Raw genomic sequence first — 115,343 nt, 5'->3', positions numbered from 1 at the left:
AGAAATTATCCTGCAATTTTTAAAGGCAAATAGCAAGACTTCAATCTCATCAAATCCAGTGCACTCAATGTATAGGCCAAGTTCTGAATAATATTTAAAAAAATATTTTGTGACCAATTCTGGATGTTCTAAAAATCTACAGCTTTTTTTGTTAAATCATGGTATCAGCCGAACGAGCTTCCCTATATAGTGGCGCCGCCTAGATTTGATTAAAAATAGGTTAGTTGTCATTGTTTTTTGAGATGTGGGAGAGACACCAAAGTGATTAAGAAAATTATTTCGAAAAGAGATCTCAAGCTTCCAATCATTGGCGGCTTGATAGCGGCAGCAAGCTTGCTATCAACAACTGTATCGGCAACGGCCGAAGTTGATATAAATCAATTACGTCAACAATCCAAAATTATGTTCGGCACTCTCTCAGAAACTATGCCAGGCAGTGAGAGTGACACCCCAGCGATGGTTGAGCTTGGAAGAACACTGTTCATGGACAAACGGCTTTCAGTCAATGATAGCCAGTCCTGTAACAGCTGCCATCAAGTAGGGAACTACAACGGCTCGGGCGTTGACAATGAAGCGACATCACCGGGAGCCTTACCTGGCACCAAGGGTGACCGAAACTCTCCAACGGTCTGGAATTCCGGATTCCAGGTGGCTCAATTTTGGGATGGTCGCGCAGAGGACCTGAAGGAACAGGCCAAAGGTCCAATTCTAAACCCTGTAGAAATGGGAATGCCTTCAGAAGAGGCTGTTGAGGCAAGGATTTCAAAAATTGCCGAATATCAAGAAAGTTTCAAACACGCCTTTGGTAAAGAGAATGCTATCTCTTACGACAATATTGCTGGGGCTATAGCTGCGTTTGAGCGCACACTGATTACAAATGATCGTTTTGATGATTTTATAAATGGTGATGATCAGGCTATGACAAAAAGTGAGTTAAAGGGCCTGCAAACCTTTATCAACACTGGTTGTTCAGCATGCCACAATGGCGCAACCTTGGGTGGAAACATGTACCAGAAGATGGGGCTGGTCAACCAATATCCACACCAAGAAGATTTAGGTCGATATAAAGTTACAGGCCTTGAGAATGATAAAATGATGTTTAAAGTTCCAATGTTACGCGACGTAAGCAGAAGCGCTCCTTACTTCCACGACGGACGTGTAGAAACCATTGAGCAGGCAATTTACGATATGGCTTGGTATCAATTGGGACAGAAATTGAGCACACAACAGATAAATGATATTGCAACTTTCCTAAACGCTTTAGAACATCAAGCTCATTAAAATATTTCCCACCCTTCGGGGTGGGCATCTTTTGCGCTAATCAATTTTGGCTGAGCTCACGGGTTCCCAGTCACAAGCCCATTGATAACTTGTAACCATTCAACCCTGCGGTTACTTTGTGCATTAGACACAGCAGTCAGTAGACTAAACGGTTTCCTGGTTACCGACTAACTTATAATGTCTAACGCTCCACCAATACTTATATCAAGCCGGTAAAATGAAATACGAAGGGAAATTTACAGCCTTCAGCCGCCGACTTGAGAGAGTTCCATTAAATTACTGTTCAATACCTGGGCATTCAGTCATCAGATTATTTTATGTGCTTTTCGCTTTATAGATAGTGAAATTTTCCATAAGGGACTAAGAGAATAGAAATTACAATTTTTTTCTCATTCGAATAAGAACCGCCAATAGTGCTTAATTTCTTATCACAATCCCAAAGCAAGATAAGAAAACAGCCTTAAGTAACTTTTAAATAACCCAAAGAAATAAAACTAATCTGATTTGTCACACTCACTGTATTAAGAGTTTAGCGTTCAGGAAGATCAATGAGATTTCGGCTAGCGTCAGCCCTCATCGTACTAGTTATCGTAGCCTTTTTAGGCTTGGTGTACGTCTACAATTATCGACTGACCCAAAGTATTCAGTATGACGCCCACCCTGTCACTAAAGGGTTCATTAAGAGTAATGCTTCCCTTAAAGACAAAGATACTATTAACATCCTTATCATAGATGGCGGTGGAATACGTGGTTTAATACCACTCTATGTTATTCAACATATTGAAGAGCAGACTGGCAAACCTATTGATGAATTGTTTGATGTTTTTAGTGGAGTATCAACTGGGGCTATTATTGCCACAGGCCTTAATGTGAACCACAAGTCAACTGAAAGTAATCTGTCTCAAAGTGGGAAAATAATCGATCTATATATCAATGAAAGCAAGTTTGTATTTTCAGTTCCCTGGTATCACACATTACTGACCGCTAATGGTTTTATCTCTCCCCGATTTAGCGGAGAGCGCCTCAGTAACACTATGGAAAAACTCTACACTGACAAGCAAAATTTCACTGACCTCAAGAACTACGTCATAATGCCCTCTCTGAATATTCACTCCGGCCAACTCAACTTATTCAAAAATCGTGGCGAGGCAATTACTAACCTACCCACCAATACACTCTACCAATTAGTTACAGCCGCAGCTAGCGCGGAAACAGTATTCCCCCCCGTCGATTTTATGACTACCGGACAAGACATACATCATCAGTATTATGCCGATGCTGGCGTAGACGCTAACAATCCCACCAGTATTGTATTACGTGATATTATCAGGGAGTTCCCCGGAAAAAACTATTATGTACTAGTCCTTGGGGCTGGCACGCAACCACTAGCTACCACGGAAACTGACTATAGAAGCCTAAAAAACTGGGGGCAAATTAACTGGATCCAAGACCTAATTTCGAACGTACAAAGGTCTATGGATAATCAACAGTTATATACGCTGGAGATTGCGAAATCTCTCACCCCTGAGGGACGGATTAATTATAACTATTTCAATGTTGAACTTGTAAATCCCTATGTTGACCCGTTTGACTACAAGGCAAGTAATAAGCTAAAAGTTTTATCAGACAGACTTATCAGGGATAATAAAGCCGAGATTGATCAAGTCGTCGAGAGGCTCAAAAAAAATGGATAGCGCTACTGTTAATCAATCATCACTAAGATACTTGGGTCTAGCCTAGTACACAGCAAATACAGACAACTATTACCTTTCTTCTTGACAATTCTCAGCTCTCAGGCTTTTGCAAGAGGCATAGTTATCATATTCTGGGCGGAATGAAAGTACACTGACCAAGGGTATGGTCCATCGGTAATGAACACACGCCTTCTTAATCTCGATGTACTACGGGGGCTGGCTGCAACTTTGGTTGTCTGGCAACACAGTAGTGAAGTATTTATCCGCACCCCATCCATCGCTCAGCACGGCTCGGCACTGGCTGAATTTATCAGTCAACTGGATTTTGGCAGGATAGGTGTACTTTGCTTTTTCCTAATATCCGGCTTTGTCATTCCCCACAGTCTTCTTGCATCTAATCATACTCTTAAGAGCTTTGCTATCCGCCGCTTCTTCCGCTTGTATCCTGCTTACTGGTTGTCTCTGACTGCAATTATCGGACTTACATGGTTGCTCGCTGACCGAACATTCTCTGCATCTACCATTCTTGCCAATACCACAATGCTGCAAGGTCTTATGGGGTTTGAAAGTGTTCAGATTCTATATTGGACTCTCACTGCAGAGCTGCTTTTTTACTGTCTCTGCGCACTGATGTTCACCCTTCAACTACTAGGGAATCCCAGATATCTACTCTTAGGGTGCTGGGGGGCACTATCGGTATTTGTCAGCATGCAACTTTTAGGGCAATCATCCACTCCAATTTCCCAGCTTCCCGCCACCACTACTTACCTCCCCTTTGCTATCGCAGTTATGTTCTGCGGAACCCTACTCAGGTATTGCTACGAAACAAGGCGCGGTTATCGTTATATGCTTTGGGGCCTGGTTTCGACTTTCTCGATACCACTACTCGTTATGGCCATGCACCTACTAGGTAGGTCGATCAGCGAAACTCCCCTCCGCTTTGTATCATCTCATTTCATCGCTTTAGCTATCTTCCTCGTTTTTGTATTACTTCCACCAAAGCCAATACGACATTTAGCCACTCTGGGGACTATCAGTTATTCCATTTACCTGTTTCATTTAATCGTTGTCTTTCTCGTCAGCTGGGCCATAAGCCAACCTTGGGGACAAGGGCTTACAAGTATTTCTCTATCCACGTTGCTTGTGGCAGTAACACTACTTAGCTTCGCTTTGGCGGCAGCCATTTATTGGTTGGTGGAGAGGCCCTGCATGCAATTTGGGCGTTTATTGAGCGATCGAAACGGCGGGTTAAACAGGTCAGGGGAAATGTTAAAGGGGAGTTAGTGTGGAAAACTATCGGAATAAGTTAGGGGCCTGGAAGCAAAAAAATAGCCGTAGACTTATTAGTCTACAGCTATTTTTAGCAGCCATTATTGAGTGTCTACTGCGCCCACAACAAGCTGATAGCAATAGTCCACATCATAATGCCCACCAGTACATCGAGTACCTGCCAGGTTCTGGGGTTCTTAAATAGCGGCTGCATCATGCTGCCACCCACTGAAAGAAGAGTGAACCATAACAGGGATGCACTACATGCCCCCAGCACAAAAAACCAGGTTCCATTGCCAGCATACTGCGCCCCTACTGAGCCAATCAGTACAACCGTGTCCACATACGCGTGTGGATTAAGCAGGGTTAAGGCTACTGCGGTAATCAAGGCAGAGCGGCGGGATTTCATCCACTCTTTTTGCTCTCCAAGACCTTTGTTAGTGAAAGCCGAACGGAAAGCCATGGCACCGTAGGAGAACAGGAAAGCAGCACCGAGCCAGGTCAGCCAGATCATCCAGTCGCCACCCGCTTGTGCGAGATTTGCAACCAGGAACACACCAGCTGTGATCAAGGCAATATCCATCAGTACGCATAAAGCCGCGATACTAAAGTGATATTGTCGACGGATACTCTGCGTCAGCAGAAACGCATTCTGCGCTCCGATCGCCATAATCAAACTGATGGTAGTCAAAAAACCTTTTGCGAGCGGCGCCAGCAACAACCCTGAAAACACGATGCCTCCTGTGCTTCATTCTCTAATTTGGAAGTGCCCGCAGGGCTGCGGGCCTGAATAGTGGCGCGAGATTAAGAGTCAAACTAGAATAAGTAAACTTAATTATACTGATCCATCATAAGAAATTCTTATGCTAGACCTAAAGCAACTCCAAGCCTTTGCCTTTGTCGTAGAGGAGCGCAGTTTTGACAAGGCTGCCGCCCTACTCCATGTCAGCCAGTCTGCGATTTCCCAACGAATCAAAGCCTTAGAAAGCCAGGTTGGCCAAGCCCTATTGATACGCTCCAACCCTTTGCGGCCCACTGAAGCCGGCCTCAAAGTGCTGGGGTACTACCAGCAAATGCACTTGTTACAGCAAGAGCTTCTCACTGATATCGATCCAGAGGGGGGCAAGACTCGCTATAGCAACCAGAATAAGGTTCGGATCGCACTGAATGCAGATAGCTTGGATACCTGGTTTCTGGCTGCCATCACACCATTGATTCGATCCCAGCAGTTGCTCGTGGATCTAAAGGTCGACGATCAGGACGCTACCCATGAACTGCTGAAGAATGGTGAAGTCATTGGCTGTATCAGTTCAACAACCAGTAACCTCCAGGGCTGCCAATCGGTACTGCTCGGTCACATGGCCTATTACCCGGTATGCACTAAGGCTTTTAAGAAGAAGTTTTTTTCAGACCCGATTAAAGTTGAAGAGCTCCACTACGCTCCCACAGTGGAGTTCAACTATAAGGATCAATTGCAGAGTCGTTACCTTAAACAGTTTTGGGGAGTGGAGACTGGTCAGTACCCATCTCATGAAATCCCCTCTTCAAAGAGCTTCCTCAGTTTCTTAACTCTGGGGCTAGGTTGGGGAATGGCGCCAGATATTCAGATCGCCAGCCTGCTAAAAAGTGGAAAGTTGGTGAAACTCGCTGAAGACCAGTATTTGAAGATTCCTCTTTACTGGCATGTTTGGAACTTAAAATCGAAATTGATTAAAGAGATCACTATCAACCTCACAGAACATGCTCGAAAAGCTCTGAGTCAGTAGTTCTCAAATACTCAGTGATGGTGCAACTGCCAGTATGGACAGTAGTCCAGCTGCAGTTCACCATTTTCCAGCTGTTCTAGGGTTGAGAGTGCTTGATGATATATTGGTTGATTTTCCTTATGTCGAACATTTAGATTTTTGAAGTCCCGATAGGATTCCTGATAAATTTCTTTCGCATCCTCTCCCAATAAAAAGCTAACTATTTGGTCTCCATGCTTTAACTCATAAGCGAAGTAGGCTCCATCTAGCTTTTCTTTCTGTACTAATTTAGACGGTTCAGACGTTATACGGCGAGTGTAATAATTTCCAGGCTTATCCACGATACACTGGGAATTTTCCTTGCCACAGTTTCCATTATAACTTTGCTTTAATCGCTCTATACTTTTACCGTAGTCGGGATCGGTCTGCCCGTATACAACACGTGAAACGCCTAAGAAAATCATCATTCCACTACACATCATGCAGGGTTCAAGAGTTGTATAAATACTGACATTGGAATTAGTTAAGTATTTTGTCTGAGGCCCTAAGCATTTTGTCTCAAGACATCTTTGCATTACACGCACTTCAGCGTGCTGGGTTTTATCCTCACAGACTGAAACCGAATTAAGCTGAACTCCCCCAATGCGTTTGGAAATATTATCAAATAAAACCGCACCAATATTATGGCCTCTTTTATTTTTATCAGTAGGCCTGACCCAGTCCTGGAATACAATAGAATAAGCCAACAACATCAGTATCTTATCCTGCTCATCCTTAACACTCTCAGCTTTAGCTATTCCCACAAGAGAAAGTTGTGATAGAGCAAAAAATAACAGGGAGCGAAACAACCCAGTATTTTTACTAAAAATATTCAGCTTTTTGATACTTAGGAGCCCGATTAAAGCCATTTCTCTATTTCACCAATAATAAACCTGACTCTGGCGGGTACAAGTTGGGTGCGCCTAAGCGCCAAATACAGCGTCTCACTAACGGGATTTTCAAGGCTATGTGCCTTAATCAATTTCGGCTTTCGAAATGCACTTACCGCATAGGCGGGTAAAACTGTGAAACCCAATCCCATACTAACGGGCTCCAGTATTAAGCTGATCTGGTTGGAAAACCCTTTTTGTTGAAAAGCTTCAAGACTTCTAAATTGTGGGAAGTTCGCTCCCAATAATAGACTCGCATGGTGTATACCGTCTGGATGGCCTATGTACCCCAGCGCTAAAAGCGACTCCCAGTCAGGGGTTTTCACTTCAGCCGGCGTCACTAGCAATAACCTTTCACTGGCGATCGGCCGACTGTCAATCTCCTCTGCTTGTGGCGGGCTGGTCATTAATCCAATATCAGCACCGTTTTCCGCAATGGCCTTCTCTACATCCAGGTTGGGTGCGAAACGGCAGCTAATCGATAAACCCTGGTGGATTTTCTGCAGGGACAACAACTTGGGGTAGAGCTTCAGCCCCACGCTCCCAGGGCACATTACTCGCACATCCCCATGATGGGGAGGATCTTCACCAACAATTTGCCCCAGGCTGGAAAGCTTCTGAATAATCCCCTGCCCTTCCCGATAGAGCCGATCACCAGCATCCGTGAGCGTGAAGTGCTTACCCTGCCTGACTAACAGAGCGACACCTAAGTGCTCCTCTAACTTGCGTATATGCTGACTGACCCCAGACTGAGTCATATGCAAGCGATCCGCCGTACGAGTGAAGTGCCCCTCTTCAGCTAAAGTACAGAAGCTTCTTAACCACACTGGATTTATCATTACGAATACTACTTAAAAATATTACAAATGATAATTATACGTAATGAATCAGAGGCTGTAACTTAACCGCATTCAACAAAGGAGACAGCTATGAGTAACGCATACCCGAGAACCTTTTCTCATATCGGTATTTCAGTGCCAAACCTTGAAGAAGCTGTGAAGTTTTACACCGAGGTACTTGGTTGGTATCTGATTATGAAGCCCACAGATATCACAGAGGACAAAAGTGCTATCGGTGAAATGTGCACCGACGTATTTGGCCCAAACTGGGGTAGTTTCCGCATTGCTCACTTATCGACAGGGGACCGGATTGGCGTAGAACTATTCCAGTTTAGCAATCAGGAAAACCCAGAAGATAACTTTGAATACTGGAAAACCGGGATCTTTCACTTCTGTGTGCAAGACCCCAACCTGGAAGAACTGGCGGATAAGATTGTAGCGGCCGGTGGTAAAAAACGTATGCCGGAACCCCGTTATTACTACCCCGGTGAAAAGCCTTATCGCATGATTTATATGGAAGATCCTTTTGGCAACATTCTGGAAATTTACAGCCACAGCTATGAGCTGATCTACAGTGCTGGTGCCTACTGATCTTAAGCACTCCAGAATTCACTCAGCATCACTCGAACGATGCTGAGTGAAATACCGGCACGAAGTTATTCAGAGGCTTCCTAATTTATTTTGACATTACTCAATCGCTCTGATCTGCTGTGATACTGACTACATTGCGCAAAACCAACCAAGAAACCACAAAGGCCAAAATTCCACACACCGCAATTACCCCAGCAAGCGATTCTGGTGTTCCATTAAAAACCAAACTGGTTATCAGGATAGCTACAGCCCCGATTGACAACTGCATAGTACCAGCCAGGGCAGAAGCCGTTCCCGCTATAGGGCCATGTCTTTCCATGGAGAGAATAAATGCCGTCGGAAGAACTAAACCGAGAAACATATTACATACGATAAGCATGCATATCAGTAGTACGAGATGATCAAAACCGGCCTCTATCACTAAATACATAGTCACCGAGCTTATTACAAATCCAGTCACACCCCACTTCACAAGCTTCACCATCCCTAAACGGGCACCGAAATTTGCCGAAAATTGACTCGACAGGAAGAAACTAAGCGCATTTAGAGCAAAGGCGAGACTAAATTCGGTTGGGGTCAATCCGTAGTAATTCGTATATAAGAATGAAGCTGCCGCAAAAAAAGCAAGTACACTGGCGAAACCAAACCCTCCTATACAAGTAAGCCCTATATAGATGGGATCACGCAGCAATATCGAATAAGACTCAAGCAGCGCACCTATTTTAAATGGTATGCGCTTATTCATTGGTAAGGTTTCGCGAAGGCTCGTAATAGCAAGTATCAGACTTAAAAAAGTAGCAATGGATATCCCCCAAAATATGCTGCGCCAACCAAACGAAATTAATAGCAGACTACCAATTAATGGCGCCAACATAGGAGAAATTGAAAGGACAAGAATTGCTGTCGTAAGAAGGCGAGTTGCTTGAGTACCCGTATAAGAATCTCGAATTATTGCTCGGGGAATCGACATTACCGAAGCGGCACCCACCCCTTGAAGGAAACGAAAGGCAATCAACCACTCGATAGTGGTTGCCAGGGCACAACAAATAGATGCGAAAGTAAAAACCAGCAAACCAAAATAGAGCGGCGGTTTGCGGCCAAACATATCGGAAGCGGGGCCATAAAAAATCTGACACACCCCGAACGCAATAAAATAAGCCATCAGCGTATAGGACGCGACCTGGGTTGAGGTATCGAGGGCCTTTGTCATCGCAGGTAATGCAGGCAGATACATATCAATGGCCATAGGACCAACAGAGCTCAAAAGCCCCAGGATCAACGCCATTTTTATAAAGCCTGAGTTCATCCACAGTACCTATTGAGCCAACTCCACCTTGGCACCTCTTCAAGACACCTTTCACAATTGCTAAAAAGGGAGAAGGAAAGAATACACCGCGCTTGGGACCCTATGAGGCATGGATGCCGATTAGGAGCTTACAGGGATGTATTCACAGCGTGTCTCGAGTGCGGTGTATTCTTTCCTTCCACCTCAGCAGTAAGTTCCCTCATCCTTTTCGGACTGGCAGGTCAAACCTTAACCTTCAATCGTAGCAACTTAATTTAGGACCATAAGATCAGGGGAGTTAATGGCCCATGACGCTTCTATACCGCCTGCAGACGGTATAACTAAAGGTGTTTCAGCCCTGACCTCCAAGCGTCCAGGAGGCTCCTGTGGTGCCCGGCTCTTCTTCAACACCTCTTGGTGGAAAAGCCCTGTCATTCTAGCAACTGTGATAGCTCAGGAATTTTTGCCTGGCCTGCTGGCTGCTACCAGCCACAAGCCCAAGCGACACCCGCTTTCCCCACCAACAAGACCACGTCGCCGCCTCCCTTTAAGCTCCAGACGCCCAATTACCTCGCGTGGCCGCCGTCAGCGACCCTATATCGCCAATACCCCCTGTTGGATTATCACTCTGCAACCAAACAGTGATGACGTTGACCTATTACTCAGCGTCGGGAAAATGCAGCGACTGCATATCAACACAATTGAAGGGATTGATGGGCGCTCAGGCACCCCAGAACTGGAAGAAGGTGAGCATATCGCGAGTAACGTCACCCGGTGGCGCCACTTGTGCGAACTCAAGAACTCCGAAATTGGGTGCTATCTCGCCCATTTGAGAGCAATTCGCCGGGCATACCGCTCCGGCTTGGACCGGGTCTGTATTCTGGAAGATGATGTACAGCTAGAACCCTCATTTGGCCGCGTCTTAGCGGAGTTAGAGCAACTCCCTGAAAATATCGAGATGATTCGACTGATGGGACTTAAAGTCCGCAAGCGAAAAGTCGTGCAAACCTTGAATGACGGTGTTCATCAGTTAGTGCGGCCAGAGCGGGGGTGGTGTGGAGCACAGGGATATTTGATTAACCGGCGCGGTATGGAGAAAGTCTTAAAATATGCCAGCCGTATTTTCGAACCCATCGACAAGGTATTCGATCACTTCTGGCAATTTGACCTAAAACTATATGGCGTTGAGCCCCACCTTTTGTGGGAAAACGAACACATCTCCAACATTGTTAAATCCAATATCCACCGCACGAAAGTCGCCCGGTGGCTCTATTGGCTGCACCCTTTCGGAAAACTTTGGCGCAGTGTGGGCAGGCACTTTTATTTAAGGCTCCACTCAAAAGAGTTCTATCCAGCAGAAAAACCCACACAGCGCACAGGGCGTACGGCGCGAATTAAATCTTAAGAACCCTGCGATCAATTCTCCCAATAACGCTGCATTTTTAAAAACATAAAAGAAGCGGTCCAAGTAATCATTACCAGTCCCGTAAGGGCTTCAAGGCCAGCGGTAAAACGCAGATGCCCCAGGGGCTCAATATCACCGAAACCCAGAGAGGTATAAGTGGTGAATGAGAAATAGGCGCAGTCCAGCAGGCTGCCATTAAAGTTGCCCACCAAAGTACCAAAATAAGGCGAATTCACCATAAAGTAGTAGCAGTAGGCAAACAGCCATATTTCAGCCACGTGGGCGATCAGAGCGCCAAACACCCCCAAGACAATCGCCAGGTTATGCTTGATCGGAATCCAGCGGCCAATCCGGGCAAGGGCACTCAATACTTCGTGGTGAATCAGGACGACGGTGGCGACAACTATTGAGTTCACCACAAAAGCAAATGCCAGATCAGCGTCGATCATGAAAGAACTCGCGCACTAAATTGCTTGCCTCTTCCGCCATGACTCCCGACTCCACCGTAATCTTGTGATTGAAAAAGTTGGCTTGTGCCAATTCCAGCTGGCTCTCAACAACACCGGCCCGGGGTTCGGTAGCGCCGTATACCAGCCGCCCTACCCGCGCATGTACCATTGCGCCAAAGCACATAGTACAGGGCTCAATCGTCACATATAAAGTGGTGTTTGGCAGGCGGTAGTTCTGTTGTTTATCTGCCGCTTCCCGCAGGGCTACGATTTCCGCATGGGCACTGGGGTCACAATTCCCAATCGGACGATTACTGCCCTCCCCTATGATTTTTCCATCCTGGACCAAAACCGCACCCACCGGTACTTCACCGCGCTCAGCAGCGAGTTGTGCAAGCTCCAGGGCTCGCCGCATAAATCCAAAGTCTCTGGGAGTCGCCATAAAGCTGCTCTATTACCTCTACCTTCTATCAAATGCCTGTTATTTATGTTTAATAAAACGACGAATAACAAAGTCCGCCTCCAGCTCCAGGCTGTCGCGCTCTTCGAGTTTCTGTCGTTCTTCACGGTTGCCCTTCCAGGCAAAAGGCGTCATAGCGAGAAAATCTGCAATGGCCTGCTTGCCCTTCAATGCGAAAGGGAAACAGCAACGCATATCGACTTCCGGGGTCAACTTCTCAATCACTTTTGGTGCGGGATGTTTACGCGGCTCTTTATAGAGGTACTTCTTCAGTGACCACAAGTGATCGGGGCCAGGGGATACGTCTACCAAATGGCCACCGGTTTTGATTACCCGCTCCATTTCATGATCGGGGGCTGGGGCAAAGATCTTCAGCAGGTTATCCACCGACTCCGAGACCACCGGCAAATTCACATTGCTGGCAACCACAAACTGAGCGCCACTGTCGCGCTTGGCCGCCATACGCACGCCGGATTTTGAAATGTCGATACCGGAAAGGCCGTGGCCATGCCAGCCAGCGGACTCAAGCTCTCGCAGGTAATACCCCTCACCGCAACCGATATCCAGTAAACGGCGGCCGGGCTTGTAGGGCAAGAGCGCCGAGATACTATCAACCAGAGGCCGATAGTAGCCGGCGTGAAGAAAGCGCCGCCGCGCGTGAAGCATCTCCGAAGAGTCACCGGGATCTTTGCGGCGCTTGCGATAAACGGGCAACAAATTGACGTAGCCCTCACGCGCGCGATCAAAACTATGTCGATTGGTACAGTGCCAAGTATCTTTTCCTAAAGTTAAGGGGGCAGCACAAAGCGGGCATTGCCAAATCATTCAACTTCCTGAGTGTGTCTATTCTCTTTTACAAACGAGCGCGAAGACCGCTGCATAATCAAATCTGCCGCCTTCTCCGCAATAGCGATCACAGGCGCATTGGTATTGCCACTGATCAGGGTGGGCATTATGGAGGCGTCCACAACCCTCAGTCCATCCACACCGTGTACTTTTAGCTCGCTGTCCACTACAGCCAATTCATCACTCCCCATTCGACAGGTACCTATCGGATGGTAGATGGATTCTGCATGCTGGCGAATATAGTGGATGATTGACTCTCTATCACTCAACTTCTGCTCTGGACGCAAGGACTTTTTCTTGTAGCGACTCAGTTCCTCCTGGGCGAGGATATCCTGTGCCATTTCAAATGCCTCCACCATTACCTGTAGATCCTCGGGCTCACTCAGGTAGTTGGGTTCAATTCTGGGCAGTTTGCGTGGATCGGTGGAGTCCAGAGTGATCTCACCGCGACTCTTAGGCCTCAGGGCACAGGCGTGAAGAGAGTAACCGTAGCAGGTGCGCTTATTAAACCCGTGTTGGAAAGTCGGGACTGCCGTCATGTGGAACTGAATATCCGGGTTACCCCCCGCCAGACTGGAACTGGCAAAGCCCCCCGCCTCGGCCACATTGCTGGTTAAGGGCCCTTTATTTAAAAAGATCAGTTCTGGCAGGCGCATTGCGGTGAGGAGCTTCGGCCATAGCGCCTCAGAAAAGCTAACCGCTTCAGAGGCTTCCACTACTTGTATGATATCCAGGTGGTCCTGTAGGTTTTTTCCAACACCGGGAAGGTGCGCTTGCGAAGTCACTCCAGATTTACGCAATTGGTCCTGATCCCCAATACCGGATAGCAACAATAGCTGTGGCGACTGGATAGCACCCGCACTTAAAATCACTTCCTTGTTCGCCAGGATTTTAGTGCCATCAAGCAATTCGACGCCGGTCGCTTTCTCTCCCCTGAGAATAATCCTCGCCACCTGGCTGTTGGTACGAACATGTAGGTTAGAGCGGCTGGAAACTGGGTGCAGATAAGCTGTAGCCGCAGAGCAGCGGCGTCCGCGCCGTTGGGTTACTTGGTAAAAACCCACTCCATTTTGCTGGCTGCCATTAAAATCATTATTCGGCCGGTGTCCCAGGGACTCAGCTGCGCGTAAAAAAGCATGCCCCGATCGGGTTTTCCACTTTAAATCCGAGACCGACAGAGGGCCGTAGCCACTGTGGTGCGCATCAGTACCCCGTTCATTGCCTTCCGACATTAAGAAGTAAGGCAACAGGCCCTTCCAACCCCAACCGGGATTACCCTCTGCTTCCCAGGCATCGTAGTCATCGCTGTTTCCACGGATATAAACCATGGCATTGATAGAGCTACTACCCCCGAGGGTCCTGCCCCTCGGCCAAAACAGTTTCCTGTCATTCAGGTGCTTTTGTGGCGTGGTATGGTGGTGTAGGTTATAGCGAGTACCCGGTAGCAACTCGCCAATACCGACAGGGATGGAGATCAAGGGGCTCCGGTCTTTAGGACCCGCCTCCAGAAGACAAACTCGATTCTGCTCTTCGGCACTGAGCCGATTTGCTAAAACACAACCGGCGGAGCCGGCACCTACGATCACATAATCAAAAATCATTTGAGTGGACATGGGACCTCAGCACCTTTGTAGCTGGATGGTCCACTGACGGTACACTCAAGCTGTGAATAATGACAGGCTGGAGGTCACCCAAGCATGCCCAATTCCGAATTCAGTGATGATCAGGTACTCACCTGCTGGCATAAGAATGCTCATGAGTGGACTAAAGTAGTAGACAATGCCGCCATTCCCAGCCGCCGACTGGTCACTGATGCCGCCATTGTCAACACAATCATGGCGTACCGGCCTGCGAGTATTTTAGATATCGGTTGCGGTGAAGGCTGGCTCAGCAGAAAGCTGGCGGAGCAAGGTATTCGAGTCTGTGGTGTCGATGGCGTTAAAGATTTAGTGGATATTGCCAGCGCTCGAGCAGGCGCCAATGAGTCCTACCGGCGATTGCAATACGAAGAAATTTGCGCCGAAAAACTGGAACAGCAGTTTGAACTTATCGTGTGTAACTTCTCCCTCATCGGAAAGGAATCTGTCGAGCAACTATTCGGCAATGCACGCGAGTTAATGCTGCCCGGTGGGTATTTTGTCATCCAAACTCTTCACCCCCATCAGGCCTGCGGTAATGAGACCTATCGAGATGGATGGCGCCCGGGATCTTGGGAAGGTATTGAGGGAGATTTTGAAGAGGCCGCTCCCTGGTATTTCCGCACCCTGGAAAGTTGGGTCCAGCTATTTCGTGACAACAGCTTTGCCATAGAAGCGATTCACGAACCCAGAGCCGATAGCCAACCAACCCCATCCTCACTGATTATTTGTGGGAGAATTTTGCGGTAGCGCATTTTGGAACTCTTTCCTGGCACCTAAGCCCCGATCCGGTGGAAAGAGGAGCTATTCAAGACAATTTTTTCATCAGCATTGGCACAGAAATACCAAAACAATAATAAAAAAACATTGGCGGGCTCCTGCTCACGCTCGCGACCACTTAGACAAAAATGAAAAAGTATCCATTTCATGCGGCCTCCAAGGAAAGAGATGACTTTTTCGGACTGTCCAGTAAGTGGAGTTGCATCAGCCGCCTAATTAATTCGAAAAAATGCTTTGTTAAGGGTGACCCATAATAAATTCAACGACCGCTTGCGGCCATCGAAATGAGAAGTTGACACCCAGGGGTAAACAGAATGCTACTCTGCAGTTTCCGATTCAGCGCCAATCAACTAGTGCCAAAAACCGTTGGCCTATTTCTTCTGCCCGCGTGCTGCGTCTGTTCTGCCGATGAGTTATTTATCCCGGATTCCCATGAAACCCTGAATATGGAATCCGGCAGTCTGTTTTTCTCCGACAGTGCATTTGCAATGGATAACGAAGCCCTGGTCCAGGCCGCCGAATACTTGCGCACCAATAGTATGAGCAACGTACAGCGACGTCTGAATTACCAGTGGCTGCAGATGCACACCAATCCAGATAAGTTTAAGCCCCTGAAAGGTGGCAAGGCATTATCCAAAATCCTGCGAATGGGTCTAGAAACCTACAAGACACAGAACTCCCGCGCCGCACGTACAGGCTTGCTCAGGTACACCAACAACGAGGGCAAGATTGGCAGCTCGGTGGACTACGGCATCTCTCTGTCCGACGACAAATTCAAGTTCTCTTTTGAGCTGGAGTTTTAGGGAGCCCCTGAACTCAGGCGCGCTACCTCTCCTTCCCCGTTTACAGGTTTGTTAGAATCTCCGCCACTTAAAACCGGCGGAGATAACCGTGAGTAGCTCGAACACCCCCAAATCCTTTCCTGAACTCCCTGTTGCCGGGGTGGGTCCACGCCTGGCCGCACTGCTCTACGACCTGCTGATACTGATGGGCCTACTGGTGGTTTACGGCTTTATCGCGCTGATGGTTGCCTCTACCGTGGTGGGCCTCAACTGCCAGCCCGCGGCAAATGACTACAACCCCTGTGTCAGCGGGCCATTCTTCCAGCTGGGCGCTCTAGCGGTTATCGTAGGGTATTACTTCTGGTCCTGGAGGGCTGCGGGTCAAACTGTGGGGATGCGCGCCTGGCGTCTGCTGCTGGCGAGCCCAAACGGAGCCCAGCTCACTTGGCGCCAGTGCATCCTCCGCGCCATCGTAGCGCCGCTGTCTATTGCTTGTTTGGGACTCGGTTACTTCTCTGCCTGGGCCAGATCCGACAAGGCCACATGGCATGACCTTATCTCCGAATCCGAGGTGCGCGTACTTCCCAAGAAGTCGAAAAAGTAGAAGGCCAGGGGCCCTAACGGGCCCGCTGCAGTAAATACCATCCCGCGCCAAAGCACAGCAATATCGGTAGTAGCACCGCGAGGAAAGGCGGGAAACCAAATACCAGGGAAGATGGCCCCAGCATATCCTGGACAAACTGGAACACCAGGCCAACCACCAACCCGGTAAACACACGCAGCCCGGTGGTTACTTCCCGCAGAGGGCCAAAAATAAAGGAAATCGCCACCATCACCAGACTCGCGATAGTGAGAGGCTGCAATACTTTTTTCCAGAACTGCAACCAGTAGCGACTGGAGTCTTCACCCTTGCGATCGAGGAATTTGCCGTAAGCCCACAGATTGCGCGGTGACAGATCCGCTGGCAAAGGCACCACCAGGGCGAATAACTCTGGCGAAATCTCCGCCTTCCATTCGGTCGTAGGTAACGCCTCACTCTCGGTATGCTCACCGGTGAAGATGGTCGTGCGGCTATTCTCCAGTTCCCAGCGCTTGCCGTCAAAATGGCCGCGCTCAGCAAACTCCACCTGCTCCAGCTCTCGATCAGCACCGAAGTGGTAGCGGGTAACACCGTAAAGCTCACCATCCGGCAGCGCCGCGTTGAAGTGCACAAACTCGCCGCTGTCTTTCAGCCACAGGCCACTTTCCAGACCGCTCGCCTCCAGCTCACCCAATGCCCGGGCTTTGTCACTCTCGGCAATTACATTGGTCTTGGGAATAACAAATTCCGCCAGGCCCAAACCCAGTAAAATCAGCAGCATAATGGGCTTCATCACCGCCCAGGTAATCCGACCGATTGAGACTCCGGCAGACCGCATAACGGTCAGCTCACTGGTACCTGCCAATGAACCCAGTCCCACCAGACACCCGACCAGGGCGGAAAAGCCCAGCTGTTCATAGATACGCGCCGGCAATGTCCAGGCAACGTACTTGATTGCGTCAATAAACCCGTAATCCTTCTTCAGGTCTCCCAGCTGATCCACTAGGGCAAAGACGACTGTGAGGCCAAGGATAATCAACAAAGCCGCACCGACTGAAACTAAGACTGTGCGAGCGATATACAGATCAAGCTTATTCATTTGGCAGCTCCTCCACCCCGGGCAACCGCTTGGGTGGCGCCTTGCGCCAACTTCTTCCCGCCAACAATAACAAACCTATTAGAACGAAAGGTGGGTGCACCAACCAGATCATTGCTGGATTAGCAATCTTGCCATCCTCAACTGCCCCCCTTAACCCCTGTAGGATCACCAAATAGGTGATATACAGTAAAATGGCAGGGATCATCTTCGCAAAGCGCCCCTGGCGAGGATTTGTACGAGACAGAGGCACAGCCAAAATAGCTACAACTAACACCAGGACCGGAAGGCTCAGTCGCCAATAAAGATAAGCTTTCTCCTGGGGGGTATCGCCCTCAAGTAGGTCCAAGGTCGATGCCGATTCCATCTGGTCCTGCTGGCGACTGCGCTCTCGGGGCACCTCAAGAATCACAGAATAACTAGTAAATTTCATCTGGCGATACTCCCGCTCTCCGGGAACACCTTCATAGCGAAAGCCGTCGCGTAATACTAAGTAGCGCAGCCCCGTCTTGGGATCGATTTCCTGCACGCCTTCACGGGCACGGATTACAACTTGCTGATCCGCCTCAGTTTCCTCCTCCGCGCCCCCCAACTCCGCCAGGAACACCCCCAGCATGGTGGACTTGTCCTCGCTCAGCGCATCGGCGTAGTAAACCGCACGGCCGCCCTGAGAGGACACAAACTTCTTTGGTACCAGATGATCAAATTCGTTGCGCGCCTTTTCTGCATTCAACAGACTGGTGGAACGCTCCATACCCGCCGGAGAGAAATACAAACTCATTGAGGCTACCACCAATGCCAGCATCAGAGCTGGAATCATGGTGTAACCCAGCAAGCGCCAATCACTGAAACCACAGGCGTGCAGAACCGTCATTTCACTTTCTATATAAAGGCGCCCATAAACCCATAGAATCCCTACGAACAGGCCCATTGGCAGAACCAGTTCCAGGAACCCCGGCAAGCGGAAACCCATCAAAGAAAGTAGGACATTCGCTGAAATATCACCTGTCGCAGCCTCGGCTAGATATTTCACGAACCGGAGACTCATCACAATTAACAACAAAACTGCGCTGACCGCCAGCGTGACAAGCATCAGCTCGCGGCAGAGATAGCGAAAAATAATCACAGGGCGAACAAATTCCTTGGTGACAGCGGTGTGATGGTGTCTGAATCAAAAACGAGCAAGTTTCCCTCTAGGTACAGCAATCCATAGGCAGGCGGGTTAAACTTGTGCGACGCATTATCACTAAAAATTCTTGCTATGTCTCGGCCTAGAGACATGCAATCTATTGTCAGATTTTAAGGAAAGCGAAAAATGCAGTTCTCCGCCAAGGTTGCAGATATCAGTAAACAACGCAGTGCCTGCTCTATTATTTCAGCAGATGCCAAAAATAACCTCAGCGAAAGTGGAAAAAGCCTGGATAAATTGACCGGGGGAATGATTGCAAAAATCCTCAAGCGCGGGGACTTGGGGGCCAAATCCGGCAGCACCCAGCTGATCAATCTTATCGACGTTCCCAGCGAGCGCGTTCTGGTCGTACGCACCGGTAAAGGCACCATCAGCCAGGCGGAATTCCGCAAGCTGGCAGCCAGCAGTGCCAATGGGGTAAAGAACTTTAAAGAGGCCGCGAGCTACCTGTGCGAAGTAGAGGTTGAAGGTGCCGATAATCGCTGGAAAGCACAGCAAATCGCCATGGCCGCCGGTCTGGCAAGCTATCGCTACACCCTGTCCCGCACCGATGCAAAGCCCCTGCCCCTGGCGAAATTCACCATCCACGCCCCAGAGAAAAAGCAGCTGAAAGCTATTCAAGGCGGCATGGAAGTGGGTGCCGCTCAAGCACTGGGCAGCAATGTCGCCCGTGATTTGGGGGATCTCCCAGGCAATATCTGTACCCCCAACTACCTGGTTGCCCAGGCGAAGGCGCTGGCCAAAAAACATGCAAAGCTCACCACCAGCGTGCTGGACGAAAAGAAAATGAAAGCCCTGGGCATGGGTGCTTTCCTCAGCGTATCCAAGGGCAGCGACGAGCCCCCCGCCCTGATTGCCATGAATTACAAAGGTGGCAAGGCCAGCGAAAAACCTGTGGTATTGGTTGGTAAAGGCATCACCTTCGATAGCGGCGGCATCAGCATCAAGCCGGGCCAGGCTATGGACGAAATGAAATACGACATGGGCGGTGCCGCCAGTGTCTTCGGCGTAATGAACGCCCTGGTTGAACTGCAGCCTTCTATCAACGTAGTAGGCCTGGTTGCCGCTGCTGAAAATATGCCCAGCGGCCGCGCCAGCAAGCCCGGTGATGTTGTGACTTCCATGTCCGGCAAAACCATCGAAATTCTCAACACCGATGCCGAAGGGCGCCTGGTTCTGTGCGATACGATCACCTACGCAGCCAAGTTCAAGCCCAGCGCAGTGATTGATATCGCCACCCTCACCGGTGCCTGTGTTATTGCCCTGGGCCATCACGCCACCGGTCTCTACGCCAATAACGAAGAACTGGCCAAGAGCCTCCTCCAGGCCGGCGAAACTACTGGCGACCGCGCATGGCAAATGCCACTGTGGGACGAGTACCAGTCCTCCCTGGATTCCAATTTTGCCGATATCCAAAATATCGGTGGACGCGAAGCCGGTTCAGTAACCGCTGCCTGCTTCCTGGCGCGTTTTGCCAAAGACTACAAATGGGCACATATGGATATTGCCGGTAGCGCCTGGAAGTCCGGCGCACAGAAAGGCGCAACCGGCCGTCCGGTTCCCCTACTGGTTGAATATCTACTGGGCAAATAAGTAGCCAAAGCGCACAATAGCCGCCGGCACCATCGGTGCCCGGCCGCCGGGCGGTCCATTGATTAATGGGCCGCTTTTGTTTTTGGCGGCATATCAATATGGCCGGGATTATTTGACCAGTATCTGTAATGACTCGCATTGATTTCTATATTCTCTCTTCCGACCAACCGGAACACGCCGATGTTTTTGCCTGCCGCCTGGCTGAGAAAGCCTTCCGCGCGGGTATGCGGGTATTAATCGCGGTAGACGACCCGCAACGGGCGGAGCAGATGGATCAACTGCTGTGGACATTTCGCGAGGACAGTTTTCTGCCCCACGCCCCGCAAACTGAAAACCAACAGGCGCAAATAGAAATTAACAGCGGCGAAGACCCCGCTGATCACCACGGCTTACTGATCAATCTCTGCTCCAAAGTACCCAAGTGGTTTAGCCGCTTTGAACGCTTGGCAGAAGTTGTGATCCAACAACCGGAACCATTAAAACGGTCCCGATTGCGATTTGGTCACTTCCGCGATCGCGGATATCCGTTACAATCCCATAAGATCAATTAGAGCCTCTAACTACGTCCGAGAGTCATGTCCGGCAAAAAAAACAAACACAAGCACCGCGGACAGCAGCGCAAGCAGCCCAGTGAATTCCTGGATGAACTTAATTCATTGCACAACCTGCTTGTCACCGACGAAAACAATGAAGAAATCCCCGTGCTCAGCCAGGTGGCCAAGCAGGGTAATCCTGTAACCCCAGAGCCCCCCACACTTCCCACTATTGCCGACATACCGAAACCCAGTGGGACACCGGCTACCAGTGAGTTCGAAGATATCGACACCTCACTGGAAGATATCGACTTGCCTATTTTATTTTCACCGGTTGAAGAAGAGATGCTGGCCCAGCAATCCCTGTCGCTGGCAGAGTCTGACCTGGCTCTTTTGCGCCCGCTTCAAGAGCTGGCTGTAGAGGATGAGGAACCACAGGCTTCCGCAGAAACCGGGCAAATCGAAGAAGAGCCCTTTGAAGATAAACCGGTTGAAACACCGTTAGAGCAGAATTCCCGGGAAACCAAAGCTGAAGATTTCCCAGAGGCCCAACCGGAGAGGCAGCCCGAACCGCAGCCGGAGCCCCGGGCGGAAAACCCGTTCCTGCCAAATCATATTCGCTCCCGCCTCACCGGTGGACGGCCCCTGCCAGTTGAAGAAAATACCCAAGTAACCGAAGCACCAGTGCCCCCGGAAACAGAAGCCCCAGCAACAGTGGCCCCGGCCCCTAAAGTAAAGGAAGAACCTGAGCTTCCAAGCACTGAGGCCCAAGCCGCCGAAGAAGATCCGGCCGCAGACCCTGAGCCCTCCGCCAAAGAGCGCCAGCGCCAGGAATTGATCGAACAACTCGTCGCCCAGCAGCTGCCCAAACTGGAGCGCCGCCTGCGCGCCCAAATAGAACACGTGGTCGACGAGCTGGGCGTCTGGGACTGATTACCAATACAGGCAAAACCTGCCTTTTGCCCATCAAACCCCGGCGGTATAATTGCCGCCTTTTCCGCGCAGCCCGAGCAAGCACCAGACTATCCTGAGCCAAAACGCTGTGCACGCAGTCAGTTAAACACAAGGTTTCCCGCCCGCATGGACAAAACATACCAGCCCAACGCCATCGAACAGCAGTGGTACAAAACCTGGGAGGAGAACGGCTACTTCAAGCCTTCCGGGGATACAGAAGCCAAGCCCTACAGCATTATGATCCCGCCGCCGAACGTCACCGGCAGCCTGCATATGGGCCACGGTTTCCAGGAGTCCATCATGGACGCCCTGATTCGCTACCACCGCATGCAGGGAGACAACACCCTGTGGCAAGTGGGCACCGACCATGCCGGTATCGCCACCCAGATGGTGGTAGAGCGCCTGCTGGGCGCCGAAGGCGTATCCCGCCACGACCTGGGCCGCGACAAGTTTATTGAGAAGGTCTGGGAGTGGAAGGAAGAGTCCGGCGGCACCATTACCCGCCAGCTGCGCCGCCTGGGCGCCAGCCCCGACTGGTCCCGCGAACGCTTCACCATGGACGACGGCTTCTACAAAGCGGTGCAGGAAGTCTTTATCAAACTGTATGAAGACGGCCTAATTTACCGCGGCAAGCGCCTGGTGAACTGGGACCCGAAATTCCACACTGCGATCTCAGACCTGGAAGTATTAAACGAAGAAAAGCAGGGTCACCTGTGGCACTTCCGCTACCCGCTCTCCGACGGCTCCGGCCACTTGGTAGTTGCCACTACCCGCCCGGAAACCATGCTCGGCGATACCGCCGTAGCCGTACACCCGGAAGACGAGCGCTACCAGCACCTGATTGGCAAGACCATCAAGTTGCCCCTGGCGGATCGCGAAATCCCGATTATTGCCGACGAATACGTCGATCGTGAATTCGGCACCGGCTGTGTGAAAATCACCCCGGCCCACGACTTCAACGACTACGAAATGGGCCAGCGCCACAACCTCGAGATGATTAACATCCTCGATGCCGACGCCCACTTGAACGACGCAGTGCCGGAAAAATACCGGGGCATGGAGCGCTTTGCCGCGCGCACCCAAATTGTCGATGACCTGGACGCCCTCGGCCTGCTGGAAAAAGTAGAGCCCCACACCCTCAAGGTACCTCACGGAGACCGCTCCGGTGCCGTCATCGAGCCCTGGCTCACCGATCAATGGTACGTAAAAACCCAGCCCCTGGCCGATGAAGCTATCGCCGCCGTTGAAGATGGCCGCGTTGAGTTCGTACCGAAAAACTACGAAAACATGTATTTCTCCTGGATGCGCGATATCCAGGACTGGTGTATCTCCCGCCAGCTGTGGTGGGGCCACCGCATCCCCGCCTGGTACGACAACGAAGGCAAAGTCTACGTTGGCCGCAGCGAAGAGGAAGTCCGCGAGAAGCACAACCTGGGCGCCGATATCAGCCTGCGCCAGGACGACGACGTACTCGACACCTGGTTCTCCTCCGGCCTGTGGACCTTCGGCACCCTGGGCTGGCCAGAAGATACCGAAGAACTGAAAGCCTTCCACCCCAGCTCCGTACTGGTCACCGGCTTCGATATTATTTTCTTCTGGGTCGCGCGCATGATGATGCTGACCCTCTACTTCAAGAAGGAAGTACCGTTTAACACCGTGTACGTGCACGGCCTGGTGCGCGACAACCACGGCCAGAAGATGTCCAAATCCAAGGGCAACGTGATCGATCCTATCGACCTGATCGACGGTATCGACCTGGAGCCCCTGGTAGAGAAGCGTACCTCTGGTCTGATGCAACCTCACCTGCGCGAGAAGATCGAAAAGCAAACCCGCAAGGACTTCCCCGAAGGTTTCTCTGCTTTTGGTACCGATGCCCTGCGCTACACCTACTACTCACTGGCATCCACCGGCCGCGACATCAAGTTTGATGTGGGCCGTATCGAAGGCTTCCGCAATTTCTGTAACAAGATCTGGAACGCCTCCCGCTACGTTCTGCAAAACTGCGAAGAGCACGATTGTGGGCAGGATGGCAGCACGGATTTCGAACTGACTATCGCCGACCGCTGGATTATTTCCCAGCTGCAGCGCACCGAAATCACCGTACGCGAAGCCATGGATACCTACCGCTTCGACCTCGCCTCCCAGGCCCTGTACGACTTTATCTGGAGCGAGTACTGCAGCTGGTACCTGGAGCTGTCCAAGCCGGTACTGTGGGACGACAACGCCTCCGACGCAGTGAAGAAAGGCACCCGCCGCACCCTGATCCGCGTACTGGAAACCATTTTGCGTCTGGCCCACCCGCTGATGCCGTTTATCACCGAAGAAATCTGGCAGCGTGTAAAAACCCTCGCCGGTTCCAACGGTGACACCATTATGCTGCAGCAGTACCCAGAGGCCGACAGCACCAAGATCGACGAGGAAGCGGAAGCGGCTGTTGCCTGGTTGAAGCAGGTTATTGAAGGCGTGCGTAATATTCGCGGTGAAATGAATATTTCCCCAGCGAAGAAAATCCCACTGATCCTGCGCGGCGGTTCCAGCCGTGACCAAGAACTGCTGGAGCAAGCCCGCAGCCTGCTGATCAAACTGGCCAGCCTCGAAGAAATCACCTGGCTGGAAAGTGGAGAAGCTGCACCCGCCTCCGCCACCGCCCTGGTAGGCGATATGGAATTGCTGGTACCCATGGCTGGCCTGATCGACGTTAAAGCCGAGAGCGCCCGTCTACAAAAAGAGATTGATAAACTTTCCAAAGAACTCGCACGAGTTGAAGGCAAACTCAACAATCCTAAGTTTGTAGATAAAGCCCCCGAAGCCGTTGTTGCCAAGGAGAAGGACAAACTCGCGGAAATGAAAGGGGCCCAAGAGCGCCTGCAACAGCAGCTTGAGGAAATCAGTAACCTTTAATAGTTCTGATAATCCGCTCCATTAAAGAGCGGATCTGATTTAAAAAAGGGGGCTCTGCCCCCTTTTCTTTTTTTGATATAAATCAGCCAACCCCTTCTTGAGCTAGTGCCTTTCGATTTTCTATCAACTTCAGAACCCGAGTATGTGCGCAATATACCTGCATCACTTATGGGTTTATCAGCTCCAAAATCAGCTTTACCGAAGTGATATGCGACCTAAAGCACGTTAAAACGCTTTAAGCACCGCTCAATCTTGCAACCCTCCTAAGTAACTAATAAGAAATCAACATGATTTCCGATTGGTTTGGCTGTTATTTTTTATAAAGATCCTGATTGATTGAAGCTCTAGGCATAACCGTGAGTTGGAGAAAGTCTATTCATTGGAGGTAGTGGCCGAAGTGATTATTTTTGCATTTGGAACAAGAATTCAGGATTGTAGGTAATTTATTGGTTTCTCAAGGTTTCTACGTATTTCTTCGTTAGATTGATTCCAGGATGACAATCATGATAATAGTGGTCAGAATGATTACTATATAAATGTTAAATGGTAAGGAGAGTTCACATTAATAAGAAGTATCTTAAACTATTCGCGGTACTACTCTCTGTATTGTTAGCAACCCCCATTTTTGCTTATGTGATTGAAATTTTGATTCGAGGAGACTATGTCTACACTGCGTCTCCAAAGGCATGGGAGAGCTTTGCTGTCTACTTCAACAACATTTCGGGACCATTCCTAGCAACTATTGCTGCGATAGTTGCCTATCTATCTTTGCAGTTTCAACTGAATGAAACCCGCAAGTTGCAAAGCATTAATCAACAGGCAGAGAATTATTTGAAGTACATTTCTCTATTGGGAGGAATGATAGACAAAAGATGGCAAGTGATTTATACATACTGCGATATAAATTTCGAACATATCGGCGAAAGTGTTATTGATCTGAACAAGCTAAATGAACTTCCCAATAAGCAGTATATGATTTCGGATGTCGTAAAACTGATGAAACTGTTTCATGATCTAAGCTTTGCGGTCCAGTGGTATACATCCATACATAAAAAGCAAATCGAGAACAATGAAGATCAATTCCCTATGAATGAATGGAGTCACTTGTCTAACGCATTTATTAGGGAACGCAGCAAACAGATGAAGTTTTGCTACTATTTTGGGTTTTCAATAAAGGGTTCACTGAAGAAAAACTCAAATGAGTTCAAGGAAGTTATCATGTATGAAAACTTTTATGAGAATCTTGAGAGTCAGGGTCTCGTATAATCACTTAACAAGTACATGCATAGGACCATATTTGCGATACGGGCATTAAGTATATGAGAGATATTGAAACAATACTCAGGGAAATAGAAAATGTCCCAGATTTTATGGGCCACAATATAACCGATGTCACATATAGAAATGGATACGGAGATACCCCATTGCATATTGCCTCCAATTGGGGAGACTGCGAAGCAATAGAACTACTGGTTTCGGCGGGCGCCGATATAAATGCTATTGGAGAAACAGGCTATACACCTTTACATTGTGCGGCGGAACAAAATTGGCCGCGAGCAGTAGCTAAGTTACTAGAGCTTGGGGCAAAGATACTAGAAGACAAAGACGGTCTCACGCCGTTAGAGTTAGCTGTATTAGCAAGAAGCAAGGACGCTGAAGATGCTCTATCTAAAACCACTTAACAAAGGCAGCCAAAGTGGGCCGCAAAAAACGCAGCCCGGACTCACATTGCTCGCCTTTAGTGACAGCGTTATAAATCCATATGAGCAAAGAAAAATTAAAGCATAGTTGTTGGCAAAATCAGTACGAAGATGCTGAAATTTTCTATCAAAAAATTAATCAGGTGGAGTGGGGTTGGGTTCTTTCGCAGTGGCAATCTGCAACTGAATTTGATATTGAGGATGGTTATGAAGGGGAAGTTGGCTCACAGATGTGCTCTCATCACCTCCTTATAAGATACTGCCCATTTTGTGGTGAAGATCTTGAAAATAGAAGAGAGGTACATGGTAGTTGATAACAAGCTAATGGACTTCGCGCGTGAAAGACACGCGCCGGTCAGCTTACGATACGCTCCAGAGCTGCCAGTTATTAGAACATTAACCCTACCGCCCAGCGGGCTGGACACGCCAACGCGCGCCCTTGCTTAGGGCGCTCCGTAATCTCAACCAACTCCATCCCCCAGCACCCCCTCCTTTTGAATACGTCTGTAGATTTCCTCACGGTGAACGGGTAGAGATTTGGGGGCACGTATGCCTATCTTTACCTGATTACCTTTAACTTCCAACACCGTAATTGAGACGTTCGCTCCAATCCGTAAGTTTTCACCCGTTCGGCGCTTTAAGATCAACATATTTGCTTCCTATTAATACTCAAATCATACGTAGACCTCCCTTAATGGAAGGATTTAAAAGTAACTGTTAAGGAAGTGTCAGGTGGGGCGCGAGAACGGTAGGCATAGAAGTAGAAAAGGCAGACGCAACGCTTCCAGAACCAAGGGACACGCCCCAAACTACTGAATGGACTCCACTTTATTGAAGACGAGCGGGTTTCTAGCGTATGATCCATATAGCCATTTTGATACTGTGCTTATCAATTTGGTTAGCTGGCCCCAGGTGTTAGCGCACCTTGGGTCAGCGCCTTTTACTTACTCTTACGTCACGCTACCGTTCTCCTTTGAGGGAATGCGTTTTAGAAAATTCTTGATTCTCCCGAATCTCTTTGGTCATTAGAAGGCTGCTCAATGACGACCCAAATACCGATAAATATCCACCGATTTTACGCAGCTTTGACACTAAAACAAACTGAATAAAATCCAATAAGATTATTTTTGTGCCTATATTTTTGGTTGCTCACGCTTTGAAAATTTCGGTTGCGTATAAAAATAGTTGTTAAGGTTGGTACTCCTCACTGCCTTTTACTTTGGAACCCAAAAACAATAGATCATCCCTAGCGGCTTCATTTTGCTGCTTTTATACACACCTTGTTGTTTTCTTCCCCAGTCAATCTTGAAGATCAAGAGCAGTCCGCATATCCACAGCAAAAAGAACGTTAACTAATTGATTTTGAATGGTTTACGTCTGTGATTAAAAGCAGAAAAATATCAGCATGTAATGCAGCCTCAATATATCCACTAGAGCAAACTTCCATCAATGTTAGTTAGCATACTTTTTTATTTGTTTTTTTCCTCTTGGGATATATTGACTGGTGGTATAATGCGGCTGCTTTTGAATACACTGTTATAACTCCTGGGAATAGAAGTGAATTTATCTGACTTGGTTGAAGGTGCTGGAAAGCTTGAGTCCGTAGAGTCCTTCAGCTACCCAGAAATTATTGAAGATATTCAAGTCATTCGGTTAAATTTTCATTCCATGAACTGTGATATATACGCAATTCAGGAAACTGATGAAATTCGTTTACAAGAATCAATGGCTGTAGAAGGAGTGGTGGTAAATAAGCGAAGTACCGTTTTTCAAGCCTGTGTAGGTAGTGAACTATTGTGGGCTTGGGATATGACGAATAATCAAGGTTTTTCTGATGCTTTGAAATTTGAATTCAAGAATGGAGTGTCGGTGGAACTTGTGGTTGTGGCTTCTTCAATAAAACAGTTCCATGTAAAAGAGTTATAACAAGTGACTATGGTTACTCGTCAAGTTTTTAAACCATACTTTCATCCCAGTAGGTGTTGTTTTTCACCATTGTATTCAGGATCGTAATCTGCTTTCTCATGCAGGCAACCAGAGCAACCTTTTTAGGTTTGCCAGCGTCGACTAATCGCTTATACATGGGCTTTAGTTTGGGATGATGTTGTATGGCCGACATGATGGAAACAAAAAGAACCGTGCGTACGCGATGCCTTCCACCTCGAATATATCGTTTGCCCTGGAAGTTGCCGCTATCACGGTTCATCGGGGCGATACCGACAAGTGCAGCGATTTCTTTACGGTTCAATTGTCCTAGCTCAGGAAGTTCACTCATTAACGTATAGGCCAATACATTTCCGACCCCTTTGGCACTCAACAATAGGTCACGCCTTTGCCGCCACTCAGACACACTGTTAACCAGTTTATCCAGTTGCTTGTCGATACCTTGTAGCTCTTTCTTGATGGTGTTTAGAATGGTCTGTATAGGTTTGTGTACTGATTTCGGCATTCTCTGAAGCCGATTCTTTTGCATTGTACTCATCTCTAAACACTGACTTCTTACCGCCAGTAAGTCACTGACCTCCCTAAGCTTTTCTGGTTTTAGCACCGACAGCCCTGGCTTCATGGCCTCACCAAAATGTGCAATATCCATTGCATCTAGCTTGTCAGTTTTGGCGAGGCGCCCTGCGGATTTAGCGAAGCTCCTTATCTGCGAAGGATTGCAAACAACAATAGGTAATCCGGCTTTGTCGGCGGCGCAAACAAACTCTAACTCGAGCCTTCCCGTAGACTCTATTAATACTCTTTGAGGTTTAAGAGGTTGTAGTTGTTTAATGGCATCTTTAATGCCATTTTTATCATTGGCAACACTAAAGAACTGGCCAGTAGGTCTCACATAAATATCGAGTTGTTTACTGCTGGTATCGATACCGACATTGATCTCTTGAGGTTCCATAAGATAAGCTATCTCCGCCTTGCTATTCGGGCTCGAGGCCCACATGACTATCCGAGTTATGCCTAGTGAGTGCTTATCACGTTCATACTTGTTATCGGTCTTTTACGAACCAGCCAATCAGCGAACTGTGATAAACAAGGCCTTCGGTGGCCGCCGAAGGTGGGTCTCAATTTACCCGTTAACGAAAAGGATTTTCAACATCAGAATCGGGCAAGAACAACCATACAAGGCCTTACACGAGACAAACTGGTGAACGCGGCGTTAAACGTAAGAATGAATATGAAAAAATATATAATTTTATTCGCTACTCTGATTGTTGGTTGCTCAGATAAAGCGCCTCCACCTGAATTTGAGTCATTTAGGTTGGTTGAAGAAGGAAGATTTGAAATTTGCTTTCGGCAACCATTTTCAAATCACCAGGTAATGCTTGCATTAGAAATATTGAATAATGACGGCACTGTTATAGATCGAAAGTGGCATGATGAATATCAGATTCTCTACGATGGCCGAATTCAAGGTGGGAGCAAGTGCTATGACTCGGCTTTTATTAACTTCATGTCTGCTGCTAATTCAACACCAAAAGAAATCAGAGATACGCTACATAGCCATAAAGATACAATGATCAAAGAAATAAGATTCCATGTTGCAACTTCAAAAGATGGAAACTATCGTAGTAAAAAACCAGATACTGTATATATCTCTGGCGTATACAATCCAACAACTAGCAACTCACGTTTAACAAATAAAGACACCGGACGCCATAAAGTCACGTCCGTGCTTTAGGCGTTATTATTCAAGATAGTGTTTATGGATAGATATAGAGAACACCTAAGAAAGCAAGGATTTAATCTTCAAGATGAAATAGGAAGAGGGTTATCAGGTACTACCAGAAGCGCTCTTCAACCTTCCTTGTCGAGAAAGGTAGCTGTAAAATTCTTTGATACGCGACTTAACAGAGATAATGAAGAGCTAAAGAAGAGATTTAAACGTGAAGCTTTCATATTAGCCGAAGTTCAGCACCCTTCGATTCCGTATGTAATCACACATGGGAGTATTTCTGTAGAAAACGGAAGTATCCCATATATCGTCATGCAATATATTGAGGGCGATACACTCGATAAGTATTTCGATAGCCATCGACCACTGTCATATCAATATGCTATTTCCGTGGTAACGCAATTGCTCGAAGCCCTTGTGTTTATCCATTCAAAGGGTGTTATTCATCGCGATATTAAACCCGCTAACATTATGGTATCTGAACTTGGACACTGCTATTTGATCGATTTCTCAATAGGCTTTTGTGATTCTGATATGAAGAATTTTACAAGAGCTACTTCAACAGGAGATCATTTGGGATCAATTGATTATATGTCGCCTGAGCAGAAGCTTGACATGAAGTCGGTAGACGCTAGAGGGGATATTTATTCGCTTGGATTGGTACTCTGTTACATGTTATCAGGTCACCCTACGCCTAGCGTACTGGATAAACTAAGTGGTGGAACTCCTGTAAAACTTAAACAGATTATAAAGAAAGCATGTTCCTTAGAAATTAAGGATAGATTTCAAAGTGCAGACGAGTTTCTACGCGAACTAAAAAATATTTCCAATTTATCTGTGTCTCAAATGAGATCGCCGAAAAAAGCGCTTTGTAATAATCAAAAATGCCCAGGGGCAGTTTGGTCTCCAAATGGATACTACAAAGGAGCAAACTACATTGACCACAGCAGTAATATCCATTGTACGGACTGTGGAAACAAATTGATCTATGAATGCGAATGCGGCTATCCAATTGCAGACACCCCATTTTGTGGGGGTTGCGGCGTCCAATTAGCGACAGTTCCTGAATGTGAAAAGTGTGGATCTCATCTTCAGCGAGAAGATATTGGAAGTGACACGGCTAAAGATGGATGTAGCAAATGTAGATCAAGGGAAAGTACTAGTAATCCAGCTATACCGATTTACCAACCTCCACAAGCATTTCGATCAACTGTCCCCAGCGAATTTGATGACGATATTCCTTTTTGACGGTAGCTGCGTATTGAATACTAACAAGTTGATGTATTTCGTTCCGCCCCTTCTGGGCCACACCGGATTATCGATGTTTCGAAGCGAAAGCCGATGATCGCGGCGTTAACTTTAAGACTTACCCACGTTTAGTAGACACCCTGTATAGTTAGGTTTAGGCCTAACACGGAGGTGTATCATGGGTAAGAAAAGAACTCAGGCGTATACGGAGGAGTTCCGCAGAGAAGCAGTTAAGAGAGCGGAAAAGCCTGGAGCAACAACGGCTTCTGTGGCGCGAGAACTAGGCGTCAGCGCACGGCAGATCTATAACTGGCGTCGTCTATTTAATCGACTGTCTGATAAGCAGTTCAATAGTTTAGACAGTGTCGACTATTCCAAACAGGAAAGCGCTGAAGTTCGCAAGCTCAAGAAGGAGCTCCATGAAGCTCGTCAGGAGGTTGAGTTTCTAAAAAAGGCAGCTGCGTACTTTGCGAACCACCAAGAGTAAAGTACACATTGATACAAGAGCATGTAGGGTCATTCCCGGTTAGCTTGATGTGTCGGTGTTTAGATGTCTCAAGATCGGACTATTATCGATGGCGGGGACGATTGCCATCTGCTCGCACGATTAGAAAGATACGAACAATCGAGAAAATCCGAGAGACGTTTTCTAAGTTTAAAGGTCGGCACAAATAGGACACCCATGAATCATGCCCAGCTGTATCATTGACTCTACCTTTTAGACCACCCCGTTTCGGTGCTCTTGGCCACCTCACCTCCAGGCTAAGCCTTATAGGATGTTTCTGTTCGCCAGCTCGCTGTCTTGCTAGCGGCTTCCTCCCCAAAAAATCTCACAGTGTTGCAGTTGCCATTCGCTAATAGTTAGCATTTAATGGCGCCCATTATATGGTGATCTTCCTACACGGGACTTTCACCCCATTAGTCCACGCCCATACCGAGCGTACTAAGTGGCAACAATGCATAGCCTTTGGCTGCCGGACTCAGCACCCTGTGCTCCTCCGTTGCACCAGACGATAGGTGAATATGAGTCGGAAAATTCAGATAATCAAATTTCCTAAGATTTCGCTTTCATGGTCAAAGTGGGAAAGATGGGACCGCTTGGCTGAAGACGGATCGGAAAACCTAAAGAATGAACCTGGGGTTTATGAAGTAACAAGAAAGCCAGGGTCTAAAAAAAGGTTAACCATAGGTAAAGCGGTCAATCTTCATCAAAGAGTTCTTCGTGGTCTGGTGCTAGGTAAATTGTCACACTCTACTGGTGAAAGAATACGCATAAATGAAAAAAACATAGACAAACTATACGTTCGTTGGGCTGCAACTGAATATCCAGCAGCATGTGAAGAATATCTACATAAAGAATACGTGGCGCATTATGGTAAATTGCCAGAACAAACTAAAATCACCTAAATCGGGTAGTTGGTAGTTTATAGCAACCGACCCACATGGCCTATTGTGAGGGTCCGCAACGGGCAACTCCCTAACCATGATTAATCTCATCTCAACGATACTTTTATGACAGAGGCCTGTGGTTATTTATCTGCCCTGGTTTGGGCCTTAGAAATCGGCAAAGATAATAAGGATAAATTAAATGAACTATAGAGAAAGTAAGGTGGTGGATCTTCTGTACAGAGCCTTGCTTTGGGCCAGTCTTGCTTACTTGATGTGTTACCTTTCTGAGGAAATAGGGTCTAGCACTGGTAAATTTTTAGAGAACGCACTGAAGATAAAACCTGATATAAATTGGGGCAACTTTGTTGCATTGGTAGGGCTGTTGGTGGCCCCTTTTGCTATGGTGCTAAGGGAAGCTGAATACGCTTTTCAGAAGCGTAATATGCGTATTGCAGTAGTCAGTTTTATAGTGTTTTTGTTGGGCAAGATATCATCTGATTTGATACTTATTTGTTACGGAATGATGTCTTTTGTTTTAGGTTGGAGTATATATTTATTTGCGAACAATAATCCCACTTCTCACGAATATTTGATTTTTGGTGTTTCACTGCCAATCTACTTATCTATTATGTTTTTTCTTTCCTTTATGTCGCTTATAGTTCGATCCGAGTTAAATGGTAGGCTATTTGGGTGGTGGCGTAGTCAGTTTCCTGCATTTGGTCGTATGGCAATATATAGTTTAGTTTTTGCTGTATTTGGTGTTGTGAGCTGGGTACACCACTAGTTTCTAAATTGGGTAGCCGGTAGCTTATAGCTACCAGCCCCTTCTATCCCCGCGATAGTGGTTGGCGGGCAGGGCCTATTTATGAGTCATCAGCCACGCTAACAGCTTCACAGCAGCAAGCTAAACAGATCTCCTCAGATAAGAACATCAACTTTCACTACACAACTGCATCATTTACTCTACCCGTTAAACCACATGGCTTCGCTGTTCCTGGCCACCTCGCCTCCAGGCTAAGCTTCATAGGATGATTCTGTTCCTCAGCTCGTAGTTTTGCTAGCAGCTTCCTCCCCATAAGACCTCACAGTATTGCAGTTGCCATTCGCTAGTAGTTAGCATTTAATGGAACCCATTAAATGGTGATCCTCCTACATGGGAATGGGACTCTCACCCCATTAGTTTACAACCATGCTGGGCGTACCAAGTCAATCAATGCCACCGACATCTTACTTTATGTACTTTTGTATGGCTGCTACGCTCCCATTTACGCGCAAAAGTATATAAAATAAGCCGCGACTGATTGCGGCACTAGCATTCACATCCACATAATCCGTCAAACCTAAAGAAATAAGAGAATGTCAGAATTTTACATAACAATTAATTTCAATGTTCCTCAAGATAAAAGGTCTAAAATCGAGAGCTTTCTCGAGGAGGGAACTATGAGCATGGATACTGAGGGTGCTATCAATGCGATCTCGTCGTTGGGAGAAGGTATCCGTGAGCTGCTTGAGATAACGGATGATGAAGGTGAGAGAGAGTGGTTAGATGAGCAGTTAACTTTGGAAGAACAGTTGGAGCCTCAGGAATGGAATATTGATGGAAATTCCGTGGAAATCGAATACATGTGCGACTCTTGGGTTGCAAAGGGTTTCGTGAACTTGCTAATTAATATCTATCGCCTAGCTGGAATGGAAGGTGTTTCTGCAGCTGAACTCAATGAAGACGAATTTTGCGAGTAATCAAAGCTAAATTGGGTAGCCAGTAGTTCTAGCTACCGCCCCCCACACCACCCATCATGCGGGTCCGCAATGGGTGGTTCCCTATCCGTAATAAACCCCTACCCAACACTAGAGTCAAGCATCTCTTCATTTAAGTTGATTGTCATGGCAGTACTCTCCCTCAACGTTATATCCAGCTGAAAACATATCGGTAGGCTACCCCTGCCTTTTAACTCATGGATTTAGGTCCAGGCTTTCACCGTGTCTAAGCTTTTCATCTAGGCATTGGCGCTACTCTGCAGTCTGCCGGCTTTAGATTAATAAGCTCATCAGCCATTACTGACCGAGGCGCGGCTATGTCCCACCATTTTTGTCTATCCCCACGGTGGTGGCTAGCGGGTTGGACCTAATTATGGGTCAGCGGCCGCGCTGCCAGATTCACAACAGCAAATTAAACAGATCTTCCTAGATAAAAACGTTAACTTTCACTACGAGGAAGATCTAGGACAGCCAAAGACTGGGGGGCGGTGCCGGCAATAGAGCAGCTCCCTCCCTTGCGGCTCTTTCTCTTTGGTTTACAGGTAAAGGAGATTAAATACTTGGAATTGGTCTTCAGGCTATTGGGATCGCTGTTTTTCGATAAAAGGGCGGTAATCGTGCTGTTGAGTACTTGAGGCCGGGGTAGATTAGCAGGGCGTAGCTGAGAGGAGGCGCCGACAGTCGCTTATACCGTGTACCCAGTGTTTATCGAGTTGAGCACAAACTTTTTGTACAACCTCTACCGATCCCACCAAGCCTTTAAAGCGACTTTCAAAGTTCCGGCTGAGATAGAGCCAGTGCTTGGGTGAAATACCGAGCCGCTCCAGAATAGGCGGAGTGTTTTCGGCAATACAACCTCGTTTTCTTGGGTCTAAATGCCGGCCGCTCCAGTCCACTAACTCCATATAGTGATCCAGCTGGAAAGGAAGCCCTTTCGGCATATTCAAACGCTCACCGCCGACAAACGGAAGTAGATTTTTGGGCTGCTTACCTGAGACTGCCGCACGAATACGCTGTTGAATCGAAGTGTAATCAGACTCTTCAGGTGTCTTGGCAATATTGGCACGGATGGGGTTAAGGTCTACGTAGGCCATACAGGCGGCGAGTGCTCTTTCATCCAATAAAGCCTGAGACTTGAACCGGCCCTCCCAAAAGCGGCCGGTACAGTTGTCTTCAGCATTGGCCTGGCGGGCGATGGATTCATTTAAACAGCGCATAAACCAGCTGATATCCATTAGACGCTCCCGCCATAGGGAAACGACCTCCTTTAGCCTGTCTTCCTCAGCGTGATCGAGAGTGTCGCCCTGAAGATAGCGCTGGGCCAAGCTAGAGGCTTTGAAGAGCTGTTGCCAGCGAGTAATTACCTCTGTAAGAGACCACTTGTTAGCCGATTTTGTGTCGATATAGAGCACTATATGGTAGTGATTACTCATTACTGCATAGGCGGCAATATCTAGCGCAAACACCTCGGCTAACTTATGCATACGGCTTTCAATCCATTCGCGCCGATACTCGTAATCTTTTCCGGATTCAGTATCTCTGCCACAGAGAAATGCACGCCGTACACAGCGGGAGACACAGTGATAGTACGGTGTTGCATCAAGAGATATATGGGTGCTTCGCGGTAGAGTCATCGGCTGCACGCGCACTTAGCTGTATAAACATACAGCATTTTGTGGGATTTCAATCTTTTGTCAATAGGGATGGCGGTTTATACTTTCTATTTGGTGGGTGTCCAGGATTAACACCGTCCCACAAACCTCACGATGTTGCAGTTGCCATTCTCTGGTAGTTGGCATTTAATGCAGTCATTAAGTGGTGATCTTCCTACAGGGGATTTTACCCCATTAGCTCACGCCCATGCTGGGCGCACCATGCGCAGGCTGGCGGACCAGTTATCCGATCGTTCCTCACTACAAACTGCTCATAGCTATGGGCGTTATGCTAGGTAGGGTCTTGAAGAAATCTTACAGTTACAGCCCTGCAAATGGGAAAGAACAACCCGATGGAGAATACTCTATTGTGGTTTCCGATGGTACACGTAAATTAGTGTTGCCGGGAGATGAGCTGCGCCATGAATATTCATATGGTGATCTTACTCTGCTGATTTCTAATTATGATTATTACGATGGTGTAAGTTATTGGTATAGCCTGCTTGGTAAAAATGGCAGCATCATAGATCGCGTTTCAACACCAGATAGATTCGGATTTATTGAAGAACTCACAGTCGAAGGTGAAGACCTCTTGGAGTTCGGCATCTTTGATAGTAATGAGCGCTGGCGGCTACGTATTTGCGAACTTGGCTTCAGGTCTTTCTCTTGGGAGGCCATTTTTCAGGGGGAGCCTAAATATTGGTTTCGTCGGCATTACCTAAAACTAGAAAAGGTATAACAAGGCATTTCACACGTTCCGGCAGTCAAAGCTGTGCTTTGCCTACCGGGTAAAAATGGCACTCGGCGTTCAAGGAAGAGCAATGAAGGTAGCTATTATATTAGTACTAGCAATAATTGGTAATCCTGCTTGGGGTAATAGCCTCAATACAGTCGAAAAAATACAGAAGAGTATTTCTGCAAATCTTTCGCAAGGCGACAGTCAGCAAGTAATTGAAGAATACTTAGCTTCAACCAACATTGCGCACTCTTATGACAAGCATTATTTTAGGTATCAAGCCATCGTACGAGAAAATGAGGCTGACTGTAAATTTGAATCTATATTTCTTTGGCTACTCTATGACTGCACCATTCAAATATATATCAACTTAAACGAGCAAGGAGGCTACAAAGATCATGAGGTTTACCAAAGTTATTCTGGCTTGTAGTGCCACAAATAGGACACCCATGAATCATGCCCATCTGTATGATTGACTCTAGCCGCTAGATCACTCGGCTTAGGTGCCCTTAGCCACCTCGCCACCAAGCTAAGCCTTGTAGGATGTTTCTTTTCGTCAGTTCGTAGTTTGCTAGCGACTTCTGATCCTCCCCACAAGATCTCACGGTGTTGCAGTTGCCATTCGCTAGTAGTTAGCATTTAATGGAACCCATTAAATGGTGATCCTCCTACATGGGACTTTCACCCCATTAGTTCACGCCCATGCTGGGCGTACCACAATGTTGGGATCGGACACGATACTGCACGCTTTGAATTATGCTTTCATTACATTGCAACGTCATTCAAGTCACTCACCATCGTGTCGCTGAACATAGCGTTAATAAGCATATGAAGATCAGAATTATCACTTCGATACTTATCTTATTTTTTACAGGATGCACCACTATCGAAGTGCTACCTGTGAAAAATCTCCCTTCATTCAAAAATGAAGTGACATTAGGAAGCCCAGTTAATGCCCCCCCGAGAAAATATCCCAAAAGTATGCTTGAAGCAGGTCAAGAAGGATGGGTTATTCTTAAAGTGGATATAGATGAAACTGGTGCACCCAATAACATCAGGGTTGTTGATTACAGTCCCAACAAAGATTTCATTAAAGCGGCAAAATATAATGTAAGTGGGAGTATTTTCGCCCCACACATAGTAAATGGGCAGGCAGTCTACCTAAAAGACTATATTCTGGTTACTAGCTTTAAATTGTCAGAGAAATATCTTAAACCGGATAGCCGGTAGCTTCTAGCTACCGGCCCCCACCACCATCGTACGGGTCCGCAATGGACGATTCCCTATCGATAATGAATCTCTCACCAACGATAGTGTCGAGCAGATCTTCATTAGACTACTATGCCGTCGGCTGACTTCTGCTTAATCACCTCGGCCATTACTGACCGAGGCTCTGCTATGTCCCACCACTTTTGTCTATCCCCGCGATGGTGCCTAGCGGATTGAGCCTGCTTATGAGTTAGCGGCCACGCTGGCAGCTTAACAGCAGCAAGCTAAACAGATCTCCCCAGGTAAGAACGTGAACTTTCACTGCATAGCTGCATCATTGACTCTGCCCGTTAGATCACATGGCTTCGGAATCCTTGGACACCTAGTCTCAAGTCTAAGCCTTATAGGATGTTTCTGTTCGTCAGCTCGTTTGCTAGCGGCTTCCTCCCCAAAAGACCTCGCGGTGTTGTAGTTGCCATTCGCTAATAGTTAGCATTTAATGGAACCCATTAAACGATGATCTTCCTACAGGGGACTTTCACCTCATTAGTTCACGCCCACGCTGGGCGTACTAAACCGCAGCAATCGCTCCCTTTGGTCGCTAGGACAGCCAAAACGCTGCGCTTATTTGTTTACTCTTGTGCGGGGCGTTATGCGTTAAAAAAAGGATCCCCAATATGAATAATTTTATTGGTAAATGGGCGATTATTGAAATGGAACAATGGGATCAAGAATATATTGATCTTGTTGAACCTGATTATTTCAATTTCGAGAAAGGTGGTCAAGGACAGTTTGTGTTTGGCACAGTAAATGGTTTTATTGACTGCCGTTATGACAACGAAAAACACCCAACTAAAGTGGACTTTTCATGGGAGGGATCATCTGAGCATGACCCGGTTAGCGGAAGGGGATGGTTCAAAATCAAATCAGAAAATTCAATTTATGGTATGCTATTTATTTATAATAGTGACGAATCGTGGGTAAAGGCTACCAAGAAATAACTTGGCATAAATTGAGTAGCCGGTAGTTTCTAGCTACCGGCCCCATACCACCCATCCTGCTGGCCCACCTATTCGCAATAAATTTCTACCCGAGAACGCTGCTGGATTCCACCATTTTTTGATCTATCCCTAAGCTGGTGACTAGCAGGTTAGGCCTACTTATGAGTCAGCGGCCACGCTGACAGCTTCACAGTAGTAATCTAAACAGATCTCCCCTATAAGATCATGAACTTTCACTACACAGCTACCTCATTGACTCTACTCGTTAGATCACCTGGCTCGGTGTCCTTGGCCACCTCGCTTCCAGGCTAAGCCTTATAGGATGTTCCCGTTCGTCAGCTCGTAGCTTTGCTAGCGTCTTCCTCCCCACAAGACTTTGCGGTATTGCAGTTGCCATTCGCTAGTAGTTAGCATTTAATAGAACCCATTAAACAGTGATCTTCCTACAGCGGACTTTCACCCCATTAATTCATGCCCATGCTGGGCGTACCAAAGCCAAGCGCGAACGCCAGCAAAGCTAGCTGGACCTACATCCCGCAGCATCGCTGCTTCATTTTGGCCCGTGTTGGTGACGTTAGGCATTTTGAGTATTAAGAGATGTTTGTAGAAAAGCATATAGCTGAAGATTTCTTAGAAAAATATAAATCCATAATGGCGTTTTTGAATAATGGAGAAAATGCGAACGGAGCAAGTGAGTATGCTGAGCTCAGAGAGAAAATATACTCTGATTTCCGCCTTAACAAGAATTCATTTTCTAAACTAGTTGGGAATGAATTTATAGCCTCTATAGAGAAGGCCGTATTTGATAAGTTTGTATATTTGAAAAGGTATCAAAAGGGGTACGTAATGCTAAGTACCTCAAACAATATGTATTACCAAGTCCATGCGCTTACTTCACCATTGGAAGAAATTGCTGAAGACTATATTTTAATTGAAACTGCATTAATACCATATGCCGGAGTATGGGTTTGTGATGGCTTAATTCTCAGGTATGCATCACTTGGGAAGGATATACAGAAATCGGTAAGAGATGGCTATTGGGAAGCTAAACGCGCTGGTAAATTACAAATACATGTCTGAATCGGGCAGCCGATAGTTTCTAGCAACCGGCCCCCACACCACCCATCGTGCGAGTCCGCAATGGGCAGCTCCCTATCCGTAATGAACCTCTACCCAACGATAGTGTCGAGCAGGTCTTGAGTTGAGTGTCATCGCAGTGCGCTATCTCAACTTTATTCGCCTGGAAACATACCGATAGACTAGCCCTGTCTTTTAACTCGTGGAGTTTAGGTTCAGGCCTTCATCATGTCCAAGGTATTAATCGCGGCATTAGGCTACTGTGCCACCGACTAAATTCTCTTGCATCACCTTAATCATCACTGACCGAGGCGCTGCTGTGTTCCAGCACTTTTGTTTATCCTTGCTATAGTGGCTAGCGGGTTGAAACTACCTATGAGTCAGCGGCCACGCTGACAGCTTCACAGCGGTAAGCTAAACAGATCTCCCCAGATAAGAACGTGAACTTTCACTACATAATTGCATCATTGACTCTACCCCTTAGACCACCCGTTTCGGTGTCCTTGGTCACCTCGCATCTAGGCCAAGCCATATAAGATGCCTCTGTTCGCCAGCTCGTAGTGTTGCTAGCGACTTCCTCCCCACAAGACATCACGGTATTGCAGTTGCCATTCGCTAGTAGTTAGCATTTAATAGAATCCATTAAATAGTGGTCTTCCAACAAGGGCCCATTAGTCCATGCTCATGCCGGATCTACCAAAGGTAAACACCGGAAAATTTAAAGCTTCAGCTGCGCCTACACTTCAACTTTCTAGTGTTAGGAGCATTATATCTTGGGAGTGTAAAGTGCCATATCAAGAAAAAGAACCAATTAAGGGAGTTGTTTCGGCTATATATGACGAACTAAAAGACACCGAAACTTATCATCGTGGGAAAAATGAAAGATCTCTGAAGTCTCATGTCCGTAATATCAGCATGAATATTAGTGAGCATCTAGCTGAGCAAAAGCAGGAGTCATTTAACAAAAATCACAGCACAAACTGGGCCCTAGGAATATTATCATTTATAGCCATCTGCTTGCTGGCGAATAGTGCGCAGGAAAATCCAGACTATGATTGGATAGAAAACAATAAGTTAGCTTTAAAGATTTGGGGTGTATCACTGGCGGCTATTTATATTGGTGCATCACTGGATGCGCTCATCATTTTTCAAATCATTGTGGGGGTTTTCTGCTACAAAAATTGTAGTGTCAGTTTCATTCTCTGGACTTGTTGTTTATTCAACAGGCAAAGCTGCCGGTGTAATTAACAGTGTTTTTGGTGTAGACGCAACAGCCTTCCCAATAACCTATACGTTCACAACAGCCATAATCGTTTTCAATCTTATTGCTCCATTCTTATTCTTTATTTCACTTGGTGCCATCGCACATCTATTTAATGTGTACGCATGGATTCAGGAAAAATTGAAAGGAAAAACCTATGATCTTCCTCCATATCATTCCTTTGTATTCCCTATACTTGCCTGCACTATAATGTTCATCGGCTGGAGATGGTCAAATAATGAGTTTAGTGAAAGTCGACTGCCTCAAAAGGCATACATGATGGCACATGCGCTTGACTTCAATTCAAACCATGAGTGTGGAAATTTAGAAGGTGGTGTTCCGGTTGTATTCTTGGGAGCATCTCAAAATAGCGTATTAGCTGACGCATTTATGATACATGAACTAGATTTTTCATCGTTTTTTAATTATGAAGTGGATATACCCGACCAATTTTATCGAATAAAGTGCGAGCACCCAGCCTACAAAGAAAGCAGATATAAATTGAGTAGCCGATAGTTTCTAGCTACCGGCTCCCACATCACGTACCGTACAGGTCCGCAATGGGCGGTTACTTATCCGTAATTAATCTCTACCCAACGATACTGTCGAGCAGCTCTTCACTTGAGCTGAGTGTCATGACAGTGCACTACCACAACTTTATACGACTGGTATCATATCCGTAGGCTAGCCCTGTCTTTTAACTCATAGAGTTTGGATTCAGGCCTTCACCGTACCCTAGGTATTAATATTGGCATTGGGTTACTATGCCGTCGGCTGAGTTCTGCTTAATCACCTTGATCATTACTGACCGAAACGCTGCTGTGTTCAACCACTTGTTTTTCTATCCCCGCGATAGCGGCAGCGGGTTGGGTCTACTTATGAGTCAGCGGCCACACTGACAGCTTCACAGCAGCAAGCTAAACAGATCTCCCCAGATAAGAACGTGAACTTTCACTACACAACTGCATCATTGACTTTACTCTTTAGGCCACCCGGTTTCGATGCCCTTGGCCACCTCACCTCCAGGCTGAGCCTTATAGGATGCTCTGTTCGTCAGCTCGTAGTTTTATTAGCGACCTCCTCCCCACAAGACATCACGGTATTGCAGTTGCCATTCGCTAGTAGTTAGCATTTAATGGAACCCATTAAATGGTGATCTTTCTACAAAGGACTTTCACCCCATTAGCCCACGCCCATGCTGGACGTACCAAGGCGAAGCACGATAGCTAGCAAAGCTGGCTGGACCTACATTCCATAGCTTCGCTGCTTCATTTCGGTCCATGCTGGCAGCGTTATAACTCATGAGGGCTCTGTGACCTACATAAAGTACTTATTTGTAATCTTGTTTCCTTGGTTAGCTTTTTTCGTAGGAGACATGATTTATGGTTCTTCGCACGTGATGTTTCATCATCCCTGCGAACAATCAGAATATGGATGTTGGCCTATGGATTCTACAAGTTTTGCTATAAAAGGGGCGTTGTTTGGTATCTTTATAGGCTTGGCAGATTTGTCGTCCTCTCAGCTTAAAATATCATTGGTGTCGGCATTAGTGTTGTTGGCTTTGATTACCGTCAGGCTGGGTGCTGTTCAAATGGAGGGTATTCTATCTGTAGTGTTGGGCGGGTATTATTGGTTAAGTTTATTTGTCCCATTATTATTTAGTGCAGTGTTTTTTTACCTAGGTTCAAAGTATGTGTCAGGTAAGTTATAACCATACCAAGTACGATCGCCGGGAAAGCTCGCTGGACCTACATTCCGCAGCTTCGCTGCTCCATTTCGGCTCGTGTTGGCGACGTTAGTACTATAGAGATATGAGCAATGGGAAGACCTTGGAGTAAACTGCAAAAGGAATTTTATTTGCTGCGAGCAGATGGACTTGATCTGCAATTGCATTGCCGAGCCTATAGAATGGATTCGCAAATGGGATCTACCGATATTCCTAGATATTGGATTACATTAGGCAAGGAGATTATCTGGGACTACCCAAGAGATTTTATTGGTAAGAATCATCCTAAACGAGTAGATACTAAATGGTATCCTTATGGCAATGATGTTCCAGATATTTCCAATCTGATACGAGAGTATATTGACACTCCAAAAGATGAGCTGATATCAAAGAATTTTCAAAATGACCATTGGGGGTTGATTAACATATTTCGAGCTTCAGATAAGCGTATAGGTTTAAGACGCCTACCCGAGCTAAAGAGGAAAACAAAAAATAGGGCCGCATTGAAAGTAATTGAGGTGCGGCTAGAAAGCACTAAATCGGGTAGCCGGTAGCTTCTAACTACCGGACCCCAAACCACCCATCATGCGGGTCCTCAATAAGCAGCTCCCTATCCGTAATGAATCTCTACCCAACGATAGTGTCGAAAAGCTCTTCATTTGAGTAGAGTGTCATGGCAGTGCACTACCTCAAATTTAACCGACTGGAAACATATCGGTAGGCTAACCCTGCCTTCTAACTCGTGAAATTTGGGTTCAGACCTTCACCGTACCCAAGGTATTAATCTTGACATTAGGCTACTATATCGTCGGCTGACTTCTGTTGAATCATCCTGATCATTAATGACCTAGGCACTGCTATGTCCCACCACTTTTGTCTATCCCCGCGATGGTCGCCAGCGGCTGGGCCTTATGGGTCATCGGCCACGCTGACAGCTTCACAGCAGCAAGCTAAACAGATCTCCCCAGATAAGAGCGTGAACTTTCACTATACAACTGCATCATTGACTCTACCCATTAGAGCACCCGGCTTCGGTGCCCCTGGCCACCTCACCTCCAGGCTAAGCCTTATAAGGAGTTTCTGTTCGTCAGCTCGTAGATTTGATAACGGCTTCCTCCCCACAAGACCTCACGGTATTGCAGTTGCCATTCGCTAGTAGTTAGCATTTAATGGAACCCATTAAACGGTGATCCTTCCACAGTGGACTTTCACCTCATGAGTCCGCGTCCATGCTGGGCGTACCAAGCACATGTTGTCGGACTGGTTATCCGTTGCGTTCCAAACCAGCCGCAACTGCGAGCGTTAGGCATCTATATAGAGTATGCAAATAAAACTTAATGATTCAGAGGAAATCCAAATTCAACTGCTCAGTAGGGGAGCTTCAAATTACATTTATGACTGTAATTTGTTAGTTTCATTTAGAACTGGCGAAAAGACATATTCACAGGAAGTTTGGGTGGATGGTACTGAATTTAAGTGTTTTTTAAATGAGCTTGAAGTACTCAACCATAAGTTAAGTGGAAAGGCCGAATTAGCTTCAGAAACGCCAGGAGAATTACTAATAAAATTTACACCTGTCGACTCCCTGGGTCATATGGCTCTCCACTTTGAGTTAGGTAAGCAAATTTGGATTGGTCCTGAGGTTTTTTGGTCCAAAATTATTCAAGCCTTTCCTATAGACGCCGAGAGCTTGGGACGTATTTGTAAAGAAATATTTAAAAGTTTTTCAGAAGTTAAAAATGCCTAACGAGCACCTACAGTTGACCCTAGATGCTCTGCGCCTTTTGGGCTTACTGCGTAAACTAACCCAAATTCGCTCCGTACCAAGGCCAACTGATGTGGGCGTTAGTACTTTAAAAGCAGTCTCGATATAACAAAAGTAAGAAACAAGCTCACAACAGTACAGAAGAGAGAAGGGGACTTTCACCCCATTAGTCCACGCCCATGCTGGGCGTACCAAATCAAAGGCGTTACAAGGCAACCAAGATTTAGCTATGGGATTAATAGAAGCAATACTTTTAGGTATCCAGTTTAAGAGACCACAAAACCTTTGGTGTTCTTTTCTATGCTAATTGATCTCATTGCATTCAGTATTTTCGGTGCGCTAGTTACTGAACTTGTATCTACGGATAAAGAGTTTACCTTTGAGCTAGTCGGTGCCAGTTTTGGCCTACTTGCCATAATAGGTATCTTTATTGGTTTGACCTGGGTATGTGGTTATTCATTAAAGAGGTGCTTCGAGTAATGCCGTATAACAAGTTGCACAAGTACACTCTGGCCGCAAAAAGCGTAGCCTCCGCGGGACAGCCTACACTATGTTTCGGCTGCCCTTTAGCAAACCTTATGAGTACTGAGATTTAAAGCATGGAAACTGTTACTTGCTATAGGCCCACCGGCGAAAAAGAGTTAGAACTGGTTAAGGAATCGGGCTATAAAAAATGGCCCCCTCGTTTGCCAGAACAACCAATTTTTTATCCGGTTACAAACGAAGAGTATGCCATTGCCTTAACACAGTGGAACATCACCGATTTCGGTGCAGGCTACGTAACCAAATTTGAAGTGGTTAAGTCTTTCATGGAAAAATACCCCATAAAATGCGTTGGTGCTAAGTCACATACTGAATGGTGGGTGCCCGCTGAAGATCTGGAAGATCTTAATAAAAATATTGTTGGGAAAATCGAGGTAATAGGTGAGTACCGAAACTCATAAATCTGGTAGCCGGTAGTTTCTAGCTACCGGCACCCACACTACCCATCGTGCGAGTCCACAATGGGCGGTTCCCGATCCGCAATGAATTTTTATCCAGCGATAGTGTCGAATAGCTCTTCATTTGAGTTGAGTATCACTGCGGTGCGCTACTTCCGAGTCAGCGGCCACGCCGACAACTTCACAGAAACAAGCTAAACTGATCTCCGCAGATAAGAGCGTGAACTTTCACTACACAACTACATCATTGACTCTGCCCGTTAGATCATCTGGTTTCGGTAATCTTCCCCACCTCACCTACGAGCTCAGCCTTATAAGGTGTTTCTGTTTAAGTTCGTGGTCTTACAAGCGGTTTCCTCTCCACAAAACCTCACAACATTACAGTTGCCATTCGCTGGTAGTTAGCATTAAATGGTGATCCTCCTACAAGGGACTTTCATTCCATTAGTTCACGCCGATGCTAGGAATACCAAGTTTAGGCAGCATCGCCCCTTTGGGGCTGGACAATCACGCTACGCTCCAGCAACCACTGATAAAATCGTTATGTGGAAGTATATATGTTGAAGAAATTATCGGTACTATTGAGTTCTATTCTTTATATATCTTGTACGAATAACATCCCATATACCCCGATCGCGAAGGATAACTACGGGGATGATACTCCGGGCTACAAAGAGGTAAACTTAGGGAGTGGTCGCTACGATATTGAAGTATGGGGATACGAAAATACTAAAGAAGAATTGTATGTATATTATCTGCATAGGCGATCCCAAGAGCTCTGTAAATCTGGATATACATATATACCTAATGAAGTTGTAGAGATGGTTATGGTTTCTAGTGGCAGGCAACCCAAAGTGAATTCAGGTAGATTGTGGAGTATACAGTGTGTAAATCCATAGCTGCCACATGAACCGGGTAGCCGGTAGTTTCTAACTACTGGCTACCCACACCACCCATCATGCAAGTCTACAATGGGCAGCTCCCAATCCGTAATGAATATCTACCCAGCGATCACAGAACGATATCAACTAAGTACACTGATGGTTAACTACAGTAGGTTAAACAGATTTCCCCAGATAGGAGCGTGAACTTTCTTTACACAACTGCATCATTGACTCTACCCGTTAAATCACCCGACGTCGGCGCCTTTGGCCACCTCGCCTCCAGGCTAAGCCTTATAAGATGTTTCAGTTCTTCAGCTCGTAGTTTTGCCAGCGGCTTCCTCCCCACAAGACATCCCTGTGTTGCAGTTGCCATTCGATAGCAGTTAGCATTTAATAGAACCCATTAAATGGTGATCTTCCTACAGGGGGCTTTCACCCCATTAGGCCACGCCAATGCTGGGCGTACAACGTAGCAGCAATACGTAGCCTTTAGCTGCTGGGCTCAGCACTATGAGCTTCACCGTTGACCCAGACACAATAACTCGGTAAGGAGGACAAAATGAAAAAAGTGATTGGACTCGCCTTTGCTTTAATGTCTGTAAATACTTATTCTTCATGTGCAGGCGATGAGTATTCTAAATACCTAAAAGCTCAAAATAAGGCTTTCATGTACGCAGCATCAGAGATGTCCAAGGTAGATTCAGAAAACTACAATAAAGTAAAGGAATTCGTGTCACTGCACATTAAAAGTAATAACTTACAAGTTTACATAGCAAAGAAATTTGAACAAATAGCGCCTGATCAGTTGAATACAGACAGTATTATCGGGAAGTACGTAATAAACAACAGTATAGTTCTTGCCGATGGCACCACAGCACCAGCTTGGGATGAAATTCTTAAGGACGACTATCACTACACCAGTGAAAGAAAAGCGCTTGAACATTTTAATGATTTTTATATGATGGGCGGCTTTTCCTCTGACGTTGAGGAAAAGGCAAAGTTTGAAACCTTTTATAAGGCTAGAAATATATTTAACAATTACTTAATGCAGGCGCCAACAATGAAGATTGTAACCGCTGCTTTTAGCACAAAAATAAAAGATGTCTGCTCATTATAAATAGGGTAGCCGGTAGTTTCTAGCTACCGGCCCACCCATCATGTGGGTCCACAATGGGCGGTTCCCTATCCGTAACGAATCCCTACCCAACGATAGTGCTGAGCAGATCTTCATTTGAGTTGAGTGTCATGGCAGTGCGCACCTCAACCTTATCTCCAACTGGAAATATATCGATAGGCTAACCCTGTCTTTTAACTTATGGATTTAGGTTGACGCTTTCACCCTACACAAGGTATTAATCTTGGCATTAGGCTACTATGCCGTCGACTAACTTCTGTTTAATCGCCTTGAACATTACTGACCGAAGCGCTGCTGTGTTTCACCACTTTCTCCCACCCCCGCAATGGTGGCTAGCGGATTGAGCCTACTAATGAGTCTGCAGTCACGCTGACAGCTTCACAGCAGCAAGCTAAACAGATCTCCCCAGATAAGAACGTGAACCTTCACTACATAACTGCATCGTTGACTCTACCCGATAGATCACCCGGCTTCAGTGTCCTTGGCCAACTCGCCTCCAAGCTAAGCTTTCTAGGATATTTCGGTCCGTCAGCTCGTAGTCTTACCAGCGGTTTCCTTCCCACAATACCTTACGACGTTGCAGTTGCCATTCGCTAGTAGTTAGCATTTAATGGCGCCCATTAAACTGTGATCTTCCTGCACGGGACTTTCACCCCATTAGTCCACGCCCACGCTGGGCGTGCCTAATTTAGGCAAGCGGACAAATTACTACGCCTTCGACTCCGTAATTTGCCGTTGCTAAAGGCGTTATGTGAGGCTAAGTCCAGGCCTTATTGAGAAATGTGGCGTATTTGACATTAGCTTAAAGGATCATCCTGACACTCACTGTAGTGCCACGACAAATTTACCAGACACAATAGGTTGTTTTTATGAAGCCTTTTAGTACTCAATTTACCTTATCCAGAGATTACCTTGCCGAATGCTATGATCAATCTCTACCCTATGGAAAAAATGTCAAGCCCAATTATCTTCTTCCTACATTATTATTATCTTCTGGTGCGGGATTACTGTTATTTACTGAGCAGTCTAAGATTGCAAGTTGCACGTTAATTGCATTAGGTGTGCTGGAACTGATTCACATTCGATATCGACGAGCTTGGTGGTTAGCACGGCAGATGCTTGGGAAAAGTGCCGGTAGTGAAGTGAAATTAACCATAGATAATGACGGAATCCAGACACAGAATCCTTATACGATAACAGTTCTGTTGTGGGCAGATATCGAGCGTATTATTGAAACCGATTTAGGTCTTATTTTGGTGGCTAAATCTGGGGGGCAGCAGTACTTGTCTAAATCGTTATTACCAGCTGAGTTAATTAATGAGATAGTTACCAAGATTAAGGGTAAACATTGATTTCAATAAAAATTGAAGTCGCCTCTACAATACTGCTAATACAATACATAAATCCGGTAGCTGGTAGTTTCTAACTACCGGCCCCCACTCCACCTATCGTGCGGGTCCACAATGGGTGGTTCCGTATCCATAGTGAATACCTATCCAGCGATCACGTAACGATATCAACCAAGCACACTGAGGGTTAACTACAGTAGGTTAAACAGATCTCCCCTGATAGGAGCGTGAACTTTCACTACACAACTACATCATTGACTCTATCAATAGATCACTCGGCTAGGTGTCCTTGGCCACCTCAATCCCAAGCTGAGCCTAATAGGATGTTTCTATTCGTCTGGTCGATGTTTTGCTATCGGCCTCCTCCCCACAAAACCTTGTAGTGTTACAGTTGCCAATTCCTAGTAGTTAGCATTTAATGGAACCCACTAAATGGTGATCTTCCTACAAGGGACTTTCACCCCACTAATCCACACCCATGCTGGGCATGGCTAAGAAAAGGCAGAACGCTAAAGAGCCTGTGCGTCTGCTTTGGGCGTTAAGCACAAGACTTACCCACGTTTAGTAGACACCCTGTATAGTTAGGTTTAGGCCTAACACGGAGGTGTATCATGGGTAAGAAAAGAACTCAGGCGTATACGGAGGAGTTCCGCAGAGAAGCAGTTAAGAGAGCGGAAAAGCCTGGAGCAACAACGGCTTCTGTGGCGCGAGAGCTAGGCGTCAGCGCACAGCAGATCTACAACTGGCGTCGTCAATTTAATCGACTGTCTGATAAGCAGTTCAATAGTTTAGACGGTGTCGACTATTCCAAACAGGAAAGCGCTGAAGTTCGCAAACTCAAGAAGGAGCTGCATGAAGCTCGTCAGGAGGTTGAGTTTCTAAAAAAGGCAGCTGCGTACTTTGCGAACCACCAAGAGTAAAGTACGCATTGATACAAGAGCATGTAGGGTCATTCCCGGTTAGCTTGATGTGTCGGTGTTTAGAAGTCTCAAGATCGGGTTATTATCGATGGCGGGGGCGATTGCCATCTGCTCGCACGATTAGAGAGATACGAACAATCGAGAAAATCCGAGAGACGTTTGCTGAGTTTAAAGGTCGTTATGGCGCGCCTAGAATTGCTTGCGAGCTTCAAGAGTTAGGTGAGCCATGCTCGCGGAACTACGTCGCTAAGCTTATGCAACAGGAACATATTAAAGCGAGAAACGGCAAAGGCTTTCGATATAGTCAGCCCGTGGAGGGGAGCATTAACGTCTCCGCCAACTTACTTAAGCGTTGCTTTGATGTGGATCGACCAAATTGCCGCTGGACCAGTGACATTACGTATATCTGGGTTCTGGATAGGTGGCTATACCTCGCGGTAGTTATGGATCTGTACTCTCGACGTATTGTAGGTTGGGCATTCGACTCGCAGATGACCGATGAATTGACACGTCGAGCATTGAAAATGGCCCTAGAGCGACGACCAATAAAGCCTGGACTGCTAGTTCACTCTGACAGGGGTGTGCAATATCGATCGCAGAAATACCAGGATCTCTTGTCCGAAAGCAAGTGCAAGCCGAGCATGAGTCGCCAGGCTAACTGTTGGGATAATGCGGCAATGGAATCATTCTTTAGCAGGCTAAAAGTCGAGCTGGTCTATGCCAGAACATTCGAAAGCGAAGAGCAAGCAAAATCTGAGGTGTTTGAATACATTGAGATTTTCTACAATAGGGTTCGTAGGCACTCTGCATTGGGCTATGTAAGTCCAGCAGAGTATGAGCGAAAATACGTATAGTTAGAGTGTCTACTTTTTGTGGGCAAGACCAGCACCAGATCAAGTTATGAGTATCGAAAAGGAAGCTAAAGATTTCAAAGTAAAAACAGGGATAGAACTCCCTGTATCTTTAATTGAACTCTACAAAAAAAGGGAATGGAGGTTTTGGCCCAGAATATGGCATGCTCGGAATTATTACTGGCCACAAAAACGACTTAGATGATTCGATTTTGAGCTTATATCAGAGTTTTTGTTCTGGAGACCCTGATCACCCCAACTGGATTTGGCCAACAGAACTAGTTCCATTTGTTCATGTCGGGTGTGCAATCCACTACTGTATGGATTCTACTTGCCAAAATAATAAAGTCATTGAATTCGATCCGACAGGCTATGATCCAGAGGTGGGCCCTAAAGGCCATTTCAAAGAGATTTGTCCGTCTTTTAAGGAATGGATAGCAAGCAATGTGTAAATACTTAACAAACCGATCAACTTCGCGCCTACGTGGCCAGACAGCTAAAAACGTGGCTTCGCCACATTGCTACCGCTATTGAGGCGTTAAGCGAAAAAGATATGAGTACAAAAGAGGCAATGGAAAGGCTAGGGTATACGCAGGAATGGATCGATAGAGGTGTCATCTCTGAGGAATTTCTAGCCTTGCAGTACCACGAGATAAATAATAGTGAGGACCAAAATGCAGAGCATTATAGGTGGGGTGGATTTCTCAACTATATTCGTGGAAAAAGCACACTATCAGATAATGAGGTAGAAAATATATTTGCTCTTGAAGATCGTGGTCCTGACGATATCGATCTACATATTAATAGAGTAATTGAACTGATTCAATCAGGCCTGCTAACCGATGAACAGTTTGTAAACATTGCGAACCATAATGAGATTTTAGAAAAACCGATACAGAAGATATATCAAAGGTTTACATTGCGTCGAAAAATTCGTTCAATTGGTATTGAGCTAGCGTTTGATGAAGTAAAATCGTCAACAGATACTGCAGTGCATGAGTATGTACTGGATCTTCCTGATATTAAATTAGAGCATGTCAGGTGGTTGGCGGAAAATGGCGCCAATAAGCGAGTACGTAATATTGCAGGCCAAATGGCCAATAGTCGGAGATTCAGGGGTGACGTTTAAATCGGGTAACCGGTAGTTTCTAGCTACCGGCCCCCACACCACCCATCGTGCGAGCCCACAATGGGCGGTTCCCGATCCACAATGAATCTCTACCCAGTGATAGTGTCGAGCAGCTCTTTATTTGAGTAGAGTATCACTGCGGTGCGCTACTTCCGAGTCAGCGGCCACGCTGACAACTTCACAGAAGCGAACTAATCTGATCTCGCAGATAAGAGCGTGAACTTGCACTACACAACTGCATCATTAACCCTACCCGCTTGATCACCCGACTTCGGTGTTCTTGGCCACCTCGCCTCCAGGCCATTTCATAGGAAGTCTCTGTTCGTCAGCTCGTAGCTTTACTAGTCGCTTCCTCTCCACAAGATCTCCCTGTGTTCCAGTTGCCATTCGCTAGTAGTTAGCATTTAATGGAACCCATTAAACCGTAATCCATCTACAGGGAACTTTCACATCATTAGTCCATGCCCATGTTGGGCGTACCAAGTTTAGGTACGGGGCACAGCTGAAGCTACATACTAAAAGTTCTAGGGCACTTCAAAGAAATCTAAATATGTTCAAGAATATAGACGTTATACCTCAATTTCCTTCGTTAACTCCAGATGATATTTTGGACATTAGTAATCGCCTTAAAGATAGACTTGGATACAAAAAATTTCCAAGTGAATATGGCGATTTTCTACAAGAAACAAACGGCTGTTTATTTTCGTCTAATGATGAAGACTTGGAAATTGGAATCCAGCTTAAAACTGATTTGCCATTCATACAAAAGGCAAATGTGGCGGGTATTTTTGGCGTTTGGTATGACCGCTTTGATGGTAATAAACCTTCAAATTTATACTGGCCAGAACTGTTTGCCTCTAATGAAAACTCTAAAGAAAATTTTGATGTTCTTCCTGACAATATGATGTCTTTTGCATACGAGGACGAATCATGCGGTAGTCTCTTTGCAATATCCACTGACCAAAGAGATTTTGGTCAGGTCTATTACTATTATGACAATTACATGTATTCGATAGTTGGACGTAAATTTATGCTAGAGAAGTTTGGCTACTGCTACTACGACCAGAAACTATTAAATACTTTAGAAAGATATGGCTTTGATCGAGCCCAAGTAAAGAAAACAAATGAATTGGCTCAATTTGAACCATTTCAAATCATAAATAATTTAGGGAACCTCTGAATAATTCCAAGCCAATATTGGTAATATTCACCTACCCATCAAGACTACGATGAATTATGCACCAAGTCACCTTTGCCGAAGCAGAATATAAGCTAAAGCGCCGTATAACTCGCCGAGAGAAGTTTCTTTCTCAAATGGAAGCCCTCATCCCATGGCAGCGACTAGAAGCTCAGATCACTCCTTGCTATCCACAAGGCAAACGTGGCCGACAGCCATATCCATTGAGTGTCATGCTCCGTATTCATTGCATGCAGCTATTTTATAATCTCAGTGATCCCGCTATGGAGGATGCACTGTATGAAATTGAATCCATGCGTAGTTTTGCTGGATTGACTTTGAGCGGCCCAATTCCCGATGAAACAACGATTCTTAACTTTCGCCACTTACTGGAGCTCAATCAGCTAGGTGCAGCTCTTTTTGATGAAATCAACAAGCATCTTGCTGAGAATGGCATGGTACTGCGTGAAGGTACGATTGTAGATGCCACTATTATCTCTGCGCCAACTTCAACCAAGAATAAAAAGAAAAAACGTGATCCAGAAATGCATCAAACAAAGAAAGGCAATCAGTGGCATTTTGGAATGAAAATGCATATCGGGGTTGATGATGTGCTCGGAGTAATACATAGCATAGATACAACAGCAGCGAATTCGCATGATGTCACAACTACAGAGCGAGTTCTCCACGGGGAGGAGAAAAGAATCTGGGGAGACTCTGGGTACATTGGTGCGGAGAAACGTGAAGAGTTGAAAGAGCGGGAGGCGGATTGGTATATAGCAATGAAGCCGAGCAAGCTAAAAACTCTTCCAGGGCGTGATGCACTTCGTAAAGCGGAAAAGATCAAGGCGCAGATAAGAGCGAAGGTCGAGCACCCCTTCCGCTACATCAAACGGGTATTTGGTTATGACAAGGTCCGCTATCGGGGACTGGTAAAAAATACTGAGAGGCTGTGCTTACTGGCAGGCTTTACCAACTTAATAATAGGGAGAAAATACTTGGCTGCCTAGGGGTGGTTCGCCTGAAATCCACCTATTGAGGGTTTCAGATGAAAAATTAGTGGACTATTACGCGCAAATTACGCGTTTGTGCGTAATAAAGTGAATTTTTCAAGCAGCTCAGCTTAATTCTGGAAAAATGCTTCGTTGATCAGAGGGTCCTTAGAAGGTTTGCCTAAAGATTGCGAGTTCGAACTGTCGAGAAATGAATTTATTCCAGTGGCAAGTTCCTTTAATGACTTTATAGCCAAACTAACAGAGGTTGAGTTGTGAAAGCCCTAAATCGGGTAGCCGGTATTTTCTAGCTACCGTTCCTCACACCACCCATCTTGCTGGTCCGCAATGGGTAGCTCCCTATCCGTAGTGAAGCTCTACCCTACGATAGTGTCATGGCAGCGGACTATAGTTATCTGTCTATCCATGTGCGGAACTTTTTTTATAGGAACTTGAATTAATGATTGCTGAACTTAGATTGAGTGTTCTACTTCGAGGAGAAAAATTTTCTCCAAAAGAGGCAGAGAATGTCACAGGACTTAGACTTCAAGATAAATTAGAGCTTGGAGAGATTTCCCCAAGGGGTCCCTATCGAGGTAAGCCTGTTCCCTATGGTACTGCTCAGCTCGAAGTTCCCGCTGAAATACCATATGACAACAGGTTAATGTGGATAATTCGGACCCTCGAAGTAAACCTTAAAAAGCTATATGGATGTGGTGCTGAAGAGACAAGAATTTATGCAGGTTACTTCTATAAAGATCAATGCAACTTTTGTTTTAACAGGGAAGAGTTGTCCGCAATAGCGAAACTTGATATAGATTTTGCTATATCGTGTTACGACATTTCAGATGAAGAATAAATATACCAAACCAGATAGCCAGTAGTTTCTAGCTACCGGCCCCCACACCACCGATCAGCTGTATTAGTTCAGACCAAATCTGACACATCCTCTTGAAAAAGAGGGGTTTACCGGTTTTGATGAAGGTGCCTAAACCTAAAAACAAAACCAAGGATAAACCCCATGATCCATACTAATGATCGCATCATCAAACACAAGACCGGATTGCTCAATCTTGCAGAAGAGCTTGGCAACATCTCAAAAGCTTGCAAGATGCTTGGTGTTTCGAGAGACACTTTCTATCGGTACAAGGAAGCTGCTTCAAGTGGCGGTGTGGACGCCCTTCTTGAAAAGAGTCGACGGGTGCCTAACCACAAGAACCGTGTTGACACAGCAATTGAAGAGGCCGTGTTGACTTATGCCCTCCAAGAGCCTGCCCATGGACAGGTTCGAGTCTCCAATGAGCTACGTAAACGTGGCGTATTCGTGTCCCCTAGTGGTGTCCGGAGTATCTGGTTACGGAACGACCTGGCTAACTTCAAGTTACGATTAAAAGCACTTGAAGCCAAGGTGGCTAAGGAGGGGCTAATCCTCACGGAGTCGCAGGTTCAGGCCTTGGAAAGAAAGCGACATGATGATGAAGCCTGCGGGGAAATTGATACTCAACACCCCGGCTATCTAGGTTCTCAGGACACCTTCTATGTAGGAACATTTAAGGGGGTTGGGCGTGTTTACCAACAAACCTATGTCGACACCTATGCAAAGGTAGCCCATTGCAAGTTGTACACCACTAAGACGCCAATCACAGCAGCAGATCTTCTGAATGATCGTGTATTACCGTTTTACGCCATGCATGATCTGCCGGTGTTGCGTATTTTGACTGACCGCGGTACTGAATATTGCGGCAAGCTGGAGCAGCATGATTATCAGTTGTACTTGAACATCAACGAGATAGAACATACCAAGACAAAAGCCAGGCACCCACAAGCAAATGGTATCTGTGAGCGCTTCCATAAAACTATATTACAAGAGTTCTACCAGCCATCGTTACGACGAAAGATCTATGGATCAATAGAAGAGCTACAAAAGGATCTGGACGAATGGCTCGTATATTACAATAATGATCGAACTCATCAGGGTAAAAAGTGTTGTGGTCGCACACCGATGGTAACCCTTGAAGAGGGTAAAAGTATCTGGAAGGAGAAACTCGTAAACTGAATTTGACCTGACAGAGTACCTTCTGAAAAACCGGTAACTGTCAGATCAAGTCTGAACTACTACAGATCAGCCGAGTCCGTAATGAATAGTTCCCTATCCATAATGAATCTCTACCCTGCTATAGTGTCAAGCATCTCTTCATTTGGGTTGGGTTTCATGGCATTGCGCTACTTCCGATTCAGCGGCCACGCTGACAGCTTCACAGCAGCGAGCTAAACAAACCTCCCCAGATACGAGTCGAAGCCTTCACTACACAGCTGCATCATCAACTCTACCGGTTAGATCACATGCCTCACTTCGCCTCCAGGCTAAGCCATACAGGATGTTTCTATTCATCAACTCGTAGTTTTGCTAGCAGCTTCATCTCCACAAGACCTCGCGGTATTGTAGTTGCCATTCGCTAGTAGTTAGCATTTAATGGATCCCATTCAGCAGTGATGTTCCTACAAGGGATTGGTCCACGCCCATACTGTGCATACCAAGGCCAAGCAGCATCCCCCTTCTGGGGCTGGACCTCGCTACGCTCGGCCGCTGTTGACGGCGTTAGATTTTCTGCTCATCGGAGATAGGGAATGTCAACGAGAGAAATCTCCAAATATTATGACTCAACAGAACATAGTGATACTCGAGAAGATTTAATTTTTGCTCTTAGCGAAGTAAAAGGAAGAAAGGTTGCTGTTGATTGTGGCTGTGGAGCAGGATCAGATATAGCTTATTTGCGCGGTAAAGATTTCACAGTTCATGCCTTTGATATCGAAAATGAATCTATATCTAGATGTCGTAAACGATTCAAAGATGATGAGCAGGTCCTTCTATCAAAGGATAGTTTTAATACTTTTAACTATCCTGAGTCCTCGCTGGTAGTTGCTGATGCCAGTCTTTTCTTTTGTCCTGAAAAAGATTTTGAGTCAGTTTGGTTGAAAATAACTAACTCTTTGACAGAGGATGGAATCTTTTGTGGTTCATTCCTAGGGCCGAAAGACACAATGGCTGGGCCTGAGTATAATAAGGAAGCATTTTGGAGTGATACTCTAGTTATGAATGAATCGAAGATAAGAAAACACCTCAGTAACTTTGAGCTATTAAAGTGGACTGAACATGACCTTTCAGGAGAAACTACAGATGGTACACCGCATCATTGGCATATATTCTCCATCGTAGCGAAAAAAGTCTAAATCGAGTAGCCGGTTGTTTCTAGCCACCGCCCCCCATGCCACCCAACGTGCGGCTCCGCAATTGGCGGTTCCCTATCCGTAATGAATCTCCGTTTTACTAGCGGCTTCCTCTCCACAAGATCTCTCAGTGCTGCAGTTGCCATTCGCTAGTAGTTAGCATTTAATGGAATCCATTGAACGGTAATCTCCCTACAGTGGGCTATAACTCCATTAGTCCATGCCCATGCTAGGTGTACCAATTGGCTGCTAGACTTAGCATTGTGTGCCTCGTCATCGCCCCAGGTGTTAAACACACGCAAGATTAAGAGCCCTCTCCGTTTTATCGCGGCTGTTGAACCCGATAATTGATAGAGGAAAGAAAAATGGATGATTTAAGAAGCAGGACTGCGAGAAGATCCAAGACCAAAGCTAAGCCCCATAAGAATAGTGCTAGAACTGAAAAGCCGTGGATTTCAGAGAAAAACTAGAAATTGATGTATACACGTTCTGAAAAGCTTCGTAGAGCTCAGCAATTAGGGATCGAGTACCCCAAGCGAACTATGCTTCAAATCCTAAATACTGAGCTTCCAGAGAAAGATTTAGATATGCGAAATCTCCTATTCATATGCAGCCGGAATCAGTGGCGTAGTCCTACAGCTGAAGCCATTTGGAGAAAACACCCTGATTTCAGCGCTAAGTCTGCGGGTACCAGCCCGCGGGCTAAAAAAACAGTCAGCTCAGCGGATGTTCGCTGGGCTGACGTGATATTCGTCATGGAACAAAAGCATAAAAATAGGCTAATAGCAGAATTCTCTAGAATGCTGGATCATAAGCCAGTTCATGTCTTAGATATCCCAGATGAATACAAGTACATGGACTCAGAGTTAGTTCAAGAATTAGAATCCGCTGTTGGGGCGTACTTGGAGAGTTAGTGCCGAGGTTCAGCCCTTAACAAATTTAGGTAAGCAGAAAAATTACTACACCTGCAGTTCAGCAGTTTCTCTCTGCTAAAAACGGTAGGTGCGTAATATCGACAACCTCTTTGAGACATAATAATGAAGAAACTCAAAAACGAAAAAGAGTTAGTGAAAAAGGCTATAGCACTCGGTACTGCATATGGCACCAAGCGAGGAGTTGTCGAGTTCGAAGCTACCGATTCAGCTCACGAGAAACTCGAATATATTTACCGTCTTTTAGTTCACGATAAAGTAATTCAACCGCTTCCAGAAGACAAGATATCACAGAAGGCAATCATGCATAGGTTGGCAATTTGGGCTTCAAAGTACTGAGCGCTCTGATAGGGTTTTCAACTAAATCAGGTAGCCACTAGTTTCTAACGAACCGCCCGGTTCATGCCTCCATCAGACAAGATACTTTGCCCATTGATGTATCGGGCTTCATGTGAAGCAAGAAAGACACAGGTCTGCCCGATTTCTTCGAACGTGGCAGTGCGCTGTGCGGGTATGGATCTGCGGGCAAACTCCGACAGGTTTACGTTTTCACAAAAGCCCGGCATTAAATTATTCATGCGAATATTGTATCTTGCATAACGATCACCATAGAGCTTGGCAAAACTGTGTAAAGCGCCACGCAGCATGCTCATCGGATAAGACGCTCTCGGCTCAACCGTGTTCATTGAAGAAATATTGACGAATGCCCCTCCTCCCTGCTCGATATAAATCGGCGTGACGATACGGGCAAGCTTGACAACATTGAGCACGTACATATCGAGGCTCTCATGCCAGAGATCATCACTTAGCTCGAGCAGGGGGCCGTTGAAATCAGGATCGAACCCTACTGTTTTAATTTCTTCCGGCACCCCGCCACCATGGCCCATATTGCTAACGACCGCGTCGATACGGCCATAGGTTTGCATCGTGTCATCGACCATTGCTTGCAGATCTGCGGTTTCGAGAACCGAACCCTGCCGCCCTATACCACCTAATTCCTTGGCCAGTTCAACACTGCGGTTGGAAGGGGACATCAACGAGACTTTGTAACCCGCCTTAGCCATTTCGCGGGCGCAGCCGGCACCAATTCCCTGACCAGTTCCAGTCATAATAGCAACTCTTGTTTCGGACATTACGCTATCCTCTAGTGCAAATAATTCATGGGTGGAGATCAATATACGATCTTTAAAATTTGTAGCAAAAGGATATAATTACATGTACTTATGAGTTTAATTCATACCAAAACACGATCTTTACCATCTTTGGCCGGCTTGCGTGGGTTTGAGGCTGCGGCAAGGCATATGAGTTTTACCGATGCTGCGAAGGAGTTGAGCGTTACGCAAACGGCGATCAGTCACCAAGTGAGAAATTTGGAGTCGAGACTGGGTGTAAAATTGTTCCATCGTGCGGGAAAGTCGATTTCATTGACCGATGCTGGGAAAAAGCTGTTATCCGAAGCCAGTGCATGTTTTGATCGACTCGAAAATACGCTCCACCTCATCAAAGCCGAGAGTCAATCTCCGGTGGTAACCGTGAGCGTAACCCCCAGTTTTGCCAGCAAATGGTTAATACAGCGGTTAGGTAACTTCTGGAGAGCCTACCCTGATATACAGTTGAATGTTCACCATACCCTGGCTCTCGCCAATTTCACTAACGATGGCGTCGATATTTCCATTCGAGCTGGTGATGGAAACTGGCAAGGTTCAGTGACCAGGCTTTCGTTGCCGCTCGATTTAAGCCCGATTTGCCACCCTTCGCTGCTAAACGGCAAAAATCCTTTGAAAGAGCCTTCCGACCTCAAGCATCAAACCTTACTGCATGAAGATAATTTTGACGATTGGGCATCGTGGCTCAAAGCAGCCGGGGTCGACGATGTCGATCCACGATCAGGTAACGTCATGAATGATAGTAACTCTCTCGCAATTGCAGTCGAAAACTGCCAAAGCGTTGCGCTGGGCCGAATATCGCTAATCGAGAATGACTTAAGATCTGGAAGAATCGTAAAACCATTCGATGTAAGTATTGATTCCAACTTCTCTTATTATCTTGTCTGCCCATACGAAAAACTTGATAGTCCTGGAGTACAGGCTTTTCGTAATTTTATACTCAGCGAGGTAAATCAAGCTGTTCAACGCAAGTCCGGAGAGAGATAAGGTATCGCTTAACAACAATCAATTAGCTGGACACGGCAAAGCCTCGCCGATAATCCTAAGCGTTAATAGTCTTATGGAAACAATCCATCTACAAGTAAAATATTTTCAGGAAATATTGATCCAGCGGTCTCGTAGCTAATTGATACAAGGAGTTCCGAAAATAATAATGTTCAAAATCCGCAAAAGTAAAAAGTTACGGTCACGTAGCTTGATTAGGCACCAGAGTCAGCACTACATGTTTTGCTAGGTGCTAACAATGCTAAATACATACATTATATACACAAGTGTAAAATGCCGAACGGAGAACACATGAATAAAGTAAGAGATACAGGTGATATTTAAGGTAGAAAATTTAGCAAATCAGAAATCAAAAGACTGGAAATAGAGCTCTAACAATACCCCACCCTAAAGATATCAACAAAGCGATCTTTCGCAATCTAAATATATTGATAATCACTTACCAAAAAAAATAATAAAATTCAAAATAGAGCACCCCAAGCTTTAACACTTGTTATTACTTAGCTTTGATTTAATAACTACATCATCAGTATTTAGAGAGTCACATATGAGCTCATGATAACCACGGGGCAGCAATGTTTAGATGAGATATTATTGCGATTATACCGTCTACAACACTAACCTATGTCCAACTTTATTGGCAACCCAGGACAACACCGTTAAAACAGGAAAACAAATAAATCATCAGCCTTGGAAGGGTAACAAGAGAAGGGGAAGTATGAAGTGGCTTAAGATAAGCCACTTCTATTACAAAAGGCTAATATCTACTAAAGCGGTAACGGCATAGGTTTTTCATTCACCTTAAGCTCACTATCTTTCAGGCTGACATTTGAGATGTAGCCGTCATTGGTAGACACTAACAAACCTTGCTGTTCAAGGGACGCTAATATGGTCGGCACCTGTTGAGCAGCGATTTGCTCCAGTTGCTCTTCACTCATACCTTGAGTTTGAGGGTTATTTTTCAATTGAGCTTTCATCACTTGTACGGCAATAAATTCAATCACAGCTTTATCGCCACTTAGCTCTCCGTCAACTAAGGTGTGTGACAGCCAAAAAGCCGGATCTAGTGGTTGCTCCGGTAACGCACTGATGCCAACTAAGCTAGTATGAAGGTTACTATTAAAGCTGCCTTGTGGGAAAGTACCGCGTAAGCTGGTAATGTTCAGTTGAGGCTCGCCAGCCACTAAAGATAGCAAGTTTTCGCTCATAAACTCCATTGTCTTAGTAGTTGCTTCTTCCGTAGGTAGTTTATTGAGTGAAACGGCAAAGTCCTGATAAGACTTCAAAAATTCCTGACTGATATTGGTGACCTCAAGCTCAAGGGCCAGATCTTCACCGTGGAATTCAGCTATATCGACCTTTTTAGTTCCATAGGCAACTTGCATATTCCCCAGCTGATTTTCTGGGTTGAGTTCAGTACTGGCCTTTATATATAAATCAGCAATGTCAATATTTTCGTTTTGCTCTCTATCATTTAACTTTACGGCACCAAAGTTAATTGTTGTATCAGAATCATAAAACGTACTTTCAAACATTGCTTCAAGGGAGGAAGGCATGGTCATATCCATAGTCAACCTTTCAACCTTAAAATCCCTTAGCTCGGAAGTAACGGTAAGGCTATCGGCACTCCCCTGGTAAGTTAGTTGCTCATCCTGATATTGCCCACGACCCTGAAAACCACTAAAAGTTAACTGAGTTTTTTGATCCTCAACATCAGTAGTAAATGGTGTAATGCTATCGTTATAGTAATAACTACCTAAGGCCTTCATATTGCCATGGACCTGGTAAAAAGGAGCCTCCTCAGCCCAAACCAAATGTTCACGCAATTGATCACCGGCGACTTCTAGCGTCCAGCCAAGCCATCCGAAACCGGCATGTTCACCGAAGCGAAAGGGGCCGTGGGAAGCACTGAAATCCACTTCTACAGAAAAAGATTCAAGTTCAGAGGTAACTGGTATATCCGCGAAAGCATTGACATCCATGCTGACCAAAAAGGTGGCCTGGGTTGAAAACCAGGATGAATCCATGTTTTTTACTTCAACCGTGTATGCCGAATTTTTATTCGCAGTAGCGAGTATTTCATCAATGGATGACTCGAGCTGAGCACCTACTATTTTAGGCCCAACAATACCGGTAAGCACTGCTGCCGGAAGCAATACACTTAATACTTTTTTCATTAAGATAAATCCAAACTACAAATATGATGATGGGAAATAAGTCTATTATTTGCTATTATTATCTCATACTTACAGTTAGCTGTAAGTGAATATGTAAAATATTTATCCTTTTCACTCTAAACTACAAAACGGGCGTCCCACAACAACAATATGTGAAGCGGACTCTATGAAACCCACCACATTAACTATCTTGACTGGCGCCCGTGATGGCAAAGGGGGAGGTTTCCCTCACCGACAATGCGAACGCCTTGCTCAACTGTAATTGGCACAAATTCTTATGCTCTTTAAAGGATCGTGTAAATGTAACCGTTGACGATTTGAGGTTCAGTTTACTGGGCCACTCGAAGGTTTAAATCCACGCGTATGCGATTGTAATTATTGTCAAGCTAACCCATCACGCATTATTAGTGATCCAAATATGTTAGTAATTTTCATTGGAGATGGAATTTCAACTAGACAAAATTGGGATCAGCTCGCTAATTTCTATCATTGTAAAAGTTGTAATCAACTGTTAGCCGTAGGCTGCGATATAAATAGTCAGCTTCGCGGAGCGGTAAATCTCAACATATTGAACGACATGAATGAAATTGGCAAACCTGTTCAAGTGAAGCCAAGACTATTAAGTGCCGAAGAAAAACTAGAACGCTGGGGCAAGTTGTGGGGCTCCCTCAGTGGGCTTTAAAGGCATAATAAGATACAGCAATAGGTCCTGTTGATCACAGAGGCCGCCAAAATATCGCCTCAACCGAAGTGATCTTGAACTTTCAGGATATTAACACTAATACCGCCTAACCCAACTTTGTTCGCCCGGGTAAATAACCATAGCGCGTAATAGAGGGTTTACCAACCTTGGTTTTCAATGAGTGGTGTAGGTCAAGCAATTCAATTTGCTCAACCTGAATAACTTGCGCCTTCTTTAGCGTTATCCTTAATCAAGTCAAATGAGATCGTTTTCCACAGTGACACGACACTACCATCATTCATGGAAAAGCATTCCTCTTGATTGTTAATTGGGCCAGATCAATCAGTGCACCGCATCACAGTCTTTCTATCTCAAACACCAGAAAAGTTACATCTAATTAGCTTCTGAAATTTCTCTTTGAGATTGAGAGACATTGTTGAGGTCTTCTCCTATAGAAAGGTTAAGGCGAGTCAGTTTTGCATTCAGAGTTACCACAACCGCTAAAACGACCAATAGGACAGTAGCTGGTAAAGCAGTGCTGAGCGCTTGCCCAGCCAACAGGTGCGATCCCGCAGCTCCGATCAAAGCGATGGAGAAACCTGCATATCCCCACTGTTTAAGTGTTTCAAACTTTGGTTGAAGGATTACAATCGCGCCGATCAAATAGGCGGCACCTAAGATTTTCAACAAATATAGGGGGTAGCCTAGTTCATTCGCTGCCTGAACGAGGTCCTCTTGCCCAGATAGTTTGGACATGCCCGATGCCGCCATAAGCACTGCGAACAAAGAAGAGGCCACATAAAAAATGACTGCTTGTTTTCTCATGAAGGGAATCCTGTTTTATTGAATAACATGCACAGACTAGGTGTTCCCTTATTGCAGTTATATAGACAAAAAGGCAAACTGGTATTGCATGAATGCAACGTCAGGTTTGTGATATGGATTGGAACGATTTGAAGGTCATTATCGCGCTTGCAGAGAAAGGAACCTTAAAGGCGGCTTCTAGGCAGTTGAATGTTAATTCGACCACTGTGTGGAGGCGGATCCAGCAGCTTGAAAGTGAGCTTTCAACGCAGCTATTTATTGTTAGTCGTCGCGGCTACCAACTGACTGAGGCGGGGCGAACTGTTTTGGATAGTGCCAAGCGAATGGAGTCATTGGCCGATGGCATCCTCATTCAAAGTTCTCTGCAACATGACAAAGTTCAAGGTTTAATTCGTGTTACCGCACCCTCAACAATGGCAACGACCACTTTGCCCGAGTGGGTTAGTGAATTCCGGAGGTCATTCCCCGACGTTGAGTTTGAGATCCTTGAAAGTGAGCAGGCTCTGGATATCGAGCATCGCGATGCGGACATTGCCATTAGGGCAAGTCATACAGCACCGGAAAACCTTATTGCGCGTAAAATGAGAGATGTAAATTTAAGCATCTATGCCTCTGAAGACTTTTTGAAGGCTAGTGGGTATAACGCTCCTTTCAAGTTGTCCGAAATTGAACGCCTAACAGCTATTGACTACGTGCACTTAGATAACCCAGCAGTGCATTGGTATCAGAAACGAATTAAACACAATGCTAAATCCATATATTGTAATTCTATCACTACAGCATTGAACGCTGCGCTTAATGATCAAGGGATAGCATTGTTACCAACTGATGATTCATACGATCTAGTTGAACTCTATCAACTGGACGCTAAGTACAACTCATCTTTGTGGATTCTTGCTAATAAGGATCTGAGAAACACAGCACGTATCAAGGCTTTTTGGGACTTCTTAATTACTAAAATGGAAAATTATAAAGTTCAATGATTTGCATGTTCCTATGCATGGAACTATCAGGGGGAGCTAAAATTCTATGTATTACGAAATGTTACAACACCAAAGGTTCCTCTATCTCTTCTTCATTTTCTTGTCATCTTATTTTTCTGCCTAAAGTCCAAACCTGACTATGCAATTTACAGTTAATAGGTTTCTGATAAGTCCCCGTTTATGCGGGCCTTGATAGGCTGGCTATCAAACAAAATGTTACAAATCAAAGGCTTAGGTTACCATTGAATATTGGCTTTAATTTCCCGCTAACAAAAAGGAGTTCAGTATCAGAATCAGGCAAGAACAACCATACAAAGCCAAGCACGATCGCAAGAACAAGTATTTGTTGGACCACCACCATTTTGCAGCCATGCTCCATATTGATTGGCGCTTGCTGTACAAGTAAAAATTTGGAATTTTCAAGCAATGTCAGGAATTATAGAATTAGAGCGTCTTTTGAGCGAAATGAATCCCGAACTTATTGAAGATGAATTTGTATTTTGCACTGTTTCAGGCTCATTAGCTCAATATATTGAATGGAACCCACTTGCGAGCTTCAATGAAAAAGAAGGATTAACACTTGTCTTAACAAAAGATATCGCAAGCCGAGAGGGCTTGCAGTTTAAAAATACTTACAAGCAAATAACTTTAACCGTACATTCTAGTTTAGAGGCTGTTGGATTAACAGCCGCTGTTTCTAACAAACTAGCTTCGAAGGGTATTAGCGCAAATGTAATTGCAGCATACTTCCATGACCATATTTTTGTACAATCAGAAAAAGCAAGGAAAGCGTTGATTGCATTGAAAGAAGTCGGCAAAAACGGTTTATAAGTGCTCCAACAAGGGCATATACTGGCTGACTACTACGCTGCGTGTCAGATTTTGACCACCTCGTATATTCCTATTAAGCAAGTGTTAAGATTTTAGGGTTGAGAAAGTATGGCAAAGGAAATTGAGCGGAAGTTCTTAGTAGATGAAAAGTCTATTGCTTCTTTTACAGGAGGAAAGAGAATCAAACAAGCCTATGTGAGTACGGAGTCCAAAGCTGTAGTTAGAGTTCGTGTAATTGGAGATCGTGCATACCTAACATTGAAAGGTGAAAGTAAAGGAATTACACGGACTGAGTTTGAGTATCCAATACCCTTTGAAGACGCAAATGAAATGATTGCGGAGCTATGTGATGGTCCCCTCATAGATAAAACGAGGTTCATAGTAGAGCACGAAAAACACACTTGGGAAATAGATATCTTTCATGGAGATAATGACGGCTTGATTGTTGCTGAGGTCGAGATGCAAAGTGAATCTGAGAGTGTGGTGTTGCCGGAGTGGATTGATAAAGAGGTTACTGGAGATCCAAAATATTATAATTCCAACTTACTAGATTTTCCATTTAAAGATTGGGATAAATCATAACTAGAACGTGCGCAACATTGACACATAATTCGCTGAGCTAATCACAAAATAAATTCTGTATGTCCTCGGCTCAGCCAGGCATCATGAGTAAATCACTATGAACCCAGCCATAGAAGAATTAAAAAGATATTTAACCGAGCTAGAATCGGTGAATGACTTTGAGTCGATAGAACTTAAATCTGAGCATATTGGCATTTTAATTCAGGTAAAGTCGGCGATAGGACAGCTTGAACTATGCGAAAAGTATGGTATCAGTGCAGCTTCACTAGTAAGTAGTTTACCCAAAACTGAAAATCCAAATTTTTGCTATTTAGTGGTACATGAAAACGAATCGTCGAACCCTGATAGCTGGGAGGAAGTTATCTTCGAAGGACAGAAAATTCAATTTAGTGGTGGTGACCTTGTAATTCGCAAGTAATCTACACACAGCAAATCATTGTCGCCAATCAACAAACTGCTTATATATTACAATTCTTATAGAAGTTAAGCACTAAAGACCCACGCCGAAAGCATGCCTAAAAAGAGACTAAAAGGTACTCAGACGCAAGTAATGACTACTATGACAATAAGAGAAATTTGCTTATTAATTTTGGTTTTAGGAATCACACTCCTCTTTGGCATTATAAAAATCCACAACCCCGATGTAAGCTTTGAAAGCTCAGATGGCCATTGGGGAGACTCTGAAGTTCAATTTAAGGGGCGAGATTATTCCTTAATAGAAGAAGGATTCCGTAGGTACAAACTTCAATGTAACGCAAGCGATGTGTACCTTGTTAGAAATACCGAAAAGAATTGGATAAATGTACTTGCTTGGCCAAACTACCTCTCTCATGAGAAATAGAAAGTCCCATACAGAACCGCAAGTGGAGTGCGCTATGATGGCATTATTAGGTGCCAGACAAGCCAATGACACACACTCTAAGTCCAGTACTGCGTAACCCTAAAAACTTCAATCTGCTTTTGATCAGAGGAATAGTCTAAGAACAATAGGACCCTCCTTCACCTTCTCAAAACTGGCGCACATTTTCATTTATTGAGCTGTCGCAAGACATTACATAACCCTACCGAATAAAAAGTATATACATAAGAATTAAACGTTCCTTCGCACCACTGGCGCTATCTCCCGCAACGATTTATAAATCAGACAAGCGAATAGGATTACCGACAACTAAAAAATTTCGCAGAAAAGCAATAATCGTTTTTCAAATTATCTCTTCTTGCGTGAGAGCACCCTCAGAATCAGCATTCTTGATTTGCCCTTTTACTGCAAGACCAGTGATTGATACGGGCTTCGCCCGCAGAAACATGGGAGAGCGAAGTTGAATTACCCGGATCAGTTCACTCCTCAGATTTGGCCATTGATTGTTTATTGTCTGGCCGTATTTGCCCTAATTACCTTAATGCTCAGCCTTTCCTATTTTCTCGGTCAAAAACGCAGAGATCCGGCTACCGATGAGCCCTATGAGTCAGGTATTGTTTCCCAGGGCAATGCGCGTCTGCGCCTATCTGTCGCCTATTACCTTGTTGCCATCCTATTTATCGTCTTCGACCTGGAGGCGATTTACCTATTTAGCTGGTCCATCGCATTTTATGAAACTGGCCTGCTCGGGTTTATCGAGGCCACCGTATTTATCGTGATACTGCTGGTGGGGCTTATTTATCTGTGGCGCCTGGGTGCACTTGACTGGGGCGGATACCAGAAGAGTTTGGAGAAACGCCAAAAACCCCGATAACAACAATGAGAATTCATAATGCGCTGGAAGCTGAGCAAAGCCGACGACCTGATTGCCACTGAACGCGGCAATCCTTCTGAAGAAATAAGCACTCAAGATTTAGAAAAAAATATTCTCCTTACCAAACTCGAAGAGCTGGTTTCCTGGGGCCGTTCAAATTCCCTATGGCCATTTAATTTCGGGTTGTCCTGTTGCTATGTAGAAATGGCCACCGCCTTCACCAGCCGCCACGATATCTCTCGCTTTGGCGCTGAGGTCATCCGTGCAACCCCGCGACAAGCAGATTTAATTGTAATTTCAGGGACGGTTTTCCTGAAAATGGCACCAGTGGTACAGCGACTTTACGAGCAAATGATCGAGCCCCGTTGGGTCATCTCCATGGGTTCCTGCGCAAATTCCGGCGGTATGTACGATATCTACAGTGTGGTTCAGGGGGTCGATAAGTTTCTCCCGGTCGATGTTTATGTGCCCGGCTGTCCACCGCGCCCAGAGGCCCTACTGCAGGGATTAACCTTGCTGCAAAAGTCGGTGGCTGCGGAGAGACGAGCCTTCAGCTGGGTTGTCGATGATCAAGGAACTCACAAGGTTCCAAAGCCTAGTCAGCGTGATCTCCATAGGGAGGAACGTATGAAAGCTGACATGCTACGTGCGCCCGACAGTGTTTAGGCTTCATGGAATAAGAAAAAAACAACGGAATAGCCAATGACTGGCGTAATTGCGAAAACTGTCCACACAGCAACTCCCTACAGGAAAGCAGCAGAGGCATTTATTCGGGACCTCGACACCGGATATAAGCTTCACTCGTTCTGGTGGCAGCCATACAGTGATGATATGCCCACACTGTGGATCGAGAAACATGCCTTGATCCCTCTTTTGCTCTTTCTCAAGCGGGATATCGCCCAGCCATTTGAAATGCTGTATGACCTGAGTGCTATCGACGAACGGCTGCGGGTCAACCGTGGGGAGGGAACCGAAAAACAGCCTTCCAGCGATTTCACCCTGGTATATCAACTACTTTCATTTACCCGCAATTTATTTATCCGTATCAAGGTGGCTCTTCCCGAGAGTGATCTGAGCGCACCGACTATTACTGCCGTTTGGGAGAATGCCAATTGGTATGAACGGGAAGTGTGGGATCTATTCGGTATCGACTTTCCAGGTCATCCCCATTTACAGAGAATCATGATGCCGCTGACCTGGAAGGGGCATCCACTGCGCAAGGATCACCACGCCCGAGCTACCGAAGTCGACCCATTTAGTCTGTCAGAAGAGAAGGAGCGCAAAGAACAAGACGCCCTGCTGTTCCGGCCGGAAGACTGGGGAATGGCCAGGAGTAATGAAGACTCAGAGTTTATGTTCCTCAATCTGGGCCCGAATCACCCCAGTGTGCACGGGGTATTCCGTGTAGCCCTTCAGCTGGATGGTGAACAGATTATCGATGCAGTGCCAGATATCGGTTACCACCATCGCGGTGCGGAGAAGATGGCCGAGCGCCAAGCCTGGCATACCTATGTGCCCTACACCGACCGTATCGATTACCTCGGCGGTGTCATGAACAACCTGCCCTATGTGATGGCACTGGAGCAACTCGCCGGCATTAAGGTCCCTGAACGCGCACAGATGATACGGGTGATGATGTGCGAGTTCTTCCGCATATCCAGCCACCTGGTATTTTTTGGCACCTTTGCCCAGGACGTGGGGCAGATGTCTCCCGTGTTCTATATGTTTATCGATAGGGAAAAACTGTTTGGAATAGTTGAGGCCATTACCGGCGGCAGGATGCACCCGGCATGGTTCCGTATCGGCGGTGTAGCGCAGGACTTACCCCAAGGTTGGGACAAGATGGTGCGGGACTTTCTCGACTATATGCCCGCACGCTTAGCCGATTACGACGGCATGGTAATTAAAAACAAACTCCTGCAACGCCGCACCCGTGGTATTGGTGTCTACGATACGGCGGAGGCGTTTGAGTGGGGGGTTACCGGGCCAGGGCTTCGCGCCACGGGCCTGGATTGGGATCTGCGCAAGAAACGCCCTTACAGCGGCTATGATCAGTTCGAGTTCGAGATTCCCAGCTACGATGGTGGGGACTGTTTCGACCGCTGCCGGGTCCGGGTGGACGAGATATGGCAGAGCCTGCGGATTATCCGCCAGTGCCTGGAAAATATGCCGGCAGGCCCTTATAAGTCGGACCACCCTTTGACTACCCCTCCGCGAAAGGGGCGCACCATGGAGGATATCGAGACTTTAATTCAGCACTTTGTGAATAACAGCTGGGGACCGGTAATGCCAGCCGGCGAAGTGTGTTATCCCATTGAGGCCACTAAAGGAATCAACAGCTACCAAATCGTTAGTGATGGGGGGACCACCTCATACAGGACCCGAATTCGCACCCCTTCATTCCCACACCTGCAAATGATTCCGTTAATGTCCAACGGACTATTGATTGCTGACCTTATTGCCATTATTGCCAGCATCGACTTCGTCATGGCGGATGTGGACAGATAACAATAAAAAACTACGGCACGCACAGGGCCGTATAGCAGCGGAGTAGAAAAGTGTACGGAAATATACCCAGCGTTTCAGCCATCGCACACACAGATGGCAGCAGCGCCTCAACGAAACCTCCGCAAGTTCTATCTCGGGGGCGACTATGTCCAGCTTACTAGAACCGGAATTGATTGAAGTAATGGAGCAAGGCAATAGCAACTCAGCAGACAACCAGGCGACCTTAACAGTACAAGAAAAAGAGGAAATTGATCAGGAAGCCATCCACTACCACGAAAAAACTTCAGTGGGGCTCGAGGCGTTGCGGATTGTACAGAAACATCGCGACTGGATTTCCGATGAGAGCCTCCAGGCAATTTCCAATTATCTGGATATTCCCGTTGCAGAACTTGAGAGTGTCGCCACCTACTTCCAGTTGATTTTCCGCCAACCAGTAGGCAAGGAAGTGATCTACCTGTGTAAAAGCTCCAGCTGCTGGATTATGGGTTGCGATAATTTGCAGAAAAAAATATCTGAGCGCTTAAATATCCAGCCTGGAGAGACCTCCGAAGATGGGATTTTCACCCTGCTGGAAACGCCTTGCCTGGGAGATTGTGATAAAGCTCCAGTCCTTATGCTCGGCGAGGAGATGCATCGCCATTTGGATGAGAAAGGTATTGATGAATTAATCGATAAGAAGAAAAAATACCATGCTGACAAATCCACTGACTAAGAATATTTCCAGTGACAATATTGCCGCCACTATTGAGCAATATGTGGAAAACGACGGCTACCAGGGCTGGCGCAAAGCCATCACCATGGTACCGGACGATATTATCAACGAAGTAAAAGATGCAGGCCTGCGTGGACGCGGTGGTGCGGGGTTTAACACTGGGCTGAAGTGGAGTTTTGTACCTAGGGGTGAAGATTCGCCCAAACAAAAGTACGTTGTCTGTAACGCCGATGAAATGGAACCCGGCGCCTTCAAAGACCGATTGCTAATGGAGCGAGACCCCCACCTCCTTCTAGAGGGAATGGCTATAGCCGCCTATGCCATTGGCGCCTCTCACGCCTATATTTTTATTCGTGGTGAATACCACCTGGCTGCAAACCGGCTCGAACAGGCAATCGATGAAGCCAAGCAGCAGGGCATGATTGGCGAAAATATTTTCGACAGTGGCTTTAATCTGGAGATCTGTCTGCACCGCAGCGCCGGTAACTATATCTGTGGTGAAGAAACCGCACTGCTAAACGCCCTTGAAGGCAAGCGGGCCATTCCCCGCGCCAAGCCCCCCTTTCCACAGGTCAGCGGGCTTTGGGGCAAACCCACCGTCGTTAACAATGTAGAGACCTTGTGCAACCTCCCCCATTTAATTAGCCACGGCGTGGAGTGGTACAAAAACCTTAGCCGGGGTGACGATGCGGGAAGCAAAATATTTGGTGTTAGCGGCAAGGTTAATAATCCAGGGGCTTGGGAACTCCCAATGGGGACGCCCATTCGCGAAATTATTGAACAACATGCCGGTGGCATGAAAGATGGCCTACAACTGAAGGGCATTCTTCCCGGTGGAGGATCGACCGACTTCCTCGGCCCGGACCACCTCGATCTTCCCATGGATTACGACGTTATCGGCAAGGCCGGCAGCCGTATGGGGACCGGCACGATCACCGTGCTCGACGATAAAACCTGCCCCGTAGGCTTGGTACTGAACTTGACCCAGTTCTTCGCGCGGGAATCCTGTGGCTGGTGTACCCCCTGCCGGGACGGCTTGCCCTGGGCGGTCAAAATTCTGGAGAGAATAGAGTCTGGCCAAGGGACGAAAGAAGATTTGGAACTCCTCCGAGAACAGTGCGAGCGTATTGGCCCCGGCAATACCTTTTGTGCCCTGGCTCCCGGCGCCGCAGAGCCGATACAAAGCGCGTTAAAACTCTTTGAACAGGATTTTATCGACCATATTGAAGGCGGTTGTTGCCCCTACCAATAAATTAGCGCGACAACCCTGCCCCTGAAAGCATTAATAAAAAGAAAATGGATTTCAAATGCCAACCATCACAATAGACGGTAATAAATACCAGGTTGATGGAGATCAAAACCTGCTCACTGCCTGCCTGTCCCTGGGTTTGAATGTCCCCTATTTTTGCTGGCACCCCGCCATGGGTTCTGTTGGCGCCTGCCGCCAATGTGCGGTTATCGAGCATAAGGACAGCGAAGATCAACGGGGCCGGTTGATTATGAGCTGTATGACACCGATAAAAGACGGCGGTATTTACAGTGTCAGTTCGGAAGCTGCGAAAGATTTTCGCGGTTCTGTGATAGAAGACCTGATGACCAACCACCCTCATGATTGCCCGGTTTGTGAGGAGGGTGGCGAGTGTCACTTACAGGATATGACTGAAATGTCCGGTCATACCATGCGCCGCTATCAGGGTACCAAGCGCACCCATCGAAACCAGTATCTCGGCCCCTTTATCAATCACGAAATGAATCGCTGTATTACCTGCTACCGGTGTGTCAGGTTCTATCACGACTATGCCGGTGGCGAGGATTTACAAGCACTGGGTCGCAATCACCAGGTCTTTTTTGGGCGCAATACCGAGGGCATGCTGGAAAATGGTTTTAGTGGGAACCTTGTCGAAGTATGCCCCACCGGAGTATTTACCGATAAGACCTTCAGCCAGCACTTTGTCCGAAAATGGGATTTGCAGACAGCCGCCTCAGTCTGTGAACACTGTGCCGTGGGTTGCAACACCGCGCCTGGAGCGAGGGAATCCGGCAACAACCAAGACCCGATGTTGCGCCGTGTGGTCAACTTATATCACCACGATATCAACGGCTATTTTCTCTGTGACCGGGGGCGCTTTGGATACGAATATGTCAACAGTAAGAGCCGGATAACCCAAGTACTTTCTGCGCGCAAAGATGATGTGATCAGCTCTACAGCAGAAACTGATGAACGTTTGCATAAAGAGGTTTCCCCCAAGGATGCAGTGTTCTCACTTTCAGAAAAACTCGCATCTGCGCAAAGAGGTGAACATCATTTAATAGGTATAGGTTCACCCAGGACATCATTGGAAAATAACTTCGCCCTATTAAAGTTTGTAGGGCGGGATAACTTCTTCTCTGGCCTCAACCAGCGGGATATGCAGCTACTACACCTTGTAGACAGAATTCAGAGCGATGCCAATATCCACAGCCCGACCATCCCTGAGATAGAAAATTCAGATGTTGTATTGATACTCGGGGAAGATATCTACAGTACAGCCCCCAGGGTTGCCCTGGCAGTTCGCCAAGCAGCACGGAGCCGCCAAAAAGAACAAGCTGAATCATTAAGAATACCCTTGTGGCAGGATGCTTCTGTTCGACAATTAGAGGGTGAACCCAGCCCGATTATTTTTATCGGCACCGAACTCAATCAGATCTCAGATATTACCTGTAAAGCGATCTATACCCTGCCGGAACAGGCTGCCCAAATCGGCCAGGCAATTGCCAATAATATTCTGGAGGTTAAAAGCAACAAAACTTCACTGAGTGCAGAGAATCTGGAGGAAGCTGAAAGAATCTCAGCAATATTAACTGCGGCCAAAAACCCAGTGATCATCTCTGGAACCAGCAGCAAAAATATCCACCTTACCCACGGCGCAGCCAAAATCGCCAGTGCACTGGCAGAAAAAAATGGCAAACCTACTTCTCTATACTTGTGTTGTGAAGAGGCTAATAGCTTGGGAGTTATTCAGCTGTTTGAGCCCGAAACCGGTTCCCTTGAGCATCTGATCACTGAACTCAAGAATGACAAAACCAATATCGATAAAACCCTAGTGATTCTGGAGAATGACCTCTCCTTAAGAATCGCAAGTGAAGAGTTAAACAGTCTGTTTGCCAGCGTCGACCATATCGTTCTGCTGGACACCCTGCTCAATGAAACCGCCAAATATGCCGACTTAATCTTTCCTGTATCCGCAACGGCCGAATCCCAAGGGACATTTATTAACAATACTGGTTTGGCACAGCGGTTTTACGCGGTCTATGAAGGCACTGGGTTTATCCAGGAGAGCTGGCGCTGGCTGGTAGATGCCGCTGGTTTTTGCACAGAACACTCCGAGAGTATCGACACTATTATCAATTGGAATCACTGCCCGGATATCACCGATTCCCTGGCAGCAAGTGTTGCTTCACTCAAGGTCATCAAAGATTTAGGGCCGGATGAAAACTTCCGGATTCAAGGGCTGAAGGTTGCTCGACAGACCGCTCGCTATAGTGGTCGCACTGCTATTCACGCAGAGGAACATGTCTCAGAGGAGCCCCCACACCAAGACCCCGATGCTCCTATGAGCTTTAGCATGGAAGGTGTGCACAATCCAAACCGGTCACCGCTGCAAGCCAATATCTGGTCTCCCGGATGGAACTCCAACCAATCAATTTTCAAGTTTCAGCAGGAAGTAGGTGGCGAACGCCGTGGTGGTGCCTCGGGCAAATACATCCAGCGACAGGAGCAAGCACTTTCGGAATGGTCCTTGCCCACAGCCCCCGATGGCGATACAGATAGCGAAAACCACAGCCTAACGACACTGCCGATTTACCGAATGTTTGGTTCGGAAGAGCTCAGTAACCGCGCAATGGCCATCGCTACAGTGATCGATAAGCCATTCTTTACTTTAAATCGAGGTGATGCCGAAAGTGCCAACCTCAACCAGGGAGACACAGTGGCGTTAGACACCAATAGCGGTGTTTTCCGGGGCAGTGTGGTTATCTCCGATAGCCAACCTTCGGGCAGCCTGGGTGTGCCCTTTGGTCTTCCAGGGCTTGAAACTCTTGCCCCCGTATTACCGGGTGGCGCCAATCTGTTGCCAGTGGAAGAAAGCTCCGCAATCGGGCAAGAGGACTAATTATGAGCACAAATATCTGGATCATATTGCTCAATATTTTCGGCGTATTGATAGTTACCGTGCTGCTAGCAGCCATTTTAACTTGGGGCGAGCGCCGCCTATTGGGCTTTTGGCAAGATCGTCCGGGTCCTAACCGAGTAGGGAAATTTGGCACCCTGCAAGTTATTGCAGATATGATCAAGCTGTTCTTCAAGGAAGACTTCACTCCGAAATTTGCAGATATTCCCGTATTTGTACTGGCACCCACTGTAGTTATGGCAACCATGTTGATTGCCTTTGCTGTAGTGCCCATATCGCCCAATATTGGGGTCACCGACCTGAATATCGGTTTACTGTTTGTGCTGGCTATGAGTTCTATTGCGGTCTATAGCGTAATTCTCGGGGGATATGCATCAAATAATAAATATGCTCTGCTCGGTGGGCTAAGGGCTGCCGCTCAAACCGTGTCCTATGAAGTATTTATGGGTTTGAGCTTGATGGGCGTTGTTATGCTCTCAGGCAGTTTCAATCTGCGCGAGATTGTTAATGCCCAGGCAGATGGTTGGTTTATCATCCCTCAATTCCTGGGTTTTATTGTTTTCTTTATTGCCGGTATTGCCGAGAGCCGCAGAACTCCATTTGATCTTCCGGAAGCTGAGCACGAACTGACAGCGGGATTCCATACCGAATACTCCGGTATGAAGTTCGGCATGTTCTTTGTGGGTGAATATCTGGCAGTGATTCTAATTTCAGCGCTAATCACCACACTGTTTCTCGGTGGATGGCACGGCCCCCTACTGCCCCCATTTATCTGGTTTTGCCTGAAGACTGCCATTCTGGTTGGTGTGTTTATTCTTTTAAGGGCGGCGATTCCACGCCCCCGTTATGACCAATTAATGAAATTCGGCTGGAAGGTCATGCTACCTCTGGCCCTGATCAATCTACTGGCTACCGCAGCGGTACTTTTGTGGACTGCCTAGAAAATTAAAATAAGCGTGCGAGGCCAAAGAAATGATTTCAAGCCAGATTCGCAGCATGTGGTTGGTATTTAAACACCTGTTCCGGAAGAACGTTACCGTACAATACCCTGACCAAAAGCCCTACTTGGCACCCAGATATCGTGGCAGGATCGTGCTCACCCGAGATCCCAACGGTGACGAGCGCTGCGTTGCCTGTAATCTCTGCGCCGTTGCCTGCCCTCCTGATTGTATTTCACTGCAAAAAACAGAAGATCCTGACGGCCGCTGGCGTCCCGAATATTTTCGTATCAATTTTTCCCGCTGCATTATGTGTGGGCTTTGTGAAGATGCCTGCCCAACCTATGCCATTCAGCTAACACCTGACTTTGAGATGTGTGAGTACGATCGGCAAAACATGGTGTACGAAAAGGAAGATCTTCTAATCAGTGGCCCCGGTAAGTATCACGACTACAGCTTTTATCAAATTGCAGGAAAGGCCATCTCAGGTAAAGACAAGGGCGAAGCTCAAAATGAGGCCGAGCCCATTAATGTAAAAAGCCTAAATCTCTGATTTCAATAAGGCTAATAACTAAAAAGAGGTTTTCCCAGTGAATTACATTTTCTACTTAACCGCTGCGGTTGCCATTGTCTCAACCGCCATGGTTATCTTTCACAAGAACGCGGTCCACGCGCTACTTTATCTTGTCACTTCACTTTTATCGATTGCCGTTATTTTCTACCAGTTTGGCGCCCCCCTGGCAGCTGCTTTAGAAGTTATTATTTATGCCGGCGCAATCATGGTATTGATTATTTTTGTCATCATGATGCTCAATCAGGGAGACGCTTCAGTTGCACAGGAGCAAGCCTGGTTACAACCCCACACCTGGATTGGCCCAGCCCTTCTATCAGCCATTTTGTTAATCCAGCTACTTCTGCTGGTTAGTAGCGGGCAAATCCCTTCAGAGCAAACCTATCACTATATCGGTCCCAAACAAGTCGGTATCGCACTTTTTAGTCATTACGTTCTCGCTGTCGAACTGGCTTCAATGCTGCTTTTGGCAGGGCTTGTTGGAGCTTTTCACCTCGCCCGACATAGAAGAACAGTTAAACCGGAGTGAAGCTATGCCTATCGAATCTGCACCTGGCTTGGAGGCTGGCGTGCTGTTGGCCTCCATTCTGTTTTGTTTGGGGTTAGCCGGATTACTAATCCGAAGAAATATTATTTTTATGCTGATGTGTATTGAAATTTGCACAAATGCCGCAGCATTAATGTTTGTTGTCGCCGGCGCACACTGGGGCAATGCTGATGGGCAGGTGATGTTTGTTTTTGTTGTCACCCTGGCCGCTGCCGAAGTAGCCATTGCACTAGCGCTGGTCTTGAAATTCTATTATCGCAAACACACGGTCGATATTGACCAGCTCAATGGATTGAGGGGTTAATATGAACGGATCACTTGCCTGGATACCATTGCTTCCCTTTCTTGGTTTCCTGACCCTCATCAGCATTCCACTTTTTACACAAAAGGAACCCTCACAAAAATTAGTAAGCCTGATTGGGGTGGGCAGTGTGGGAATCGCAGCGATTCTGGTTTTTAACCTCGCACTCTCCACCTTTCTGGGCAACCCGGAATCGGTCGTTACGCTGTCAGTTTGGCAGTGGGTGCGAGTATCTGACCTCCAACTCGGCTTCACCTTTCATGTGGACTGGCTAACCCTGGTAATGCTGATGATCATTACCGGAGTGGGCTTCCTTATTCACTTATACTCAGCCGGATATATGCGTGAAGATCCGGATTTCCGCCGCTACTTTTCCTACCTGAATCTATTTGTCTCTGCCATGCTAATTCTCGTAATGGCGGACAACCTGGTACTTCTCTATCTGGGATGGGAAGGTGTTGGTCTTTGTTCCTACTTGCTCATTGGCTTTTGGTATAAGGCCCCTGCAAACGGAGCGGCGGCACAGAAGGCATTTATCGTCACCCGCGTCGGCGATACCGCCATGGCGATCGGCTTGTTCCTGTTGTTCTTTGAGTTCTCAACACTAAATATACCGGAGCTCATCACAGCGGCAGGGAATCCCGGGGTCAACACTCAAATTGTCACTATCGCTATGCTGCTGTTACTGGGGGGCGCTGTGGGTAAGTCAGCACAGATTCCACTCCAGACCTGGCTTCCCGATGCGATGGCAGGCCCCACTCCCGTCAGCGCCCTTATCCACGCTGCCACCATGGTGACGGCCGGGGTCTACTTGATCGCCCGAATGCACCCGCTTTATCAACTGTCTGGAACCGCCATGACAGCTGTAGCCATTGTCGGCGCTCTGACTCTATTAATCTCCGGATTCAGTGCTATCGCACAAAGTGATATCAAACGGGTCCTGGCCTATTCAACCATCTCCCAGATTGGATATATGTTCCTGGCCCTGGGTGTGGGTGCCTGGTCAGGAGCCATCTTCCATTTGATGACCCACGCCTTCTTCAAGGCTCTGCTCTTCCTCTCCGCAGGGTCAGTAATCCTGAGCGTACATCACGAGCAGAATATCTTTGCCATGGGCGGCCTCTATCGCAAAATCCCCTTTACCTTTATCTGCTTTACCATCGGTTGCGCCTGCCTGGCAGCACTCCCATTTACATCCGGTTTCTACAGCAAAGATCATATTTTGCTCAGTGCTTATGAATATCATCAAGGAGTAAACCTGCTTTGGCTTGCCGGTCTATTGGGAGCACTGGTCACAGGGATTTATAGCTTCCGGGTTCTGTTTCTTGCATTTCTGGGCAGTGAGGGTAGCGCCTCCTCACACTGTAAAGACGCCAATAACACGGTGATGATGCTTCCCTTGGGCCTCCTCGCTGTACTTGCCCTATTTGGTGGAATTCTCGCTCCACCTCTCCAGGGAGTCTTTGGCACCCCAACCGATGAACACCACTCCTGGGTCATTGAAGCCATTGCCATTGCCATGCCGCTGATCGGCCTGTTTATCGCTTGGAAAATGTTCCTGTTCGAGAAGAAAGTTGGAGAGCAGCGCTCTCCACTAATGCAGTTTTGGTTTAAGGGATGGGGGTTTGACTGGGTCTATGACCGGGTCTTTGTAAGACCTTTTAAATTTATCACCGCCCTTAACCACAAAGATATTATCGACAGCATCTACAAGGGTACCGCTTCGCTGAGTGCACATTTAAATAACGCCCTCAGCTCTTCACAAAACGGCCAAATACGTTGGTACCTGGCCACCTTTGTAGCCGGATCAATTTTATTCCTAGCCCTGTTGGTGGCTCTATGACATTACTGGCAATAATTATAATTTTATTTGTTGGGGGAATATTAGCCTGGCTGGCAGAGAGATATCACTATGAGGGTGGACGCTTAATCAGCCTGGTTTCCCTGATAATCGCATCCCTACTTTTGATCAGCTATTTCCCCCAGGCAGAGTCCACAGCTGTTACAGGTGACAGTCAGTGGTGGGATAGCCTTTTGGTATCCTGGATACCCAGGTTTGGGATCAGCTTCCATCTGGCGATTGATGGACTCAGCTTTCTTATGCTGCTACTGACAATGGGGATGGGGATCTTTGGGTTAGTAATGACCTGGAATGATGTCACCTTCCGGCGCGGCTTCTTTTATTTTAACTACCTGTGGACACTGGCCGGTATTGTCGGTGTGTTTACCGCTATCGACCTGTTTTTATTCTTTTTCTTCTGGGAAGTCATGCTGATTCCCATGCTGCTGTTGATTGCAGTTTGGGGCTATGAGGGCAGAGTCTACGCTGCGATAAAGTTCTTTATTTTCACCCAGGCAAGCAGCTTGTTAATGCTGATTGCCATCGTTGCCTTGGCATTTATCCACTATCGGAATAGCGGGCAACTGACCTTTAACTATATGGATTTGTTGAGTGCTCAACTGTCTGCAACAGCAGCTTATTGGTTAATGCTCGGATTTTTTATTGCCTTTATCGTCAAGTTGCCAGCGCTGCCCTTCCATACCTGGTTACCTGACGCCCATACCCAGGCCCCTACTGCCGGCAGTATTCTGCTGGCGGCGATTCTGTTGAAAACAGGAGCCTATGGTTTATTGCGTTTTACACTGCCCTTATTCCCGGAGAGTTCACAAGCTTTTGCACCGGTTGCAATGACCATTGGAGCCATCAGTGTGGTCTACGGCGCATCGCTGGCATTCGCTCAGAAGGATATGAAAAGACTTGTGGCCTATTCCAGTGTGAGCCATATGGGATTTGTTCTATTGGGGCTCTACGCGCTGAATACTATCGCCCTGCAGGGCGCAGTGATGCAAATGATCGCCCACGGCTTGAGTACCGCTGCACTCTTCGCATTAGTAGGCGCACTACAGCATCGTCTCCATACCCGGGATATGAGCCAGCTCGGCGGTGTCTGGCCTCTTCTGCCAAAGCTATCCGCCGTTGCACTCTTCTTTGCCATTGCCTCGCTGGGACTGCCTGGGCTGGGTAATTTTGTTGCCGAATTCCTGGTGCTTGTTGGTAGCTTTAAAGCTAATCACTGGTTAACGGTTATTGCAGCAATTGGGCTTATTGGAGCAGCACTCTATGCACTATTGATGATGCAGCGTGTCTTCTTTGGCAAGTTTAATGACAAATTGAAACCAGCTACAGAGGGGAAAACTGTCAGTGATCTAAGCCTCAGGGAGATCTCTGCGCTTCTTTCACTGGCGGTGCTTCTCGTGATCTTCGGGCTCCGCCCCCAGCCTATCTTTGATATCGCCGAGCCTACGATTGCTAAATCAATGCAAAAATTTCAGGCCCCTGAAAATGAAGAAGTCGTCATAGAAAAGACAGGGCCGGAAACTTCAGCAAGCTTATCCTCTCCTACTGCTAAAAGCGCTAATACAGGTACATCTCTATGAGTGCCCAAGAACTATTTTCTATCCTACCGCTTTTACTGATTAGTGCCGGTATTGTAATTTTGCTGCTCCAAGTATCCTTCTGGAGAAATCATGCGGGCGCTCTGGTTACAACTCTTATCACTTTGGTAGCCGCTATCATTGCCTGTTTCTGGGTTGGAGCCACCCTATCGGGCAATAACGGGTCCATTCAAGTGACTGCCCTACTCTCGATTGACTACAACTCATTGTTCTTCTGTCTGCTGATATTAGTTACCGCCATAGCCGTCAGCGTTATGGGATACAACTACTTAAAACTTCGGTGTGACCTGAATAGAAACCCGGATAGCTATCCAGAAGAGTTTTATATACTACTTTTACTTGCCATTTTGGGAGCAAGCACCCTGGTATTTGCCAGCCACTTTGCCACCTTTTTCCTCGGTATAGAATTAATTAGCCTCGCACTTTATCCACTGTTGGGATTTGCGGTTACTGGCAATTTATCCTCAAGCAAAGATCAAGTAAATTCCCTGGAATCTGCCTTTAAATACTTAATCCTTTCAGCACTTTCTACCGCTCTCGGGCTATTCGGTATCGCATTAATTTATGCGGCGTCTGGGGCACTGGACTTTGGCAGTATCGCTACACGGATACAGGATCTTTCACAGACTTCTGCTCTTTTTGCAACCGGCGCCACTCTGCTGGTCATTTCTGTTGCTTTCAAGTTATCACTGGTTCCATTTCATATCTGGACACCCGATGTATTCCAGGGCGCACCTACGCCTACGACGGCGTTGATCGCCACAGTGGGAAAAACAGCCGTAATTGCCTTTCTGTTGCGATTCTTTAATACCTTAAATCTCTACCAGAGCCCTATTCTTATTGACTTACTGACAATCGCCGCCATAGCTAGCATGCTGATAGGAAATTTACTGGCCCTGATGCAAAACAATATCAAAAGGCTGCTGGCCTACTCCTCAATCGGCCATATAGGCTATTTAATTGTGGCGTTTATCATCGGCAATAGCGCGTTTGGTACAGAGGCGGTTATTTATTACATGGTCGCCTATGTCATTACTACACTAGGAGCCTTTGCAATTGTTGGCCTGATAGCCGATTCAGTCGAGGCCACACAACTAACCAATGGAACAAATGTCAGCGACGTGACCAACAGTGCAGATGATCCTTATCACAGGGACTTTTACCGGGGATTACTCTGGCGTAGTCCATGGCTGGCGAGCTGTCTTGCTCTAATGCTGCTATCTCTGGCTGGAATTCCCTTAACTATTGGATTTATTGGGAAGTTTTACGTCTTTACCGCAGGTGTTGAAGGAAAAATGTGGGCTCTTCTCGCTGGTGTGGTTATTGGTAGTGCATTGGGCCTCTTCTATTACCTTCGTCTTCTACTTACGATGGTACAAAGAGATGCCATTGACACTAGCAGTAACAGCGAAACGTTACAAATTACCACTTCAGGGCAGTTTTTAATCGCAACTCTCGCCGCTGCCCTGGTTTTTTTCGGAATATTCCCACAGGTCCTTATTAACTGGATAAATGCTATATAAAGTAGAGAGCGAGTGCTGATGTAAAAATATTTTAAAGCCCAGGTAATAGCCTGGTCATCAGAGGGTACTTACTATGAAGACTTTCAAACAAGCATTTGAAGTCATCAAGGATGCTGAGAGATTTCACCTGGAAATGGCAGCTGTTTACGAGACCTTACTGGACAAATCAGAGGACTACCGAACCCAATTGCTATTAAAACACATGCTTGAGCATGAGCAGAGAATGGCAAAAAACCTGCAGAACTACAATGATGTAGCGCAAAATAAGGTGATGAAGACATGGTTGCAATACACCCATGAAGAAAGTGCCAATGACTTTATTCGCCGCCTCAATCTGAGTGATCCACCGACAATTCGTGAAATTAATAATATGGGACGAGAGGTAGATCGCTATTTCTCAGAACTCTATCAGGCGGTGTATGGTGCAATTGAGTCGATGGAGGTGAAAGAGGTGTTTGAAGACCTGAAACAAATACAAGATAAGGAAAGAATTACCTTATCTATGGCCACAAATTCACTGTGGGATATGTAAAAATCCCGCTACTTACAGCGGGATCTAATCGTCACATAATTCTGCAGTTGGCTAACCCGGTATTAAGAATACCCAGGTTAGCCAGCTACAAAATGCCAGCTACAGCTGGGATTACTTAGAACTCATACTGCGCTCTTACGTAGTACAGAGCTCCATTGAATCCCATAGGTGCCGTTTCCGGATATTCCGCTCCAGCAACACCGGACCAGGGGTTTTTATCTGGATAGTTGTTGAATACGTTTTCCGCACCTGCGATCAAGGTCATGGAATCATTGAAGTCATACGCAGCCTCAATATCTACTGTAAATTCATCACCAGCGTCGATGGGCAGACTATAGTCATCCAAATGTGCTTCCCAGTAGCTACCGTAGTAGTTGAGTCGCACTAGGCCTCGCCAATTATCTCCTGTGTGATTAAAAGTGGCATTACCACGAACATTTGGCAATCCGTCTTCCAGCTGCCTAAGACGCATATCACTTATAGTCTCTTCCCTGAAATCAGTTACTTCAGTATCAGTCCAATTCCAAGCGAAACTAAGGTCCGTAGCATCGCCTACTGGATAGGTTGCTACTACGTCAACACCACGGGTTTTAGTGTCAAAATCATTAGTATAGAAACGGAAGAAGGTTAAAGAGTCAGCGCCGCTGATACCATCAGCCACTAACTGAGCGCGTTCATCATCGGTCAGCAATTGATCCGCCGACTGAGTAATCCTGTCATCCACAGAAATCTGGAAATAGTCAACTGTAATTTCCCAATCACCTGCTGAGAATATCGCCCCCAATGTAAAGCTATCAGATTCTTCTGGCTGTAACTGCGTTCCGCCTCTTAACTGAGCAATTGGGTTTGTTGGTGGGATAGTGCCCTTGTTCTCTAACTGGCCATTAGTAAAAGCTGTTGTTACATTGCTGATATTAGATTGTGCTGGAGTTGGTGCACGGAAGCCCGTACTCCATGTAGAGCGCAAGGCAATAGCATCATTGATTGTGTAATGACCTGACAGTTTATAGTTAAAAGTATCGCCAAAATCAGAAAAATCTTCCCAACGCAAAGCTGCGCCTAATCGAAGATCATCATTTACTTCGAGCTCAAAGTCAGAGTAAATCGCTATATTGTCGCGGTCGAAAGTGCCTACAGTTTCTGGGCCAAAACCAGAAAACCCATTAGACCCAATCAAGAAACCCTGTTCTGCCAAATCGCCAATTTGCCAGGATGCGGTATCACCCTGTTTTACTTCAAATTCTTCTTCTCGCCATTCAAAGCCCGTCGCCATAAATAGCGGCAAGCCAGCAACTTCTGTGCTCTTTGTTAAATCAATATTAAAATTAGTTTCAGTTTGAGCATAACCACCAGGGCTGAACTCAGTCGGAGTATCTGGGCCCAAAGTAGCGTTTACCGTATTATAAATATTGAAATCTACTTCGTTATGGCCTCTACTGGCACTAACATCGTAGCCAATCCCATTGGCAAATTCTCCCCGTATGCCGAAGACCACAGAATAATCCTCTAGATCTCCACCAAATCTTGGCGTAAATCCTCCAGGGAACATTTCTGTATAAGAAAAACACTCATCGAGATCATGAGCTTCCGACACACTCACGTTCTGGCAATCATCAATACCGTTACTGGGATCTAAGTCACCAATTAGAGGGTGGATGAATACTTCGTCGTCATCTATAACGCCATTCCCGTTTACGTCTGTCTTTTCCTCATATGTAAAAACCCCAGATCGGTTCTCGGGATTTCGGAAATAGAACCCTCCATCAGTAGAACGACTCGCGTAGTTACCAAAGGCATACAGCTCAGCGGTATCATTTAGCTCTATGGCGCTGTTAACAAAGAACTTAGTGTCGTCATTAACTTCTGGCTGGCCCCAGATCTGTGCAGGATTAGCTACATAGGTATTGCCATCGGCGATCAACTGAGCAGCATCATCTCTCTGGACACTTCGACTGGTAGAATCCTGCTCACGGTACTCAAGGCTAACATTCACAAAGCCGGCGTCTGTCAATGGCAAGCCAAAGTTAGCTGCAACGGTGCTTTGATCACCATCACCCTCAGCAGTGGTTGCATGCTTGACTTCAACACTTCCGCCCTCAGCTGCATCCTTTAACTGAAAGTTGATAACGCCGGCAATCGCATCGGAGCCATATTGGGCTGCGGCACCATCACGCAGGACCTCAACCTGTTTCAGAGCAATCGCCGGAATTGCAGAGATATCTGGCCCCTGGGCACCATCTGAAACACCACTTCCGAGGAAGGAAATGACGGCAGCGCGATGGCGACGCTTACCATTCACCAGAACCAGTGTGCTATCGGGTGGCAGTCCACGCAGGTTTGCAGGGCGAACAATTGAGGCAGCATCAGAAATTGGCTTTGCATTAACGTTGTAGGATGGAACAACGTTTCTAAGCAGGTTACTGAGATCTCCATCACCCTGGTTTACAAATTCTTCTCCGGTCACGATATCGATGGGAGCGGAGGAATCTGTAGCGGAACGCCCTTCAACACGGGTACCGATTGTTATCACTTCCTCAAGGAGTGCATCTTCAGCAAAAGTGGGACTGCTTAGTGCAGCAATCGAAGCTGCCAGCAGAGAGGGAGCGCCACAGGCCGTAAGCCAGCGCTTCTTTTTTTCATTCATAGGAGAAATACCCTGTTTTAGTTATCTCTTATTTTCTTCCGAGCCAAATCAACCAGCTTTCACTTAAACCAATTTGTGCGTTACAGCAAAAATAAATTGGCTAATTAAGGTAGTGCTCCAGGAGATCAATAAAAATTTTTTACGCACTTGAAAGCTCGCTTATGCAGAGGGAGGTTACCACCAATACATTCACTGCAAGAAGTGTGACAACCAGAGAAAATGCCAGAAAAACTACAATTTGCAAGAGCAAAAAAGGCAATTTTAAAAATTAAGAACGACTAAAAATGTAGATACTGACAAAACTGCCAAAAATAAAATAAATCTAATTAGATGATTAAATTAAATTTAATTACAAGAGGAAGCAAAATAGAGCGCACATACACAAGCAGGGTATATCCCAAATAATAACTTCTACAGAGGACAAATGAAACTTATTTGATGATTTGAGGTAAAAAAATAACCTTAGCCTACCGTAATAAACATGATAAATATCATTTCACAAACAAATACCGTGAAGATATTTTATCTTGTCAGCTCTAACTCACAGACAAACATCCACAGAAAACCCACTTAACAAAAGAGGTTAATACTAAAAAACTAACGAATATGGGACAAGCAAACCTAACAAGAGTAGATTTGTGTTATAAAAAAACCACCCACTGATACGCTTCGAAGCTAGTAGAGTGGCTTTAATAAACGTCACAGTGAACTATCAGTCTAACTTTTGGTTGACAAAGATATCTCTAAGTAAACCTAGCAACACTATTCAACAATCAAGTGCGAACTTTATTGCGGCTTGAGCGTGAATCTCTGTGGAGTTCATCAGGTGAGTAGAGGTATCCTCTTGCGAAAGCAACATGCAAATCTCTGTACACCCTAGGATCACACCTTCGGCACCTCGATTGGATAGCAAATCCACAATACGAATAAATTCCATTTTTGAACTGTTAAGGACTCTCCCCTCACAGAGCTCTTCGTAAATAACCCTATGGACTATCTCTCTATCGCTGGGCCCCGGAATCAAAACCTCAATCCCATACTTTTCCTGCATATAGCCACGATAGAAATCTTGCTCCATAGTAAAAGCTGTCGCCAACAAGCCGACGGTCTTTATCCCTCTGTTCTTAAGTGCTTCAGCTGTAGCATCACCAATATGTAAAAAAGGTACATCAATAGTCTCGATAATATCTCCAGCTACTTTATGCATAGTATTAGTGCACAATAAAATGCCCTCAGCACCAGCTTTTTCCAGGCATATTGCCGCCTCAACCAATAGATTACTTGCCTGAGTCCAATCACCCTCCATTTGTAACTGTGCAATTTTTTCAAAATCGACGCTATAAAGTAGAATTTCGGCCGAGTGCAGCCCTCCTAACCTTTGAGCAATTCCTTCATTAATCAGGCGATAATAAATTGCTGTACTCTCCCAACTCATTCCACCCAAAAGGCCAATCTTCTTCATCTTTGAGCTCATCTAATATCCCTTAATACATGTTGCGAATACTAACATGAGAGAGTCGAAAGACTGATTGTAAATTGAGGGCATTCAGGAATAGCGACAACTTAATTAAAAGTACCAATTTATATAAAATCGGTACTCACTTATAAATTACATACGGACGTGATTTAATACTTTTCTTATTCTTAGTGAAAGATCAATAATCAGACACTTCTGTAGGATCAACCCGCATACAGGAAGCTATTAAGTTTCTCTTACTGAAGTTGTAACCGGACACGACACTCATCAAGTTTTCCCTTCCCAATAGCCGGTGGGTAATCTCACCAAGAGGCAATCCTTGCCGGTCCAATTCCCGTGCTTCAGTTGCAAGATTTAACAAATAATCATACTTGGCTTGTAAGCGAACTTTTCCTTTTTCTACAATCCCTCTATGAGGACAAAATATAATATCAAAATCATAGGTGAGCACTTTTTTGATACTGTGCATTAAAATTGGAATACTTTCATCTTTACGCAACAGCTTTAACTTACTAGCTACATACAAATCAGCAGTGAATATCCACCCTCGATCCTGAACCAGATAACAGGTCATGTCTTTGGCATGCCCTGGTGCGGGGATAACAACTACCTTTTCGCCGGAGAACCTTAAATCTTCCGGTAGTGGCGCAGCTTCCGCACGCCCGGCCCTCCCCCAAATCAGCATCTGTATTGGCGGTATCCGAAAACCTCTCTTTAATATCTCTACTGTCGCCTTAGGGGCTCTTGGCTGTATACCGGTAAGCTTATAAATTGCACCGGCGTTACCACTATGATCTTCGTGGTGATGGGTGAGGACTAATTGCCGAAAAGGTTTATTTTTTACAAACCACTTGACGTATTTCCACTGGTTACTGGGGCCGGCATCGATAATAGTGTCACCCAACCGATATACAATAAAGGTTGTATTGATACCAAAATCGAAACGGCCGACCCTTTGCGCATCCAGATCTTGATAGTCAAAAGAATCAATAACCGACACGCCACTCTCCAGCGCAAGAGACAGACCTTTAAGGAATTATAGAAGCATATCTATAAGGGCAGTCCTCCCCGGCAATTAGGCAATTTTAACGCCAACCATCGCAGGCTCAGGGAAAGAGAGTTTGATATAAGCTTAAATACGACAAAGTGACATTAATGGTGACAAGCTACTTTGTCATCTTTAAGCGCAACTGCAAACCCAACTTGGATGTGGCTCCAGTAGTGACCCAGGCAACGCGCCCGTCAGTGTCGACAATCAGCAAGGTTGGCGTCACTTTAACGCCCCATTGGGCACTTAAAACACCATATGGATCATTTAGAGTAGGAAAAGCAAGTTCGTGATTCCGCATATATTCGGTAACCACCTCTTCTGTTCCAGACTGCATCGCAACACCAACAACCTGGTAATCCCGAGACAGGTCAGTCACAGCGGGGGAAACTATCCGGCAATAGGGGCACCAGGTTGCCCAAAAATAAATTAATACTGGACCTTTAGAGTACATTTGCTTTAGGTCAATAATATTTCCCTGCAGCGATTGCCCCTCTAACTGAGGGGCCTGGTTCTCAGGGATATCTCTTTGGTGGAAATAACCCACGGCAGTAACCATTAGTACCGCCAAGGTGATAAATATCAAGGCCTGAACCAGGTAGCTATAACGAGCTTTTTCCACCCCAAATAAACTCCTTTAGTACTTCACACTACACCCATAAGCCCGCGATGAAGACTTGGGCACAGCCAGTCCCTTCAGTGAAGCATCCAGTGCAGCAGAAACATAATTGTGTGAACTGCCTAGAACCGCAGGATTGGCTGAGTCATTATCATCAATGGCTCCAGCATATACGACTTCCCCCTGAGGATTAATGATAAACATATGCGGAGTAGTTTTAGCCCCATAAGCACGCCCCATAACTCCAGAGGTATCCAGCAAGAAGGGTACGCTTGCGCCGAGGTTATGACTCTGTGCAACTGCCATAGCCTGCTCTGGCTCCAAATAGCCCTGCTTTCCTTTAGCTGAAGAAATAACCGTGAGCCAATTTACTTTCTGTGCTGTATACCTTTTTTGAAGGGACTGCATATTACCACTGCCATAGTGTTTCCTGACATAGGGGCAATCTTTATTAAACCATTCAATAACCAACCATTGGCCTGTGTAATCGGAGAGATTGTGAGTTTTTCCAGCAGCATCCACTACTGAGAATTCTGGCGCTTTTTGTCCAGGAACGGCTGCTGCCAACACAACACTCGGCAACATCAGGAATAAAAGCAAAACTCCTCTAAGTATCGAATTATTCACGTTGAAAAATAATTTCATAATTAACCATCCTCACTATTAACAGTTAAGTGCTTACTAAACAGTGCTGCAATTAAAGACTCTTGCAGCAGTGGTGGAAGTAACTCTGGTTTTTTCTCTCCTGCAGGATACCATGCATATACAGGTACAGAGTTCCTCCCCAAATCCTGCAAAGCTTGAGTAATTTCAGGGTTATAACACGTCCAGTCGGCCCGAATTAGAAGCACGTTATTCTTTTTAAATAATGCTTGTACACTCGGGGTATCAAGCACCAGCTTTTTATTTACCTGGCAGGTAATACACCAGGCTGCGGTATAGTCAATAAATACAGGGCGCCCATTATCCAAGGCTTCCGCCAAAAGTGCCTTGTCATAACGATGCCAGTCATACGCCATTTCTGCAGGTTGCTCACCACCCTCCATACGGATTGCCGGTAGAGATATTAGCAAAGTAGCAGCGACACAAATCAGACCCGCTGCTCCCCCCTTTTTGGAAAAATTTTTTACTAGCCAGATTGCAAAAGTAACAACGAGCAACAGGCTTAAACCGGCCAACCAACCAGAGTCCCCAGCTAGGCGCCCTAAAATCCATAGTAGCCATATCACCGTTACGTAAAGCGGAAATGCAAGAAACTGACGCAACTTCTCCATCCATGGACCTGGAGCTGGCAGATGCCTCAGTATTACAGGACTTGCACACATCAAAATAAATGGCGCAGCGAGCCCTAAACCGAGGCATAAGAAGATGAGTAGAGCCTGAAGTGGAGGAATCACCGCCGCTGCTCCCAGAGCTGCTCCCATAAATGGACCGGTACAGGGGGCGGCAACAAAGACAGCTAAAACACCGGTGGTAAAGGAGCCACGGCTATTGGAGCTAGCAAGCCCCATTAATCGGTGCCCAAACTCAAAAAAGCCGCTAAAGGATAGGGCCATCAGCCAGAAGAGCATAATTAACCCAATTACCACAACCGGTGACTGAAGTTGAAAACCCCAGCCAACGGCCAATCCCCCCCAGCGTAGCGCCAATAAAGCAAGCCCCAGGGCAAGAAAAGTCACCATAATGCCGGCGCTATATAGGAAAGATTCACGCAAACGTTCGGCTGGACGATTACCACCGTTAATCAGTCCAAATAGCTTTATGGACAGTACGGGGAAAACACAGGGCATCAGATTCAATAGGATACCGGCAATAAATGCTGACAGAAGTAAAAGCCATATAGAGGTTGCACTCGTCTCAATTCCCTCTTGGGATAAGAGGGGGGCAGAGACTTTCCAGGCCCGGCTCGAGTGTGCAATCACAAAATCACTGCTTTCACTAATCTCAGAGCCCGGCAGGCGCTTGAACTTGTAGAGGAGAGTTTCATCTTCGCGCTGAACTTCTGGCTCAGACGCAGAGTACAAGTCACCATTTACGGGGAAAATGCTAGGTATTTCATCGCTACGATTCCCTCTGAGCTGCAAAGTAATATGCTCACTACCTCGCGCTGAAATGGATACTGGTTGCCACGGGCTCTCACTTCCCCCCCCTGGAAGCCTGTTGGCAAAGTAATTCCTTAACGCCAGATCTGTAGCTGGCCAAGCCGCCTGCTCTGCAACCGACCGTACAAGACTCATAGTGGCAAAGCCCGGTATGCAATCCACTTTACAAACCAACCACTCCAGGTCCGCATGCAGGGTAACCTCTTGCGTGCGCTTATCTGGGAGGAGCTGGAACAGGTAGGCAACATTCCCGGAGTACCCCAGGTTAGTAAGATGCTCTACCCGGAGGCGCGTTGGGAATGGCCATTCGATCGGCCCTAATAAAGCGCCCTGAGCCTCCATATCAAACCGTGGAGCCGCCCCTGAATCTCCAGCATTACGCCAATACACATGCCATCCAGGATCTACCTCAAAGTAGAATCCAACCGTCTCTCTCATTCCTTGGCGAAATGTATCAGGTGCCAGCCAACGCACCTTGACGTGATCACCAGATGCCGTCTCCTGTGCTACAGGGAGACCCGCAACCAACAGTAACGTTAAACAGCAGATGTTGATCAGCGTGGTCTTTATTTTCAATGTGATTCTCCTTCTCGCCTAATCAACTGGTACTCCCCCTTTGGGTCAGATACAAGTTACAACATTGGCCTCACCCATCACAAAACGAAGTCTCACTATACTCCGATCATACCTAACCTAAAGAAGCGCCCAGAATGCCTGCCTTGCAGATAAGTGACGGCCGTATCCTTACTTATGATGACTATGGTGATCCAAATGGCTGGCCTGTGCTTTTCAATCATGGCTTCTCAGATTCGCGACTAATTCGCAATCCTGATAAGGACCTTACCGCATCTCTTGGCGTAAGAATCATCTCTGTAGATCAACCTGGTGTGGGGGGATCATCTCCCCATAGAGGCCGGCGAATGGTTGATTGGGGGTCGGATATCGAAGAACTGGTTAATCGTCTAAATATCGAGACATTTTCGGTAGTCGGCCATTCAGGTGGTGCCCCTCATGCACTTTCTATCGCTAACAAACTTCCCCACAGAGTCTCTAAAATTGCCCTTGCAGCCCCAGTTGCGCCACTGGACTACCCAGGAATGACTGACCTGCTAAAAAACCCGGATATCAGACTTATCGCAAAGATCCATCGTTGGCAATTTCTTACTCGTTGTCTGTGCCGATTAAGTGCATACCAAGCCAATAGTAATATACAAGATTATATTCAGCTCTTTGCAAAGAAAGATGCCTCTGATGCCGCACTGTTTATTCGAGACCCGGCACTTAAGAAAATGTTTGAAGAATCATTTTCTGCCGGAGCAACGCAGCATGGGGAGGGTTTTTTTGAAATGATAATGGCGCTTTGGGATTGGGGGTTTGATCCTCGTGAAATCACCACTTCCACCAAAATATTTTATGGTGATGCCGACGATATAATTGATATTAAAATGCCAAAATATCTCTCAAGTATAATGCCAAATAGCTCAACTCAAAGCTGGCACCAGCTGGGACACTATGCCTTTGTTAACAAGTACTGCTGGGTTGAGTTGCTCAAGTCAGCTCGCAAGTAAGCCTTGCGAACTTTACGAGCAACGCTTTTATCTAGCCATCAACAGGCAAAGCCTCTACTGCACTTACCGGGACCAGGCTTGAAATAAAATCCTCAGTGGCCACATCCCAGGAATAGGTCCTGGCATGAGTAACACATTCCGATCGATCCAATAATAGTGCCTTTTCTATGGCCACTTGCAGATTGCTATCCAACGCTCCAACGGGGGCATCACCAATGATATCTTTCGGACCCGTCACAGGGTAGGCGGCAACGGGCAAACCACAGGCTAAAGACTCAAGATTAACCAGACCAAAAGTGTCAGTTACCGAAGGAAATACAAAAACATCTGCAGCGCTGTAGCATTCAGTTAAGTCCTTACCCTCTTTAATTCCCAGATATACCGCCTGTGGAAACTTCCTCTTTAATTCATTGAGTTGAGGACCATCCCCCACGATAACTTTTGTTCCCGGTAACTCAAGAGATAAAAACTTATCCAGTGATTTTTCCACTGCAACACGCCCTACATTGAGCATGATAGGTCGAGTTAGGCCCTCAAAAAGTTTTGTCTCAACCGGATGGAATTTTTCTAACTCTACGCCTCTTCGCCAGCGGGTGACACAGGCAATCCCCAAGGTTCGAGCTTCCGCTGCCATACCATCTGTAGTCACCATTGTTTGTGCTGCGGAATTATGAAAGCGACGAAGGAGACCGTGTAACCACTTCAGTGGAACTTTATAGCGAATCGATACATATTCAGAGAGACGGGACAGCCAAGATGTCGTAAAACGCAAATTATTCCGCTTGCAGTAGCCACGAACAGCCCACCCCACAGGACCTTCACTCATAATGTGAATAGCGTCCGGTGAAAAATCCTCAATAATTCGGGCAGCTTTCCCACCAGGAAATACTGCAATTTTCACTTCTTTATAGCCCGGCCAGGGGAAATTAGTAAAATCAGTAGCAGAAACAATTTTTACTTGGTGCCCCCTTGCCATGAGTTCTTTCTCAGTTTTTTCCAGTACTCTGGAAACACCATTTAGTTGCTCCGGATAAGTATCCGTAGCAATCAAAATCTTCATATTTTGCACTCTTCAGCTATAGACATTAAACCTCACCTTCCACAGGCAGCCTTGATTTCATATAAAACCAGGACCATTGAAGTATAAAAAAATCACCACTTCGACACACAAGGGATTTTAGCTTGGTCACATCGATGTGAATATTTTTTGGCAATACCCTCAACTTCAGTGAGAAGATTATCATTCAGAGTTATAGGCTTGAGCCCCATCTCGATAAGCTGGTCATTATTTACCAACAAATCATTTTCTGCTGACTCTTTTCTGGGGTTGTCCAAGTAGGCAATTCCCACCCCTGTCTTGTTGGAGATTAAATTTGCTAGATCCCTGATACGATGCGTCTCTGTCATTTGATTCAGAATTTTGACTCTATCGCCTATCTCTGGAGGATTTTCAATAGCTAACTGAATACATTGACAGGTATCCTGAATATGAATAAATGCCCGCTTCTGGCCGCCAGTGCCATGAACGGTAAGTGGGTAATTAATCGCCGCTTGCATCAGGAATCGATTGAGGACTGTTCCATAATCACCATCATAATCAAATCGATTAATCAGAGATTCATCCCTTTGTGTTTGTCGGGTCTGGGTACCCCAAACGATCCCTTGGTGTAAATCAGTGACACGTACCTGATCGTTCTTGTTATAGAAGGCAAATAACAATTGATCCTGAGCCTTTGTCATATGATAGATAGAACCTGGATTACTAGGGTAAAGAATCTCCTGTTCACTCAAATACCCTTCAGTCTCTACCTGGATTTTTAAATATCCTTCGGGAATAGTGAGACCAGCTGTTCCATACCCGTATACACCCATAGTACCCAAGTGAATCAAATGTATATCCAATCCGCTTTCTACTATAGCCGCCAGGACATCATTGGTAGCATTCAAGTTATTATCAAGTGTATAACGTCTATGCCGGACAGATTTCATCGAATAGGGTGCGGCACGCTGTTCAGCAAAATGTACAATCGCGTCTGGTTTTTCCTCTTTTAAGAGAGTGACCAATCGCTCAAAATCCTGTCCGAGGTTAATATAAATATGCCTGATGGACATACCGGAAACTTCACGCCATACACGAAGCCGCTCAGACAGGTGCCTGATTGGTGTCAATGAATCAACTTCAAGCTCAATATCAATTTTTCGCCGTGATAAGTTATCAACAATAATAACTTCATAACCCACCTCTGAAAGGTGGAGAGATGTAGGCCAACCACAAAATCCATCACCTCCCAAAATCAATACTTTCCTCACCCTACCCCCTAAAAACTCTTAGGAATTTATACAATTCGAATACACTAATATTTTTATCAGCTTCGAATTAACCTACCTCATTCAAAAGTACCAGCCACAGTTAAACGAAGCCATACGGGCAAATTTATTCGATTTTTTGTGACATTGTCGTGACAATCCATATCACTATCCATGTTCCTTGTACGCCACAATGAGAAAAAACGAACCACTCGTTAAAAATATCTCTCAGCAGCTTTGTAGTTGATAGTAAGTTGGGGGCTTCCTCGCCTACAGGCGCAATGATAGAACTATCTCATTGTTTCTATATTGAAATATATGGCGACAAAGATCTTTATCGCGCCATTCAAATGAATAGCGCGCCAATTTTACTTTAAGCCTAAATACATGGAGCACTCGAACGGAAACACCATTGTTTTAGACCGATCACTCTATCCCTCTATTAGAAAGGAAAATACGCCAAACATGTTTTCAATAAAGCTAAACTTTTTTGACAATTATACGGTTCACATTAGTCGCCCCCCCAAAGCACCTTTCTGTAAGTAAGACAGCGATCAAATACCCTTCATCTCTGTATCTACGCTCACAAGCGCATGCTGAAATTTGATCTGGTATAACGAACAGGCACGCACCGAAGATAAGAAGTGTTTCCATAAACCCTATCTACAAAGGTGACATTAAATTTCCACAAACAGATAAGTTATTAGCCTCCAAGCCATGTGTCACCTAAAGACAATACGAATTCACAATTGGGGAATTCACTCTCAATCGAAAATAATTATAAGTTTTTCAAAATATCCATTGTCTTCAGTAACGTTAATAACCAGCACTTTTTCCTAAATCTAATGTCACAACCACCAGGAATAGGGACTTTCCGTGAAGCAGGAAAGCATGTCACCGAAAGGTAAATATGCAAATACCTACCCTTTCAAAGGAACTTATTTATCAGAAACGGCAACTAAAAAAGCCGAAAAACAAAAACATAGCCGCGTACTAGCGCGGTAGGTTATGGGCAAAATCGACACAATCGGGATCGCATTTTAGATCTTTAGGTCAGTTAATCTGAGCTTTAAAATCTGCTATCGCAATACTGTATCTCCCGTGGTCTTGACGCCTGCCATAAGTGGCAGAACAGGCACAGTTCTACCTATAAGAAGCTTGCAAGGATGCTGTTAAACCTTCACTGGATGCACTTTGCGAGATAAAAATGTTATTACCAAAATCTCTATCAATTTTTCCTTGTAGCACAACTGATAACCAGTTTTTTGGGGAATCGTGCTTAAAAGAAAAGTGGTCGAGTGTCTCCGCATCGAGTGCATTTTCGTAGAAGAACTCACCTTACGTCCGCTCAATATCAGTACCCGGAGATATAGCTGATGATACTTAAAAAACACCTGTTGCCTGTCGCTATGGCAATATCGGCTTTAACATTTAATGCCACTCCAGCGCTTGCCGACTTTGGTTCCAAGCACGATAAAAACCGAGTTCCCAAGCACGCAAGAAAAAACCAAAGACAGCAAAGGACCACTCCTTTCGATTTTAGTGAGGTCTTTGATACCGTACAGATATTGCATGCTGGGGCAATTGAAATTCACCTGGGTGGACATTTAGAGCAATCTGATCTCGAATCCATGGATACCTTGGAAGCCTATGTTCACGCTTTTGAGGAGGGCGATGAATTATTCGAGATGAATTACAACGCTCTCGACGGGGTCGGCGTAAATGTAGGCAACGGCAAAAGATTCACCAGCTTCCCTCGACCCGACTTGAAAGGGCCAAATGCATGGGCAAATGTCTTGCCCCACCGTACGACAGGCCCCAACGGTGACTCCTGTATCAGTTGTCACAACGTACCCGTGGCCGATGGCGGTGGTGGTGTTAACGATAATGTGATTCGCATGGATCCTGAGCGCAAGCAAAGAGGATTTATCGAACGTCAGTCGCCCCACTTGTTCGGTATGGGGGCTGTACAGTTGGTAGCAGAAGAAATGACTACCCAACTGCACACTCTGCGGGATGAGGCTATCAGTGAGAGCTGCTCATCCGGCACAGATACGACTGTCGCACTAACCGCAAAAGGCGTTAGCTTTGGTGAGATCTCCGTCTCCTGTGATGAGGTCAACTACGATAACGTTGAAGGTCTCGATACTGACCTGGTAGTCAGACCCTTTGAGTGGAAAGGCCTAACCGGATTTGTACGCGCATTCGTTCGTGGCGCGGCACACCAGGAATTGGGCATGCAGGCCACTGAACTGGTCGGTGATGCGGACAGTGACTTTGATTCGATCACTAACGAACTCAGTGTTGGTGACATCACCGCGTTAACTATCTACAACGCAGCGCAACCCCGTCCGGTAACAAAAATCGAGCTTAACAGCGTAATCGACTCCCTAACGGAAGAGGAGCAGGAGACATACGGCCTACCCTTAAGCAATGAGGAAATTGCCAGTATCGAAAATGGCGAAGAGCTATTTAGCTCCATTGGCTGTGCCTCTTGCCACTCCCCCGAGATGGAAGTTGCATCGCCGGTATTCTATGAGCCCTCTCAGCACGCTAGCTACCGCGATGAAACTTATCCCGCAGGCGATATAGCCGGCCTACCCAGCCAATCCCTGCAATTTAACTTGCTCACAGAGATCATGGATAACCCTCAGGAGCTTCCTTCTGGACAAACGCTGGGGCAATTTGAGGAATCGGAAAATGGCGGGGCTATAGTCCGCCTATATGGTGACCTTAAGCGTCACGATATGGGAACAGCCATGGCCGAGGAAATTGATGAAGGCAATGTAGGAGCCTCAGTATTCCTTACAGAAAACCTCTGGGGCGTTGGCTCAACACCACCTTACTTACACGATGGCCGCGCCACCACTATGACTGAGGCGATTGTCTATCACGGTGGTGAAGCTGAATCCAGCAAGGAACAGTTTGATGCGCTGAGTGACACTGAAAAGGCAGACCTGGTCAACTTCCTGGATAACCTGGTGCTCTATCTCGCGGAAGAATAAACGCAAGGTTAACTCTATAAACCTGAAGCGGGGCGGCCACAGGCTCGCCCCGCCTCTCTTTATCCCTCCCTAATCGGGAACATTTCGCTGGTGCCATTCAGCCAGGGACTCTTCAGGGTAGCTTCCAAACATTTCGTCCCCTTCCCGTATATCTGGCTGCACCCAACTCGGAGCATAATCCAGCATCATGTGGCTACGCACTGGCGGTACCGGCAACTCAGAATCAATCGCAGAAGCGAAGGGGTGTACCAGTTCTGGCCAGCGCGGGTCCCAAAGCCATAACGCACTGCCACACTTTGAACAAAAATGTCGCTGTGCCGGACTCTTCCCGCTACTTTCCCGACTCCGAACCCCAGTTTCAGCCTGATAGACACTCAAAAACTCCTCGCCCTCCACTTTCAGGGTTTGGAAATCTGCCCCCAGGTTAATAGCAAAGCCCCCTCCTCCAGCAGTTTTTCTGCATATTGAGCAGTAACAACGGTTGAAGGGATAAGGTTGCCGGGAGTTCAGACTGAACTTAACCGATTGGCAGTGGCAAGATCCTTTGAGTTTCACAGTACTTTTCCAGACTTTTACCTTTCGTTCCGCAGGTGGTCAGAATGACGGTTTTACGAACTGCACAGTTTCTTGTGCCAAATTTATCGATGACTGAAATTGCTACACAGATCATAAGTGTATCCGGGCTAAACTGATTCACCCATCCCCAATGAGACTCAGGGCGTCACACCAATGAATGAACCTATCAGGCATGATAAGTGGCAGGCTCAAGAGTACGTAAACGCCTCTGACATGCAGTGGCGCCACGCGATGGAAGCCATACATCGCTGCGATTATCGCCAGGCAGCCACTATTCTTGATGTGGGTTGTGGCGATGGCAAGGTGACCCGCTATTTAGCTGAGCGTATGACGAATGGCAGGATTATCGGTATTGATCTAACCGAGGATATGATTTGTTATGCCAATAAAAATTACGCCAATATACCCAACCTATCCTTCGAGCAAATGAGCGCAGACGAAATCCAGTTCGACTACAAATTCGACATTATTTTTTCTTTTAGTTGTTTACACTGGGTAGCGGACCAAGCTCAAGTCTGGAATAGTTTTTACAAATATTTAAAAGATAACGGTAAAGTAGTTTGTGGTTTTCAGGTTGATCATGAAAATTTCTGGGAGACTGTATACGAGGAACAAGAAACAGCTACATGGAAACCCTATTTTGAAAGTTTTCACGATCCTTATAATCACTATACGCTAGAGGAAATGCAGAACTATGCCGAAGAAGCAGGCTTCTACTTACCAAGATTCGATGAAATCTATCATGTGGAAAATTTTCAAACCTGGGAAAAGCTCACCACCTTCTTTCTATCATGGGTTCCCCAGTTCCGCCATCTAGGCCACCCAGAAAGAGAGCAGTTTGCCGACCAGGTAATGAACAAATACTATAAGAAAATCCACTCGGAAATGCGAAAGGATGCTGGGGTTAGAATCAAACGATTTATTATTGAAGCAGAGAAATAGACTCTATTCAGGCTTTCCTCGCAGCACTAACACTCTCACCTGCTGCCACAGAGGATTCTGATATGCTTTTATAAATAATAGTTGCACCAATTATTAACATAATTAACTCAATCAAGTAGTGAGTGCCACTTAAAGTTAAATACACAATAGATTCTTCAGCGAATACTGGATAGATTGATACACCTAGATAAGCCAGCACCAGACTAACACACAACCAACGCTTTAGCCGCCCCGTTATCATCCGAGTCAATATAAAGAAAGCATAGGCAAAAGCAATAGACACCAATGTAAAATAGGGATAGATAATATCTACCAAACTAGGCGCAAGCCCCCCAGAAAATTCATCATAATTTAGTGCAATCAGGAAAGGTTTTAAAAAACTCAATATATTGCTTAGTAATGGCCAGGCAAGCAATCCAAAAATAAATACCCTTAGCGATTCCCTGATCACAAAACACCCTTCTTCTGCAACTCTTAATCCAGAAGCAATGATCATCTTAACAAATAACTTTGCATCGAAATTGGCTACTGCCTAGAAAGTAATGAAAACCTAGAATCTAGGCATCTCATCCAAGTTAACCTGTAAGCATGAAGCAATTAAATTTCTCTTGCAGAAGTTATAACCAGTCAAAGCGCTGAACAACCCTTCTTTGCCTAATAAACGCAAAGTAGTCTCTTCTAAGGGCAGCCCTTGTTGTTTCAACTTCTGCGCCTCTCCAGATAGATTAAGCAGATACTCATATTTTTTATTCAACTGCTGCCAACCATCCTCTACCACACCTCTATGAGGACAGAGGATAACGTCAAATGAATGATCCAGGACTCCCTTTATACTTTTCATCAATGTAGGGACATCTTCATCAATACGCAGGAACTTCAAGTAGTTGGCAATAAATAAATCCGCACTAAACAGCCAACCACGCTCAGGCAATAAATAGCAGGTCATATCCTTTGCATGCCCGGGGCTAAATACCTGCACCACTTTTTCTTCACCAATGTAGACCTCCTCTGGAAGAGGTGCCACCTCAGCTTTGCCGGCAGTTCCCCAGAACAACTTTTGCATGGGGGGAATTCGGAAGCCTTTTTTTAATATACCAATGGTCAAATTGGGAGCAACCGCCTGTACACCGGTAAGTTTCTGGATAGCGCCGGCATTACCGCTATGGTCTTCGTGGTGATGAGTCAGCAATAACTGTTTTAGCGGTGTACTTTGGATAAACGGTTTTACATACTTCCACTGATTGCTGGGACCTGTATCAATTACAGTTCCATTAAGTCGATAAACAACAAAGGTTGTATTAACGCCCATATTTATTCGGCCGACGCGAATAGCATCTAAGCCTTGATAATTAAAGGTTTCACGTACTGGCATAGTTGTGCCCCTGGATAGATAGGCGCTATTTTTAGGCGATTATCTTACCTTGGGGAATTGTATTTCCCATGAAAATGGATGACATATCCGTTCCGATGTGGAGGCAGTTAAGAAGGAACTGCATCCTGGCTTGCTGCAGAATACTGAAACTAGCTGGTCGAGGGTTATTCTAGTGCCACCACTTCTATTCCGGCATCGGTATAACGCCAACGCAAATTGAATTCACACAATTGCATGCCATAAGTGCGCTGTGGATCGGTCTTTTGGTATGCCGGTCTTGGATCCTGGGATAACACCTGTTTAATTAAACGGGGGAGATCTGTACCCCAGTCATCGCGGTAGGCTTTGGCTTTATTCAGAACTGACTCGGGGATAGTAACGGGAATTTGCACTGGAGCTGCGTCAGCAAATTCACTTTGCGCATGCGTTAACGCATCCGCATAGGGAACATAGGGTTTAATATCCAATACTGGCGTACCATCGACCAAATCTGCCCCGGCAACTATCAACTCCACTTTAGGAGAGGTGCGTACCTCCAGAAGACGAACTACTGACAGCCCGATATTATTGGGACGAAAAGGCGAGCGAGTGGCTAGTACACCCAGTTTCTTATTGCCGCCCAAACGGGGCGGGCGCACTTTAGCTGACCACTGCCCAGCGGCTTGGTGAAATTGGAACACTACCCAGATATGGCTATTTTGCTCCAGACCGGCAACTGCATCTGGCGTATCCAGGGGGGGTAGCAACGCAATACTGGCGCGACTGGCATCCGCCAATAGTGGCTGGCGGGGCACTCCAAACTTTTCTCCAAAGCAGGAATGCACCCGCGCAATAGGCTCTACAACCATTTAAAATCCAAACACTTTTATAAACTACTTATCAATACCGCCGACACACAGATATTTTATTTCCAGGTAATCCTCAATACCGTATTTTGAGCCCTCGCGCCCCTGCCCGGATTCTTTTACACCGCCAAAGGGTGCCATTTCGTTGGAAATAATACCCTCATTGATACCGACCATACCGTATTCAAGTCCTTCTGCAACACGCCAAATACGACCGATATCCCTGGAGTAAAAATAAGAAGCCAGACCAAATTCCGTATCGTTGGCCATTTTAATGACTTCTTCTTCAGAGGAGAATTTATATAGCGGAGCTACCGGACCGAAGATCTCTTCTTTGAACAAGTGCATTTGATCGGTGGCCCCACCCAATACTACGGGAGAATAAAAGCATTCCCCCATAGTACTGGGACCACCAGCAACTAAGGTTTGCGCGCCTTTTTGCAGCGCATCTTCCACCAGAGATTCCGTTTTCTTCACTGCTTTGGTGGTAATCATAGGGCCCATGTCGACACCGCTATCAAAACCACTGCCCATGGAAAGCTGGTTTACCGCAGCGGAAAATTTCTGTGCAAATTCATCGTAAACACCTTCCTGCACGAAAATGCGATTGGCGCATACACAGGTTTGACCGGCATTGCGATATTTACAAACAATTGCGCCCTTTACAGCTTCGCCAATGTCGGCATCATCAAAAACAATAAATGGGGCATTACCCCCCAATTCCATAGAGGTTTTTTTCATGGTTGCTGCACACTGGGCTTGCAGCAATTTTCCGACAGCGGTAGAGCCGGTAAAAGTAAATTTCCGCACTAAGGGATTGGCCGTCATTTCTGCGCCAATCTCCGGTGCCTTATCCCCTGCGACAATATTAAAAACACCTGGGGGAATTCCCGCTTCCTCAGCGAGAACTGCGAGTGCCAGTGCGGATAGAGGTGTTTCGGAGGCGGGCTTGGCAATAAATGGACAACCTGCGGCAATAGCGGGAGCCATTTTGCGTGCGATCATAGCGCTGGGGAAATTCCATGGCGTTACAGAACAGGTCACACCAATCGACTGCTTGATAACCAAGAGCCGTTTATCACTGGAAGGCGGGCTAATAACATCCCCGTAGACGCGCTTGGCTTCTTCCGCAAACCATTCGACATAATTAGCACCATACACAATTTCAGTACGGGACTCTGTCAGTGGCTTGCCTTGCTCTGCGGTCAAAATAATGGCTAGATCATCGGCGTTAGCAATTATCAGCTCATACCAGCGCCTGAGTATTTTCGCTCTTTCTTTTACCGGAGTATCGCGCCAGGCAGGCCAGGCTTTATCAGCAGCTTCTATAGCACGACGAGTCTCATCTGCCCCCAAGTTGGCGATACTGGCAACCGCCTTGCCAGTTGCCGGGTCCAACACATCGAAGGTATCGCCAGAATCAGCGTCAATCCACTGGCCATTGATATAGGACTGGTTGCGCAGCAATGCAGGATTCTTCAGCTTCAACATCGTATTCTCCTTGTGGTTTCTTCCCTGGCCCCATCAAAAACGGGATCACTGGTACGATAGAAATCCCACAATGCCATTCCACTGTGGGTTAAGGCTGTAGAAGCTGGAGTGGTGCGCAAACCGGCAGTATCCCTTGCCGGCTTACAGGTAACCTAAGTTACCGCCTCTTATTTTTTCTTCTTTTTAACAAACTTCATCAGGCGGCGTTTCTTGGCCTTCTGGCGGTCACTCAGCTTGTTCTTTTTGTCCGCGTAGGGGTTAGCGCTGGTGCGGAACTCAATTTTTACCGGAGTACCGTGCAAATCCAGAGCCTTGCGGAAAGTCTTCTCCAGATAGCGCACATAATGTGCCGGTACCTGCTCAGTCTGGTTACCGTGGATCACAATAACCGGCGGATTTTGTCCACCGGCGTGAGCGTAGCGCAATTTGATACGATGTCCGTGCACCAAAGGTGGTTGGTGCTCACTTACCGCCCACTCCAGAATACGAGTGAGGTGATTAGTGGACAGTTTGTCTGTAGCGCTCTGGTAAGCACCCTCAATGGACTCGTACAGATGCCCAACACCGGTGCCATGCAGTGCAGAAATAAAGTGCACATCAGCAAAGTCCACAAAGCGCAGGCGGCGCTCCAACTCGGCTTTCACATAGTCGCGATGATCCGCTTCCAGCCCATCCCATTTGTTCAGGGCAACTACCAGCGCGCGTCCCGCCTGTACCACGCTGCCCATCAGGTGCATATCCTGGTCCACCAGGCCTTCGCGGGCATCGATCACCAGCACCACCACGTTGGCATCTTCCACCGCCTGCAAGGTTTTGACGATAGAGAACTTCTCCACCGATTCCTTGATATTTTTCCGGCGGCGAATGCCCGCAGTATCGATCAGGGTGTAAGGCTTTTCGTCGCGTTCATAATTGATATAGACGCTATCGCGGGTTGTGCCGGGCTGATCGTAGACAACAACCCGGTCCTCACCCAAGAGGCGGTTAACCAGGGTGGATTTACCCACATTGGGGCGGCCCACAATGGCAATCTTGATTCCGGTCGCTTCCTCGGCTTCCTCTTCAATCTCCTGCTCGGGCAGGTCCTCGATGACCCGCTGCATCAGGGAGCGAACACCGCGCCCGTGGGTAGCAGTCGTCGGGAAAAGCTCACCAATACCCAACTCATAGAAAGGTGCCAGGGCAATATCCGGGTTTACCCCATCAACTTTGTTGGCCACCAGGAAAGTGGGCTTGGAGCGGGTGCGCAAGCGCTCGGCAATCATCTCGTCGGCTGGGGTCAGGCCGGCGCGGCTGTCCACCAAAAAGAGTACGAAGTCTGCTTCTTCGATGGCCTGCATGGATTGTTCGGCCATAGCCGCATCGATGCCTTCTTCGCCACCGGAAATACCACCGGTATCTACCAGTAACAGCTTGCGCCCGTCGATCTCCGCCTCACCGTACTTGCGATCGCGGGTAAGCCCGGCGTAGTTGGCCACCAAAGCGTCGCGAGACTTGGTCAACCGGTTAAAAAGTGTGGATTTGCCCACATTGGGGCGCCCGACCAGGGCAATTACTGGCAGCATACAAATTCTGGTTTTAGCCGTATAAAAAAATACAAAAGCCCGCGCGAGGCGGGCGATTTCAACTTGCCTGCGCAGCAGGCTCCATTTGCGGGCTCTAAGCCCTAAGGCGGACAGCCTGTCCGCCTCTCGTCAGTTGGCTGCGATTATCAGGAATCAGCGAGGCGTAGAGCTGATAACTTGCCGTCATCCGACAGCACAAATATCAGGTCGCCATCAACCAGAATGGGGATGCGAATCGCATCACCGTCCACCTGCTCGCGGCCAATAAATTGTCCGGAATTGGGGTCCAGCACATGCAGGTAGCCTTCCAGATCACCCACAACGACCACGTCCTGGAAGAAAGCCGGTCCGCTCAATTCGCGGCGCAATAGTTCGTTATTACTCCACTCGATCTGGCCGCTGCCCACATTGTAGGCATAGACGCTACCGGAGGCATCACTGAGGTAGACATGGCCACCACCTACTGCCACTTCGTGGTGGGTAGAGGCATCGCGAGCCCAGAGGCCGCGGCCATTATCTTTGGACAGGGCGACAACACGGCCCTGGTAGCTGGCGGCAAACACCAAATCACCGCGCACTACTGGAGCACCGTCGATATCAACTACCCGCTCCAGCTCCGCAGAGCCCTGGGGAATAGCGACTCGCTGTTCCCAGCGCTGAATGCCATCGCGGGCGTCCAGGGCCAGCAGTTTGCCGTTATCCAGGCCGGCAATCACCATACCACCGCTAATAACAGGTGCTGCAGTACCGCGCAGGGTCAGTACTGGCAAATTGGTATTGTGGCTCCACAACTCTTCACCGCTGGTAGCGTCGAGGCCAACCAGCTTGCCATCTACGGTCTGCAGGACAACCACGCCAGCACCGATCGCTGGAGCGGCAACTACTTCGCCGGAGACCTGGTAATTCCATAGCTCAGCGCCGTTTTCGAGATCCAGAGCCACAGCGCGGCCGCGGTAGTCGGAGACTACCGCCATGCCCAGGCCAGTACCCACACCACCGCTCAGATCTACATCCAGATCTGTCTCCCAGAGCTTGCGCCCGGAGCTGCGATCAAAAGCACTGATTTCACCATCGCTGCTGGCAGCTATCAGGCGACCATCGATAAGGCTCGGCTGCAGCATCGCGTAACGCTTTTGGTCAATACCGCCAATATCGGCAGACCACACCTCTTGCAGGGCAACAGTGGAGTTAATATCCACCAGTTCGACGGGGTCGACATCTTCCTTCTCGTCATTAGAGGCACAGGCAGCCAGGGCCACCGCTAGCGCCACCGCTGCAGTGCGACCCGCAGCGCGATTCAGAAATCCCATTACTCGTCTCCCTCAGATACAGGCTCGGTTTGGTTCTGAGCGTCACTGCTCTCGGTTACCGCCAGGCTTTCAGCCTTCAGGCGCAGAAGTTGGGTGTTGCCCGCTTGCTCTGGCAGAAGCTCTGTCAGTGCTTGCTCGTACGCGGCACGCGCACCGGCGATGTCACCCTTTTGCTTCAGGATATCACCACGAGTCTCAGAATAAAGGGCCGCGAATGCCGGGGGTATAGTGCCCTCGAGCAATTTCAGGCCTTCATCGGACTCACCACGGGCCGCCAAAACAGCGGCCAGGCGGCGTTTAGCGAGCAACTCCAGGCTTGCTTCACTGGTGTTGTCGAGTACCCACTGCAGCTGCTGCTCGGCAGCTTCCAGGTCATTGCTCTCCGCTGAAATAGCCGCGAGACGCAGTGCAGCCTGGCTGGCGTAGATACGTTTGGCAAAATCGTCTTTCAGCTGCTCGGCCACATTCTTGGCAGTGGTAAGCTGCTTGTTGTCCGGTTGATTGTTGTTGGCGGAGACCGCTTCAACGAAAGTCTGGTACAGGTCAGAGGCCGCTTCAGCCTTAGTGCGCTGATCTCCCTGCCACCACTGATAACCGAAGTAACCGGCCAGGGCCAGCACAACGCCAGTCACAATTCCCTTGCCATTTTCCGCCCACCAGCGCTTCAGCGTTTCTATTTGTTCTTGTTCGGTAAGATGCTCAGCCATTGGGTAATTTGCCTTTCCTGTAGATTACTAACTTTCCCGGCGGGGGCCTCCGCCTCCCTCAGTGTTTCTTTCAGCCTTGCAGCAGTGCTGCCAGCTCTTTCGGTGCCAGCGTTTGCTGCGGTTGGTCAGCGCGAAGGTACTTCACAGTTATCTGACCACTTGCAGCCTCATCTTCGCCGATAATCAGCGCATAATCGGCGCCGCTCTTATCAGCTTTCTTCATCTGGCTTTTAAAGCTTCCTCCACCACAGTGCAACTGCAGTCGCAACCAGGGCAGCTCGTCGCGCAATTGCTCGGCGGCTGTCATGGCAGCTGATTGTACATCACCAACGGCAACCAGGTAGGCATCTACCTGTTGCGAAAGGGACTCAGGCAACACTTCTAGGGTTTCTAGCATCAATACAAGACGCTCAACACCCAGGCCAAAACCCACTCCCGGGGTGGCTTTGCCACCCATCTGTTCTACCAGGCCGTCATAGCGGCCACCGGCACATACAGTGCCCTGGGCACCGAGGCTGTCGGTCACCCACTCAAATACAGTTTTTCCGTAGTAGTCGAGACCGCGCACCAACTTGGGATTGATCTCATACTTAACGCCTGCCCCGTCCAAAAGTGCCTTTAACTGACTAAAGTGGGCGGCGGATTCCTCATCGAGGAAGTCCAGTAGACAGGGCGCATCCGCCAGCAGTTCCTGAGTTTGCGCATTTTTACTGTCGAGAATTCGCAGCGGATTGCGCTCCAGACGGCGCTGGCTGTCCTCATCCAGCTGGTCACGACGCTCACTTAAATAAGTGACCAGCGCATCCCGATAAGCAGCGCGGCTCTCGGCGTTACCCAGGGAATTGAGCTGCAGGGTCACATGTTCGCTGATACCCAGCTGACGCCACAGTCGTGCAGTCATGATCAGGATTTCTGCATCGATATCCGGCCCTTGAATGCCAAACACCTCGACACCAAACTGGTGGAACTGACGCAGGCGCCCCTTCTGTGGGCGCTCATAGCGGAACATAGGGCCGAAATACCACAGGCGCTGTGGCTGGTTCAGCAGGTTGCTCTGGATCGCCGCACGCACAGTGCCCGCTGTGCCCTCAGGGCGCAGGGTAACGCTGTCACCGCTCTTGTCATCAAAGGTGTACATTTCCTTCTCGACAATATCGGTAGCCTCGCCCACCGCACGGCAAAATAACTGGGTCGACTCCAGGTAGGGAGTGCGAATTTCGGTGTAGCCGTAGCGACTAGTAAGTTCACTCAGTGTGGCTTCCACGTACTGCCATACCGGGGACTGTTCCGGTAGCAGATCGTTCATGCCGCGAATTGCGCGAAGCTGTTTCAACGCTGTTCCTTAATTTTTCACTCAATTAATTGGGTCTTGCGCAGGGAGCTGTTGCCCTCTACGCCTTGGCGATGATATCCGCTTCGCGCTCGGCCTTGGCGGCCGCCTTCTCGCGAATCAAACGCTCTAAATCATCCACCAGGTTTTCATTCTTAAACTTGCGGTCCGGCTGCCCATCCACATAGATGGCATGGCTTGGGGTACCACCAGTCAGGCCTACATCGGCTTCTTTCGCTTCGCCGGGGCCGTTGACGATACAGCCAATTACTGCCACATCCAGCGGCGTGGTCACATCTTCCAGGCGCGTCTCCAGCTCATTCATGGTTTTCACCACATCGAAGTTCTGGCGCGAGCAGCTGGGGCAGGCAATAAAGTTAATACCTTTACTGCGAAGACGCAGGCTTTTGAGCAAATCCCAGCCCACTTTGACCTCTTCCACCGGGTCTGCAGCCAGGGAAACCCGCAGGGTGTCACCGATACCGTCGAGCAGAAGGGCACCGAGACCAATCGCCGACTTCACTGTGCCGGCACGCAAGCCACCAGCTTCGGTAATACCCAAGTGCAGCGGTTGCTCAATCTGCTGGGCCAGCTTGCGATAGGCAGCCGTGGCCATAAAGATATCGGATGCTTTTACACTGACTTTGAAGTCCTGGAAGTCCAGGCTGTCGAGGATCGATACATGGCGCAGCGCCGACTCTACCAGAGCATCCGGTGTGGGCTCGCCATACTTTTTCTGCAGGTCTTTTTCCAGGGAGCCCGCATTGACACCGATACGAATCGGGATATTCAGATCGCGAGCTTTATCCACTACGGCCCGAATACGCTTCTCTCGGCCAATATTGCCGGGGTTAATACGCAGGCAATCCACCCCCAGGTCTGCGACCCGCAGGGCGATACGGTAATCGAAGTGAATGTCTGCGACCAACGGGACATTCACCTGTTTATTAATTTCTCCAAACGCCTCTGCGGCATCCATGCTGGGCACAGAAACCCGCACTATATCGGCTCCAGCCTGTTCCAGGCGCTGGATCTGGCCAACAGTAGCTGCTACATCGCAGGTTTCGGTGTTGGTCATACTTTGCACCGAGATTGGGGCATCCCCTCCGACCGGTACATCACCCACCATGATCTGGCGCGACTTGCGGCGGACAATGGGAGATTCAAATTGCATAGGCTGACCTGGTGGTATTACTGATAAAAATCGAGGGGAGATTATAGAGAGATTGGGCGCAAACCTACAGGGTTCGCGCCCAAACGGGGAAGATCATCTTAATCGCCGACAATCAGACGACGAGTGCGGCGGTCGCCAATAGGCTGGCTGTCGATAGTTTCATCGCGGTAAACCACATGGGTTGCACGGGCATTTCCCAACATCAGCTCAAATGGAGCATCTCCATCTAAAGATTTGGCACTGCCAGCAGCTTGGACCCCGGCCAGTAAAATCACACCTTGTGCGTCTTTCACCTCAACCCAGGCATCTTCATCAAAGCGAAGCCGCAATGCGCCTTTCAGGGCCTGGTCCAACTGGGCTACTTGGACGGGAACAGGCTCAACCACTTTTTCCACAGAAGCAGCGGGTTTATTCTCCACCGTTTCAGCACTACCAACCTCAAGCTGAACATCAGCAACTCCACTTGATGCTGGTGCAAATGGCTCTGAGCTCAACTCTTCAACTGCAACTTCCTGCCGCTCTACTTCAGTAACCGGATCAGTTACAACTTCACTGGCAACGGGGGCTTCGGCAACCAGGTCCGCAGTATCCTCACCCATGGGCATACCGGGAATATTGACTGGAGTACCGTACTTCCACCAGAAGACACCACCCGCGAGCAACAGGGGAATCAGGGCTAGGGCACCATGTCCGCGCTTGCGCTCAGGGCGAAATGCCTCGGCTTTAGTGGTTCGCCGGGATTCACTGCGCTGTGCTGGCTGCGGCCGATCCCTATCATAGGCTTCCAAAGCCGGCTCAGCAGGAATATTCAACTCGCGACAAATATTGCGGATATAGCCTCGCGTGTAGACAGCTTCTGGCTGCTTTTCGTAATTATCGCTTTCAATCCACTCAACTGTGTTATCAATAATACACAGGCGCTGCGATAACTCCTCTCGGGACAGCCCGGCCGCTTCCCGAGCCGCCAGCAAAAGATTGCCAGCGGACCCCTTAGAAGTTTGCGTATTGGATACGACCTCACCACCTTCGCAGTGTTCGGGACTACTATCCGTCATTACCACTCAACTCCTGATATTTCAGTGTCTCCGCAGAGTACGGGTACAAATTCTTCAAAGCAAGGGCGTAACTCCGCTCCTTGTCACGATTGCCAAACACCTTCTCGATACGAATCCCAAGCCACAGTGACTGGGGTGTCTGGCGATTCTTTTCACTAAATTGATCCAGGTACGCCTTGGATTTTGCATAATCACCGGCATTAAATTTCAGCTCAGCCATTTCGATCAACGCCAGCGGCAAATCGGAGTTCAGCGCTAACGCCCTGGCATAGGCCCCTTCCGCCTTGTCAGTGAAGCCCAGACGCGCGGCCGTACGGCCGTAGTTAACCAAGGCAAAAGATCGACGATTATAAGTGAGGTCTGTAGAGGCGAGTTCGAACTGTTTGAGGGCCTCTTTGTAGCGTTCTTGTTTATAGAGAAAAACGCCGTAGTTAGTGTGGGCCATAGAAAACCCGTCGCTATAGCGCAAGGCTTTCTTGAAGTGAGACTCCGCAATATCCAGCTCACCATCCGCTTGATAAAGAAGTGCCAGACCGTGGTGCGCCAGTGGGTTTTTTTTACCCAATTCCAAGGCGCGGTTAAAATGGCGACGGGACTGCTCCCGGTTGTTCGGGTCCCGCAAATAGCGAATCCCCAACTGAACATGGGTCTCCAATGCCTTATCCAGATCAACTTCCTTGCGCTCGGGTCCCCCAGAGGTTACACACCCCCCCAGCAGAGTACCGAGCAGTACCAGGAGCGACAGGCTCTTAAATTTCGCGGACACTACATCACCTGTATCTTTATTTTTCACTTATCGGCCCAGCGAGATTGTGCGGGTGTCACTAATACATCAATGATGTGCTAACGCCAATCCCTGGACAAAGCAAGCCCGCAAAACACAGCAAAAACCAATATCGACCACCGGCATCCATTGGCAGTGATAAAAATACATATCGGTATTTTGTGTGAGAAATCTGATTCCGCCTCAGCTGGCACTTTCCAAATCCCTATACTGCCGGAAAGCCTTGCCAGTTGCAGCCCTAAAACCCAATCAATTCCATTTAGTGATGACTTTGTCGAGTATTGTCAATCCGCCAGTACCGGTGTACCGGCGGAATAAGTAAAAAGGGCTTAGAAGAGTTAGAGTTGATTACCTTCCTGGTCAACCGCATCCAGCTGCATGCCATCTGGACCAGTGTCCCGCGGCGGAATCAATGACTGGACTGCATTGGAGTCAGTATTTGCCGCATCTGGATCAGTTAGGGTTTCGAGGAACGCTACCAGTAAATCAACTTCCCCGTCGTCCAAATTCACAGCGCCGTCGCCATTTTCAGCCAACAGTGCTTCAGTCAGTGCCTGGCCATTGGGCGCAACTTTCGCGGCACACTCATCCACCTCTGCAAACTGATCCAAATCGCACATCTCACTGTTGGTGAAATACTGGGAAACAGAGTCGGCTCGACCAGTGTAGTGTTCGACATTTCTTTTCAATGTACCGAACTGACCTGCGTGCCCCCAGGGGCCAGTGAGCGCCACGTTAAGCAGCGTTGGCGTGCGGAAGCTGCCGCTTCCATTACCACCCAGGTCAGCACCACTGCCACTCTCATCTTTACCAACACCAATCTGTGGATAACTGACAGCTCTCAACCCTTGATTAGAGAAAAAGGCTCCTGAGTGGCAATTTGTACACCCTGAATTTCGTGTCATAAAGGTAATTGCCCCTCGCTTTTCATCGTTATTGAGGGCCGCAAGGTCTCCATCAACATAATCAAAGAAGGGGTTATCGATAAAAATTTGCACCGCTTCATAAGAGGCAATTGCCTCTGCAATTCTGCTGAAGTTAATTGCCGAATCGCCAAATGCTGCGGTAAACATTGCACCCCACGAGTCCTGGGTTAATTTTTCAGCGAGAATATCCTCACGATAATCAGTAAAACCATCATCGCTGGTATCGTCGTAACCGAACTGGGTGATATCCCCCATTTCTGCAGCTTCTGTGACCGGGAAGTGGGCTTGGGCCATCATCAGTGCGAGGGTACCAATACCCACGGCCGCCTCTGTGTTGCGAGTAACATCCCGGGAGTCTGTCCTGAGCCCTCCATTACCATTGATCGCCACTCGGTTATCCCAAAACAAACCGTTATCCCAAAGGGCTACATTGCAGATAGGCTGGGCATTTCGCGGTACCAGCGGAACTTCATTCTGGCCGTCGGAGCGACCGGGACCGACTAATTCAGCATCAACGGGATCAACACCAACTGGCATAGACAGATCATCACCACCACAACCTATTGCCGGGTGGTGGCAGGAAGAGCAAGATGCATCGCCATCAGCGCTCAGATTTTTATTGTGAAACAAGCGCATACCCAGCTCTACCATGGCAGGGTCCTGTTCACTTCTGACCCGGGCAGCAAAGGCGCGCATATCTTCCAACTGCTCGGCCATGCCAACGTCATCCAGCACTGCCTGTAGGCAGCTATCGAGACTGCCATCAGCAATATTGACCGCTGAACGCGCATTTTGACATTCATCAAAATCGGAAATTCGGCTATCAGAACCGTCTGCATCAGAACCGTTACTGAGGCCATCATTAGTATTATTTACCAATGTTCTGGCAGTGACGCTGGCGGTCTCATCTTCGCTGTCGACATCGCCGGTGGTTACTGAGTAGGTATATTCAGTGTCTGATGAGAGACCTTCATCGACATAGTATCCGCTAGTCGTCTCAGCAACTCGTTCGCTGCCACGATAGATAACATAGGTCGCACCGGTGCTTTCCCAGGAAAGACCAATGCTGGTACCGGAAAATGCGTTGCCGATCAGTTCTGCAGGAATAATTCCCTGACCTGAGCCTGTATCGCCATCGCCATTATCATCATCACCTGAACCAGAATCGTCATCACTGCCAGTATCAGAAGTTTCAGTAGGCGTGTCATTGCCATTACTTGAGGAACCTCCTCCTCCGCAGCCCACCATCACAAGAAATAGAGGTAGGACCAGCAGCTTTACCAGAGCCGTTAGCGATAGTGTGATTTGATTTTTATCAACATTCATAGTTCTTGACCTGCCCGTCAATGACCTTTTCTTATTCCGAGTTCTGGACAGCAAATACAGACCTAAGTGCCAGTGCTGGCATCAAAGGGTAAGGAAACACTTACTATATCTAAGAATAAATTCTGCGTTGCAACCTAATGAAAGATCTAGGGAGCCTCGCATTGATTGTGGACCGTCCTGAAAATCAGCGGCATTGCGAAAATACCCAATTACTCCCAGGGCCTACTGTAATGACTTAAAACAGGAATAACTGCTAATAAGGTCGCAGTAAGCTACTACATCCGTTCTCATAGTCAGGAATTTAATAAAAATTAGTAGTTTCGGTGTTTGCTTAAGAAAATATGTAAATTCAATCTCTGAAGTTTGGGCGTTAACGCCCAAACCCCAATGAAAATATTTTTGCGCCATTGAAACAGAGGTGGGACAAGCAAGGAGAGTTTGTAAAAACAAACTGTGTCAGGATTATTTCAGATAGATTAAAAAAAGCTGCCGGCAATAACCAACAGCTTTTTAGCGGTGACTACCGACAAATAGCCGGCTAATCCAACTTAGGGGAAACGCAAAGCGCTCTTGACGCAACCATTTCCCAAAGAGTCAATGGAATGAAGGCTATAAACTTTTACCATCACTATCTTTTGCATCTAACTGCTTTCCATCTGGTCCACCATCCCGAGGAGGAATCAGAAACTGAATCTCATTAGAGTTGGTATTCGCGGCCTTGGGGTCAGTAAGAGTCCCCAGAAATACCACTATAAGGTCCATCTCCTCTTCGCTCAGGCGATTTATACCCCCACCCTCATTTCCATCTAAGATCGCCTGAGAGTGTGCCAAACCATTGGGAGCCAGTTTACTGGCGCAATTTTCAAGATCCTTGAATTGAGCGAGATCACACATCTCACTATTTTCAAAGTACCTGGAAATGGAGGCTCCATGATCACTGTAGTGTTCAACATTTCTCTTCAGCGTGCCAAACTGCCCGTTGTGCCCCCAGGGACCAGTGATCGCCACATTCAGTAAGGTCGGCGCCCTGAATGCTCCGAACCCTAAGGAACCCTCTCCACCCAAATCTTCCCCACTGCCACTCTCATCGGTTCCTATACCTATCTGCGGATAATTTGCGGCCATCAAGGCTTCAGACGTGAAGAAAGCTCCCTTGTGACAGAACGTGCACCCAGCATCCTTCGACATAAAAGTAATAGCACCACGCTTTTCCTCTACATCGAGCGCTTCCAGGTTACCGCCCACATAGTCAAAGAAGGGGTTATCGATAAATATTTGCACGGCTTCATAAGCTGCAATTGCTTCAGCAATACGACTGAAATTAATTTCAGAATCCCCAAAGGCAGACGTAAACAGGG

At 46.9% G+C, this 115,343-nt stretch carries 111 protein-coding genes (1 of these 111 cut by a window edge); 72 read left to right on the top strand and 39 right to left on the bottom strand.

The window, feature by feature from the left end; genetic code table 11:
* Positions 1-261 precede the first annotated feature (261 nt).
* The 3 genes from ACJJIY_RS10185 (at position 262) to ACJJIY_RS10175 (ending at position 4,259) form a co-directional block, all read left to right on the top strand.
* A complete protein-coding gene (locus ACJJIY_RS10185) occupies positions 262-1,281 on the top strand; it encodes a cytochrome-c peroxidase (protein ID WP_445359543.1) in 1,020 nt (339 codons plus the stop codon).
* Between the two features lie 548 nt (positions 1,282-1,829).
* Positions 1,830-2,975, top strand: coding sequence for a patatin-like phospholipase family protein (locus ACJJIY_RS10180; protein WP_444894973.1), 1,146 nt, complete (start codon positions 1,830-1,832; stop codon positions 2,973-2,975).
* Between the two features lie 177 nt (positions 2,976-3,152).
* Positions 3,153-4,259, top strand: coding sequence for an acyltransferase family protein (locus tag ACJJIY_RS10175; RefSeq protein WP_444894974.1), 1,107 nt, complete (start codon positions 3,153-3,155; stop codon positions 4,257-4,259).
* Between the two features lie 97 nt (positions 4,260-4,356).
* Here the strand turns inward: ACJJIY_RS10175 and ACJJIY_RS10170 are convergent, their stop codons facing one another.
* Positions 4,357-4,977: a LysE/ArgO family amino acid transporter gene (locus ACJJIY_RS10170; RefSeq protein WP_444894975.1), complete on the bottom strand. Its 621-nt coding sequence runs from the start codon at positions 4,975-4,977 to the stop codon at positions 4,357-4,359.
* Between the two features lie 130 nt (positions 4,978-5,107).
* Between ACJJIY_RS10170 and ACJJIY_RS10165 the strand changes: the two genes are divergently transcribed.
* Entirely contained in the window at positions 5,108-6,010 is a 903-nt protein-coding gene (locus ACJJIY_RS10165) for a LysR family transcriptional regulator ArgP (RefSeq protein ID WP_413664659.1), read from the top strand.
* Between the two features lie 11 nt (positions 6,011-6,021).
* On the opposite strand, the gene ACJJIY_RS10160 is transcribed toward ACJJIY_RS10165, so the two are convergent.
* Both ACJJIY_RS10160 and ACJJIY_RS10155 read right to left on the bottom strand, forming a co-directional pair.
* Entirely contained in the window at positions 6,022-6,897 is an 876-nt protein-coding gene (locus tag ACJJIY_RS10160; protein WP_444894976.1) for a nucleoside deaminase, read from the bottom strand.
* Positions 6,888-7,757, bottom strand: coding sequence for a LysR family transcriptional regulator (locus ACJJIY_RS10155; protein ID WP_444894977.1), 870 nt, complete (start codon positions 7,755-7,757; stop codon positions 6,888-6,890). The genes ACJJIY_RS10160 and ACJJIY_RS10155 overlap by 10 nt, the downstream gene beginning before the upstream one ends.
* A gap of 90 nt (positions 7,758-7,847) precedes the next feature.
* On the opposite strand from ACJJIY_RS10155, the gene ACJJIY_RS10150 reads away from it, so the two are divergent.
* Complete coding sequence (locus ACJJIY_RS10150; RefSeq protein WP_282933974.1) at positions 7,848-8,348, top strand: lactoylglutathione lyase family protein; 501 nt, start codon at positions 7,848-7,850, stop codon at positions 8,346-8,348.
* Between the two features lie 100 nt (positions 8,349-8,448).
* On the opposite strand, the gene ACJJIY_RS10145 is transcribed toward ACJJIY_RS10150, so the two are convergent.
* A complete protein-coding gene (locus ACJJIY_RS10145; RefSeq protein ID WP_445359542.1) occupies positions 8,449-9,654 on the bottom strand; it encodes a multidrug effflux MFS transporter in 1,206 nt (401 codons plus the stop codon).
* 280 nt (positions 9,655-9,934) lie between these two features.
* Between ACJJIY_RS10145 and ACJJIY_RS10140 the strand changes: the two genes are divergently transcribed.
* Positions 9,935-11,038, top strand: coding sequence for a glycosyltransferase family 25 protein (locus ACJJIY_RS10140; RefSeq protein ID WP_445359541.1), 1,104 nt, complete (start codon positions 9,935-9,937; stop codon positions 11,036-11,038).
* Positions 11,039-11,049: 11 nt separating this feature from the next.
* Here the strand turns inward: ACJJIY_RS10140 and ACJJIY_RS10135 are convergent, their stop codons facing one another.
* Genes ACJJIY_RS10135 through ACJJIY_RS10120 form a run of 4 tightly spaced genes read right to left on the bottom strand, consistent with a single transcriptional unit; the run spans position 11,050 to position 14,406 of the window.
* Positions 11,050-11,487, bottom strand: a complete 438-nt coding sequence (locus ACJJIY_RS10135) for an ion channel (RefSeq protein WP_192879377.1) — start codon at positions 11,485-11,487, stop codon at positions 11,050-11,052.
* A complete protein-coding gene (tadA, locus tag ACJJIY_RS10130) occupies positions 11,474-11,929 on the bottom strand; it encodes a tRNA adenosine(34) deaminase TadA (RefSeq protein WP_445359540.1) in 456 nt (151 codons plus the stop codon). Before tadA ends, ACJJIY_RS10135 begins: the two co-directional genes overlap by 14 nt.
* Positions 11,930-11,968: 39 nt before the next feature.
* The gene (locus tag ACJJIY_RS10125) at positions 11,969-12,772 is read right to left on the bottom strand and encodes a putative RNA methyltransferase (RefSeq protein WP_444914512.1); all 804 of its coding nucleotides are present in this window, start codon (positions 12,770-12,772) and stop codon (positions 11,969-11,971) included.
* On the bottom strand, positions 12,769-14,406 hold the full coding sequence (locus ACJJIY_RS10120) for a GMC family oxidoreductase (protein WP_444894980.1): 1,638 nt from the start codon (positions 14,404-14,406) through the stop codon (positions 12,769-12,771). The genes ACJJIY_RS10125 and ACJJIY_RS10120 overlap by 4 nt, the downstream gene beginning before the upstream one ends.
* Before the next feature lie 84 nt (positions 14,407-14,490).
* On the opposite strand from ACJJIY_RS10120, the gene ACJJIY_RS10115 reads away from it, so the two are divergent.
* Positions 14,491-15,180: a class I SAM-dependent methyltransferase gene (locus tag ACJJIY_RS10115; protein WP_445359539.1), complete on the top strand. Its 690-nt coding sequence runs from the start codon at positions 14,491-14,493 to the stop codon at positions 15,178-15,180.
* A gap of 26 nt (positions 15,181-15,206) precedes the next feature.
* Here the strand turns inward: ACJJIY_RS10115 and ACJJIY_RS10110 are convergent, their stop codons facing one another.
* Positions 15,207-15,359 (bottom strand): hypothetical protein, encoded by a 153-nt coding sequence (locus ACJJIY_RS10110; protein ID WP_413664650.1) that lies wholly within the window; start codon positions 15,357-15,359, stop codon positions 15,207-15,209.
* Between the two features lie 165 nt (positions 15,360-15,524).
* Here ACJJIY_RS10110 and ACJJIY_RS10105 point away from each other — a divergent pair, with 165 nt between their 5' ends.
* Together ACJJIY_RS10105 and ACJJIY_RS10100 are read left to right on the top strand one after the other, a co-directional pair.
* Positions 15,525-16,013 carry a hypothetical protein gene (locus tag ACJJIY_RS10105; RefSeq protein WP_413664649.1) on the top strand — a complete coding sequence of 163 codons (489 nt, stop codon included), beginning with the start codon at positions 15,525-15,527 and terminating at the stop codon, positions 16,011-16,013.
* An 88-nt stretch (positions 16,014-16,101) separates the two neighbouring features.
* Positions 16,102-16,596: an RDD family protein gene (locus ACJJIY_RS10100; protein WP_444892962.1), complete on the top strand. Its 495-nt coding sequence runs from the start codon at positions 16,102-16,104 to the stop codon at positions 16,594-16,596.
* 13 nt (positions 16,597-16,609) lie between these two features.
* Here the strand turns inward: ACJJIY_RS10100 and lptG are convergent, their stop codons facing one another.
* Positions 16,610-17,671: an LPS export ABC transporter permease LptG gene (gene lptG / locus ACJJIY_RS10095; protein ID WP_444935099.1), complete on the bottom strand. Its 1,062-nt coding sequence runs from the start codon at positions 17,669-17,671 to the stop codon at positions 16,610-16,612.
* Entirely contained in the window at positions 17,664-18,794 is a 1,131-nt protein-coding gene (gene lptF / locus ACJJIY_RS10090) for an LPS export ABC transporter permease LptF (protein ID WP_444894983.1), read from the bottom strand. Before lptF ends, lptG begins: the two co-directional genes overlap by 8 nt.
* A gap of 189 nt (positions 18,795-18,983) precedes the next feature.
* Here lptF and ACJJIY_RS10085 point away from each other — a divergent pair, with 189 nt between their 5' ends.
* The 7 genes from ACJJIY_RS10085 to ACJJIY_RS10055 all read left to right on the top strand — a co-directional run bounded on the left by ACJJIY_RS10085 (position 18,984) and on the right by ACJJIY_RS10055 (position 26,852).
* Positions 18,984-20,450 (top strand): leucyl aminopeptidase, encoded by a 1,467-nt coding sequence (locus ACJJIY_RS10085; RefSeq protein ID WP_444894984.1) that lies wholly within the window; start codon positions 18,984-18,986, stop codon positions 20,448-20,450.
* Between the two features lie 128 nt (positions 20,451-20,578).
* Positions 20,579-21,001 carry a DNA polymerase III subunit chi gene (locus tag ACJJIY_RS10080; protein ID WP_282933987.1) on the top strand — a complete coding sequence of 141 codons (423 nt, stop codon included), beginning with the start codon at positions 20,579-20,581 and terminating at the stop codon, positions 20,999-21,001.
* Between the two features lie 24 nt (positions 21,002-21,025).
* Positions 21,026-21,916, top strand: a complete 891-nt coding sequence (locus tag ACJJIY_RS10075) for a hypothetical protein (RefSeq protein WP_445359538.1) — start codon at positions 21,026-21,028, stop codon at positions 21,914-21,916.
* 147 nt (positions 21,917-22,063) lie between these two features.
* Positions 22,064-24,838, top strand: a complete 2,775-nt coding sequence (locus tag ACJJIY_RS10070; protein ID WP_445359537.1) for a valine--tRNA ligase — start codon at positions 22,064-22,066, stop codon at positions 24,836-24,838.
* 606 nt (positions 24,839-25,444) lie between these two features.
* Positions 25,445-26,104: a hypothetical protein gene (locus ACJJIY_RS10065; RefSeq protein WP_445359536.1), complete on the top strand. Its 660-nt coding sequence runs from the start codon at positions 25,445-25,447 to the stop codon at positions 26,102-26,104.
* 53 nt (positions 26,105-26,157) lie between these two features.
* Positions 26,158-26,520, top strand: coding sequence for an ankyrin repeat domain-containing protein (locus tag ACJJIY_RS10060; RefSeq protein WP_445359535.1), 363 nt, complete (start codon positions 26,158-26,160; stop codon positions 26,518-26,520).
* An 80-nt stretch (positions 26,521-26,600) separates the two neighbouring features.
* A complete protein-coding gene (locus tag ACJJIY_RS10055; RefSeq protein WP_445359534.1) occupies positions 26,601-26,852 on the top strand; it encodes a hypothetical protein in 252 nt (83 codons plus the stop codon).
* 147 nt (positions 26,853-26,999) lie between these two features.
* Here the strand turns inward: ACJJIY_RS10055 and csrA are convergent, their stop codons facing one another.
* On the bottom strand, positions 27,000-27,188 hold the full coding sequence (gene csrA, locus ACJJIY_RS10050) for a carbon storage regulator CsrA (protein ID WP_445359533.1): 189 nt from the start codon (positions 27,186-27,188) through the stop codon (positions 27,000-27,002).
* A gap of 907 nt (positions 27,189-28,095) precedes the next feature.
* Here csrA and ACJJIY_RS10045 point away from each other — a divergent pair.
* The gene (locus ACJJIY_RS10045) at positions 28,096-28,464 is read left to right on the top strand and encodes a DUF6334 family protein (RefSeq protein ID WP_445359532.1); all 369 of its coding nucleotides are present in this window, start codon (positions 28,096-28,098) and stop codon (positions 28,462-28,464) included.
* A 28-nt stretch (positions 28,465-28,492) separates the two neighbouring features.
* Here ACJJIY_RS10045 and ACJJIY_RS10040 read toward each other — a convergent pair whose 3' ends face one another.
* A complete protein-coding gene (locus ACJJIY_RS10040) occupies positions 28,493-29,434 on the bottom strand; it encodes an IS110 family RNA-guided transposase (protein ID WP_445359531.1) in 942 nt (313 codons plus the stop codon).
* A 279-nt stretch (positions 29,435-29,713) separates the two neighbouring features.
* Between ACJJIY_RS10040 and ACJJIY_RS10035 the strand changes: the two genes are divergently transcribed.
* The 6 genes from ACJJIY_RS10035 to ACJJIY_RS10010 all read left to right on the top strand — a co-directional run bounded on the left by ACJJIY_RS10035 (position 29,714) and on the right by ACJJIY_RS10010 (position 34,588).
* Entirely contained in the window at positions 29,714-30,217 is a 504-nt protein-coding gene (locus tag ACJJIY_RS10035; RefSeq protein WP_445359530.1) for a hypothetical protein, read from the top strand.
* Positions 30,218-30,241: 24 nt separating this feature from the next.
* Positions 30,242-31,459, top strand: a complete 1,218-nt coding sequence (locus ACJJIY_RS10030) for a serine/threonine-protein kinase (protein ID WP_445359529.1) — start codon at positions 30,242-30,244, stop codon at positions 31,457-31,459.
* A 178-nt stretch (positions 31,460-31,637) separates the two neighbouring features.
* Positions 31,638-31,946, top strand: a complete 309-nt coding sequence (locus tag ACJJIY_RS10025; RefSeq protein WP_445359528.1) for a transposase — start codon at positions 31,638-31,640, stop codon at positions 31,944-31,946.
* 536 nt (positions 31,947-32,482) lie between these two features.
* Positions 32,483-32,866 carry a hypothetical protein gene (locus ACJJIY_RS10020; RefSeq protein WP_445359527.1) on the top strand — a complete coding sequence of 128 codons (384 nt, stop codon included), beginning with the start codon at positions 32,483-32,485 and terminating at the stop codon, positions 32,864-32,866.
* Between the two features lie 181 nt (positions 32,867-33,047).
* Entirely contained in the window at positions 33,048-33,632 is a 585-nt protein-coding gene (locus ACJJIY_RS10015; RefSeq protein WP_445359526.1) for a hypothetical protein, read from the top strand.
* A 656-nt stretch (positions 33,633-34,288) separates the two neighbouring features.
* Positions 34,289-34,588 carry a hypothetical protein gene (locus ACJJIY_RS10010; protein WP_413664627.1) on the top strand — a complete coding sequence of 100 codons (300 nt, stop codon included), beginning with the start codon at positions 34,289-34,291 and terminating at the stop codon, positions 34,586-34,588.
* Positions 34,589-35,253: 665 nt separating this feature from the next.
* On the opposite strand, the gene ACJJIY_RS10005 is transcribed toward ACJJIY_RS10010, so the two are convergent.
* On the bottom strand, positions 35,254-36,240 hold the full coding sequence (locus ACJJIY_RS10005; RefSeq protein WP_445359525.1) for a transposase: 987 nt from the start codon (positions 36,238-36,240) through the stop codon (positions 35,254-35,256).
* A gap of 322 nt (positions 36,241-36,562) precedes the next feature.
* Between ACJJIY_RS10005 and ACJJIY_RS10000 the strand changes: the two genes are divergently transcribed.
* The 24 genes from ACJJIY_RS10000 (at position 36,563) to ACJJIY_RS09885 (ending at position 58,910) form a co-directional block, all read left to right on the top strand.
* Positions 36,563-36,997 (top strand): hypothetical protein, encoded by a 435-nt coding sequence (locus ACJJIY_RS10000; protein WP_444935087.1) that lies wholly within the window; start codon positions 36,563-36,565, stop codon positions 36,995-36,997.
* Between the two features lie 82 nt (positions 36,998-37,079).
* Positions 37,080-37,424 (top strand): hypothetical protein, encoded by a 345-nt coding sequence (locus tag ACJJIY_RS09995; RefSeq protein ID WP_444902079.1) that lies wholly within the window; start codon positions 37,080-37,082, stop codon positions 37,422-37,424.
* Positions 37,425-37,822: 398 nt separating this feature from the next.
* On the top strand, positions 37,823-38,224 hold the full coding sequence (locus ACJJIY_RS09990; RefSeq protein WP_444935085.1) for an energy transducer TonB: 402 nt from the start codon (positions 37,823-37,825) through the stop codon (positions 38,222-38,224).
* Positions 38,225-38,880: 656 nt separating this feature from the next.
* Positions 38,881-39,204 (top strand): hypothetical protein, encoded by a 324-nt coding sequence (locus tag ACJJIY_RS09985; protein ID WP_445359524.1) that lies wholly within the window; start codon positions 38,881-38,883, stop codon positions 39,202-39,204.
* Positions 39,205-39,801: 597 nt separating this feature from the next.
* The gene (locus tag ACJJIY_RS09980) at positions 39,802-40,284 is read left to right on the top strand and encodes a hypothetical protein (RefSeq protein ID WP_445359523.1); all 483 of its coding nucleotides are present in this window, start codon (positions 39,802-39,804) and stop codon (positions 40,282-40,284) included.
* A gap of 783 nt (positions 40,285-41,067) precedes the next feature.
* The gene (locus ACJJIY_RS09975) at positions 41,068-41,529 is read left to right on the top strand and encodes a hypothetical protein (protein ID WP_445359522.1); all 462 of its coding nucleotides are present in this window, start codon (positions 41,068-41,070) and stop codon (positions 41,527-41,529) included.
* Positions 41,468-42,058, top strand: coding sequence for a hypothetical protein (locus ACJJIY_RS09970; protein ID WP_445359521.1), 591 nt, complete (start codon positions 41,468-41,470; stop codon positions 42,056-42,058). Before ACJJIY_RS09975 ends, ACJJIY_RS09970 begins: the two co-directional genes overlap by 62 nt.
* Positions 42,059-42,986: 928 nt before the next feature.
* Positions 42,987-43,253: a hypothetical protein gene (locus ACJJIY_RS09965; RefSeq protein ID WP_445359520.1), complete on the top strand. Its 267-nt coding sequence runs from the start codon at positions 42,987-42,989 to the stop codon at positions 43,251-43,253.
* 107 nt (positions 43,254-43,360) lie between these two features.
* Positions 43,361-43,822, top strand: a complete 462-nt coding sequence (locus ACJJIY_RS09960; RefSeq protein WP_445359519.1) for an SF0329 family protein — start codon at positions 43,361-43,363, stop codon at positions 43,820-43,822.
* A 767-nt stretch (positions 43,823-44,589) separates the two neighbouring features.
* Complete coding sequence (locus ACJJIY_RS09955) at positions 44,590-45,015, top strand: WapI family immunity protein (protein WP_445359518.1); 426 nt, start codon at positions 44,590-44,592, stop codon at positions 45,013-45,015.
* A gap of 318 nt (positions 45,016-45,333) precedes the next feature.
* On the top strand, positions 45,334-45,513 hold the full coding sequence (locus tag ACJJIY_RS09950; protein ID WP_445359517.1) for a hypothetical protein: 180 nt from the start codon (positions 45,334-45,336) through the stop codon (positions 45,511-45,513).
* A gap of 119 nt (positions 45,514-45,632) precedes the next feature.
* A complete protein-coding gene (locus tag ACJJIY_RS09945) occupies positions 45,633-45,977 on the top strand; it encodes a hypothetical protein (protein WP_445359516.1) in 345 nt (114 codons plus the stop codon).
* A 1,440-nt stretch (positions 45,978-47,417) separates the two neighbouring features.
* Complete coding sequence (locus tag ACJJIY_RS09940) at positions 47,418-47,975, top strand: hypothetical protein (protein WP_444895000.1); 558 nt, start codon at positions 47,418-47,420, stop codon at positions 47,973-47,975.
* Positions 47,976-48,862: 887 nt separating this feature from the next.
* Entirely contained in the window at positions 48,863-49,345 is a 483-nt protein-coding gene (locus ACJJIY_RS09935) for a YcxB family protein (protein WP_445359515.1), read from the top strand.
* 608 nt (positions 49,346-49,953) lie between these two features.
* Positions 49,954-50,262 (top strand): transposase, encoded by a 309-nt coding sequence (locus ACJJIY_RS09930; RefSeq protein WP_444895975.1) that lies wholly within the window; start codon positions 49,954-49,956, stop codon positions 50,260-50,262.
* An 8-nt stretch (positions 50,263-50,270) separates the two neighbouring features.
* Positions 50,271-51,116: an IS3 family transposase gene (locus ACJJIY_RS09925; protein ID WP_444895974.1), complete on the top strand. Its 846-nt coding sequence runs from the start codon at positions 50,271-50,273 to the stop codon at positions 51,114-51,116.
* 113 nt (positions 51,117-51,229) lie between these two features.
* Positions 51,230-51,565 (top strand): SMI1/KNR4 family protein, encoded by a 336-nt coding sequence (locus ACJJIY_RS09920; RefSeq protein ID WP_445359514.1) that lies wholly within the window; start codon positions 51,230-51,232, stop codon positions 51,563-51,565.
* Positions 51,566-51,666: 101 nt separating this feature from the next.
* A complete protein-coding gene (locus ACJJIY_RS09915) occupies positions 51,667-52,242 on the top strand; it encodes a hypothetical protein (RefSeq protein ID WP_445359513.1) in 576 nt (191 codons plus the stop codon).
* Between the two features lie 550 nt (positions 52,243-52,792).
* Positions 52,793-53,422, top strand: coding sequence for an SMI1/KNR4 family protein (locus tag ACJJIY_RS09910; RefSeq protein WP_445359512.1), 630 nt, complete (start codon positions 52,793-52,795; stop codon positions 53,420-53,422).
* Positions 53,423-53,478: 56 nt separating this feature from the next.
* Positions 53,479-54,429 carry an IS5 family transposase gene (locus ACJJIY_RS09905; protein WP_444895065.1) on the top strand — a complete coding sequence of 317 codons (951 nt, stop codon included), beginning with the start codon at positions 53,479-53,481 and terminating at the stop codon, positions 54,427-54,429.
* 442 nt (positions 54,430-54,871) lie between these two features.
* Entirely contained in the window at positions 54,872-55,270 is a 399-nt protein-coding gene (locus ACJJIY_RS09900) for a hypothetical protein (protein WP_444895005.1), read from the top strand.
* A 162-nt stretch (positions 55,271-55,432) separates the two neighbouring features.
* Positions 55,433-56,467: an IS481 family transposase gene (locus tag ACJJIY_RS09895; protein WP_445359511.1), complete on the top strand. Its 1,035-nt coding sequence runs from the start codon at positions 55,433-55,435 to the stop codon at positions 56,465-56,467.
* Between the two features lie 572 nt (positions 56,468-57,039).
* Entirely contained in the window at positions 57,040-57,642 is a 603-nt protein-coding gene (locus tag ACJJIY_RS09890; RefSeq protein WP_445359510.1) for a class I SAM-dependent methyltransferase, read from the top strand.
* A 1,034-nt stretch (positions 57,643-58,676) separates the two neighbouring features.
* The gene (locus ACJJIY_RS09885) at positions 58,677-58,910 is read left to right on the top strand and encodes a DUF5062 family protein (protein ID WP_413664607.1); all 234 of its coding nucleotides are present in this window, start codon (positions 58,677-58,679) and stop codon (positions 58,908-58,910) included.
* 44 nt (positions 58,911-58,954) lie between these two features.
* Here ACJJIY_RS09885 and ACJJIY_RS09880 read toward each other — a convergent pair whose 3' ends face one another.
* Complete coding sequence (locus ACJJIY_RS09880; protein WP_445359509.1) at positions 58,955-59,704, bottom strand: SDR family oxidoreductase; 750 nt, start codon at positions 59,702-59,704, stop codon at positions 58,955-58,957.
* A 90-nt stretch (positions 59,705-59,794) separates the two neighbouring features.
* Here ACJJIY_RS09880 and gcvA point away from each other — a divergent pair, with 90 nt between their 5' ends.
* Complete coding sequence (gene gcvA, locus ACJJIY_RS09875) at positions 59,795-60,724, top strand: transcriptional regulator GcvA (RefSeq protein WP_445359508.1); 930 nt, start codon at positions 59,795-59,797, stop codon at positions 60,722-60,724.
* 785 nt (positions 60,725-61,509) lie between these two features.
* On the opposite strand, the gene ACJJIY_RS09870 is transcribed toward gcvA, so the two are convergent.
* Positions 61,510-62,919, bottom strand: a complete 1,410-nt coding sequence (locus ACJJIY_RS09870; protein WP_444895010.1) for a YdgA family protein — start codon at positions 62,917-62,919, stop codon at positions 61,510-61,512.
* A gap of 418 nt (positions 62,920-63,337) precedes the next feature.
* On the opposite strand from ACJJIY_RS09870, the gene ACJJIY_RS09865 reads away from it, so the two are divergent.
* A complete protein-coding gene (locus ACJJIY_RS09865; protein ID WP_444895011.1) occupies positions 63,338-63,601 on the top strand; it encodes a hypothetical protein in 264 nt (87 codons plus the stop codon).
* 393 nt (positions 63,602-63,994) lie between these two features.
* On the opposite strand, the gene ACJJIY_RS09860 is transcribed toward ACJJIY_RS09865, so the two are convergent.
* Positions 63,995-64,426: a DoxX family protein gene (locus ACJJIY_RS09860; RefSeq protein WP_445359507.1), complete on the bottom strand. Its 432-nt coding sequence runs from the start codon at positions 64,424-64,426 to the stop codon at positions 63,995-63,997.
* Positions 64,427-64,539: 113 nt separating this feature from the next.
* Between ACJJIY_RS09860 and ACJJIY_RS09855 the strand changes: the two genes are divergently transcribed.
* The 19 genes from ACJJIY_RS09855 to ACJJIY_RS09765 all read left to right on the top strand — a co-directional run bounded on the left by ACJJIY_RS09855 (position 64,540) and on the right by ACJJIY_RS09765 (position 83,812).
* Complete coding sequence (locus ACJJIY_RS09855) at positions 64,540-65,409, top strand: LysR family transcriptional regulator (protein ID WP_444895013.1); 870 nt, start codon at positions 64,540-64,542, stop codon at positions 65,407-65,409.
* A 426-nt stretch (positions 65,410-65,835) separates the two neighbouring features.
* Positions 65,836-66,240, top strand: coding sequence for an ACT domain-containing protein (locus tag ACJJIY_RS09850; RefSeq protein ID WP_444895014.1), 405 nt, complete (start codon positions 65,836-65,838; stop codon positions 66,238-66,240).
* 108 nt (positions 66,241-66,348) lie between these two features.
* On the top strand, positions 66,349-66,822 hold the full coding sequence (locus ACJJIY_RS09845) for a CYTH domain-containing protein (RefSeq protein WP_444895015.1): 474 nt from the start codon (positions 66,349-66,351) through the stop codon (positions 66,820-66,822).
* Between the two features lie 97 nt (positions 66,823-66,919).
* Positions 66,920-67,240: a hypothetical protein gene (locus ACJJIY_RS09840; RefSeq protein WP_445359506.1), complete on the top strand. Its 321-nt coding sequence runs from the start codon at positions 66,920-66,922 to the stop codon at positions 67,238-67,240.
* Between the two features lie 141 nt (positions 67,241-67,381).
* Entirely contained in the window at positions 67,382-67,663 is a 282-nt protein-coding gene (locus ACJJIY_RS09835) for a hypothetical protein (RefSeq protein ID WP_445359505.1), read from the top strand.
* A 478-nt stretch (positions 67,664-68,141) separates the two neighbouring features.
* Positions 68,142-68,555, top strand: a complete 414-nt coding sequence (ndhC, locus tag ACJJIY_RS09830; protein WP_282934024.1) for an NADH-quinone oxidoreductase subunit A — start codon at positions 68,142-68,144, stop codon at positions 68,553-68,555.
* Between the two features lie 18 nt (positions 68,556-68,573).
* Positions 68,574-69,221 carry an NADH-quinone oxidoreductase subunit B gene (locus tag ACJJIY_RS09825; RefSeq protein WP_413664591.1) on the top strand — a complete coding sequence of 216 codons (648 nt, stop codon included), beginning with the start codon at positions 68,574-68,576 and terminating at the stop codon, positions 69,219-69,221.
* Positions 69,222-69,257: 36 nt separating this feature from the next.
* Positions 69,258-71,063 (top strand): NADH-quinone oxidoreductase subunit C/D, encoded by a 1,806-nt coding sequence (gene nuoC, locus ACJJIY_RS09820; RefSeq protein ID WP_445359504.1) that lies wholly within the window; start codon positions 69,258-69,260, stop codon positions 71,061-71,063.
* A 145-nt stretch (positions 71,064-71,208) separates the two neighbouring features.
* Complete coding sequence (gene nuoE / locus ACJJIY_RS09815) at positions 71,209-71,775, top strand: NADH-quinone oxidoreductase subunit NuoE (protein WP_445359503.1); 567 nt, start codon at positions 71,209-71,211, stop codon at positions 71,773-71,775.
* Positions 71,753-73,027 (top strand): NADH-quinone oxidoreductase subunit NuoF, encoded by a 1,275-nt coding sequence (nuoF, locus tag ACJJIY_RS09810; RefSeq protein WP_444895019.1) that lies wholly within the window; start codon positions 71,753-71,755, stop codon positions 73,025-73,027. Before nuoE ends, nuoF begins: the two co-directional genes overlap by 23 nt.
* 55 nt (positions 73,028-73,082) lie before the next feature.
* Positions 73,083-75,926 carry an NADH-quinone oxidoreductase subunit NuoG gene (gene nuoG / locus ACJJIY_RS09805; protein ID WP_445354974.1) on the top strand — a complete coding sequence of 948 codons (2,844 nt, stop codon included), beginning with the start codon at positions 73,083-73,085 and terminating at the stop codon, positions 75,924-75,926.
* Positions 75,927-75,928: 2 nt separating this feature from the next.
* Complete coding sequence (nuoH, locus tag ACJJIY_RS09800; protein ID WP_282934030.1) at positions 75,929-76,885, top strand: NADH-quinone oxidoreductase subunit NuoH; 957 nt, start codon at positions 75,929-75,931, stop codon at positions 76,883-76,885.
* Positions 76,886-76,916: 31 nt separating this feature from the next.
* Entirely contained in the window at positions 76,917-77,435 is a 519-nt protein-coding gene (gene nuoI, locus ACJJIY_RS09795; protein WP_282934031.1) for an NADH-quinone oxidoreductase subunit NuoI, read from the top strand.
* Positions 77,436-77,472: 37 nt separating this feature from the next.
* A complete protein-coding gene (gene nuoJ, locus ACJJIY_RS09790; protein ID WP_445354975.1) occupies positions 77,473-77,982 on the top strand; it encodes an NADH-quinone oxidoreductase subunit J in 510 nt (169 codons plus the stop codon).
* A 4-nt stretch (positions 77,983-77,986) separates the two neighbouring features.
* Entirely contained in the window at positions 77,987-78,304 is a 318-nt protein-coding gene (gene nuoK, locus ACJJIY_RS09785; RefSeq protein WP_445359502.1) for an NADH-quinone oxidoreductase subunit NuoK, read from the top strand.
* Between the two features lies 1 nt (position 78,305).
* A complete protein-coding gene (nuoL, locus tag ACJJIY_RS09780) occupies positions 78,306-80,144 on the top strand; it encodes an NADH-quinone oxidoreductase subunit L (RefSeq protein ID WP_445359501.1) in 1,839 nt (612 codons plus the stop codon).
* A complete protein-coding gene (gene nuoM / locus ACJJIY_RS09775; RefSeq protein WP_445359500.1) occupies positions 80,141-81,739 on the top strand; it encodes an NADH-quinone oxidoreductase subunit M in 1,599 nt (532 codons plus the stop codon). Before nuoL ends, nuoM begins: the two co-directional genes overlap by 4 nt.
* Complete coding sequence (locus tag ACJJIY_RS09770; protein WP_444895024.1) at positions 81,736-83,280, top strand: NADH-quinone oxidoreductase subunit N; 1,545 nt, start codon at positions 81,736-81,738, stop codon at positions 83,278-83,280. Before nuoM ends, ACJJIY_RS09770 begins: the two co-directional genes overlap by 4 nt.
* A gap of 73 nt (positions 83,281-83,353) precedes the next feature.
* On the top strand, positions 83,354-83,812 hold the full coding sequence (locus ACJJIY_RS09765) for a hypothetical protein (protein ID WP_282934036.1): 459 nt from the start codon (positions 83,354-83,356) through the stop codon (positions 83,810-83,812).
* Between the two features lie 115 nt (positions 83,813-83,927).
* Here ACJJIY_RS09765 and ACJJIY_RS09760 read toward each other — a convergent pair whose 3' ends face one another.
* The 6 genes from ACJJIY_RS09760 to ACJJIY_RS09735 form a co-directional block, all read right to left on the bottom strand.
* Complete coding sequence (locus tag ACJJIY_RS09760) at positions 83,928-86,456, bottom strand: TonB-dependent receptor plug domain-containing protein (protein ID WP_444895025.1); 2,529 nt, start codon at positions 86,454-86,456, stop codon at positions 83,928-83,930.
* Positions 86,457-87,222: 766 nt separating this feature from the next.
* The gene (locus ACJJIY_RS09755; RefSeq protein ID WP_445359499.1) at positions 87,223-87,930 is read right to left on the bottom strand and encodes an aspartate/glutamate racemase family protein; all 708 of its coding nucleotides are present in this window, start codon (positions 87,928-87,930) and stop codon (positions 87,223-87,225) included.
* A 181-nt stretch (positions 87,931-88,111) separates the two neighbouring features.
* Positions 88,112-88,933: an MBL fold metallo-hydrolase gene (locus tag ACJJIY_RS09750; RefSeq protein ID WP_444895027.1), complete on the bottom strand. Its 822-nt coding sequence runs from the start codon at positions 88,931-88,933 to the stop codon at positions 88,112-88,114.
* A gap of 166 nt (positions 88,934-89,099) precedes the next feature.
* The gene (locus ACJJIY_RS09745) at positions 89,100-89,603 is read right to left on the bottom strand and encodes a protein disulfide oxidoreductase (protein ID WP_444895028.1); all 504 of its coding nucleotides are present in this window, start codon (positions 89,601-89,603) and stop codon (positions 89,100-89,102) included.
* Between the two features lie 15 nt (positions 89,604-89,618).
* Positions 89,619-90,245 (bottom strand): thioredoxin family protein, encoded by a 627-nt coding sequence (locus ACJJIY_RS09740; RefSeq protein ID WP_445359498.1) that lies wholly within the window; start codon positions 90,243-90,245, stop codon positions 89,619-89,621.
* Positions 90,246-90,247: 2 nt separating this feature from the next.
* Positions 90,248-92,278 carry a protein-disulfide reductase DsbD family protein gene (locus tag ACJJIY_RS09735; protein ID WP_445359497.1) on the bottom strand — a complete coding sequence of 677 codons (2,031 nt, stop codon included), beginning with the start codon at positions 92,276-92,278 and terminating at the stop codon, positions 90,248-90,250.
* A gap of 134 nt (positions 92,279-92,412) precedes the next feature.
* On the opposite strand from ACJJIY_RS09735, the gene ACJJIY_RS09730 reads away from it, so the two are divergent.
* Positions 92,413-93,270, top strand: coding sequence for an alpha/beta hydrolase (locus ACJJIY_RS09730; RefSeq protein ID WP_445359496.1), 858 nt, complete (start codon positions 92,413-92,415; stop codon positions 93,268-93,270).
* Positions 93,271-93,301: 31 nt separating this feature from the next.
* Here ACJJIY_RS09730 and ACJJIY_RS09725 read toward each other — a convergent pair whose 3' ends face one another.
* Together ACJJIY_RS09725 and ACJJIY_RS09720 are read right to left on the bottom strand one after the other, a co-directional pair.
* Positions 93,302-94,330 carry a glycosyltransferase family 4 protein gene (locus tag ACJJIY_RS09725; protein ID WP_445359495.1) on the bottom strand — a complete coding sequence of 343 codons (1,029 nt, stop codon included), beginning with the start codon at positions 94,328-94,330 and terminating at the stop codon, positions 93,302-93,304.
* Between the two features lie 92 nt (positions 94,331-94,422).
* Positions 94,423-95,580 (bottom strand): NAD-dependent epimerase/dehydratase family protein, encoded by a 1,158-nt coding sequence (locus ACJJIY_RS09720; protein ID WP_444956875.1) that lies wholly within the window; start codon positions 95,578-95,580, stop codon positions 94,423-94,425.
* Between the two features lie 873 nt (positions 95,581-96,453).
* Between ACJJIY_RS09720 and ACJJIY_RS09715 the strand changes: the two genes are divergently transcribed.
* A complete protein-coding gene (locus ACJJIY_RS09715; RefSeq protein WP_444926863.1) occupies positions 96,454-96,582 on the top strand; it encodes a hypothetical protein in 129 nt (42 codons plus the stop codon).
* A 371-nt stretch (positions 96,583-96,953) separates the two neighbouring features.
* Positions 96,954-98,582: a di-heme oxidoredictase family protein gene (locus ACJJIY_RS09710; protein ID WP_413664573.1), complete on the top strand. Its 1,629-nt coding sequence runs from the start codon at positions 96,954-96,956 to the stop codon at positions 98,580-98,582.
* Positions 98,583-98,651: 69 nt separating this feature from the next.
* On the opposite strand, the gene ACJJIY_RS09705 is transcribed toward ACJJIY_RS09710, so the two are convergent.
* Positions 98,652-99,137, bottom strand: coding sequence for a GFA family protein (locus ACJJIY_RS09705; RefSeq protein ID WP_445359494.1), 486 nt, complete (start codon positions 99,135-99,137; stop codon positions 98,652-98,654).
* A 174-nt stretch (positions 99,138-99,311) separates the two neighbouring features.
* On the opposite strand from ACJJIY_RS09705, the gene ACJJIY_RS09700 reads away from it, so the two are divergent.
* Positions 99,312-100,100 carry a class I SAM-dependent methyltransferase gene (locus ACJJIY_RS09700; RefSeq protein WP_444895034.1) on the top strand — a complete coding sequence of 263 codons (789 nt, stop codon included), beginning with the start codon at positions 99,312-99,314 and terminating at the stop codon, positions 100,098-100,100.
* A 7-nt stretch (positions 100,101-100,107) separates the two neighbouring features.
* Here the strand turns inward: ACJJIY_RS09700 and ACJJIY_RS09695 are convergent, their stop codons facing one another.
* From ACJJIY_RS09695 to ACJJIY_RS09635, 13 genes are all read right to left on the bottom strand, one after another.
* Positions 100,108-100,596, bottom strand: a complete 489-nt coding sequence (locus tag ACJJIY_RS09695) for a hypothetical protein (RefSeq protein ID WP_445359493.1) — start codon at positions 100,594-100,596, stop codon at positions 100,108-100,110.
* A gap of 54 nt (positions 100,597-100,650) precedes the next feature.
* Positions 100,651-101,472, bottom strand: a complete 822-nt coding sequence (locus tag ACJJIY_RS09690) for an MBL fold metallo-hydrolase (protein WP_444895036.1) — start codon at positions 101,470-101,472, stop codon at positions 100,651-100,653.
* Between the two features lie 164 nt (positions 101,473-101,636).
* Complete coding sequence (tsaA, locus tag ACJJIY_RS09685) at positions 101,637-102,320, bottom strand: tRNA (N6-threonylcarbamoyladenosine(37)-N6)-methyltransferase TrmO (RefSeq protein WP_445359492.1); 684 nt, start codon at positions 102,318-102,320, stop codon at positions 101,637-101,639.
* 24 nt (positions 102,321-102,344) lie between these two features.
* The gene (locus tag ACJJIY_RS09680) at positions 102,345-103,808 is read right to left on the bottom strand and encodes an NAD-dependent succinate-semialdehyde dehydrogenase (RefSeq protein WP_444895037.1); all 1,464 of its coding nucleotides are present in this window, start codon (positions 103,806-103,808) and stop codon (positions 102,345-102,347) included.
* A 167-nt stretch (positions 103,809-103,975) separates the two neighbouring features.
* The gene (gene der / locus ACJJIY_RS09675) at positions 103,976-105,373 is read right to left on the bottom strand and encodes a ribosome biogenesis GTPase Der (protein WP_413664566.1); all 1,398 of its coding nucleotides are present in this window, start codon (positions 105,371-105,373) and stop codon (positions 103,976-103,978) included.
* Positions 105,374-105,519: 146 nt separating this feature from the next.
* Entirely contained in the window at positions 105,520-106,683 is a 1,164-nt protein-coding gene (gene bamB, locus ACJJIY_RS09670; RefSeq protein WP_282934067.1) for an outer membrane protein assembly factor BamB, read from the bottom strand.
* Complete coding sequence (locus ACJJIY_RS09665; protein ID WP_444895038.1) at positions 106,683-107,390, bottom strand: YfgM family protein; 708 nt, start codon at positions 107,388-107,390, stop codon at positions 106,683-106,685. The genes bamB and ACJJIY_RS09665 overlap by 1 nt, the downstream gene beginning before the upstream one ends.
* A 70-nt stretch (positions 107,391-107,460) precedes the next feature.
* On the bottom strand, positions 107,461-108,723 hold the full coding sequence (hisS, locus tag ACJJIY_RS09660; protein ID WP_282934069.1) for a histidine--tRNA ligase: 1,263 nt from the start codon (positions 108,721-108,723) through the stop codon (positions 107,461-107,463).
* Between the two features lie 58 nt (positions 108,724-108,781).
* Entirely contained in the window at positions 108,782-109,894 is a 1,113-nt protein-coding gene (ispG, locus tag ACJJIY_RS09655; RefSeq protein WP_444895039.1) for a flavodoxin-dependent (E)-4-hydroxy-3-methylbut-2-enyl-diphosphate synthase, read from the bottom strand.
* A gap of 98 nt (positions 109,895-109,992) precedes the next feature.
* Positions 109,993-110,949, bottom strand: coding sequence for a RodZ domain-containing protein (locus tag ACJJIY_RS09650; protein ID WP_445359491.1), 957 nt, complete (start codon positions 110,947-110,949; stop codon positions 109,993-109,995).
* The gene (pilW, locus tag ACJJIY_RS09645) at positions 110,939-111,715 is read right to left on the bottom strand and encodes a type IV pilus biogenesis/stability protein PilW (protein WP_444895041.1); all 777 of its coding nucleotides are present in this window, start codon (positions 111,713-111,715) and stop codon (positions 110,939-110,941) included. Before pilW ends, ACJJIY_RS09650 begins: the two co-directional genes overlap by 11 nt.
* A gap of 356 nt (positions 111,716-112,071) precedes the next feature.
* Entirely contained in the window at positions 112,072-113,985 is a 1,914-nt protein-coding gene (locus ACJJIY_RS09640; RefSeq protein WP_445359490.1) for a cytochrome-c peroxidase, read from the bottom strand.
* A gap of 609 nt (positions 113,986-114,594) precedes the next feature.
* Positions 114,595-115,343, bottom strand: the 3' end of a protein-coding gene (locus tag ACJJIY_RS09635; RefSeq protein WP_445359489.1) for a cytochrome-c peroxidase. The gene runs 1,216 nt beyond the window's last position; the window shows 749 of its 1,965 coding nt (coding positions 1,217-1,965); its start codon lies beyond the right edge, outside the window; the stop codon is at positions 114,595-114,597.

It is taken from the genome of Microbulbifer maximicatervae (SeqCode) (assembly GCF_052468155.1).
This window is presented reverse-complemented; position numbering and strand designations above follow the sequence as displayed.

Bases quoted from the DNA above. Each gene is read 5' to 3' on its own strand.
- ACJJIY_RS10180 (WP_444894973.1), top strand. From the start codon at position 1,830: ATGAGATTTCGGCTAGCGTCAGCCCTCATCGTACTAGTTATCGTAGCC.
- ACJJIY_RS10175 (WP_444894974.1), top strand. From the start codon at position 3,153: ATGAACACACGCCTTCTTAATCTCGATGTACTACGGGGGCTGGCTGCA.
- ACJJIY_RS10165 (WP_413664659.1), top strand. From the start codon at position 5,108: ATGCTAGACCTAAAGCAACTCCAAGCCTTTGCCTTTGTCGTAGAGGAG.
- ACJJIY_RS10160 (WP_444894976.1), bottom strand. From the start codon at position 6,897: ATGGCTTTAATCGGGCTCCTAAGTATCAAAAAGCTGAATATTTTTAGT.
- ACJJIY_RS10155 (WP_444894977.1), bottom strand. From the start codon at position 7,757: ATGATAAATCCAGTGTGGTTAAGAAGCTTCTGTACTTTAGCTGAAGAG.
- ACJJIY_RS10150 (WP_282933974.1), top strand. From the start codon at position 7,848: ATGAGTAACGCATACCCGAGAACCTTTTCTCATATCGGTATTTCAGTG.
- ACJJIY_RS10145 (WP_445359542.1), bottom strand. From the start codon at position 9,654: ATGAACTCAGGCTTTATAAAAATGGCGTTGATCCTGGGGCTTTTGAGC.
- ACJJIY_RS10140 (WP_445359541.1), top strand. From the start codon at position 9,935: ATGGCCCATGACGCTTCTATACCGCCTGCAGACGGTATAACTAAAGGT.
- ACJJIY_RS10135 (WP_192879377.1), bottom strand. From the start codon at position 11,487: ATGATCGACGCTGATCTGGCATTTGCTTTTGTGGTGAACTCAATAGTT.
- tadA (WP_445359540.1), bottom strand. From the start codon at position 11,929: ATGGCGACTCCCAGAGACTTTGGATTTATGCGGCGAGCCCTGGAGCTT.
- ACJJIY_RS10125 (WP_444914512.1), bottom strand. From the start codon at position 12,772: ATGATTTGGCAATGCCCGCTTTGTGCTGCCCCCTTAACTTTAGGAAAA.
- ACJJIY_RS10120 (WP_444894980.1), bottom strand. From the start codon at position 14,406: ATGTCCACTCAAATGATTTTTGATTATGTGATCGTAGGTGCCGGCTCC.
- ACJJIY_RS10115 (WP_445359539.1), top strand. From the start codon at position 14,491: ATGCCCAATTCCGAATTCAGTGATGATCAGGTACTCACCTGCTGGCAT.
- ACJJIY_RS10110 (WP_413664650.1), bottom strand. From the start codon at position 15,359: ATGAAATGGATACTTTTTCATTTTTGTCTAAGTGGTCGCGAGCGTGAG.
- ACJJIY_RS10105 (WP_413664649.1), top strand. From the start codon at position 15,525: ATGCTACTCTGCAGTTTCCGATTCAGCGCCAATCAACTAGTGCCAAAA.
- lptG (WP_444935099.1), bottom strand. From the start codon at position 17,671: ATGAATAAGCTTGATCTGTATATCGCTCGCACAGTCTTAGTTTCAGTC.
- ACJJIY_RS10085 (WP_444894984.1), top strand. From the start codon at position 18,984: ATGCAGTTCTCCGCCAAGGTTGCAGATATCAGTAAACAACGCAGTGCC.
- ACJJIY_RS10080 (WP_282933987.1), top strand. From the start codon at position 20,579: ATGACTCGCATTGATTTCTATATTCTCTCTTCCGACCAACCGGAACAC.
- ACJJIY_RS10075 (WP_445359538.1), top strand. From the start codon at position 21,026: ATGTCCGGCAAAAAAAACAAACACAAGCACCGCGGACAGCAGCGCAAG.
- ACJJIY_RS10070 (WP_445359537.1), top strand. From the start codon at position 22,064: ATGGACAAAACATACCAGCCCAACGCCATCGAACAGCAGTGGTACAAA.
- ACJJIY_RS10060 (WP_445359535.1), top strand. From the start codon at position 26,158: ATGAGAGATATTGAAACAATACTCAGGGAAATAGAAAATGTCCCAGAT.
- ACJJIY_RS10055 (WP_445359534.1), top strand. From the start codon at position 26,601: ATGAGCAAAGAAAAATTAAAGCATAGTTGTTGGCAAAATCAGTACGAA.
- csrA (WP_445359533.1), bottom strand. From the start codon at position 27,188: ATGTTGATCTTAAAGCGCCGAACGGGTGAAAACTTACGGATTGGAGCG.
- ACJJIY_RS10040 (WP_445359531.1), bottom strand. From the start codon at position 29,434: ATGGAACCTCAAGAGATCAATGTCGGTATCGATACCAGCAGTAAACAA.
- ACJJIY_RS10035 (WP_445359530.1), top strand. From the start codon at position 29,714: ATGAAAAAATATATAATTTTATTCGCTACTCTGATTGTTGGTTGCTCA.
- ACJJIY_RS10030 (WP_445359529.1), top strand. From the start codon at position 30,242: ATGGATAGATATAGAGAACACCTAAGAAAGCAAGGATTTAATCTTCAA.
- ACJJIY_RS10025 (WP_445359528.1), top strand. From the start codon at position 31,638: ATGGGTAAGAAAAGAACTCAGGCGTATACGGAGGAGTTCCGCAGAGAA.
- ACJJIY_RS10020 (WP_445359527.1), top strand. From the start codon at position 32,483: ATGAGTCGGAAAATTCAGATAATCAAATTTCCTAAGATTTCGCTTTCA.
- ACJJIY_RS10015 (WP_445359526.1), top strand. From the start codon at position 33,048: ATGAACTATAGAGAAAGTAAGGTGGTGGATCTTCTGTACAGAGCCTTG.
- ACJJIY_RS10010 (WP_413664627.1), top strand. From the start codon at position 34,289: ATGAGCATGGATACTGAGGGTGCTATCAATGCGATCTCGTCGTTGGGA.
- ACJJIY_RS10005 (WP_445359525.1), bottom strand. From the start codon at position 36,240: ATGACTCTACCGCGAAGCACCCATATATCTCTTGATGCAACACCGTAC.
- ACJJIY_RS09995 (WP_444902079.1), top strand. From the start codon at position 37,080: ATGAAGGTAGCTATTATATTAGTACTAGCAATAATTGGTAATCCTGCT.
- ACJJIY_RS09990 (WP_444935085.1), top strand. From the start codon at position 37,823: ATGAAGATCAGAATTATCACTTCGATACTTATCTTATTTTTTACAGGA.
- ACJJIY_RS09985 (WP_445359524.1), top strand. From the start codon at position 38,881: ATGAATAATTTTATTGGTAAATGGGCGATTATTGAAATGGAACAATGG.
- ACJJIY_RS09980 (WP_445359523.1), top strand. From the start codon at position 39,802: ATGTTTGTAGAAAAGCATATAGCTGAAGATTTCTTAGAAAAATATAAA.
- ACJJIY_RS09965 (WP_445359520.1), top strand. From the start codon at position 42,987: ATGGATTCTACAAGTTTTGCTATAAAAGGGGCGTTGTTTGGTATCTTT.
- ACJJIY_RS09960 (WP_445359519.1), top strand. From the start codon at position 43,361: ATGGGAAGACCTTGGAGTAAACTGCAAAAGGAATTTTATTTGCTGCGA.
- ACJJIY_RS09955 (WP_445359518.1), top strand. From the start codon at position 44,590: ATGCAAATAAAACTTAATGATTCAGAGGAAATCCAAATTCAACTGCTC.
- ACJJIY_RS09950 (WP_445359517.1), top strand. From the start codon at position 45,334: ATGCTAATTGATCTCATTGCATTCAGTATTTTCGGTGCGCTAGTTACT.
- ACJJIY_RS09945 (WP_445359516.1), top strand. From the start codon at position 45,633: ATGGAAACTGTTACTTGCTATAGGCCCACCGGCGAAAAAGAGTTAGAA.
- ACJJIY_RS09940 (WP_444895000.1), top strand. From the start codon at position 47,418: ATGAAAAAAGTGATTGGACTCGCCTTTGCTTTAATGTCTGTAAATACT.
- ACJJIY_RS09935 (WP_445359515.1), top strand. From the start codon at position 48,863: ATGAAGCCTTTTAGTACTCAATTTACCTTATCCAGAGATTACCTTGCC.
- ACJJIY_RS09930 (WP_444895975.1), top strand. From the start codon at position 49,954: ATGGGTAAGAAAAGAACTCAGGCGTATACGGAGGAGTTCCGCAGAGAA.
- ACJJIY_RS09915 (WP_445359513.1), top strand. From the start codon at position 51,667: ATGAGTACAAAAGAGGCAATGGAAAGGCTAGGGTATACGCAGGAATGG.
- ACJJIY_RS09910 (WP_445359512.1), top strand. From the start codon at position 52,793: ATGTTCAAGAATATAGACGTTATACCTCAATTTCCTTCGTTAACTCCA.
- ACJJIY_RS09905 (WP_444895065.1), top strand. From the start codon at position 53,479: ATGCACCAAGTCACCTTTGCCGAAGCAGAATATAAGCTAAAGCGCCGT.
- ACJJIY_RS09900 (WP_444895005.1), top strand. From the start codon at position 54,872: ATGATTGCTGAACTTAGATTGAGTGTTCTACTTCGAGGAGAAAAATTT.
- ACJJIY_RS09895 (WP_445359511.1), top strand. From the start codon at position 55,433: ATGATCCATACTAATGATCGCATCATCAAACACAAGACCGGATTGCTC.
- ACJJIY_RS09890 (WP_445359510.1), top strand. From the start codon at position 57,040: ATGTCAACGAGAGAAATCTCCAAATATTATGACTCAACAGAACATAGT.
- ACJJIY_RS09885 (WP_413664607.1), top strand. From the start codon at position 58,677: ATGAAGAAACTCAAAAACGAAAAAGAGTTAGTGAAAAAGGCTATAGCA.
- ACJJIY_RS09880 (WP_445359509.1), bottom strand. From the start codon at position 59,704: ATGTCCGAAACAAGAGTTGCTATTATGACTGGAACTGGTCAGGGAATT.
- gcvA (WP_445359508.1), top strand. From the start codon at position 59,795: ATGAGTTTAATTCATACCAAAACACGATCTTTACCATCTTTGGCCGGC.
- ACJJIY_RS09870 (WP_444895010.1), bottom strand. From the start codon at position 62,919: ATGAAAAAAGTATTAAGTGTATTGCTTCCGGCAGCAGTGCTTACCGGT.
- ACJJIY_RS09865 (WP_444895011.1), top strand. From the start codon at position 63,338: ATGTTAGTAATTTTCATTGGAGATGGAATTTCAACTAGACAAAATTGG.
- ACJJIY_RS09860 (WP_445359507.1), bottom strand. From the start codon at position 64,426: ATGAGAAAACAAGCAGTCATTTTTTATGTGGCCTCTTCTTTGTTCGCA.
- ACJJIY_RS09855 (WP_444895013.1), top strand. From the start codon at position 64,540: ATGGATTGGAACGATTTGAAGGTCATTATCGCGCTTGCAGAGAAAGGA.
- ACJJIY_RS09850 (WP_444895014.1), top strand. From the start codon at position 65,836: ATGTCAGGAATTATAGAATTAGAGCGTCTTTTGAGCGAAATGAATCCC.
- ACJJIY_RS09845 (WP_444895015.1), top strand. From the start codon at position 66,349: ATGGCAAAGGAAATTGAGCGGAAGTTCTTAGTAGATGAAAAGTCTATT.
- ACJJIY_RS09840 (WP_445359506.1), top strand. From the start codon at position 66,920: ATGAACCCAGCCATAGAAGAATTAAAAAGATATTTAACCGAGCTAGAA.
- ACJJIY_RS09835 (WP_445359505.1), top strand. From the start codon at position 67,382: ATGACAATAAGAGAAATTTGCTTATTAATTTTGGTTTTAGGAATCACA.
- ACJJIY_RS09825 (WP_413664591.1), top strand. From the start codon at position 68,574: ATGCGCTGGAAGCTGAGCAAAGCCGACGACCTGATTGCCACTGAACGC.
- nuoC (WP_445359504.1), top strand. From the start codon at position 69,258: ATGACTGGCGTAATTGCGAAAACTGTCCACACAGCAACTCCCTACAGG.
- nuoE (WP_445359503.1), top strand. From the start codon at position 71,209: ATGTCCAGCTTACTAGAACCGGAATTGATTGAAGTAATGGAGCAAGGC.
- nuoF (WP_444895019.1), top strand. From the start codon at position 71,753: ATGCTGACAAATCCACTGACTAAGAATATTTCCAGTGACAATATTGCC.
- nuoG (WP_445354974.1), top strand. From the start codon at position 73,083: ATGCCAACCATCACAATAGACGGTAATAAATACCAGGTTGATGGAGAT.
- nuoH (WP_282934030.1), top strand. From the start codon at position 75,929: ATGAGCACAAATATCTGGATCATATTGCTCAATATTTTCGGCGTATTG.
- nuoI (WP_282934031.1), top strand. From the start codon at position 76,917: ATGATTTCAAGCCAGATTCGCAGCATGTGGTTGGTATTTAAACACCTG.
- nuoK (WP_445359502.1), top strand. From the start codon at position 77,987: ATGCCTATCGAATCTGCACCTGGCTTGGAGGCTGGCGTGCTGTTGGCC.
- nuoL (WP_445359501.1), top strand. From the start codon at position 78,306: ATGAACGGATCACTTGCCTGGATACCATTGCTTCCCTTTCTTGGTTTC.
- nuoM (WP_445359500.1), top strand. From the start codon at position 80,141: ATGACATTACTGGCAATAATTATAATTTTATTTGTTGGGGGAATATTA.
- ACJJIY_RS09770 (WP_444895024.1), top strand. From the start codon at position 81,736: ATGAGTGCCCAAGAACTATTTTCTATCCTACCGCTTTTACTGATTAGT.
- ACJJIY_RS09765 (WP_282934036.1), top strand. From the start codon at position 83,354: ATGAAGACTTTCAAACAAGCATTTGAAGTCATCAAGGATGCTGAGAGA.
- ACJJIY_RS09760 (WP_444895025.1), bottom strand. From the start codon at position 86,456: ATGAATGAAAAAAAGAAGCGCTGGCTTACGGCCTGTGGCGCTCCCTCT.
- ACJJIY_RS09755 (WP_445359499.1), bottom strand. From the start codon at position 87,930: ATGAGCTCAAAGATGAAGAAGATTGGCCTTTTGGGTGGAATGAGTTGG.
- ACJJIY_RS09740 (WP_445359498.1), bottom strand. From the start codon at position 90,245: ATGAAATTATTTTTCAACGTGAATAATTCGATACTTAGAGGAGTTTTG.
- ACJJIY_RS09730 (WP_445359496.1), top strand. From the start codon at position 92,413: ATGCCTGCCTTGCAGATAAGTGACGGCCGTATCCTTACTTATGATGAC.
- ACJJIY_RS09725 (WP_445359495.1), bottom strand. From the start codon at position 94,330: ATGAAGATTTTGATTGCTACGGATACTTATCCGGAGCAACTAAATGGT.
- ACJJIY_RS09710 (WP_413664573.1), top strand. From the start codon at position 96,954: ATGATACTTAAAAAACACCTGTTGCCTGTCGCTATGGCAATATCGGCT.
- ACJJIY_RS09700 (WP_444895034.1), top strand. From the start codon at position 99,312: ATGAATGAACCTATCAGGCATGATAAGTGGCAGGCTCAAGAGTACGTA.
- ACJJIY_RS09695 (WP_445359493.1), bottom strand. From the start codon at position 100,596: ATGATCATTGCTTCTGGATTAAGAGTTGCAGAAGAAGGGTGTTTTGTG.
- ACJJIY_RS09690 (WP_444895036.1), bottom strand. From the start codon at position 101,472: ATGCCAGTACGTGAAACCTTTAATTATCAAGGCTTAGATGCTATTCGC.
- tsaA (WP_445359492.1), bottom strand. From the start codon at position 102,320: ATGGTTGTAGAGCCTATTGCGCGGGTGCATTCCTGCTTTGGAGAAAAG.
- ACJJIY_RS09680 (WP_444895037.1), bottom strand. From the start codon at position 103,808: ATGTTGAAGCTGAAGAATCCTGCATTGCTGCGCAACCAGTCCTATATC.
- der (WP_413664566.1), bottom strand. From the start codon at position 105,373: ATGCTGCCAGTAATTGCCCTGGTCGGGCGCCCCAATGTGGGCAAATCC.
- bamB (WP_282934067.1), bottom strand. From the start codon at position 106,683: ATGGGATTTCTGAATCGCGCTGCGGGTCGCACTGCAGCGGTGGCGCTA.
- ACJJIY_RS09665 (WP_444895038.1), bottom strand. From the start codon at position 107,390: ATGGCTGAGCATCTTACCGAACAAGAACAAATAGAAACGCTGAAGCGC.
- ispG (WP_444895039.1), bottom strand. From the start codon at position 109,894: ATGCAATTTGAATCTCCCATTGTCCGCCGCAAGTCGCGCCAGATCATG.
- ACJJIY_RS09650 (WP_445359491.1), bottom strand. From the start codon at position 110,949: ATGACGGATAGTAGTCCCGAACACTGCGAAGGTGGTGAGGTCGTATCC.
- ACJJIY_RS09640 (WP_445359490.1), bottom strand. From the start codon at position 113,985: ATGAATGTTGATAAAAATCAAATCACACTATCGCTAACGGCTCTGGTA.